The sequence below is a fragment of the Microbacterium endophyticum genome (genome assembly GCF_011047135.1).
GTDB classification, from domain to species: domain Bacteria; phylum Actinomycetota; class Actinomycetes; order Actinomycetales; family Microbacteriaceae; genus Microbacterium; species Microbacterium endophyticum.
Genome location: NZ_CP049255.1, coordinates 1,842,656 through 1,955,524, shown reverse-complemented (window position 1 = coordinate 1,955,524; position 112,869 = coordinate 1,842,656). Strand labels below are relative to the sequence as shown.

Annotated in this window: 109 protein-coding genes and 3 tRNA genes (2 of these 112 only partly in view); 50 read left to right on the top strand and 62 right to left on the bottom strand. The window is 62.3% G+C overall.

Annotated elements, in window-relative coordinates; translation table 11 throughout:
• A protein-coding gene (locus G6N83_RS09110; RefSeq protein WP_165141376.1) for a TM0106 family RecB-like putative nuclease crosses the window boundary here: on the bottom strand, positions 1–3,143 show its 5' portion. It extends 406 nt beyond the left edge of the window; only the first 3,143 of its 3,549 coding nucleotides appear in the window; it begins with the start codon at positions 3,141–3,143; its stop codon lies beyond the left edge, outside the window.
• A 68-nt stretch (positions 3,144–3,211) separates the two neighbouring features.
• Between G6N83_RS09110 and G6N83_RS09105 the strand changes: the two genes are divergently transcribed.
• Positions 3,212–5,278 carry an NAD(+) synthase gene (locus G6N83_RS09105; RefSeq protein WP_165141374.1) on the top strand — a complete coding sequence of 689 codons (2,067 nt, stop codon included), beginning with the start codon at positions 3,212–3,214 and terminating at the stop codon, positions 5,276–5,278.
• Between the two features lie 6 nt (positions 5,279–5,284).
• Here the strand turns inward: G6N83_RS09105 and G6N83_RS09100 are convergent, their stop codons facing one another.
• The gene (locus G6N83_RS09100) at positions 5,285–5,863 is read right to left on the bottom strand and encodes a hypothetical protein (RefSeq protein WP_165141372.1); all 579 of its coding nucleotides are present in this window, start codon (positions 5,861–5,863) and stop codon (positions 5,285–5,287) included.
• Between the two features lie 166 nt (positions 5,864–6,029).
• Between G6N83_RS09100 and G6N83_RS09095 the strand changes: the two genes are divergently transcribed.
• From G6N83_RS09095 to G6N83_RS09090, 3 genes are read left to right on the top strand one after another with little or no spacing between them, the layout of a single operon-like run.
• Positions 6,030–6,980 carry an aldo/keto reductase gene (locus G6N83_RS09095; RefSeq protein WP_165141370.1) on the top strand — a complete coding sequence of 317 codons (951 nt, stop codon included), beginning with the start codon at positions 6,030–6,032 and terminating at the stop codon, positions 6,978–6,980.
• Positions 6,981–7,002: 22 nt separating this feature from the next.
• Entirely contained in the window at positions 7,003–7,131 is a 129-nt protein-coding gene (locus G6N83_RS13930) for a hypothetical protein (RefSeq protein WP_260149088.1), read from the top strand.
• Position 7,132: 1 nt separating this feature from the next.
• Positions 7,133–7,690 (top strand): phosphorylase family protein, encoded by a 558-nt coding sequence (locus G6N83_RS09090; RefSeq protein WP_165141368.1) that lies wholly within the window; start codon positions 7,133–7,135, stop codon positions 7,688–7,690.
• Here the strand turns inward: G6N83_RS09090 and G6N83_RS09085 are convergent.
• Genes G6N83_RS09085 through G6N83_RS09070 form a run of 4 tightly spaced genes read right to left on the bottom strand, consistent with a single transcriptional unit; the run spans position 7,687 to position 13,548 of the window.
• Positions 7,687–9,198: an MFS transporter gene (locus G6N83_RS09085; RefSeq protein ID WP_165141366.1), complete on the bottom strand. Its 1,512-nt coding sequence runs from the start codon at positions 9,196–9,198 to the stop codon at positions 7,687–7,689. The genes G6N83_RS09090 and G6N83_RS09085 overlap by 4 nt on opposite strands.
• A 4-nt stretch (positions 9,199–9,202) precedes the next feature.
• On the bottom strand, positions 9,203–9,388 hold the full coding sequence (locus G6N83_RS09080) for a hypothetical protein (protein ID WP_165141364.1): 186 nt from the start codon (positions 9,386–9,388) through the stop codon (positions 9,203–9,205).
• Between the two features lie 9 nt (positions 9,389–9,397).
• Positions 9,398–12,397, bottom strand: a complete 3,000-nt coding sequence (locus G6N83_RS09075; RefSeq protein WP_165141362.1) for an AAA family ATPase — start codon at positions 12,395–12,397, stop codon at positions 9,398–9,400.
• Positions 12,394–13,548, bottom strand: a complete 1,155-nt coding sequence (locus tag G6N83_RS09070; protein ID WP_165143346.1) for an exonuclease SbcCD subunit D — start codon at positions 13,546–13,548, stop codon at positions 12,394–12,396. The genes G6N83_RS09075 and G6N83_RS09070 overlap by 4 nt, the downstream gene beginning before the upstream one ends.
• 101 nt (positions 13,549–13,649) lie before the next feature.
• Here G6N83_RS09070 and G6N83_RS09065 point away from each other — a divergent pair, with 101 nt between their 5' ends.
• Complete coding sequence (locus G6N83_RS09065; RefSeq protein WP_165141360.1) at positions 13,650–14,141, top strand: 8-oxo-dGTP diphosphatase; 492 nt, start codon at positions 13,650–13,652, stop codon at positions 14,139–14,141.
• Positions 14,142–14,147: 6 nt separating this feature from the next.
• Here G6N83_RS09065 and G6N83_RS09060 read toward each other — a convergent pair whose 3' ends face one another.
• Both G6N83_RS09060 and G6N83_RS09055 read right to left on the bottom strand, forming a co-directional pair.
• Positions 14,148–14,387 (bottom strand): hypothetical protein, encoded by a 240-nt coding sequence (locus tag G6N83_RS09060; RefSeq protein WP_165141358.1) that lies wholly within the window; start codon positions 14,385–14,387, stop codon positions 14,148–14,150.
• Between the two features lie 111 nt (positions 14,388–14,498).
• Entirely contained in the window at positions 14,499–14,798 is a 300-nt protein-coding gene (locus G6N83_RS09055) for a GNAT family N-acetyltransferase (protein WP_165143344.1), read from the bottom strand.
• Positions 14,799–15,230: 432 nt separating this feature from the next.
• Here G6N83_RS09055 and G6N83_RS09050 point away from each other — a divergent pair, with 432 nt between their 5' ends.
• From G6N83_RS09050 to G6N83_RS09035, 4 genes are all read left to right on the top strand, one after another.
• Positions 15,231–15,959, top strand: a complete 729-nt coding sequence (locus tag G6N83_RS09050; RefSeq protein WP_165141356.1) for a winged helix-turn-helix domain-containing protein — start codon at positions 15,231–15,233, stop codon at positions 15,957–15,959.
• 50 nt (positions 15,960–16,009) lie between these two features.
• On the top strand, positions 16,010–16,954 hold the full coding sequence (locus G6N83_RS09045) for a DNA-3-methyladenine glycosylase family protein (protein WP_165141354.1): 945 nt from the start codon (positions 16,010–16,012) through the stop codon (positions 16,952–16,954).
• Positions 16,955–16,977: 23 nt separating this feature from the next.
• On the top strand, positions 16,978–17,202 hold the full coding sequence (locus tag G6N83_RS09040; RefSeq protein WP_165141352.1) for a hypothetical protein: 225 nt from the start codon (positions 16,978–16,980) through the stop codon (positions 17,200–17,202).
• Between the two features lie 102 nt (positions 17,203–17,304).
• Entirely contained in the window at positions 17,305–17,721 is a 417-nt protein-coding gene (locus tag G6N83_RS09035; RefSeq protein WP_165141350.1) for a VOC family protein, read from the top strand.
• A gap of 1 nt (position 17,722) precedes the next feature.
• On the opposite strand, the gene G6N83_RS09030 is transcribed toward G6N83_RS09035, so the two are convergent.
• A complete protein-coding gene (locus G6N83_RS09030; protein WP_165141348.1) occupies positions 17,723–18,556 on the bottom strand; it encodes an aldo/keto reductase in 834 nt (277 codons plus the stop codon).
• Between the two features lie 53 nt (positions 18,557–18,609).
• Here G6N83_RS09030 and G6N83_RS09025 point away from each other — a divergent pair, with 53 nt between their 5' ends.
• Genes G6N83_RS09025 through G6N83_RS09015 form a run of 3 tightly spaced genes read left to right on the top strand, consistent with a single transcriptional unit; the run spans position 18,610 to position 21,635 of the window.
• Positions 18,610–19,392, top strand: coding sequence for an ABC transporter ATP-binding protein (locus G6N83_RS09025; protein ID WP_375782610.1), 783 nt, complete (start codon positions 18,610–18,612; stop codon positions 19,390–19,392).
• Positions 19,374–20,972, top strand: coding sequence for a hypothetical protein (locus tag G6N83_RS09020; protein ID WP_165141344.1), 1,599 nt, complete (start codon positions 19,374–19,376; stop codon positions 20,970–20,972). Before G6N83_RS09025 ends, G6N83_RS09020 begins: the two co-directional genes overlap by 19 nt.
• Positions 20,973–20,999: 27 nt before the next feature.
• Entirely contained in the window at positions 21,000–21,635 is a 636-nt protein-coding gene (locus tag G6N83_RS09015) for an NADPH-dependent F420 reductase (protein WP_165143342.1), read from the top strand.
• Positions 21,636–21,638: 3 nt separating this feature from the next.
• Here G6N83_RS09015 and G6N83_RS09010 read toward each other — a convergent pair whose 3' ends face one another.
• Positions 21,639–22,469, bottom strand: coding sequence for a Cof-type HAD-IIB family hydrolase (locus G6N83_RS09010; protein ID WP_165141342.1), 831 nt, complete (start codon positions 22,467–22,469; stop codon positions 21,639–21,641).
• Between the two features lie 226 nt (positions 22,470–22,695).
• Between G6N83_RS09010 and G6N83_RS09005 the strand changes: the two genes are divergently transcribed.
• The 5 genes from G6N83_RS09005 to G6N83_RS08985 all read left to right on the top strand — a co-directional run bounded on the left by G6N83_RS09005 (position 22,696) and on the right by G6N83_RS08985 (position 28,442).
• Positions 22,696–24,018 (top strand): sensor histidine kinase, encoded by a 1,323-nt coding sequence (locus G6N83_RS09005; protein WP_165141340.1) that lies wholly within the window; start codon positions 22,696–22,698, stop codon positions 24,016–24,018.
• Complete coding sequence (locus G6N83_RS09000) at positions 24,006–24,683, top strand: response regulator transcription factor (RefSeq protein WP_165141338.1); 678 nt, start codon at positions 24,006–24,008, stop codon at positions 24,681–24,683. Before G6N83_RS09005 ends, G6N83_RS09000 begins: the two co-directional genes overlap by 13 nt.
• A complete protein-coding gene (locus G6N83_RS08995) occupies positions 24,680–25,489 on the top strand; it encodes a DUF4097 family beta strand repeat-containing protein (protein WP_165141336.1) in 810 nt (269 codons plus the stop codon). Before G6N83_RS09000 ends, G6N83_RS08995 begins: the two co-directional genes overlap by 4 nt.
• A gap of 229 nt (positions 25,490–25,718) precedes the next feature.
• Positions 25,719–27,548, top strand: a complete 1,830-nt coding sequence (locus tag G6N83_RS08990; RefSeq protein ID WP_165141334.1) for an AMP-dependent synthetase/ligase — start codon at positions 25,719–25,721, stop codon at positions 27,546–27,548.
• A gap of 18 nt (positions 27,549–27,566) precedes the next feature.
• On the top strand, positions 27,567–28,442 hold the full coding sequence (locus G6N83_RS08985; protein WP_165141332.1) for a DUF1295 domain-containing protein: 876 nt from the start codon (positions 27,567–27,569) through the stop codon (positions 28,440–28,442).
• A 170-nt stretch (positions 28,443–28,612) separates the two neighbouring features.
• Here the strand turns inward: G6N83_RS08985 and G6N83_RS08980 are convergent, their stop codons facing one another.
• From G6N83_RS08980 to G6N83_RS08950, 7 genes are all read right to left on the bottom strand, one after another.
• A complete protein-coding gene (locus G6N83_RS08980) occupies positions 28,613–29,839 on the bottom strand; it encodes a Dyp-type peroxidase (RefSeq protein WP_165141330.1) in 1,227 nt (408 codons plus the stop codon).
• Complete coding sequence (locus G6N83_RS08975) at positions 29,839–30,396, bottom strand: copper chaperone PCu(A)C (RefSeq protein ID WP_165141328.1); 558 nt, start codon at positions 30,394–30,396, stop codon at positions 29,839–29,841. The genes G6N83_RS08980 and G6N83_RS08975 overlap by 1 nt, the downstream gene beginning before the upstream one ends.
• Before the next feature lie 11 nt (positions 30,397–30,407).
• The gene (locus G6N83_RS08970; RefSeq protein ID WP_241246161.1) at positions 30,408–31,007 is read right to left on the bottom strand and encodes a copper resistance CopC family protein; all 600 of its coding nucleotides are present in this window, start codon (positions 31,005–31,007) and stop codon (positions 30,408–30,410) included.
• A 48-nt stretch (positions 31,008–31,055) separates the two neighbouring features.
• The gene (locus tag G6N83_RS08965; protein WP_165141326.1) at positions 31,056–31,673 is read right to left on the bottom strand and encodes a hypothetical protein; all 618 of its coding nucleotides are present in this window, start codon (positions 31,671–31,673) and stop codon (positions 31,056–31,058) included.
• Positions 31,674–31,734: 61 nt separating this feature from the next.
• The gene (locus G6N83_RS08960; protein ID WP_165141325.1) at positions 31,735–32,610 is read right to left on the bottom strand and encodes a serine hydrolase domain-containing protein; all 876 of its coding nucleotides are present in this window, start codon (positions 32,608–32,610) and stop codon (positions 31,735–31,737) included.
• Between the two features lie 21 nt (positions 32,611–32,631).
• A complete protein-coding gene (locus G6N83_RS08955) occupies positions 32,632–33,306 on the bottom strand; it encodes an SDR family NAD(P)-dependent oxidoreductase (protein ID WP_165141324.1) in 675 nt (224 codons plus the stop codon).
• A gap of 58 nt (positions 33,307–33,364) precedes the next feature.
• Positions 33,365–34,441 (bottom strand): alkene reductase, encoded by a 1,077-nt coding sequence (locus tag G6N83_RS08950; RefSeq protein WP_165141322.1) that lies wholly within the window; start codon positions 34,439–34,441, stop codon positions 33,365–33,367.
• Positions 34,442–34,550: 109 nt separating this feature from the next.
• Between G6N83_RS08950 and G6N83_RS08945 the strand changes: the two genes are divergently transcribed.
• Entirely contained in the window at positions 34,551–34,850 is a 300-nt protein-coding gene (locus G6N83_RS08945) for a YrhK family protein (protein ID WP_165141320.1), read from the top strand.
• A 256-nt stretch (positions 34,851–35,106) separates the two neighbouring features.
• Here the strand turns inward: G6N83_RS08945 and G6N83_RS08940 are convergent, their stop codons facing one another.
• The gene (locus G6N83_RS08940; RefSeq protein WP_165141318.1) at positions 35,107–35,688 is read right to left on the bottom strand and encodes a hypothetical protein; all 582 of its coding nucleotides are present in this window, start codon (positions 35,686–35,688) and stop codon (positions 35,107–35,109) included.
• Between the two features lie 247 nt (positions 35,689–35,935).
• Here G6N83_RS08940 and G6N83_RS08935 point away from each other — a divergent pair, with 247 nt between their 5' ends.
• Positions 35,936–36,394 (top strand): hypothetical protein, encoded by a 459-nt coding sequence (locus G6N83_RS08935; RefSeq protein WP_165141316.1) that lies wholly within the window; start codon positions 35,936–35,938, stop codon positions 36,392–36,394.
• A gap of 33 nt (positions 36,395–36,427) precedes the next feature.
• Here G6N83_RS08935 and G6N83_RS08930 read toward each other — a convergent pair whose 3' ends face one another.
• Complete coding sequence (locus tag G6N83_RS08930) at positions 36,428–37,051, bottom strand: hypothetical protein (protein ID WP_165141314.1); 624 nt, start codon at positions 37,049–37,051, stop codon at positions 36,428–36,430.
• Positions 37,052–37,315: 264 nt separating this feature from the next.
• Entirely contained in the window at positions 37,316–38,353 is a 1,038-nt protein-coding gene (locus tag G6N83_RS08925) for an HIRAN domain-containing protein (protein WP_165141312.1), read from the bottom strand.
• 461 nt (positions 38,354–38,814) lie between these two features.
• Here G6N83_RS08925 and G6N83_RS08920 point away from each other — a divergent pair, with 461 nt between their 5' ends.
• Positions 38,815–40,155, top strand: a complete 1,341-nt coding sequence (locus G6N83_RS08920) for an HNH endonuclease signature motif containing protein (protein ID WP_165141310.1) — start codon at positions 38,815–38,817, stop codon at positions 40,153–40,155.
• A 233-nt stretch (positions 40,156–40,388) separates the two neighbouring features.
• Here G6N83_RS08920 and G6N83_RS08915 read toward each other — a convergent pair whose 3' ends face one another.
• Positions 40,389–41,282: a transglutaminase family protein gene (locus G6N83_RS08915; protein WP_165141308.1), complete on the bottom strand. Its 894-nt coding sequence runs from the start codon at positions 41,280–41,282 to the stop codon at positions 40,389–40,391.
• Positions 41,279–43,852 (bottom strand): circularly permuted type 2 ATP-grasp protein, encoded by a 2,574-nt coding sequence (locus G6N83_RS08910; protein ID WP_241246160.1) that lies wholly within the window; start codon positions 43,850–43,852, stop codon positions 41,279–41,281. The genes G6N83_RS08915 and G6N83_RS08910 overlap by 4 nt, the downstream gene beginning before the upstream one ends.
• Positions 43,853–43,939: 87 nt before the next feature.
• Here G6N83_RS08910 and G6N83_RS08905 point away from each other — a divergent pair, with 87 nt between their 5' ends.
• Complete coding sequence (locus G6N83_RS08905; RefSeq protein ID WP_165141306.1) at positions 43,940–44,365, top strand: MarR family winged helix-turn-helix transcriptional regulator; 426 nt, start codon at positions 43,940–43,942, stop codon at positions 44,363–44,365.
• Positions 44,366–44,524: 159 nt separating this feature from the next.
• Positions 44,525–45,700, top strand: a complete 1,176-nt coding sequence (locus G6N83_RS08900) for an IS481 family transposase (protein WP_165141304.1) — start codon at positions 44,525–44,527, stop codon at positions 45,698–45,700.
• A gap of 47 nt (positions 45,701–45,747) precedes the next feature.
• Here the strand turns inward: G6N83_RS08900 and G6N83_RS08895 are convergent.
• Positions 45,748–45,820, bottom strand: a tRNA-Arg gene (locus G6N83_RS08895).
• 142 nt (positions 45,821–45,962) lie between these two features.
• On the opposite strand from G6N83_RS08895, the gene G6N83_RS08890 reads away from it, so the two are divergent.
• Entirely contained in the window at positions 45,963–46,823 is an 861-nt protein-coding gene (locus tag G6N83_RS08890; protein ID WP_165141302.1) for an oxygenase MpaB family protein, read from the top strand.
• Positions 46,824–46,841: 18 nt separating this feature from the next.
• On the opposite strand, the gene G6N83_RS08885 is transcribed toward G6N83_RS08890, so the two are convergent.
• From G6N83_RS08885 to G6N83_RS08870, 4 genes are all read right to left on the bottom strand, one after another.
• Positions 46,842–47,990 carry an FAD-dependent oxidoreductase gene (locus G6N83_RS08885; RefSeq protein ID WP_165141300.1) on the bottom strand — a complete coding sequence of 383 codons (1,149 nt, stop codon included), beginning with the start codon at positions 47,988–47,990 and terminating at the stop codon, positions 46,842–46,844.
• Entirely contained in the window at positions 47,987–48,349 is a 363-nt protein-coding gene (locus G6N83_RS08880; RefSeq protein ID WP_165141297.1) for a Rieske (2Fe-2S) protein, read from the bottom strand. Before G6N83_RS08880 ends, G6N83_RS08885 begins: the two co-directional genes overlap by 4 nt.
• A gap of 10 nt (positions 48,350–48,359) precedes the next feature.
• Positions 48,360–48,968 (bottom strand): asparagine synthase, encoded by a 609-nt coding sequence (locus G6N83_RS08875; RefSeq protein WP_165141295.1) that lies wholly within the window; start codon positions 48,966–48,968, stop codon positions 48,360–48,362.
• A 69-nt stretch (positions 48,969–49,037) separates the two neighbouring features.
• On the bottom strand, positions 49,038–49,394 hold the full coding sequence (locus tag G6N83_RS08870; RefSeq protein ID WP_241246159.1) for a DUF1905 domain-containing protein: 357 nt from the start codon (positions 49,392–49,394) through the stop codon (positions 49,038–49,040).
• Between the two features lie 47 nt (positions 49,395–49,441).
• Here G6N83_RS08870 and G6N83_RS08865 point away from each other — a divergent pair, with 47 nt between their 5' ends.
• The 3 genes from G6N83_RS08865 to G6N83_RS08855 all read left to right on the top strand — a co-directional run bounded on the left by G6N83_RS08865 (position 49,442) and on the right by G6N83_RS08855 (position 50,802).
• Complete coding sequence (locus G6N83_RS08865) at positions 49,442–49,639, top strand: hypothetical protein (RefSeq protein WP_165141293.1); 198 nt, start codon at positions 49,442–49,444, stop codon at positions 49,637–49,639.
• A gap of 201 nt (positions 49,640–49,840) precedes the next feature.
• Entirely contained in the window at positions 49,841–50,251 is a 411-nt protein-coding gene (locus G6N83_RS08860; RefSeq protein WP_165141291.1) for a DUF4383 domain-containing protein, read from the top strand.
• Positions 50,251–50,802, top strand: a complete 552-nt coding sequence (locus G6N83_RS08855) for a hypothetical protein (protein WP_165141289.1) — start codon at positions 50,251–50,253, stop codon at positions 50,800–50,802. Before G6N83_RS08860 ends, G6N83_RS08855 begins: the two co-directional genes overlap by 1 nt.
• Here the strand turns inward: G6N83_RS08855 and G6N83_RS08850 are convergent.
• The 5 genes from G6N83_RS08850 to G6N83_RS08830 form a co-directional block, all read right to left on the bottom strand.
• Positions 50,799–51,746, bottom strand: a complete 948-nt coding sequence (locus G6N83_RS08850) for an aldose 1-epimerase family protein (protein WP_165141287.1) — start codon at positions 51,744–51,746, stop codon at positions 50,799–50,801. The two genes, G6N83_RS08855 and G6N83_RS08850, sit on opposite strands and share 4 nt — an antisense overlap.
• 2 nt (positions 51,747–51,748) lie before the next feature.
• Positions 51,749–53,260 carry an L-arabinose isomerase gene (gene araA / locus G6N83_RS08845; RefSeq protein WP_165141285.1) on the bottom strand — a complete coding sequence of 504 codons (1,512 nt, stop codon included), beginning with the start codon at positions 53,258–53,260 and terminating at the stop codon, positions 51,749–51,751.
• Between the two features lie 86 nt (positions 53,261–53,346).
• Positions 53,347–54,366 (bottom strand): LacI family DNA-binding transcriptional regulator, encoded by a 1,020-nt coding sequence (locus G6N83_RS08840; RefSeq protein ID WP_241246157.1) that lies wholly within the window; start codon positions 54,364–54,366, stop codon positions 53,347–53,349.
• On the bottom strand, positions 54,363–55,970 hold the full coding sequence (locus tag G6N83_RS08835) for a xylulokinase (protein WP_183408430.1): 1,608 nt from the start codon (positions 55,968–55,970) through the stop codon (positions 54,363–54,365). The genes G6N83_RS08840 and G6N83_RS08835 overlap by 4 nt, the downstream gene beginning before the upstream one ends.
• 168 nt (positions 55,971–56,138) lie before the next feature.
• The gene (locus G6N83_RS08830; RefSeq protein WP_165141281.1) at positions 56,139–56,564 is read right to left on the bottom strand and encodes a MarR family winged helix-turn-helix transcriptional regulator; all 426 of its coding nucleotides are present in this window, start codon (positions 56,562–56,564) and stop codon (positions 56,139–56,141) included.
• A 68-nt stretch (positions 56,565–56,632) separates the two neighbouring features.
• Here G6N83_RS08830 and G6N83_RS08825 point away from each other — a divergent pair, with 68 nt between their 5' ends.
• Entirely contained in the window at positions 56,633–57,871 is a 1,239-nt protein-coding gene (locus G6N83_RS08825; protein WP_165141279.1) for a multidrug effflux MFS transporter, read from the top strand.
• A gap of 57 nt (positions 57,872–57,928) precedes the next feature.
• Here the strand turns inward: G6N83_RS08825 and G6N83_RS08820 are convergent, their stop codons facing one another.
• From G6N83_RS08820 to G6N83_RS08800, 5 genes are all read right to left on the bottom strand, one after another.
• Positions 57,929–58,825: an SDR family oxidoreductase gene (locus G6N83_RS08820; RefSeq protein ID WP_165141277.1), complete on the bottom strand. Its 897-nt coding sequence runs from the start codon at positions 58,823–58,825 to the stop codon at positions 57,929–57,931.
• Positions 58,826–58,860: 35 nt separating this feature from the next.
• Positions 58,861–59,661, bottom strand: coding sequence for an SDR family NAD(P)-dependent oxidoreductase (locus G6N83_RS08815; RefSeq protein WP_165141275.1), 801 nt, complete (start codon positions 59,659–59,661; stop codon positions 58,861–58,863).
• 1 nt (position 59,662) lies between these two features.
• Entirely contained in the window at positions 59,663–60,577 is a 915-nt protein-coding gene (locus tag G6N83_RS08810; RefSeq protein ID WP_165141273.1) for an SMP-30/gluconolactonase/LRE family protein, read from the bottom strand.
• On the bottom strand, positions 60,567–62,387 hold the full coding sequence (locus G6N83_RS08805) for a glycoside hydrolase family 15 protein (protein WP_165141271.1): 1,821 nt from the start codon (positions 62,385–62,387) through the stop codon (positions 60,567–60,569). Before G6N83_RS08805 ends, G6N83_RS08810 begins: the two co-directional genes overlap by 11 nt.
• A 90-nt stretch (positions 62,388–62,477) precedes the next feature.
• Positions 62,478–62,921 (bottom strand): GNAT family N-acetyltransferase, encoded by a 444-nt coding sequence (locus G6N83_RS08800; protein WP_165141269.1) that lies wholly within the window; start codon positions 62,919–62,921, stop codon positions 62,478–62,480.
• 93 nt (positions 62,922–63,014) lie between these two features.
• On the opposite strand from G6N83_RS08800, the gene G6N83_RS08795 reads away from it, so the two are divergent.
• From G6N83_RS08795 to G6N83_RS08785, 3 genes are all read left to right on the top strand, one after another.
• Positions 63,015–63,740 (top strand): L-ribulose-5-phosphate 4-epimerase, encoded by a 726-nt coding sequence (locus G6N83_RS08795; protein ID WP_165141267.1) that lies wholly within the window; start codon positions 63,015–63,017, stop codon positions 63,738–63,740.
• A 172-nt stretch (positions 63,741–63,912) separates the two neighbouring features.
• Positions 63,913–64,353, top strand: coding sequence for a MarR family winged helix-turn-helix transcriptional regulator (locus tag G6N83_RS08790; RefSeq protein WP_183408429.1), 441 nt, complete (start codon positions 63,913–63,915; stop codon positions 64,351–64,353).
• A gap of 26 nt (positions 64,354–64,379) precedes the next feature.
• On the top strand, positions 64,380–64,802 hold the full coding sequence (locus G6N83_RS08785) for an organic hydroperoxide resistance protein (RefSeq protein ID WP_165141265.1): 423 nt from the start codon (positions 64,380–64,382) through the stop codon (positions 64,800–64,802).
• An 83-nt stretch (positions 64,803–64,885) separates the two neighbouring features.
• On the opposite strand, the gene G6N83_RS08780 is transcribed toward G6N83_RS08785, so the two are convergent.
• Both G6N83_RS08780 and G6N83_RS08775 read right to left on the bottom strand, forming a co-directional pair.
• Complete coding sequence (locus G6N83_RS08780) at positions 64,886–66,052, bottom strand: cystathionine gamma-synthase (RefSeq protein WP_165141262.1); 1,167 nt, start codon at positions 66,050–66,052, stop codon at positions 64,886–64,888.
• The gene (locus G6N83_RS08775) at positions 66,049–67,041 is read right to left on the bottom strand and encodes a pyridoxal-phosphate dependent enzyme (protein ID WP_165141260.1); all 993 of its coding nucleotides are present in this window, start codon (positions 67,039–67,041) and stop codon (positions 66,049–66,051) included. The genes G6N83_RS08780 and G6N83_RS08775 overlap by 4 nt, the downstream gene beginning before the upstream one ends.
• Before the next feature lie 193 nt (positions 67,042–67,234).
• On the opposite strand from G6N83_RS08775, the gene G6N83_RS08770 reads away from it, so the two are divergent.
• Positions 67,235–67,813 carry a flavin reductase family protein gene (locus G6N83_RS08770; protein WP_165141258.1) on the top strand — a complete coding sequence of 193 codons (579 nt, stop codon included), beginning with the start codon at positions 67,235–67,237 and terminating at the stop codon, positions 67,811–67,813.
• Positions 67,814–67,836: 23 nt separating this feature from the next.
• Here the strand turns inward: G6N83_RS08770 and G6N83_RS08765 are convergent, their stop codons facing one another.
• Positions 67,837–68,187, bottom strand: coding sequence for a DUF7882 family protein (locus G6N83_RS08765; protein WP_165141256.1), 351 nt, complete (start codon positions 68,185–68,187; stop codon positions 67,837–67,839).
• Positions 68,188–68,326: 139 nt separating this feature from the next.
• On the opposite strand from G6N83_RS08765, the gene G6N83_RS08760 reads away from it, so the two are divergent.
• The gene (locus G6N83_RS08760) at positions 68,327–68,485 is read left to right on the top strand and encodes a hypothetical protein (protein WP_165141254.1); all 159 of its coding nucleotides are present in this window, start codon (positions 68,327–68,329) and stop codon (positions 68,483–68,485) included.
• Between the two features lie 50 nt (positions 68,486–68,535).
• Entirely contained in the window at positions 68,536–68,853 is a 318-nt protein-coding gene (locus tag G6N83_RS08755; protein WP_165141252.1) for a DUF7882 family protein, read from the top strand.
• Here the strand turns inward: G6N83_RS08755 and G6N83_RS08750 are convergent.
• Positions 68,850–69,305 (bottom strand): MarR family transcriptional regulator, encoded by a 456-nt coding sequence (locus G6N83_RS08750; RefSeq protein ID WP_165141250.1) that lies wholly within the window; start codon positions 69,303–69,305, stop codon positions 68,850–68,852. The genes G6N83_RS08755 and G6N83_RS08750 overlap by 4 nt on opposite strands.
• Positions 69,306–69,390: 85 nt before the next feature.
• Positions 69,391–69,882, bottom strand: coding sequence for a MarR family winged helix-turn-helix transcriptional regulator (locus G6N83_RS08745; protein ID WP_165141248.1), 492 nt, complete (start codon positions 69,880–69,882; stop codon positions 69,391–69,393).
• A gap of 260 nt (positions 69,883–70,142) precedes the next feature.
• On the opposite strand from G6N83_RS08745, the gene G6N83_RS08740 reads away from it, so the two are divergent.
• Both G6N83_RS08740 and G6N83_RS08735 read left to right on the top strand, forming a co-directional pair.
• A complete protein-coding gene (locus G6N83_RS08740; RefSeq protein WP_165141246.1) occupies positions 70,143–70,511 on the top strand; it encodes a hypothetical protein in 369 nt (122 codons plus the stop codon).
• A 48-nt stretch (positions 70,512–70,559) separates the two neighbouring features.
• On the top strand, positions 70,560–71,357 hold the full coding sequence (locus tag G6N83_RS08735) for a transglutaminase-like domain-containing protein (RefSeq protein ID WP_165141244.1): 798 nt from the start codon (positions 70,560–70,562) through the stop codon (positions 71,355–71,357).
• Here the strand turns inward: G6N83_RS08735 and G6N83_RS08730 are convergent.
• Positions 71,344–72,507, bottom strand: coding sequence for a MalY/PatB family protein (locus G6N83_RS08730; protein WP_165141242.1), 1,164 nt, complete (start codon positions 72,505–72,507; stop codon positions 71,344–71,346). The genes G6N83_RS08735 and G6N83_RS08730 overlap by 14 nt on opposite strands.
• Before the next feature lie 56 nt (positions 72,508–72,563).
• On the opposite strand from G6N83_RS08730, the gene G6N83_RS08725 reads away from it, so the two are divergent.
• Positions 72,564–73,193: a TetR/AcrR family transcriptional regulator gene (locus G6N83_RS08725; RefSeq protein ID WP_165141240.1), complete on the top strand. Its 630-nt coding sequence runs from the start codon at positions 72,564–72,566 to the stop codon at positions 73,191–73,193.
• On the opposite strand, the gene G6N83_RS08720 is transcribed toward G6N83_RS08725, so the two are convergent.
• On the bottom strand, positions 73,190–75,613 hold the full coding sequence (locus G6N83_RS08720) for a glycoside hydrolase family 2 TIM barrel-domain containing protein (RefSeq protein WP_165141238.1): 2,424 nt from the start codon (positions 75,611–75,613) through the stop codon (positions 73,190–73,192). The two genes, G6N83_RS08725 and G6N83_RS08720, sit on opposite strands and share 4 nt — an antisense overlap.
• A gap of 183 nt (positions 75,614–75,796) precedes the next feature.
• Here G6N83_RS08720 and G6N83_RS08715 point away from each other — a divergent pair, with 183 nt between their 5' ends.
• Positions 75,797–76,162 (top strand): hypothetical protein, encoded by a 366-nt coding sequence (locus tag G6N83_RS08715; RefSeq protein WP_165141236.1) that lies wholly within the window; start codon positions 75,797–75,799, stop codon positions 76,160–76,162.
• Positions 76,163–76,214: 52 nt separating this feature from the next.
• On the opposite strand, the gene G6N83_RS08710 is transcribed toward G6N83_RS08715, so the two are convergent.
• The 6 genes from G6N83_RS08710 to serS all read right to left on the bottom strand — a co-directional run bounded on the left by G6N83_RS08710 (position 76,215) and on the right by serS (position 80,960).
• A tRNA-Ser gene (locus tag G6N83_RS08710) sits at positions 76,215–76,304 on the bottom strand.
• Positions 76,305–76,393: 89 nt separating this feature from the next.
• Positions 76,394–77,680: an LCP family protein gene (locus G6N83_RS08705; protein ID WP_241246155.1), complete on the bottom strand. Its 1,287-nt coding sequence runs from the start codon at positions 77,678–77,680 to the stop codon at positions 76,394–76,396.
• A gap of 53 nt (positions 77,681–77,733) precedes the next feature.
• A tRNA-Ser gene (locus tag G6N83_RS08700) sits at positions 77,734–77,818 on the bottom strand.
• Positions 77,819–77,935: 117 nt separating this feature from the next.
• Positions 77,936–78,829: an aldo/keto reductase gene (locus tag G6N83_RS08695; protein ID WP_165141234.1), complete on the bottom strand. Its 894-nt coding sequence runs from the start codon at positions 78,827–78,829 to the stop codon at positions 77,936–77,938.
• A 47-nt stretch (positions 78,830–78,876) separates the two neighbouring features.
• Positions 78,877–79,665 (bottom strand): HAD family hydrolase, encoded by a 789-nt coding sequence (locus tag G6N83_RS08690; protein WP_165143328.1) that lies wholly within the window; start codon positions 79,663–79,665, stop codon positions 78,877–78,879.
• Between the two features lie 26 nt (positions 79,666–79,691).
• Entirely contained in the window at positions 79,692–80,960 is a 1,269-nt protein-coding gene (gene serS / locus G6N83_RS08685; RefSeq protein WP_165141232.1) for a serine--tRNA ligase, read from the bottom strand.
• A 58-nt stretch (positions 80,961–81,018) separates the two neighbouring features.
• Between serS and G6N83_RS08680 the strand changes: the two genes are divergently transcribed.
• Positions 81,019–82,017 carry a diacylglycerol/lipid kinase family protein gene (locus tag G6N83_RS08680; protein ID WP_165141230.1) on the top strand — a complete coding sequence of 333 codons (999 nt, stop codon included), beginning with the start codon at positions 81,019–81,021 and terminating at the stop codon, positions 82,015–82,017.
• A 21-nt stretch (positions 82,018–82,038) separates the two neighbouring features.
• On the opposite strand, the gene G6N83_RS08675 is transcribed toward G6N83_RS08680, so the two are convergent.
• Both G6N83_RS08675 and G6N83_RS08670 read right to left on the bottom strand, forming a co-directional pair.
• The gene (locus G6N83_RS08675) at positions 82,039–82,515 is read right to left on the bottom strand and encodes an acyl-CoA thioesterase (protein ID WP_241246153.1); all 477 of its coding nucleotides are present in this window, start codon (positions 82,513–82,515) and stop codon (positions 82,039–82,041) included.
• Between the two features lie 52 nt (positions 82,516–82,567).
• A complete protein-coding gene (locus tag G6N83_RS08670; RefSeq protein WP_165141228.1) occupies positions 82,568–82,816 on the bottom strand; it encodes a DUF4190 domain-containing protein in 249 nt (82 codons plus the stop codon).
• 56 nt (positions 82,817–82,872) lie between these two features.
• Between G6N83_RS08670 and G6N83_RS08665 the strand changes: the two genes are divergently transcribed.
• Positions 82,873–84,225: a cryptochrome/photolyase family protein gene (locus G6N83_RS08665; protein ID WP_165141226.1), complete on the top strand. Its 1,353-nt coding sequence runs from the start codon at positions 82,873–82,875 to the stop codon at positions 84,223–84,225.
• A 50-nt stretch (positions 84,226–84,275) separates the two neighbouring features.
• Positions 84,276–85,334, top strand: a complete 1,059-nt coding sequence (locus G6N83_RS08660; protein ID WP_165141224.1) for an LLM class flavin-dependent oxidoreductase — start codon at positions 84,276–84,278, stop codon at positions 85,332–85,334.
• A 5-nt stretch (positions 85,335–85,339) separates the two neighbouring features.
• Here G6N83_RS08660 and pheA read toward each other — a convergent pair whose 3' ends face one another.
• The gene (pheA, locus tag G6N83_RS08655) at positions 85,340–86,305 is read right to left on the bottom strand and encodes a prephenate dehydratase (protein ID WP_375782609.1); all 966 of its coding nucleotides are present in this window, start codon (positions 86,303–86,305) and stop codon (positions 85,340–85,342) included.
• Positions 86,306–86,430: 125 nt separating this feature from the next.
• Between pheA and pgm the strand changes: the two genes are divergently transcribed.
• Positions 86,431–88,077: a phosphoglucomutase (alpha-D-glucose-1,6-bisphosphate-dependent) gene (pgm, locus tag G6N83_RS08650; protein ID WP_165141222.1), complete on the top strand. Its 1,647-nt coding sequence runs from the start codon at positions 86,431–86,433 to the stop codon at positions 88,075–88,077.
• On the opposite strand, the gene G6N83_RS08645 is transcribed toward pgm, so the two are convergent.
• Positions 88,049–91,267, bottom strand: coding sequence for a galactose-binding domain-containing protein (locus tag G6N83_RS08645; protein ID WP_165141220.1), 3,219 nt, complete (start codon positions 91,265–91,267; stop codon positions 88,049–88,051). The genes pgm and G6N83_RS08645 overlap by 29 nt on opposite strands.
• Positions 91,268–91,368: 101 nt before the next feature.
• Positions 91,369–95,490: a glycoside hydrolase gene (locus G6N83_RS08640; RefSeq protein ID WP_241246151.1), complete on the bottom strand. Its 4,122-nt coding sequence runs from the start codon at positions 95,488–95,490 to the stop codon at positions 91,369–91,371.
• 179 nt (positions 95,491–95,669) lie between these two features.
• Between G6N83_RS08640 and galE the strand changes: the two genes are divergently transcribed.
• The gene (gene galE / locus G6N83_RS08635; protein WP_165141218.1) at positions 95,670–96,647 is read left to right on the top strand and encodes a UDP-glucose 4-epimerase GalE; all 978 of its coding nucleotides are present in this window, start codon (positions 95,670–95,672) and stop codon (positions 96,645–96,647) included.
• A 4-nt stretch (positions 96,648–96,651) separates the two neighbouring features.
• Here galE and G6N83_RS08630 read toward each other — a convergent pair whose 3' ends face one another.
• The gene (locus G6N83_RS08630) at positions 96,652–97,635 is read right to left on the bottom strand and encodes a LacI family DNA-binding transcriptional regulator (RefSeq protein WP_183408434.1); all 984 of its coding nucleotides are present in this window, start codon (positions 97,633–97,635) and stop codon (positions 96,652–96,654) included.
• Positions 97,636–97,804: 169 nt separating this feature from the next.
• Here G6N83_RS08630 and G6N83_RS08625 point away from each other — a divergent pair, with 169 nt between their 5' ends.
• The 5 genes from G6N83_RS08625 (at position 97,805) to G6N83_RS08605 (ending at position 104,458) form a co-directional block, all read left to right on the top strand.
• On the top strand, positions 97,805–98,722 hold the full coding sequence (locus G6N83_RS08625; RefSeq protein ID WP_165141216.1) for a carbohydrate ABC transporter permease: 918 nt from the start codon (positions 97,805–97,807) through the stop codon (positions 98,720–98,722).
• A gap of 2 nt (positions 98,723–98,724) precedes the next feature.
• Positions 98,725–99,612, top strand: coding sequence for a carbohydrate ABC transporter permease (locus G6N83_RS08620; RefSeq protein WP_165141214.1), 888 nt, complete (start codon positions 98,725–98,727; stop codon positions 99,610–99,612).
• A gap of 98 nt (positions 99,613–99,710) precedes the next feature.
• Positions 99,711–101,051 (top strand): ABC transporter substrate-binding protein, encoded by a 1,341-nt coding sequence (locus G6N83_RS08615; protein ID WP_375782612.1) that lies wholly within the window; start codon positions 99,711–99,713, stop codon positions 101,049–101,051.
• Between the two features lie 100 nt (positions 101,052–101,151).
• Positions 101,152–102,684: an alpha-N-arabinofuranosidase gene (locus tag G6N83_RS08610; protein WP_165141210.1), complete on the top strand. Its 1,533-nt coding sequence runs from the start codon at positions 101,152–101,154 to the stop codon at positions 102,682–102,684.
• A 28-nt stretch (positions 102,685–102,712) separates the two neighbouring features.
• Positions 102,713–104,458, top strand: coding sequence for a glycoside hydrolase family 35 protein (locus G6N83_RS08605; protein ID WP_165141208.1), 1,746 nt, complete (start codon positions 102,713–102,715; stop codon positions 104,456–104,458).
• Here G6N83_RS08605 and G6N83_RS08600 read toward each other — a convergent pair whose 3' ends face one another.
• A complete protein-coding gene (locus G6N83_RS08600) occupies positions 104,459–105,460 on the bottom strand; it encodes a LacI family DNA-binding transcriptional regulator (RefSeq protein WP_165141206.1) in 1,002 nt (333 codons plus the stop codon). It lies immediately after the preceding gene.
• 82 nt (positions 105,461–105,542) lie between these two features.
• Here G6N83_RS08600 and galT point away from each other — a divergent pair, with 82 nt between their 5' ends.
• Positions 105,543–106,709: a galactose-1-phosphate uridylyltransferase gene (galT, locus tag G6N83_RS08595; protein ID WP_183408428.1), complete on the top strand. Its 1,167-nt coding sequence runs from the start codon at positions 105,543–105,545 to the stop codon at positions 106,707–106,709.
• Positions 106,706–107,884 carry a galactokinase gene (gene galK, locus G6N83_RS08590; protein WP_165141204.1) on the top strand — a complete coding sequence of 393 codons (1,179 nt, stop codon included), beginning with the start codon at positions 106,706–106,708 and terminating at the stop codon, positions 107,882–107,884. The genes galT and galK overlap by 4 nt, the downstream gene beginning before the upstream one ends.
• Positions 107,885–107,906: 22 nt before the next feature.
• On the opposite strand, the gene G6N83_RS08585 is transcribed toward galK, so the two are convergent.
• From G6N83_RS08585 to G6N83_RS08565, 5 genes are all read right to left on the bottom strand, one after another.
• Positions 107,907–108,881, bottom strand: coding sequence for an LLM class F420-dependent oxidoreductase (locus G6N83_RS08585; RefSeq protein ID WP_165141202.1), 975 nt, complete (start codon positions 108,879–108,881; stop codon positions 107,907–107,909).
• A gap of 9 nt (positions 108,882–108,890) precedes the next feature.
• Positions 108,891–109,481: a dihydrofolate reductase family protein gene (locus G6N83_RS08580; RefSeq protein ID WP_165141200.1), complete on the bottom strand. Its 591-nt coding sequence runs from the start codon at positions 109,479–109,481 to the stop codon at positions 108,891–108,893.
• A gap of 70 nt (positions 109,482–109,551) precedes the next feature.
• Positions 109,552–110,430: a DNA-methyltransferase gene (locus tag G6N83_RS08575; protein ID WP_241246149.1), complete on the bottom strand. Its 879-nt coding sequence runs from the start codon at positions 110,428–110,430 to the stop codon at positions 109,552–109,554.
• The gene (locus G6N83_RS08570; protein WP_165141196.1) at positions 110,427–111,476 is read right to left on the bottom strand and encodes a lipoate-protein ligase LplAB; all 1,050 of its coding nucleotides are present in this window, start codon (positions 111,474–111,476) and stop codon (positions 110,427–110,429) included. The genes G6N83_RS08575 and G6N83_RS08570 overlap by 4 nt, the downstream gene beginning before the upstream one ends.
• A gap of 21 nt (positions 111,477–111,497) precedes the next feature.
• Positions 111,498–112,352 carry an alpha/beta hydrolase gene (locus G6N83_RS08565; RefSeq protein ID WP_165141194.1) on the bottom strand — a complete coding sequence of 285 codons (855 nt, stop codon included), beginning with the start codon at positions 112,350–112,352 and terminating at the stop codon, positions 111,498–111,500.
• 90 nt (positions 112,353–112,442) lie between these two features.
• On the opposite strand from G6N83_RS08565, the gene G6N83_RS08560 reads away from it, so the two are divergent.
• Positions 112,443–112,869: the 5' end (the start) of a DHA2 family efflux MFS transporter permease subunit gene (locus tag G6N83_RS08560; RefSeq protein WP_165141192.1), read on the top strand. It continues 1,190 nt past the right edge of the window; the window shows 427 of its 1,617 coding nt (coding positions 1–427); the start codon lies at positions 112,443–112,445; the stop codon falls past the right edge of the window.

Here is a 112,869-nt window from a genome sequence, read left to right as displayed (position 1 = left end):
GCCCACTGACGGCCGAGCAGATCGCCGACGAGCCGCACGACCTCAGCCGCTTCTTGCGGCGACTGAGTCGCATTTCCGGCGTGCGAGACCGCAATGGGGTGAAGCCCCGGCGAGACACCGGCCAACGAGCGCTGCGCCGTCAGTGCGTGCGCTGCCAGTTTGCCGGCGTACGACAGCTGTGAAACAACGGCTGAGACATCCGGATGCATTCGCCAGGTGTGCGCGAGAAAGTAGCCACGGTCGGGGGCGATGACTGCTTCGCCCGCCATGACCCAGCCAAGTGCCGAGGTGTCGACGGGCTGCGGGTGCGTGCCCTGGCTCACTTGCGGGAGCTGCTGCGGATCACCCAACAGCAGCAAACGTGCCGCTGAGACCGAAACAGCGATCGTCGATGCGAGCGAGAACTGACCCGCTTCGTCGATGACCAGTAGGTCAAGCGAGCCGCGCGACACGCGTGCCGGGTGGGCGAGATCCCATGCTGTTCCGCCAATGACGTATCCGCTCGATTCACGCTCAGCAGCGAAAGCCGCCACGCCGTTCTTCGCGATCGGTGTGAAAGTCACCGACTGTGCGGGGTCCTTCAGGGCTTTACCGACCAGGTGCGGCGGCACGCCCGCGGCCACGATCCGATCGAGCATGTGCTCGACGACAGCGTGCGACTGGGCCACAACACCGATGCGGTAGCGGTGCGTGGCGATGAGTTCCGCGATGACATGCGCGCCGACGTATGTCTTACCGGTTCCGGGAGGCCCCTGCACAGCGAGGTAACTGTGATCAAGATCCAGGATGCTCCGCACAATTGCCGAAACGTCGTCCGTGTCGACCGGAGCGAGACTCCCCGAGCGCGTTCGTGGCGGCACGCGGCGCAGGATGTCGGTTGCCGCGTCCTCCGGGAAACCCGGTGCCGCGTCGATCAGACGATCTGCCCACTCATCGATTGCCTTCTGCTGATTACCCGCCGGCGGTGGGGAGGCCGGAGTGATCGCAAGTGGAAGCTCGCTCCAGGTGAACCCATCGATAGCGATCTCCTCGACGACGGCGCCATCGTCGAGGACCTCGAGAATCTTCACGCGGTGATCAACATGCACCCACCGGGGCGAGGCGTGCACGGGAAAGGGTGCTGGCATGGCGTATGCGACCGACGGATTCGATCCTTCGCTCAGCCGCGTGCCCGGCGCGGGTTCGCCATGAAGTTCGAGAATGCGTCGCTCGGCACGCTGGCCGTCACCACGGTGCCAGTCTCGCCGAATCACACATCTGGTCGAGTCGAGAACGACGACGTCACGGGTGTCTTCCCACACCGACACCGGCTCTCGCAACCGCAGAAAATGGGTCGCCCAGAATGTCTTCGCCTCCCGCGGGTAGTAGTCGATCGCCGCGGACCCCAACCGGAGGGCGGCAACGTCGGCTTCGACATCAGCCGGGAGCGCACTGGCCAAGAGTGCGTCGGCCCGCGCCGTCAGGGCGAGTGCTCGCGGGGACGGTTCGTAAAAGGCATCCGTCGGTTCGATATCGACAGAAGGCTGCAGTCCAGCCTCGCGCGCGCGCTCGACCAGCCAGTCGCGGAGCCTTCGGGTGGACACACAGTCGTAGCGGTTGTAGTCGGCGAGATCGTCCAGAATCTCGCGCGAGCCTTCGTCATCACCGTTTTCTGACAGCACCCGAGCTTCGACATATTTGACGATCGAATCGTCGCCACGCTGCACTGTGCTCTCGCGCACCTCTTCGCCCATGTAGAGCGGCTCGAGCTTTTTGATGGAGTACGAGCGCGATCCGACCCGCACCGACCTTTTGACAATGGGATAGAGATCGACGAAGACGCCATCGCGCAGTAGCTTGTCAACGTCGGCTTCGCGCACCCCGTAGCGGGCTGCCATCTGCAATAAATGCGTCGGTTCGTAGGGTGCGTAGTGATAGATGTGCATGGCCGGGTATTCGGCCCGCCGGATCTCGATCAGGTCGAGGAACGTCTCGAGGGCGCGCTTTTCTTCGTCGAAGGAGTGCGCCCACAGTGCCGTGTAGCGCTCGCGAGTATCGACCCACCCGAAGAGGTAGTCGATGCCCCAGAGTGTGGCGTTCTCGGCGGTTGGGTGCTCGGTGTAGAGCGGATCTCCCTCGAAATCGAAGAAGAGATCACCATGGTCCGGGCGCGGGAGCGCCCCGAGTCCGCGCGGAAACACGACCTCGTACGTCGGCACGACAGTTGACGACGCGTTCTCAGCGGCAGGATCGGGCACACCGGCGGGCGAGGCGAGTTGCAGGCGAGCTTGAGTGACAAGGCCACTGAATGTGTCTGGACTCATGCCGTTCGGCGGGTGTTCAGCCGCTGCCAGCTGATCGATGGTCTCGATGCCGGTGGCCCGCAGCCGCTCACGCTGCACGGGACGCATGCCAGCGACCAACAGCAGGTCACGGTGTGCGGTGACTTCGACATCGCAGGTTGCGCAGCGTCCGCACGAGACAACACCGAGCGTGCCGCGCGAGTCGCCCCACGCGATGGGCTCGCCTGCGGCGCCCGCTGGCAGGTCGCGGTCTGCGACCAGGGCCCGTAGGCGTGCACGGCGCAGCGAAAACATCGGGAGCAGATCGGATGCCTCGTGCTCGCTGACGCTCCCGTCTCCGAGCAGCAGTTCCACGCGGTCGGCACGTGGCACACCCAGGGCGTCGAGCTGATCGACATAGGCCGCGAGCTGCATGAGAGCCGTGACTCGCGCCTGCCGGGCAAGCTTCGTGTCTTGCACGACCCAGCGGTCGTCGTCATCGCGCACGAGGAAGTCGGCAAAGCCCACGAAGTCGGGTGTCGAAAACGCGGCCTGATACAGCACTCTCGCGGCGGGGTCGGCGAGCGCTACCCGCGTAGCTTCTGCTGCGGCGGCGAGGCCAGCGGCATCCGTCGAGCGCGTCTCTGGGATCTCGACGACACCCGCACCGTGCGAGTCGCGGTAGTTTTCGAGCACGCGCCGTTCGTGAAGCGTTCCAAGACGAGCGGCGCGTGCCAGCGTCGCATCTTCGGGATCCTCGACGCGCGAAACGCGCTGAAGCTTGGCGTCGATCGCCCGCAGCCATGCGAACTCGCATTCGGCTGACGCCTTGAGGTCGCTCGCGCTCCAGACGATCCGCCGTTCCTGCTCGATGTAACGCATAGCTCCCTTTCGCTTCTTCGACCCTAACCAGCCCCGCCGACATCGCCCCGACCTGGCACACTGGTCGAGTGAGCCAGAAACTGCCGTTCGAAAGCGCCTACCGCCACGGTTTCGCGCGCGTCGCGGCCAGCACGATCCCGATCGCCGTCGCAGACCCGGCGACCAACGCCCGCACCGTGCTGGTTCAGGCCCAGTCATTGCATGATCAATCGGTAGCCGTGGCGGTGTTCCCCGAGCTGTGCCTCAGCGGCTACGCGATCGATGACCTCGTGTTGCAGGATGCCGTGCTCGACGCTGTCGAAGACGCGCTGCTCACGATCGTCACCGCCTCAGAAGAGTTGATGCCGATGCTGATCGTCGGCGCTCCGCTTCGCACCGGAAACCGACTTTCGAACTGTGCTGTCGTCATTCATCGTGGTGAGATTCTCGGTGTCGCTCCCAAGTCGTACCTGCCGACCTATCGCGAATTCTACGAACGCCGCTGGTATGCCGCGGGTGATGAAAGCGCAAGTGACTTCATCCGGATCGGTGGGTTCGATGTGCCGTTCGGATCTGACCTCGTCTTCGAAGCGCTCGATGTGCCGGGGCTCAGCGTGCACGCCGAAGTGTGCGAAGACATGTGGGTACCGGTTCCGCCATCCTCGACCGCAGCTCTCGGCGGCGCAACGATCCTCGCTAATCTTTCGGGCAGCCCGATCACCATCGCGCGGGCAGAAGACCGCCGCCAACTCGTGCAAGCCCAGTCGCTGCGGTGCCTCGCCGCCTATGTCTACGCTGCCGCGGGCTCTGGAGAATCGACCAACGACGTCTCGTGGGATGGCCAAACGATGATCTACGAGGGCGGCACCCTCCTCGCTGAGACCGAGCGGTTCCCCGATGGCCCCCGCACGAGCATCGCCGATGTCGACCTCGATCGCCTTCGCCAGGATCGCTTACGCCAAGGCACGTTCGACGACAATCGCCGGAGCGTCGACCCCCTCGTGCGCACAATCTCTTTTGAACTCCGCCCGCCCACGAAAGACATCGGACTTCGACGCGACGTCGCGCGATTCCCGTTCGTGCCGAGCGACCCGGCGCGTCTCGCCCAGGACTGCTACGAGGCCTTCAATATTCAGGTCTCGGGCCTCGTACAGCGCCTGCAGGCGATCGGAAACCCCAAACCCGTCATCGGCGTGAGCGGCGGTCTCGACTCCACGCACGCGCTCCTCGTCGTCGCGCGCGCAATGGACCGCATGGGGCGAGAGCGAAGTGACATCCTCGCGTACACGATGCCGGGATTTGCCACGAGCGATCACACTCGCTCGAACGCGATCGCGTTGGCTGAAGCAGTCGGGGCCACGATCGAGACGATTGATATTCGCCCCGCCGCAACCGAGATTCTGCGGGGCATCGGCCACCCCGCGGCCACGGGCGAGCCGGTCTACGACGTGACATTCGAAAATGTGCAAGCCGGCATCCGCACCGATTTTCTCTTTCGGCTCGCCAACCGCAACGGTGGCATCGTCATCGGCACATCAGACCTGTCAGAGCTCGCGCTCGGGTGGGCCACGTACGGCGTCGGTGACCACATGAGCCACTACTCCGTGAACACCGGCGTCCCGAAGACGTTGATCCAGCACATCATCCGGTGGGTTATCGCTCACCGGGGCGGCACCGATGGCGCATCCGACCTCAGCGACGATGCCGTGGCTGTTTTGCAGTCGGTACTCGATACCGAGATCAGCCCAGAGCTCGTGCCCGCCGACGCGGACGGCAACGTGCAATCGACCGAAGACAGGATTGGTCCGTATGCACTGCACGACTTCACGCTTTTTCACGTGCTGCGCTATGGATTCCGTCCGTCCAAGATCGCATTCCTCGCCGAACATGCCTGGGCTGATTCAGCAACCGGCTCCTGGCCTCCGGGTTTTCCCGACGACGAGTATGTCGCGTACGACCGCTCCGAGATCGTCGCCTGGTTGCGAGTATTCCTTCGTCGTTACTTCGGCTTTGCGCAGTTCAAACGCAGTGCTCTTCCCAACGGGCCCAAAGTCTCGCCCGCGGGTTCGCTCTCACCGCGCGGCGACTGGCGGGCACCCTCAGACGGCAATCCACGCGTATGGCTGGAAGAATTGGATGCCGCGCTCGATCGCTGAGCTTCGTCAGGCAGCTGGCTGCGCGTAGGCGATTGTGATGAGAAAGCCGTTTCGCGAGACATCAGCAATGTTGTAACGCGCGGGACGATCCGGAATCCAGCCGCGATTGAGGCCCGTATCGAGGCGAACCGCCTCGGGCCGCACGCGCGTCCCGCGGCCATCGGCAGCGATCACGGCCTTCACGTGCACCCAGTGCCGCAAGAAATCAGCCTCGCTTGAACCATCCCAGAGGTGCGAGTGGCGATGCATCTCTTGAGCCTCGAGCTTGTCGAGATGCGAGTCACGCAGGTCGATACCGATAGTGATACCCGGATCGGCCACCGCAACGATTGTCGCTGCACGAAAAGACGTCGTACGAATCTGAAGGGGAAGTTCCGCCCCATCGAGCTCAGCGAACAGTTGCGTGTGATGACCGAAAACTGTGGGGGCCTCCCGCTCGACGCGCACGGTTTTCGCATCGATGCCTAACCGCTCCGACACGAGCTCGCGCGAGAGAACTCGCCGACGATCGTGCTCGCTCACTCGCGGGTCCCACGCAAGACGCGCGTCAATTCCGCTGGGGGTATCGAGAAGTACGGTTTCCATCAGTAATCCCTTCTGGGTAACGACTGTCGTGCTGCGCGATGTCGGGTTCGCCGAATACACCGCGTGGTCCCAGCATCCTCCTTTCCTCGCCGCCGCGTTGCCATCGGCGCCGTGTCAAAAGTCCGGTGCCGAGCCCCCGACGTCGTGACGGATCGATAATGGAGGAATGACGCGTATCGGTGACAGCACCCTCGATGTTCTTCCGCTCTGCCTCGGCGGGAACGTCTTCGGATGGACAGCAGATCGCGACACATCATTTGCCGTGCTCGATGAGTTTCACGCCGGCGGCGGCACTTTCATCGACACCGCAGACGGCTACAGCGCGTGGGCGCCCGGGCACACCGGTGGCGAAAGCGAGAAAATCATCGGCGACTGGCTGCGTAGCCGCACGCCGAAGGATGTCGTTGTCGCCACAAAGGTAGGAACCCACCCTGAGTTCAGAGGGCTCTCCGCGGCCAACATACGTGCGGCTGCAGAAGCCTCATTGACTCGGCTCGGTGTCGACACAATCGACCTGTACTACGCGCACTTCGACGACCCTGAAGTTCCGATGGCAGAGATCGTCGAGGCATTCGGAGCCCTGGTTACCGATGGTCTCGCGCAGAACATCGCGATCTCCAACATGTCTCCAGAGCGCATCCGCGAGTGGATCACTCTCGCGCAATTGACCGGCGCCGCACGTCCGGTCGCTATTCAGCCTCACTACAATCTCGTGCACCGCAATGAGGTAGAAGAGTCGATCATTCCGATCGCCGAAGAGTACGGAATGAGCCTCGTGCCTTACTACGGGCTCGCCTCCGGATTTCTCACGGGAAAGTTCCGTGATCCCAAAACCGCTGATGAGACCCCCCGCGGTCGGTCGTCATCGAAATACATCACCCGACAGGGCCTCAAGGTGATCGACACACTCGAGCGGATCGGCAACGCTCACGATGCGTCGATAGCGACGATCGCGCTGGCCTGGCTTCGCGCACAGCCGACTGTCGCGGCCCCCATCGCGAGCGCCTCACGACCCTCGCAGGTCGCCGACCTGTTGGCCAGCACGACAATCGATCTCACACCCGAGGACATCAGCGACCTCGATGCTGTCTCATCGTGGACACCGTCGGCCGCGTAGCAGACAACGGTAGGATCGCGGGATGACAACTCCCGGGCGAGATCCCAAATCACCATCGCCAGCGCGCATCGGCATCTGGGTCGTCGTTGGCGCCGTCGGCGTCTACATGGTGGCGTCCGGCGTCATCGGCATCCTCAGCGGAGGCAGCTGACGTGAGGCTGCTGGTTGCGGCGATGGATGTCGAAATGGTCGCGTTCAGCGAGCCCATCGAGGGTTTCGACATGCTGGTGACGGGACTCGGAAAGTTGCAGGCGGCGGTGGGCCTCACGAAGGCTCTCAGTGCGCAAACGTACGAAGAAATCGTGGTCGTCGGCACCGCCGGGGCCCTTGACCCAGAGCTTGAGGCATCCGTCTACGAAGTCGTCTCGGCACTACAGCACGATGTCGCAGATCTCGACGGTGTCGTTGGCCAGCACGTCGCGCTGCCGCCTCGGGTCGGGGCATCGGTTGATGGGGTCACGATTGCGACGGGCGACCGTTTCATCGACGATGCGGATGCCGTCACCCACATTCGCGCTCTCGGCGCGAGCCTCGTCGACATGGAGACCTACGCCTACATGTGGACCGCCGAGAACTTCGGGGTCCCCATACGCGTCTTCAAGGCGGTTTCGGATCGCGCTCAAGACGGAGCGACCGAGCTGTGGGACGTCACGGTTACCCGCTGCAGCGGATGGCTGCGCGAGCGCATACGCGTTGAGTACGGCGTCTAGGCGCTCTTCACCGACTTCTTTCCCGCTCTTTTCGCTTCTTTCTTGCTGCGCGAGCTCAAGTCGACAACCGCAATCACGAGCGCAACAGCAATGCAGACCGCGACAGCGATCATGCCGTAGCCGTATGCATCGTGGTAGACGACGATGTCTGCGGCCGAATCGGTTTCGCGATAAATCGTGGCGTAAAAGAGTGCGAGCGCGATAGCGCTTCCGACCGCAGTACCGATGCGCTGCCCGAGCTGACCGACCGAGCCCGCCAACCCGCCCTGCTTCACCGGGATGTCAGCGAGCGTCAGCGTCTGATTTGGCGAGATGACAAGTCCGCCGCCCATACCGCCGAAGAAGAGCGCAGCAGCCATGATGTAAGCCGTCGCCGCTGGTGCAGAAAAGAGCGCTGTCGCGACGAGCGCCGCAACGCACATGAGAACGATCGCCAGTCCCCAAACGACGACGATGCGGCCATACCGGGTGACGAGGCTACCGCCGAGCCATGAGGCAACGGCGCTCGTGAGAGCGAAGCCGATCGAGACCATGCCAGCGAAGACCGGTTCGAGCTTCAGCCCGCCCTGCAAGAACAGGGTCGTGAGCAGGAACATCGCGGGAAGGGCCGAGAAGTAGATCGCCTGCAGCATCGTTCCGTTTCGATACGACGAAATTCGGAACAGGCTGAAGGGAATGAGTGGTACCCGTCCCTGCGCGGCGTACCGGCGCTCCCAGGCGTAGAACGCCCCAGCGAAGAGCACGAAAATCACCAGGAACCACCAGCGACTGGGGTTATCTGTTGGCGAGCCCGTCGTGAAGAGGAACGGCAGCATCAGAGCAACGACAGTGATGCCGAAGAGCACGACGCCGACCGGGTCGAGCTGGAGTTTTCGGTGCGATCGACCTCGAGTGGCGGGAAGCAGCCAGATCGCGAGTGCGATTGCGATGAGTCCGAGCGGGAGATTCATCCAGAAGATCCAACGCCATCCGTCAGTAGCGCCGCCGATCGCGATGAGGAGCCCGCCGATTGTCGGACCGAATGCTGTCGCGACACCGATTGTCGCGCCGAACAAACCGAAGGCACGAGCCCGCTCTTTGCCTTGGAAAAGCTGCTGGATGAGGCCCAAAACCTGCGGCATCTGCGTTCCGGCCGCCATGCCCTGGATAAGCCGAGCAACCAGCAGAGTCGTCGTATCGGGTGCGACAGCACACGCCACACTGGCGAGAGTAAAGACCGAGAGCCCGATGATGAAAAGGCCGCGCCGTGATCGCTGATCGCCGATTCGCCCCATCGGAACGAGAAAGAGTCCGAACGTGAGGACATAACCAGAAACGATCAGCTGCAGCTCTGTCGATCCCGCACCAAGTGCAGACTCGATAGAAGGTAGAGCGACGTTGACCTTGGAAAGGTCAAGGATCGTGATGGCGGCAACGGTCACGCACACCGCAAACGCACGCCATTTTTGCGGGTCAGTCAGCTGAATGTTCTGGGTCGCGGGGTGCGCGGCATCCGTCCTTTTTGCCATGTGTCTAGGAGCGCGAGTCGCCGCGAGCGAACGCCGCACGCAAGAAGAAGAACACGATCACCGCAACGACCGCTACAACGAGGAGCTTGAAGATAATCGCCAACACCGAAAACAGAATGTTGACGAGAAGCCAAGCGATAGCGATTGCGGCGATAACTCCGACGATGGTCCACACAGTGCCTTTATTCACTGTCCTACCCTACGACCGGGAATGACTTGCGTGCCTGATCATGCTTGGCCCTTGCGCGCTCGCGGTGACTATGATCTGCGCGGGAAGCTGCTCCTTCATCGCCTCGACATGGCTGATGACGCCGACGGTTCGTCCTCCGGCTCGCAGTTCATCGAGGGTTCGCATCGCTGTCTCGAGCGTCTCCGCATCAAGCGAACCGAATCCCTCATCGATGAAGAGCGTGTCAAGACGGATGCCTCCCGCTTGTGCGGTAACCACTTCGGCGAGGCCGAGCGCGAGCGCCAGTGACGCCAGAAATGTTTCACCGCCCGACAGCGACTGCGGCGGTCGAGCCTGACCGGTGTGCGCATCGAGAACTTCGAGGCCGAGTCCCGAGGCGGCGTTCCGACGCGCGAGAGCATCGGTGTGCTGCAATCGATAGCGGCCCGATGACATCGTCTGCAAGCGCAGATTCGCGGCGATCACGATGTCTTCGAGTTGAGCGGCAAGGACGAAGGCCTCAAGCGTCATCCGGAGCGCGTTGGGTGCACGGCCTGCGACAGTGTTCGCGAGGCGGGAAATCACCGCATGCGCAGCTTCTGCCTCGGCGCGCTCAGCGTGCAGGGCAACGGCGCGGGCCGCGAGCGTACTCATCCGACCCGATACCTCAGTGGCGGTTGCGGCCTCGGCAACAGCCGTTGTCCACAGCGTGATTGCGGCAGCCTCCGCCGCTTCGGCAGCTGGCACGTCGATAGTGAAGTCTGCGGCTGTGGCGAGAACCTCGTCGAGCTCGACAACGCGTTCCGTTTCGCGGCGCAGTACGGAGTCGTACTCAGCAATCGTTGCGGCTAGCCGTTCACGTTCCGCCCGGGGCCGAAGCGCAGCGCTCGCGGCGTCTTCCGAGACGAAGCCTGCTTCAGCGAGAGCGCCATCGCGTTCACTGACGGCACCACCAGCCGCGCGCTCTTGCTCGGCCAGAAAAGCCGTCGTCTCCGCAATGTCTCTCGCGCGTTGTCGGCGCAGCACGAGCGCATCGAGGCGTTCAGCAACAGTTTCGTAGTGCGCTCGCGCAGACTCGACAGTCGCTGCGGCAGTGGCCAGGCGATCAGCCGCACGAGCGATATCGGTCTCAACGTTGACTCGTTCCTCCCGCAGCTCGACGAGTTCGATACTGGCTTTCGAACCCTCAACCTCGGCACTCTCACGCTCATTGTGCGCACGCTCAAGTGCTGCCACCGCTTCTTCGACACGCATAAGTTCGGCCTCGGCCGTTTGAAGAGAGACTGCAAGGTCGTCGACGCCCACACCACCCGCGCGCGCAGACGCTCGGGCGTGTGCGTCACGAGCAGATTTCGCAATGTCGGCGGCACGCTGCTCAGCCTGGTGCGCCTCTGTGCGTCGTTCTTCAGCTGCCGTCACCATGTCGTCGGTCACGGTGTCGCCGGCGGTCGTGTGCGCCGGGTCGGGGTGCACGAGCGAGCCACAGACCGGACAGGGCTCGTTTTCGCTCAGCCTCTCAGCGAGCTCTCCGGCCGCCCCGAGTAGGCGTCGCTGCAAGAGCTCACCAACTGCGCGGCTCGCCTCTTGAGCGACAGCGTTTGCTGCGACGTAATCGCTGTCAGCAGCCTCAACGGCGCCAAGAAGCTGCTGGGCTTCTTGCGCTGCCACAAGTCGGTCGCGGAGCTCTCCGCGCGAGGCTCGCGCAGAGGGCTCAAGCGCTGCGACCTTCACGAGCTCGCCCGCCATCGCCGTGGCCTGGGTGACGCGCTGAGCCGCGGCATCCCGACGAACGATCGCCTTCGCCTCTGCCGCCGCGACAGCGGTGTGCTGGCTCTGGAGCGCGTCTTGCTCAGTGAGAGTGGCCCGAATCTGCTCCTCGGCGGCGCGGGCCTCTTGCGCGAGTGCGATGTCGCCTGTGAGCGCGTCGATGATCTCACGCGCAGCCCGCTCATCGACCGGGTGCTCACCGGCATGAGCCCACGCATCCGCGGCAGTACGCGCGGCAGCGGATGCCAGAACCACCCGCTCCTCGGCATCGCGCGCCTGCGTGAGAAGAGAGCGCAACGGTTCGGCACGCAGAGCGTCGCCGAGTTCGGTGCGCGCCAGCTCAGTGGCCGACGAGCGGCCGCCAAGGTCCGCCAATATGCGCTCAGCGCGCACGCGCTTATCTTGTGCGTCACGCAGCGTGGTGTGGATCTCCCGGTGACGACTTGCCGCGTCTCGTTCGCGCTCCGCCGTTTTTACTTCGTCCGCGCGAGCTGCAGCTCTTTTCTCAGCCTCGACTGCGGCCTGCGTCGCTTTCTCAACTCGTCTCTCGGCGCTCAGCGCCTCGCTTGCCTCGACGATGGGGAGGAGCTGACGTTCCGCGATCACGGATTCGACATCGTTAAGAAGATCTTCGAGCCGCTCTCCGCCGCGCGTCAGCAGCAGTTCCGCGTCTTTTCGATGCTGCTCCAGAATGCGCTCATAGTCCTCGTAGCTCTTCGTTCCGAAGAGCGTGCGAAGCAGCCGCTGCCGCTCGTCGTTCTTCGCGAGCAGAAACCGCGAAAAGCTGCCCTGCGCGAGAAGAATGACCTGCAAAAACTGTTGCTGCGTGAGTCCGAGAATGTCGTCCAGCGCGAGCCCCACGTCTCGCGGCCCTGCTGCACGACCAATCCATGCGCCGTCGACGAGCTCATCGAGTTGAGCCTCCGCCCCCACACGCGTTGTGCCGGTGCCGCGCTTTTTGGGCCGGTCGAACTCGGGCATGCGGCTCACGCGCCAACGAGTCTCACCGACCGTCAACTCCAGAGTTGCTCTGGTCGGGTCTTCTGGCGCGCAGTGATCGCTGCGTACACGTTTGTCACCATTCTCGTAGCGCGGAACCCCGCCATAGAGAGCAAAACACACCCCGTCGAGGATGCTGGATTTTCCTGCCCCCGTGCGGCCAGTGATGAGAAAGATGCCATCGTCTTCGAACGCGTCGAAGTCGACTTCTTGCTGCGACAGAAACGGCCCAAAGCCCACGAGCTCGAGGCGGTGAAGCTTCATCTGCTCGCCTCGGCTGCTGCCTGCTCGCCCAGCGTGTCGCGAAGAATGTCGGTTTCAGCCGTCGAGGCACCTTCACCTTCGCGCACGTGAGCGAGAAACGCATCGATGAGCTCAAGATCGCTTCGTGCGGCACGGACACGCCCCGAGTAGGTCAATTCGCTCTTTTCGCGCGTCACGGCTGGCACGTGAGCGACACTCGCGCACCACGGGAAACGCGCCTGCAGCCGACGCATGGTGTCTGGTTGCGGTGTCGCGTCGGTGTATTCGGCCGCCACCCACGACTGCTCGTCCGTGCTGAATCGAGGACCTTCCAGCAGTTCATCGAGCGGTGCGCGCAGAGTCGTCAGGCGCCGGGGGACGGGCAAGGAAAGCCATTCGACCGAAGTTGCGCCCGCGGCATCCAAATCGATGAGCCACGAGCCTCGGGGTTTGTTGCCTTCGCCAAAGCTGTAGTGCAGCGGTGCCCCCGAGTACCGCACCTTCGGTGATAACTGTTGGCGGCCGTGGATGTGGCCAAGAGCCACATAGTCGACACCATCGAAGGCCGAAAGCGGCACGACGTCGAGGCCGCCCTGTTGAATGTCGCGCTCAACACCGACCGTCGCCTCAACACCGGCCGTGAAACAGTGCGAAATAGCAATAGAGCGGCCGCCGCGCTTTGCGAGATCAGCACGAACGAGATCCATCGCGTGGGTGAGCGCGCGCTCATGCGTGCGCACCTCGACATCTGGCCACAGGTGACGCACGAGCGCCGGCTCGAGAAACGGGATGCCATAGAACTGCACAGGGCCATCAGCGTCTTCGATCGTGATGGGGGAATCGATCAAAGCGGGGTCGGTGCGAACCGCGATCTCTTGCCTCAGGAGGCGCGACTGGAAACCGAGGCGAGCCGCCGAATCATGATTTCCACTCGTCATGACGACGCGCGCCCCGGCATCGGCAAGAGCCGCGAGTGTCTCGGTCAAAAGTTCGTAGCAGGATGCCGCGGGCGCGGCCGAGTCGAACACGTCGCCCGCGACGATCACGACGTCAACGCGCCGCTCTCGCACCTGCTCCACCATTTCGAACAGCACGCCACGAAGCGCTGCAAGAGTCGAGTGCCCGTGGAAGGTGCGCCCGATATGCCAGTCGGAAGTGTGGAGGATGCGCATCATCCCACGGTATGCGGCGACACCGACATTGCTGAGCAGGCGTGCCACAGGCGCCCGAGCCATGCCACACTCCCGTAACAAACCGGGCGTAGCCTGCCTGCATGAACCTGCCCGAAGTGTGCGCTGTCTACATGATGCGCCCTACCGCGACCAGCGGAACCGAGGTGCTGCTCGGTCACAAGCGCACAGGCCTTGGACTCGGTCGCATCGTCGGGATCGGGGGCAAGATCGAGCGGGGTGAAACCGTGCGCGAGGGCGCCGTGCGTGAGGTTCAGGAAGAAACGGGGTTGCTGGTCGAAGCATCCGATCTCGTTGCGGTCGGTGTGCTCGACTACCTCTTTCCTTCACAGCCGACGTGGTCGCAGCGGTCCCACGTTTTCACGTGCACGGCGTGGACCGGCGAACCGGTTGAGACCGACGAGATCGTGCCGAAGTGGTACTCGATCGACGACATTCCATTCGAGCGAATGTGGGATGACGCCTCGCGCTGGCTGCCGGGGATACTACGCGGGAATAGCGGACTCAATGCGATCTTCACATTCGGCGACGATCTGGCGACCGTCGTGAACGAGGCACCTCGCGCCGTGGCGTGAAGCTCTTCAGATTTTGACGCGCTGTGCGAGTTCGGCCAGGAGCTCGTCGGTGAACTCCATACCGCTCTGCTCGAAGCGCTGACGCAGCACGCCCTCGATGCGTTCCAGACTCTTGTCTCCGACGTCGGCACGAGTCTGATCGACGATTCCGTCAATCCTCTCGTCGTCGGTCGCGGTGTGCATGTCCATCACTGGCTCGTCCTGCACGGTGGCTGGATCGACAGCGGGTGTGTCATTGTCGCTCATCGCAGACTCCTGTCATTTCTTCACGCCAGAACCAACCAGCGCAATGCGGTAATACAAGCATGGTCGGCTCAAGAGCGGAGCGCGCACCCTTGACTGGGGCGTATAGCCCGACTATGAGTTTCGGGCCGCTCCGCGAGGAGTAAGGACGCCGGCGCGGTCGGGGTGCGATTCGAACCATTCCGCCACGTACCAGCACACCGGGCTTACGACCCGATCTCCGGATGCCTCGACATCGGCTACCGCGCGTTCGACGATGTCAGCGGCGAATCCCTGTCCACGGAATGTCGGAATGGTGTAAGCCCGTGTCATGGCCAGTGTGCGGCCATCATCGCGGTAGTCGAGAACGCTCACGAGGTCTTCTCCCCGCTTCAGCGTGTAGCGCGACTCATCGCGCTCGTTCGTGAAAGTCATGTTCGTCACCCGGACAGGGTACGCCTCGAATTTCCTGCCTCGGGCCAACTACTCACGCGTTGAGCAGGATGCACGGTTTTTGTCGAGCGCCACACAGGAAACTGATTGATTTGACTCACAGCGACTCGATCGGTCATAATCGCGACATGACTGACTTCGCTCGTTCCCTGTCCGCCCTGGAGGCGAACGGAACAACCGGCATGATGATGCCGGTGCGCGCTGTCCTGTGTTGTCGAATGTGCCGCTGATTCGGTAATCCCCGATGGGCATCCGCGCCTCTTCTGAATGAGGCGTTTAAGCCCCCGAGCATCGAGAGTCCTACGGCTCACGGAGCTTGCACCCGGTCCCCACCCCGGACCGCGAAAGATGACACACACTTGAACCTGTTTCTGGCAGCATCGCCCGGGTTCCTTTTCGCAAGGACACACACTCATGTCGAACACCGCCCTCCTCGAGCGCCCCGCTACTTCCACCCGTCCGAACCTCCGTGTCGTGACGGATTCCGAATCCGCTCCCGCTGCGCACACACCCGCGGCGCCTACCCGCGCTCTGCCCGCAGGAACCGCACCGCGTGGCTTCGCTCTCTACGTCGGCTTCGACGAAGTGAAGGCTGCGGCATCCGGCGTTTCCCTCGGCACCCTCGTTGAGGCTCTGCGACGCACGCTCGGCGAACTCGCTCCCGATGCTGAAACCTACGCGACGGTCGCCCTTGCCCCGGCATCTGCGGGCGGGCGAAATGTCGATGTGGTGCGTCTTGCCCTTCATGAACCAGCTGCGACGGCGCGCGCCAAAGACGAGCCGGAAGAGATCGACGACGACGCGACGACCGGAGTGATCGTCGACATCTCGCGCAAGCGCGTTCTGATCGACGGCAATTCGGCGGCATTCACCTTTAAAGAGTTCGAACTGCTGCAGTACCTGGTTTTGCGTGAAGGCCGCACGATCGAACGGACCGAACTGGTGTCGTCGCTCTGGAGCCAGGGTGACCTCGATGCGCCCGGCGAACGCACCATCGATGTGCACGTGCGGCGACTGCGCGCCAAACTCGGTCGCTACGAGGACATCGTGCGAACAGTTCGCGGCGTTGGATACCGTTTCGACCGTCACGCCGATGTCGTCATTCGCTACGGTCACGGCACGCCGTCGCCCGACCGCTTCTAAGGTCCCGCTGCTCAACACTCGATGTCAGCTGTGCGTCGTAGGGTGATCGCATGAACCGCGACCCGCGGCCCCCGCACGGCGCACCTCTTGAAACGGAGTATCGCCCGCGGCATCCGCTCGATTTCCGGCGAACCGTACTGTTTCTGCGACGCGGGCGGGGCGACCCCACGATGACGGTCGACGGCCCGGTCGTGTGGCGCGCGAGCCGCACACCTGCGGGGCTCGCAACCCTCGCTCTTCGCGAGTCCGGGGCCGGAGTCATCAAGGCCGCAGCCTGGGGAAACGGTGCTGGGTGGGCGCTTGCGCAGTTGCCCGCGCTCTGCGGTGCCGACGATGATAGCGACGGCTTCGATGCCTCACTGCATCCGCTCGTTGCTGACGCTCACCATCAGAATCCTGGGTTGCGCCTTGCACGCACCGAGATTGTCTTCGACGCTCTCGCGTGCGCGATCTTCGAGCAAAAGGTCACCGGGATGCAGGCATTCGGCGCGTGGCGTCGCATTCTCACGTGGTTCGGTGAGCGCGCACCAGGCCCCACCCCACACCCGATGTTCGCTCCCCCAACGATCGAAGGTTGGCGCCATATCCCCTCTTGGGCGTGGCATCGAGCGGGTCTGGAACCGTCTCAATCGCGCACCGTCGTTGCAGCTGCCCGACGAGGCGACGCACTGACACGAGCCACTACAGCCGCGCACACCGGGCCGGAGCGCGATCAAGTACTCACGAGTATCCGCGGCGTGGGGCCGTGGACGTCGGCAGAAACCCGCATTCGGGCGCTCGGCGATACCGATGCGGTGAGCGTGGGCGATTACCACCTTGCCCATGAAGTAGGCAATGCACTCGCCGGCAGCCGGACTGACGACGACGGGATGCTCGAGCTTCTCGCCCCCTGGAGCGGTCAGCGCCAGCGGGTAATTCGCCTCATCGGAGCAAGCGGCGTGCGCGAGCAACGGCGCGGACCAAAGCTCCATCCCGAAGACCACCGCGCCAGATAAGCCCGACCGCGTACGCTGTGACCATGGCAGCTTCAAAAACCGGTTGGCCGCGCGGCCGCTCCATGTGGATCCTTGGAACCGTCGTTCTGATCGTGGGTGGCGCGCTCATCGGCCTCGCGCTGGGCAATCTGTGGATTGGGCTTGTCTTAGGTGCCGTCCTCTCGATCGGCTGGCTCATCGCATACGAATCGTGGCGCGGCCAGAACGTCGGTATCTATGATCGCGACGACAACGGAGCCCAACTCTAGCCTCGGTTTCGCTATACCTGCTCTTGTGCACCGGCGCTCTCAGGAGCACACTGTTTTCGTTGTGACAGTGACAGCACTCACTGTGAAAGGGCGGGACCGCCGATGCTCCTCAATCCCTACATCAACTTTCGCGATCAAGCGCGTGAAGCGATGGAGTTCTACCGCACTGTCTTCGGTGGTGAACTCACGGTCACGACTTTCTCCGATTTCAATTTTGCGCAAACTCCCGAAGACGAAGACCTCGTCATGCATGCACAGCTGACCACCGATGACGGTTTCACGCTCATGGCTTCCGACACACCGAGCCACGTGGCCGGTGCGACGCCGGCTGGCTTCGCTGTTTCAGTCAGCGGAGACGACGAATCAAAGCTCGAAAATATCTGGAACGGCCTGAGTACCGAGGGCACCGTCAACGAGCCGTTCGAGACTCCCCCGTGGGGCGGCAGGTTCGGAATGCTCACCGATAAATTCGGAATCGAGTGGATGATCAGCGCGAACGTGACGTCGGATGGCTCGTGACTCACATCTCTTCGTGAGAGTCAGGGTCGCCTCCCCACATGCGCCCGCGCTCAAGACCTGAAATCGCGTCAACTTCATCACCGGTGAGACTGAATCCGAAAATGTCGGCGTTTTCTCTCTGGCGCGACGGCGTCGCCGACTTCGGAATAGGTGTCGAACCGAGCTGCACGTGCCAGCGCAACACGACCTGCGTCGGCGTCACATCGTGCGCTTTGGCGGCATCGACGATGGGCTGCTCGCCCAAAAGCTCCGCGCGCGTGGCGAGCGGGCTCCAGCTCTCGGTGCGGATGCGGTGCGCACGGTGATACTCCCGCAGCTGCGCTTGTGGAAAGTAGGGGTGAAGCTCCACCTGGTTGATGGCGGGAACGACTCCGGTCTCGTCGTTTAGCCTGTCGAGCATTGCGGGTGTGAAGTTCGACACTCCGATGCTCCGCACCCAACCGCGAGCTCGCGCTTCGATGAGGGCACGCCAGGTGTCGACGTATTTGTCGACGCTCGGGTTGGGCCAGTGAATGAGATGAAGATCGATCACGTCGATACCCAAGCGCTCGCGGGACCCATCGATGCTTGTGAGAGCGCTATCGAAGCCGTGATCGCGCCCGGGAATCTTTGTCGTAACGATGAGCTCTGAGCGATCGACCGGGCTTCGTCGCACAGCCTCGCCCACAACGCGCTCGTTCTTGTAGTTCACGGCGGTGTCGAGAAGCCGGTATCCGGCCTCCGTCGCCGCGACAACGGCATCCACTCCGGCATCCCCTGTGAGTTTGTACGTACCGAACCCAATCTCCGGAAATGCAAAACCATCGTTCAAGGTGATCGTAGGAATCGTAGGCATGCCACCATCTCATCACTTTTGAGTCGTCGTGATCCACGCCTACCGATAGCGTGGTGCGCGTGACAGAATCCTCCCCGGCAACGACTGCCGCCCTCGACCTCCGTGGCCTTTTCAAAAGCTTTGGCGACAAAGTCGCCGTCGCCGGAATCGACCTCACCGTTCCGGTGGGATCTTTCTACGGACTCGTCGGACCGAACGGTGCCGGCAAGACCACAACGCTATCGATGGCGACAGGTCTCCTGCGTCCCGATTCGGGTTCTGCGACGATCCACGGCGTCGATGTCTGGGGAGACCCCGTGGCGGCCAAAGCGATGGTGGGGAACCTGGCCGATGGTGTTCGGTTGTTCGACCGATTGACCGGCGAGCAACTCATCACGTACACGGGGATGATGTTCGGGCTGGATCGCGCGGACATCGCCACACGCACCGCAGATCTCCTGCAGATGATGGATCTGACTGCGGCAGCCGGTACGCCGGTCGTCGACTACTCCGCGGGTATGACGAAAAAAGTGGCCCTCGCCTGCGCGCTCATCCATGCCCCCAGGCTCTTGGTACTCGATGAGCCCTTCGAATCGGTCGACCCCGTTTCGGCAGCCAACATCGAAGACGTACTGCGCAGCTACGCGCAAACCGGCGGCACCGTCATCGTCTCCAGCCACTCGATGGACCTCGTCCAGCGCATGTGTGACCACGTCGCTGTCATCGCGAACGGCACTGTTCTTGCGGCAGGCACCGTTGGCGACGTGCGCGGGGCCGGCTCACTGCAGGACCGGTTCATTGAGCTCGTCGGCGGCCGCCACCACTCTGAAGGGCCGTCATGGTTGCGACAGTCCTGAGGCTCAGATACCGCATTCTCGGCAATACCCTTGCGTCGAGTCCCTGGCAGCTCATCGGCTTCATCGTCGGCTCGCTATGGGCACTATTCATTCTGCTGGGCGTGACGGCGGGGCTCATCGCACTCAGCTTCACAAGCCTGGATGCCGCGCGCTCAGTGATCACAGCGGGCGGTGCGGCACTGACGCTCGGGTGGATTCTGGGCCCGATTTTCGTTTCCGGTCTCGACACTACTGTCGACGCCGGCCGCCTCGCGCCGTTCCCGATCAGCACACGACAGCTCATGGTCGCTCTCACCGCGGCCGGGTTTGCGGGTGTTCCCGGAATCGCGACGACTCTCGGCGCTCTCGCAACTTTCGCCGCATGGTGGCGGTTCCCCGTCGCCCTTCTCGCAGCGATCGTGTGTGTTCCACTGGGCGTTCTGATCTGCGTCGTGGCGTCTCGCACAATGGGTGCGTTGGCCGCCGGCTCCGGCGGCAGTCGCCGGACGAAGGAGCTCATCAGCATCGGCGCGTTTTTACTTCTCGCTCTCGCGGGCCCGATTCTGGTCGGCATCCTCAATCTCGTCGATGCGGCGACAGCGGCGTCTTCCGGCGGCTTTTCGCTCATCGGGACCGTCATTTCTGGAATTTCGTGGACACCGATCGGTGCCGCATGGGCAGTACCCGGCGACCTGGCCGCCGGTGCGCTTTTGCCCGCACTCGTGAAGTTCGCCATCGCGCTCGCAAGCGTGGGCCTGCTCTGGTGGCTTTGGCAGCGAAGCCTTGCAGCATCGCTCGTATCGCCGGCGCGCTCAGCGACGAAGAAGCTCGCGATCGGATCGCTGGGATGGTTCGGGCGCTTTCCCACGGGCGGCACCGGCGCAACACTGGCGCGCAGCATCACGTCATGGACCCGCGACCCGCGCTATCTCAGACAGCTTCTTGTCGTGCCGCTGATACCAGCGCTGTTGCTCTTCTACTCATACGGCGACCTATCGAGCCCGTTCCTGACGTTTTCGGCCGTGCTCGTGGCGTACCTCCTCGGATCGATCCCCTACACAGACGTCTCTTACGACGGCACAGCGTTTGCCGCCGTGCTGGCAGCGGGCGTCCGCGGGCGCGACGATCGAGCCGGCCGGATGCTGGGGGCAGCGTTCGTCGGAGTGCCGGCGATCATCGTGATCGCCGTCGCCACGATTGCGCTCAGCGGCAACTGGGCTCTGCTGCCGGCAATACTCGGCGCCAGCCTCGGCGCGCTACTCACGGGGTACGGCATGTGCGCGGTCAGTTCCGCGATCCTTGTCGTTCCGGTTGCAGCTCCCGGAGACAATCCGTTCAAGAGAGTTCCGGGACAAACCTTTTTGCAGGGCCTCGCCTACGTGGGGTTTTGGGCAGCATCCGGGGTTTTGTCGCTTCCTGCTTTTGCCCTCGCGGTCGCAGCTGGCATTACGGGCAACGAAATGTTCGGTTGGGCGGCGCTCGGTGTCGGTGTCGTACTCGGCAGCGCTCTTTTTGGGATTGGCGTCGTCGTGGGCGGGCACGTCTTCGACCGTAATGCTCCGAAGCTCCTCGAGCGGTTGCACACCTTCAAGGGAATGTAGTCGCGCGATATGTCGTTGTCGGCACGTATGACAACAGTAGGAATTATCGGAGCAGGCAACATCGGCGGCACTCTCGCTCAGGGACTCGTTGACCGCGGCTACGACGTCGTGATTGCGAACTCTCGCGGCCCCGAGACGCTCAGCGATCTCGTCGCGAAGCTGGGCTCGCACGCTCGTGCCGCAACCGCACAAGAAGCAGCAGAAGCGGCGGAGTGGGCCATCGTGACGGTGCCCCTCAAAGCTCTCGAAGATGTACCGGTCGACGCTCTCGCGGGAAAGATCGTCGTCGACACGAACAACTACTACTGGGAGCGTGACGGTCGCATCGCCGAGCTCGAAGAGGGTCGGACGACCACCGCGGAGATGGTTCAGCGGCACCTTGCGCAGTCAACGGTAGTGAAGGGGTTCAATCACATCGCCGCAGACACCATCCTTACCGATGGGACTCCCGCTGGCACTCCGGGGCGCCGAGCTCTCGTCGCCTCGAGTAACGATGCTGACGCCGCAGCTTTCATGACTGAGTTGTACGACCAGTTCGGGTTTGACACCGTCGACGTCAGCCCGCTCTCCGAGAGCTGGCGCGTCGAGCGCGACCGTCCGGCATACGGCGTCCCGCAGAACGCCGAAGAGCTGAAGGCGAACCTGGCCCGCGCAGAACGCTAAGCGTTACGGAACGAGCAGCTCGAGAACCGCGATCACACCGTGGTCGCGGTTCGACGGCGCCCGGTAGCGCGCGCGTTCGGCGATGAGCGGGTGCGCATTGGCCATCGCGAATGAGTGGTCAGCGGCATCCATCATTTCGAGGTCATTGAGGTAATCGCCGAACACCACGGTCTGCGCCGGAGTCACGCCGAGCACATCTTGCAGGCGGCGGAGCGCATTGCCCTTATTGACTCCGGCGTTCATGACATCCACCCAGTGCTCGCCAGAAACAACGACCTGGTGCGTCGCACGAAGGTGTTCAAGAGCCGGTGCTGTGGTCTCTTCGGCGTGGCCGAAGTCGAAGACCGCGATCTTCAAGACGTCGTCGTGAACGTCAATGACGTCTGGCACGACTTCGAGCCGCGCGTAATACTTTGACGCCTCAGACCGGAACGCTTCGTCGTCGCGTTCGATGTAGGCCGACTCCTTACCGCAGACCACCACGCCGATGTCGTGCGGAGAATCGCGGAGGTGTCGCACGAGATCGTCGACGAAGGCGCGATCCATCGGTGCGCTGCTCACTTCATCTTCACCCCGAAGCACGAATGTGCCGTTCTCGGCGATGAAGACCATGCCGTCGCTGTGGCCTTCGAACTCGCGGCGAAGCGTGGCGTATTGCCGGCCGCTCGCCGGAGCGAAGGCGATACCGCGATCGGCAAGGCGCTTGAGCATCGGCCAGAGGCCGGGCGGAACGACACCGTTTTCGTCGAGCAGTGTGCCGTCCATATCGACGGCAACGAGCCGAATGTCGGGGGTACGGGCAGCGAGCGCTTCAGCATCAGCGAGATAAGTCATCCCTTCTATTCTCTCGCCCTTCTCTCCTCTCACTGCCCCTCTCGCCGAAACGCTGCCATTCGGGTTGACACGCCGGGTGCGCCTCCCTGTACACGCAGTGTCGGGCCGGCGCAGCAGCGTTTCAGAGAATGACGGATGCTGGGGGCGACAGGTTTCGGGATAACCCGAAGTGGGGTTTCGGGATGCCTCGGCTGACTGCCCGAGCGCGCGCCCCTAGCGTGGAGTCATGACCACAGAAACCCTCGCGGCGCCGCCACCGTCCGTTGTGCCCGCCCCCTCAGCACGACAGCTGAACACTCCTGCCCGCGTGCTCGGAGCTATCGCTCAGCTGGCAGCTCTCGGCATCCTGGGTTCTGTCGTCTTCGGGGCTCTGGCCACACTCCTCGCACTCGGGTTGGGCCTGCTGCCGGTGCTCGGAATCGGGTTGCTATTCCTCCTCGGATTCATCTACGCACTCTTCGCCCTCGGCTGGCTCGAAACCGCACGGGTCAGCGGACTTTACTCACTCGGCATCCCCCCACTCTCTCGTCGGCGCCGCCAGAAGCCCGGTTTCAGCGGCTTCCTCCGCATGGTGTGGCAGCAGTTCATCGACGTGTCGATGTGGCGAGCGGTAGCAAGCTTTGCAATTTCAGCAATCCTCGGCTTCGTCGTCTTGGCACTCCTCAGCAGCGTCGGACACTCGATTGCTCTCGCATTCGCTCCGCTCTACCGCGGTGCCGGCACGAGCTCAGAACTCTGGGGCAGCACTCTCGCGATCTCAACCGAGTGGGCACCGCTGGTCGGCATCGTGATGGCGCTCGCGGCGCTTGCCGGCGTTGTCGGCATCGCAGTGTTGCACGGCGTGATCGCGCGAGCTGTCGTGGTGCCCTCGCTCGAAGCGCACTTCGCTGAGCAAGCGCGAACCTCGAGCGAGCAGCGAGCGGGCGCCATCCGCGCGTCAGAAGTCGAGCGCACGCGCATCGAGCGCGACCTGCACGACGGCGTTCAGCCGCGGCTCGTTTCGATCGGCATGACTCTTGGCATGGCACAGCAAAAAATCGACGACGATCCCGAAGCCGCAAAAGCGCTCGTGAGCGAGGCCCATACCTCAACCAAGGCCGCGATAACCGACCTTCGGCAGCTGGCCCGAGGCATCCATGCGTCTGTTCTTGACGACCGCGGCCTCGACGCTGCTCTCTCGGCCCTGGCGGGGCGATCACATATTCCCGTGCACCTTGATGTGCGCCTCGACGGGCGCTGCAGCAAAAATGCCGAGGCCGCCGTGTACTTCGTCGTGGCCGAAACTCTCACCAATGCTGCAAAGCATTCCCGCGCAAGCGAAGCCCGGGTGGTCGTTCGACTGCGTGACACTGACGATATCGACGGTGCAGCGGGTCAAATGCTGTGGGCACGCGTCGAAGACAACGGAATAGGTGGTGCGCGCGTAGTGCCGGGAGGCGGCCTCGATGGAATCACCAACCGTGTGCTTGCCGCTGGCGGTACAGCCCGACTTGAGAGTCCGATCGGCGGACCAACGTCACTGGAGGTGAACGTGCCATGCGCATCTTGATCTGTGAAGACTCGGTACTCCTCCGCGAGGGCCTGGTGCGCCTCCTCGAAGATGCGGGTCACGACGTGGTGGCGGCTCTCGCCGATGCCACGGAACTTGACGATGCGGTCGCGGAGTCGGCGCCCGATCTCTGCATTCTTGATGTGCGCCTTCCTCCGACGTTTACCGATGAGGGCATTGGCGCCGCGGTCAGGCTCCGCACAGCACAGCCCTCGCTTCCGGTGCTGGTGTTGTCGCAGTACGTCGAAGAGCGATACGCGAGCGAACTCATCACGGGCTCGGCTGGAGCAATCGGATATCTCCTCAAGGACCGTGTCGCTGACGTCACAGAGTTTCTCGATTCGGTCGCGCGTATCGGGGCCGGTGCGACAGTGCTCGACCCCGAGGTCGTCGCGCAACTGCTGTCGCGGCGCACGCGAGACGACAGGATGCAGCGCCTCACCGACCGCGAACGCTCGGTGCTCGCCCTCATCGCAGAAGGCCGCTCTAACCAGGCGATCGCTGCGGCGCTTTTCGTCTCGGAGGCGAGCGTTGAGAAGTACATCACCGCGATTTTTCAGAAGCTCGGCCTCGAGCCAGACGAGTCCGGAAATCGGCGCGTGCTCGCAGCACTCGCGCATCTTGAACACGGCAATGATTCACCCCAGACAGGAACTGTGAAATGAGTACCCCCACCACCACGTCAACGACCGGCAAAGCGATCGCTATCGTGACGATCGTCTTCGGTGCACTGGTTGTCGTTGCAACGGTTGTCAGCGCCGGGTTCTCGACAATCTTCGCCCCGGCTGCGGCATCGAATGCGACCTCGTCGCAGTCCATAGCCGTCTCGGGAGTAACCGAGCTTGTCGCCGAGGCATCCGCGACAGAGCTCACCATCCGCTTCGCCGATGTGCGCGAAGCAACCCTCGACACCGAGGGTTCGGGTGCGGCGGGCTGGACGTTCAAGCGAGACGGTAGCTCACTGAAAGTTGAGTCACCTTCGCGCAGCGGAGTGTCGCTCTGGTTCTCCAGCGGAATCGGGAGCGCCACGCTCACACTGCCGGAAGATATTTCGGGGCTCGATTCGACCCTCACACTGAACGCGGGAAGCCTGGACGCCGACGGTGACTTCGGAGACCTCGATCTGACAATGAACGCCGGGGCACTAACCGTGGCGGGTTCGGCGGAGACCGTGACAGCGGTTGTCAACGCCGGGAGCGCTGAGGTGAATGTGGCTGCGGCATCCGCTATTGATCTTTCGGTCAACGCTGGCGAGTTCGATGCTGAATTCAGTGGTTCGGCTCCCGAAGACGTCACGCTTGCTGTGAGCGCGGGAAGCCTCACGGTCGGCCTCCCCGATGACTCCTATGCCGTCAGCACTGACGTGTCGTTGGGTTCGCTCACCAACGAGCTCACGACAAGCCCGACGTCACGCCACCAGGTGTCGGTGAGTCTTGAAGCTGGGAGCATCACCCTTCGCCCCGCTCGCTGAGGGCTGTTTAAGACCCACTCGCCGAAACGCTGCTTCTCGACTCGACACGCCGGGCTCTTCTACTAGAGCCCGGCGTGTTCGTGCTGAGAGCAGCGTTTCGGCGTCTGAGCACTCGTGGGGAGGGGAGGGGCGCGAGGGCCATCCGTTGTGCGCGGCGCTCCGAAGCACCAGAGAGCAAGACCGGATGCCGTGACGTACACACACGGCAAGAGCACAAGAAAGCAGCTACATGCAGGAGTCCTCCACACAGCTTCGCGTTTACCTCGACTCGTATCGCAACGTGACCGACTTATTAGTGCGGCGGGCATCCGATGCACCCGAGCACGCCGCATTTGACGTACCGGCTGAGAAGCCAGGCACGTGGCAGCAGGTGACCACGGAGCAGTTTCTCGATGACGTGAAGGTCCTCGCCAAAGGACTCATCGCGGCAGACATCGCCGCCGGAGACACCGTCGCGATCATGGCGCCATCGCGGTACGAGTGGGCAGTTGCCGACCTGGCGATCTGGTTTGCTGGCGGCGTTGTGGTGCCGATCTACGACACATCTTCACCGGTGCAGGTCTCGGCCATCGTCGCCGACGCCCACGTGCGGCTTGCAGTGGCTGGTTCGGCGACTCAAGCTGAGACTCTGCGCTCCGCCTTCGACGAAACGGGCGCCGGCGCGCTCGGCGTCTGGGTGATGGATGCCGCCGCTACAGGCGGTGAAACTTACACTCTCGCGAAGCTCACGGCCCGCGGTAACCGCGTCAGCGACGCCGATCTTGAGCACCGCCGACAGTCTGCCAGCCTCGATGACACCGCGACGATCGTCTACACATCCGGCACGACCGGCGAGCCGAAGGGCGCGATTCTCACGCACCGAAACTTTCTCGGGCAGGTGCTGAACATTGCCGCGGCCTACCGCGAAGTCGTGCACCCGGGTGGAAATACGATCATCTTTCTTCCCCTCGCTCACGTCTTGGCTCGGGGTCTGCAGCTGATCTGTCTGGCGAGCGGTATGCGCATCGCGCACATTTCAGATCCGAAAGCTGTCATCACTAACTTGCCGGTGCTGCGCCCCACTTTCTTGGTGGTCGTGCCGCGGGTTCTGCAAAAGATTCGCGCCGCCGCGTCAGCGAAAGCTGCAGGTGCGGGCCTCTCACGGATGTGGGATGCGGCATCCGCTACGGCCGTCGAGTGGGGGAACCACAGCGAGGACCGAACGGCCGCTCGCGCGTCGATCGGTCTGCGGGTGAAGCGCGCGTGCTACGACGCTCTGTTCTTTCGTCGACTTCGTGCCGTCATGGGCGGTCGCGTCAACTACGTACTCTCGGGTGGTGCGGCGCTTGAAGCCGACCTCTCGCTGTTCTTCCGAGGTATCGGGGTCCCGGTTATCGAGGGCTACGGCCTCACCGAAACTACAGCGCCACTTACCGGCAACCTGCCCGGAAATATTCGCTCCGGCACAGTGGGGCTGCCGCTGCCCGGTTCGACAATTCGCATCAGTGCTGAGGGCGAGATTCTTGCGCGCGGGGTCGGCGTTTTTAACGGATACCGCAACCCTCGGCACAACGAAGGTGCTTTCGTCGACGGATTCTTCCGCACCGGAGACCTCGGCTCTCTCGATGCGGACGGCCGCCTCGTTCTCTGCGGCAGGGTCAAGGACGTCATCGTCACTTCCGGCGGAAAGACGATCGTGCCGATGCCGTGGGAAACCACCGTCGAAAAGAGTCCTCTCGTGTCCCACGCGGTGATGGTTGGCGAAGGCAGATCTTTCCTTTCGGCTCTCATCCTCCTCGACCCAGACGAAACGAAAGCGTGGGCACTCGCCGAAGGCATAACCATCGAAGAACCGACCGGCCCGGATCTGACCAGAGTCGTCGATTCACGTTTGCGCTCGCACGTTCAGCGCGTCGTCAACGCCGCCAACGTGCGCGTCGCTCACAGCGAGCAAGTACGCCGATTCACCCTGCTCTCAACAGATCTCGGCGACAGTTCGCTCATCACCCCCACTCTCAAAATCAAGCGCCAAGTCATCCTCGAGCGCGGCTCCGCCGTCGTCGATGACCTCTACCGCTAAGCCAAGGAATCCTCATACATGGATAAGCAAAAGCGCGCTTCACTCATTGCTGTCATCGTGGCCGTTCTCATCGGAGCGCTCACCGCCCTCGCTGGAAGCCAGGGCGGTGAGCTCGTAGCCGGTGTCCCGTTGTTTGCGCTTGCTGTAGCTGCCGCGTTCCTGATTCAAGTTCTCGTGTACGTGCCGTCGGCTGCGCTCAAAACGGAGCGGTTCTTCGATCTCACCGGAAGCCTCACGTTCATCATCGTCTCGCTCAGCATCCTGCTGCTGTCGCCGAGCGTAGATGCACGCAGTGTCGTGCTCGCCGTGATGGTGATCGTTTGGGCGATTCGCCTCGGAAGCTTCCTGTTCGTTCGCATTCACAAGTCTGGCTCCGACGACCGCTTCGACGAATTGAAGACCTCCAAAATCCGGTTCCTGCGGGTGTGGGTGCTGCAGGGACTCTGGGTAAGTCTCACTGCAGCAGCCGCGTGGATTGCGATGAGCAGCGCGAGCGACCCTGTGCCGGTCGGTTGGATCGAAGTCATAGGTATCGGCATGTGGGTTCTCGGGCTCGGCATTGAGATCGCCGCCGACTGGCAGAAGGCAGCGTTCAAAGCCGACAGCGAAAACGAGGGCTCCTTCATCAGGTCGGGTCTGTGGTCTCGCTCGCGGCATCCGAACTACTTCGGAGAAATCGTGCTCTGGATAGGCGTCGCTATCGTTGCTGCTCCCGCTCTCGTCGGTTGGCAGTGGGTCGCGTTGATCTCGCCACTGTTCGTCGTACTTCTCCTCACAAAAGTGAGTGGTGTGCCGCTCCTCGAAGCCAAAGCCGACAACCGGTGGGGCGGGCAGCGGGGCTACGAGAACTACAAGAGCCGTACCCCTGTGCTGATCCCGCGGCTTCGGCCGTAGCCGGCATCCCGGTTCTTCTTCTGTTCTTCTTTTTTTCTCGCCGAAACGCTGCTCTTTCGTGCGACACACCGAGCCTCGCTGAGGCCACTCGGCGTGTCGAGCGTGATGAGCAGCGTTTCGGCAAGAGAAAACCGCAGAACTAGGAACAGAAAGAGAACCGGATGCCTCGGCTAGGCGAGCAGGGTCTCTCCGATGTAGCCGCCTTCGGCGCAGCCGGGCGGAATGGCGAAGACCGCTGAGCCGATCGGCGTTGTCCACTCGTTGAGCAGGTCGAGGTCCGACAGTCGCTGCTGAACCGGCACGAACTGGCGGTCGACGTCTGCTTGGAACGACACGAAAACGAGCCCCGAGTTCGACACTGTCGCATCGTCAGGGCGTTCGTCGTAGTTGTATCCGCGGCGAAAGATGCGCTCGGCAGTGTTATCGCTACGTGCCCGCCGCATGTGCGAGAACTCCGGAATCACGGGGAATCCGATCGATGTCTTCGCGTCGAAGTCGGGCTCGTCATGCTCGGTGCTTCCGGTGAGCGGTGCGCCATTCGACATGTATCTGCCGACCGACTGTTCGCGACCGGTGCGATCGAGTTTGTCCCACTTATCGAGGTTCATGTGCGTGCGACGGATGACGGCGCTCGTGCCTCCCGCAAGCCACCCGTCTTGACTCCACACGACGCGATCGAACTCCGGTGTACCGGGGCTCGGGTTGGCCGTGCCGTCGACCTGGCCGAACAGGTTTCGCATCGTCGTGCCGGGTGCGACCGACCCGTATGCGCGGCGAAACCCACGCTGGGTCCAGCGCACAGTGGCGAAACTTCGCGTATCTTTCAGCAGCATGCGCGTCGCGTGCGCGACGGTGAGCGCGTCATCCGATGCGATCTGCAGCAACAGATCCCCGTCGCCGTACTCGGGCTTTAGCTGGTCGATACTGAAGGCCGGCAGCGGCTTCAACCACGCGGGCGCCGTGCCCTGTGCGCGAGAAACGAACTTTGGCCCGAACCCGAACGTCACTGTGAGGCGCGCGGGCGCAACAGCGAGTTCAGGCTCTGAGTCTGCGAGCGCCGATTCTCCCGCGGTCAACCGCGCCGCATCATCGGTGAGCACGCGCATCATTCTGCGGAGCGCATCCCGGTCGGTAGTCGCGAGCAGGTCGAGCCCGATAAACGCCGCGTGCGACTGGGCATCGGTGTCAATGCCGGCCTGGTGCGCGGAATAGAACGGCACGACCTCTTCGCCATTGAGCGGAACGGATGCCGTGGCATCCGTTGGCTGCGGAGAGTTCAGCGCGTAATCGACGCCAATGGCTGCGGCAGCGCCAACGCCGGCGACAGCACCTCCGAGGAGGAACTGCCGCCGGGTTGCGCCGTCGCGACGCTTGGCGCCCTTGTCGGGCGCTGCCATTAGTTGCCCATGTCCATGTCGGAGTCGGTGCCCATGTCCATGCCATCGTCTTCGTAGTTCTCGTTGGCGCCGGAGTAGTCCTTCACGGGAGCCGTGAATTCGTAGGTCGAGTCATCCGAGAACGTCACCGTGAAGCTCACATCGTCGCCCGCGACGAGGGGTTCGGTGAGATCCATGAGCATGAAGTGGTTTCCACCCGGTTCGAGCGTGAGCGTGCCGCCGGCGGGGATGACGAATCCACCCTCTTTTTCTTGCATCACCATGTCGCCAGAGTCGTTCTCGACGGTTTCGTGGAGCTGCAAGCTCGTGGCGGCGTCGGAGCTAATCGAGACGATGGTCGCGTCTGCGGTGCCTGCGTTGGTGAGTTCGCCGAATGCTGCCGACATGCCTGAGTCAGCGGCTTTGACCCATGCGTCCGAAATGGTGACGGTACCTCCGGCTGGGAGGGGTGAATCAGACGGCGACGAATCGGTAGTAGACGCGCAACCGGTGAGTGCGACGGCTGCGGCCGCGAGGAGGATTCCGAGGCGGGTTGCGGTAGTGGTGCGAGTGATCACAGAAGTGCCTTTCAAAGTTTTTCCGACGGAGCACGTGGCTCGTCGTCGGTGCCGCCGGCGTGAGCGCGACGACGGAAGTAAAGGATGACGGCAAAGATCGCGACCGCTGCGGCCGCGCCGATGACGCCGATGACGATGGGCCGGAGGGCGCCGCCGTCTTCTGAAGTGATCTGAGTGTTTGTTGTGGGCGACGGAGTCGCCGTCTCCGAAGGGCCCGCCGAAGCGCGCACGAGCGGCGAGGCGTTCCCGATCGTGAACGGAATTACTCCCGAAATCGGGTGTCCATCGGAAGAAACGACGCGCCAACGCACTTCGTAACCGGCATCCGGCATGTCTGTCTGCAAGCCGACCGTGACGCTCTCCCCCGATATTTCAGGTTCGCTCGCTGCCCAGTCGGTGTCGTTCGCATCTGCGACGATCACGACCGCGCCCATCTCGAGCACGTCAGCCGAGAAGGTCAGTGTGATTTCGGTGGGCGCGGCATCCAACTGAGCGTTGTACGCCGGACTACTTTCCAACAATTCATCGTGAGCGGATGCCGGAACCGCTGTGGCGAGAATCACCACAGCACCTACCAACATGCCGGCCGCGAAGGTACGAATTTTGCGCATGGCAAACCTCTCTTTGCGCCCGGTCGACCGGGCGCTCACAACACGGATTCAGATCACGTGTGCAAGAGGAGGCCCGCGCCTGCGGACAGAAGCGAGATGAACGCGACGAGGCAGGACGAGAACGGCTGTTGCTGCGCGCTGGCGAACCGTGGCGGGAGGTGTAAGCGGTGTGAGAACAACGAGGATACGGTGCCGGAGCCACACAACGACGTCGGCCGCGAGCGTGCGAAGCTGCGCGAAAGCGCGTTCGCCTCGGTAGAGAGCTGCGGTTGTGACGATGGCAGCGATTGCATGCCAGATCCACATCGTGGCGTCAGCGTGAACCATCGTGATCATGTCGTCGGCGCTCGTCGTCGTGACCGCTGCTGAGACGGCGTTCATGTCGTGGTTGTGCCCGGTTGCAACCCCTGGTGCGAAAAGGCCAAGCACAAACAGCGTGTGGAAAAGCAGCTGGCTGAGCGACACTGCGACGCTCATTCGTACAAGAGAAAATGCACGACCTGCGAGAAAAGTGCAGACCACGAACGAGAGAAGCGCCGGTACGGCAATTCCAACCCATCCGGGCATCGCGCCCCCGCCAGCGATGTGCGAGAGGAGAGCAACGAACGTCGCGACCGCAGCCGCGATCGTCCCGCGCAAGAGGCGGGGAGCTCTGGACGAACGCACAGACCCATTGTTGCAGTTGTCGATGACCTCATCGCCCCATGCACACCTTGATGCGAGGTAGCTACTGTCGGAGTGCGCGCGCGGCGAACTCCGCGAGGAGATGATCGCGGTGCTCTTCGTGCGCCGTGATGGTGATGACGGCATCCTGCTGTTGGTCGATGACGACATATTGACCGTAGCGGCCGTCAAGCCGCCAGCACTCGCCGGGGCCCTCCCAAACAGCGAGACTGTAGTGCGCGAATGGAGCGTCGCCGCCGGTCCGAACCCAATCCGTGTGCATGGCGTCGACCCAATCGGCTGAGACGATCCGGGTGGAACGCCACAGTCCGCGGTCACGCAGCACGCGGCCGATTCTCGCGAGCTCTTCGGTGCGAAGCTCCAGACCACTCCCGCCGAAGATAAATCCCTGCGGGCAGCGCTGCCACTGCGGGTTGTGAATGTTGAGCGGATCGAACAGCCTCGGACGAAGCCACGCAACGACATCTCCCACAGCCGATGCCAACATTCTCATCGCGACATATGTGCTGGCATCCGAGTACTGAAAGACAGTTCCAGCTCCCTGGGTCGGTCGCTCGAGCATCTGCTGAGCGAGATCTGGAGACGTTACGGGAGAATCGGCGAACCACTCGAAGTCGATTCCGCTCGACATCGTCAAGAGGTGCCGCAGAGTCACCGATTCCGCACCAGCGCCCAGCGTGAAGTGCGGAAGGGCCTCCGCGACCCCGGTCTCAAGCGATATGAGCCCCTCGTCGATCGCTATACCGATGGCGAGAACACACACGCCTTTGGACACCGAGTAGAGGTTCTCGCGATCATCGCTTCGCCACCGGTGTTCAGCATGGTCATTTCCGACGAGGACGTGCACGCCGTAGGCGCCAAGACCCTCACGATCCACGGCGTCAACGAAGCGTGCGAGAACCGCTGTGGCTTGAGACATGTTGCGAGTCTGCCAGGGTTGTTACTCGCGGCCGTCTTCGAGCGGGATGAGCATCGTGCGGAAGTCGCCAGCCTCGGCGTGCAGCTGCCAGATCCGCTCAGCCACGTCGTCGATCCCGTTCGGTAGCTGCAACTTCGGAATCCCTCCCGGAATCACGAGTTGCGCGACACGGATGCCTTCGTCTTTCAGCGCGTCGTGCAGCATCTCGCCGTAGGCGCTCTCCGCCGGAAAAGCGACCGACGTTCCAGCAAAACCTGCGCGCGCCTTGACCGATGTTCCACCGTTGATCAGGATGATGCTGCCCTCGCCGGCATCCTTCATTCCGGGGAGCACTGCACGCGCCGCGTGAATGAGCCCGAGTGCCGAAAAACTCAGCGCTTCGAGCGCAAGCTCCGGGCTCAGATCAAGCACCGGCTTGAGGTAGTCGCGCGACGGAAGCGGGCTGTACTGCAGCGCCGTGACGGGGCCCAGTTCTGCTGCGGCACGGGCAAGGGCGTCTTCGAGTGCGGAGGGCTCGAGCACGTCTGCGGCGTAACCGCGAGCAGTGAGCCCAGTCGCGCTCAGCTCGCCAGCGAGTGCGTCGAGCTTTTCTTGATCCCTCGAGATGAGAGCTATCGAGAAGCCCTCACGGCCGAAGCGCCGCGCAACAGCGGCTCCGAGTCCGGGTCCAGCTCCGACAATTGCGATGACAGACACAGTGATCCTCCGATTGATGGCGATGCTTCCGACGCTAGTGCGCCCGCATTTTTACTCGTTAGGGCTTGAGTTTTGGGTAATCGGTGTATCCAGCTGCACCGCTGCCGTAAAGAGTCGCCGGGTCGACGGGGTGTTCTTCCGCCCCCGACTTCCAGCGATCGGCCAGGTCCGGATTCGAGATCAGCGGTCGGCCCACGGCCACAGCGTCGGCTGTTCCGTCGGCAACGAACGCTTCGGCATCGTCACGGGTCGTGACAGCGCCAAATCCAGTGTTCACAACGAAGGTTCCCGCGAATTCTTGCCGTATCGACTGCGCCAAGTCTCCCGCGGGCTCGGCGTGCAAAATGCTGAGGTAAGAAAGACCCAACGGGCGGATGCCTCGAACCAGTGCCAGGTACGTCGACTCGACGTCGTCGGGATCGGTCTCAGCAATGTCTTGGATGTTGTGGGAGGGAGAAATACGGATGCCGACCCGGTCAGCGCCGATTTCAGCGACCACTGCTTCGGCAACGTCGATGACGAACTTTGCGCGCGCGTCGGGAGATCCGCCGTAGCCGTCTGTGCGCTGGTTCGATGACGGAGCGAGGAATTCGTGGAGGAGGTATCCGTTTGCCGCGTGGATCTCGACGCCGTCGATTCCCGCCTCGACCGCGCGACGAGCCGTCTCGACAAACTCGGCGCGCACATCAGCGAGCTCTTCAGTCGTGAGCGCGTGCGGCGTGGGGAACGGCGTGCGTGAGCCATCAGCCAGGCGCACCTCACCATCAATCGCGATCGCCGACGGCGCGACGATTCGATCGGTACCGGTGATCTTCGTGTGCGACACACGTCCACCGTGCATCAGCTGCATGAAGACGAGACCGCCCTCGGCGTGCACCGCGGCGGCAACATTCGCCCACCCCTGTTGCTGGGCATCCGTCACGATTCCAGGTTGCCCGGGGTAGGCGCGAGATTCACTACTCGTGAAAACTCCCTCGGTGATGATCAGACCAGCGCCCGCGCGCTGCGCGTAATACTCGGCAACCATTGCGCCCGGAACCCCGTCTTCGCCGGCGCGGGTGCGCGTCATGGGCGCCATGACGATGCGGTTGGGAAGAGTTAATGCTCCGAGGTTGAGAGGAGTGAAGAGCTGCACGTGAAAATCCGCCAATCTGCGAGTCGTGGGACCCACCCCAAAGACAAGGCGGACGAGCGCGGTGGCATTCCCACGAACAGGAAAGCGGGCTATCTGAAACGATGGCGCAATGTCCACCGATCCGAACACACACTCCAATGACCTCGATATCCGCATCGGTAACGACGAGCTCGTCATCCGCAATCGATACGAGACTCTCAGCATCACGAACGACTTCCTCATCGGGGTGATGTTCGTTGTAGGCAGCATCCTGTTCCTGTGGTCGTCCACGACGACGGTCGGCACAGTCTTCTTCATCATCGGGAGCGCGCAATTGCTGATCCGTCCGAGTCTCAGACTCTCTCGTCGCTTTCACCTGCGCCGGTTCGGTCCCGGTCGCGACCGGCTCGACCAGACCCGCGACTACTAAGGCGATACGCGTGCGGCGGGCCCTCAGTGTCCGATAACAGCGGGATTGTCATCGAGGCAGCCCGAAGCGCTCGCGAAATCCCGGCGTCGCGAGCCTCAACCGAGAGGGTCGTCTCGCCACGGACTTTGTCAGTAGTCGAAAAGTGCACGCCACACCCGGTGGCAGCGACTGGAACGTCATTGCGGCTCGGGAGTCGATGCCGACTTCTTCGCCGGCGTCAGCGCAACGCACGCGACGACGAGATAGTTGAATTGGTTTAGCTCGCTAGAGCAATCACCCAACCGACACAAACGAAGACGAAGCCCACGAGAAAAAGGGCTACAGCGTCTCGAAAAACGGTAATTCCGGTCGCCACCGCGTTTTCTCCGTCTTTCACTGCAGTCGCGACGGCCTTCGCAGTTACCGGCAGTAGGGGCGGGTGCTGCTGTGACAAGAGCCGGGTGTCCACGATCCGAAGCGTCTTCTTTGCAACAACTACGCCGCCGGCTCCGAAGGCGCTGCATATGACGATGGCGATCCCGATAACCCAGATCACGATCGCGAAGATGGACCGGCCGACCAGCTCCGTTGAGGCGACCGCTACGCCGACGAACGCGAGAGTCACGGTCAGCAGGAACTGTGCTCGAGCTCGGATTGCTTCTAGGTCCGTGTTCTGCCGCTGCAGTTGAGACTGGCCGTTATCCATGAGGATGTTTAGATCTGCTTCGCGCCACCCCGTGAGATCGCCGACCTCGTTCTGATAGGCGTCGAGGTTGCGGACGTCATTGCCCGGCAGAAAGATTCCGGCGACGTGCGATCCATAGATCGCTATTCGGTTGACCCAAGCTCTTTCAGGCATATCAAGGGGTCTGCTGAAGGTTCGATTGACTCCTGTCCGCTTCCCGCGAGGGTGGCGAGAACGGAATGATGCGTTTGACCCACCCAACTGCGAATTCAAACCGGGCAGGTGCTACGGGAACTCAGGCGGTCCGAGAGAGGCGGTGCACTTTGCTTGGGGCGCGCCAGGCCAGCGTCGCGGTGACCGACCGGCATCCGGACGGGAGTTGTTCCGGCAACGCGCTGATCAGTGCCCATAGCATCGGGACATGTCACAGCTCGGTGTCGAACACGACAACTTCGACGAGGGGCAGCGCATACGCTCGCGACTCGCTGCAATAGATGCCGAACTCGGCCAGCTCGCGGCCGACCGTTTCCGATTGCCCGAAGGTGCTGCCGATGCTTCCGTGCGGTATCAGATCGAGAAGTTGGAAGCAGAGCGGAAAGAAATTCGCACGCACTCGCTCTTTATATTTCCCGAGTGGGGTGACCGAGAGGTAGTTGGCGAGTCGATCGTCATCTCTCCCGACCTGCGGAAACGGTTCCGCGCCTGGAATCAGACATGGCAAGTAGTCCTGGACCCCGTCTTGGAGATCAACTGGCCAGACCCGGAGGCCGGACGGCAGTGGATCGCTGAAGGCAACGCCCTAGTCCAGGACCTGCAGCACGAGATCGGGACAAAGTATCGCGTTGTCGGTGATTTCGCCGCTTACGCTCCTGACGCATAGGTGGACCGTGTTCCGCGGTGACGAGACGTGTCATCAGATCAGGAACTCGGGCCTAACCTCTGCGATGCCAGAGAGTTCAACCTGGAGTTGCTGGGCGAGGGATTCGCCGGTTCTGATCCAGTCGGTGGGTGGTGGATCGGCTTCATCGCGGCCCAGCATCGCCTCGTTCCATTCGTAGAGCGCGCGGCTGAGAGTGGAGGAGAGTCCGAGATCGGGGCCGGTTAGGTGGTACTCGTTCGAGTGATCTTCCCAAAGCGGCCATCCGGACACCCACTCCGGAAACATTCGAATAACGCGAAGCCCATTCGGCAGCAACGTCGGCAATCCACGGTTGTGCTTCGCCTGCAGATATCGATCTTGCATCTGCCTTCGACGCATCCACTCGCGGGGCGAGCTGGGGGTGTCGTTGTAGTCCATCCCTGACAACCAGATCAGTCCCCGCATGCCCCGGGAATCATTCTCGACCAGCGCGAGGGCCCACAGCTTCTCGTTGCCATTCGACATCGCTACGGCAGTCTCCAACGCGTGTTCAATACTCGCGTCCAGAATGTCGAAAGTGGTGACGGCATTGCCGGCGCCCTCGAACACGTACAGGCGGTAGCGAGCATCATCCCGCTCCCAGGTCGAATCCCGCTCGTCCACGTACACCCCGCGCATCACACCAACCTACGGGGGTGCGCCCCTCCAGTTAATGATGCCCGCAGCGGGATCCGGGTTGGTCGCGCCGACAGCGACGCTTGCGCACTGAGTACATGAAGGCACTGATCCAGCCGTGAGCAAGGTTCGGCGACGCGACAGTAGAGCAACGCGCCGAGCTTGTCGTTGCGTCATTTCGCAGTCGATGTACCGCGCTTCCTGAGGCGAGCCGACCTACCATCGGGTTCAAGCAGCGCGACTACGCTTACGCCAGTGAGGGACCTGCTATTGCGGGGCTGGCGTTGTACTCGGTGAGGGCGGCCGGGACTTCACGATTGCTCGCAGCACGTCGGCCTTCGGGATGTCGACCCAGAGTTGAGCGCTCTCGGATGTAGGGCCAGTTCCACCAACGACGTACCCGGTGGACCCAAGCGCGTCGAACAGCGGCGCAAGGATCTTTGCTCTGGCGGCAGACACGTAGCCCACCTTTCGCGCATTGCTCAGAACCAGCACTGCGCACGAATCATGCGGATTGTCCGGTTCGCGTACGAGAACGTACTCCTTGCCGCCGACCGCGCGTCTCTCGTTCCAGCCGACGTAGTTTCCGATGCCCTTAATCCGCATGCGCGTTGAGTCCAGCGACCGAAGGTCCGTCGGCTGCGTTATGGCGAGCGTGTGAGGCGGGATGATGTCCGGTTCGTCCGGTACCTTATCAACGCCGCGCTGCTCCTCTGCGAAGTCGCGATCGGGTTCCATCACAGAAGGGAACAGGGTGGCTCGTGCACGCCAGGTCCCGTCGCCGGGGTCTGCCCACACCCGCACCGGCGCGACGCCCTGGCCCCCACTCAACACGGTAGCGATCTCATCGCTGATCTCGCGCGGCACATAGCCGATGTGCCACCTACCGATAATCACCTTGATGGCGTTCGAATCGTATTGATTCGAGGGCTCAGGTGCGAGCTGCGCGGTTTGTTGAGTCACCCCGCCCTCGGGTAGGCCGAGCTCATCGAACAGGCGACGCACGGCGTCGCGACGGAAGCTCTCTCCTTGTACCTCGATCTCGCCCCATCGCGGATCGATCTTGCGTGTCTGTGTCGGCGCTGGTGGAGTATCGGGCGCTTCCCTGCTCGTGCCGAATAGTGTCGACCAGAAGCCCATCGTTTCCCCCAAGCGTCGGTGATCGAAGCATAGGGCGGATGACTGCTCCGGCTGGCCCCGATGCCCCGCGCTTGGCAACAGGTAATTCACTGTCGAAGCGAACCGCAACGATTGCGTCGATGAACGATCCGCTTGCGGGTGCTCGTCCCAAGGGGAAGTGGACATCTTTCACGCAGCGATGACGCTGCAGCACGTGGACATTTCTCGTGTCCATAGCTCGCTCTGACGTGCGCGCGGTGGACAAGTCGCGTCGTTCCCTACACGCCGCCCTACTGACAAAATGTCTGGCGCAGCTGACACGTCTATGGCGCTACCGACAAGATGCGTGGCGCTACTGACAGGTTGTGTGGCGCCGGGCCCTCAGCCAAATCATCACAAAAAGATAACGACAAGGTCTTCCCTTCTGTTATCTCTTCGTTATACAGTGATGCCAGGTCGTTGTTTTGCTGTGGCGGCGACCACATGTGATTGCAGGACACTCTTGGTGCAAAGGGACAAGGGCCGGCCGGAAGCCTCTCCGACCGGCCCTTCTGCATGCCCCCGTGTTGGTGGCTGATCTCGAAGTAATGTCGGAGGTTGGTGGCTGATCTCGAAGTAATGTCGGAGGTTGGTGTCATGCTTTCGGCATGAACATCGAATCTCTCACCGATCACATTCCGGGCGGCCACGACCCCGCCAGGGTGTCGGCGACGGGTGTCGATCTGCAGGCCCTGGATGTGATGATCGATGGCCTTACGCATGCGCGACGCGCGGTTGCGGCCTATCAGGCGCTCGAAGCGACGCTGATGGCGGCGACCGTTGATCTTGCCCGCGGCAGCTCCCAGTCCGGAACCGCTGAGTTGCCCATGCGGGAAGTCACGGCTGAGGTCGCGGCCGCGTTGCGCGTGAGCGACCGGACCGTGCAGGCCCAGTTCAGCTCAGCGTTGACCCTCGTCGAAGATTTTCCCTCCGCACACCGGGCGCTGCAGAGCGGTGAGATCAGCCGCTCGCATGCGAACGTGATCACGAGCGAGGGTGCGAGGATCACCGATGCCGCGGTGCGCAAACAATACGAAGACCTCGTTCTGGAGCGGGCCCGCGTGGAAACCTCGGGGCGGCTGAGAGGAATAGCGAAAGCGATCGCCGAAAAGCTCAACCCGCAATCATTGACCGAGCGCCACCGACAGGCGCTCGATGGTCGACGGGTCTGGGTGACAGACCTTGACGACGGGATGGCTGAGCTCTCAGCGATCGGTTCCGCGGTGCTCGTCCACGGCGTATTCGACCGGTTGTGCCAGTTCGCACGGACCACACTCGATGCCGAAAGGACAGCCAGCGACGAGAACAGCGCCGAAAGCAGTGCCGAAAACAACGCCGCACCGATCCGGACGATGGATGAAGCGCGCACGGATGCGTTCTTCGACCTGCTGCTCACCGGCGACGCGTGCGTGCACGGTCAAGACGCACTCGAGGGGATCCGGGCGCACGTGCAAGTCACGGTTCCCGCGATGACACTTGCCGGGGCTTGGGATGCTGCGGGCGACTTGGCTGGGTACGGGCCAGCCAATCCCGACACCCTGCGCGACATTGCCGGCAGGACAGGCACCTGGGATCGGGTGTTGACGGATCCCGTATCGGGTGGGGTCGTTGCGGTGGAGACATACCGGCCGACTGCGGAAATGCGACGGTTTCTGCGGGTGCGGGATGAGCACTGCAGGTTTCCGGGATGCCGGATGGCACCGTGGCGGTCAGATATCGACCACACGATCGATGCCGCCCGGGGCGGTGCGACAGTGCACACGAACTTGGCACACCTCTGCCGAAGACACCACGTGTTGAAACACCAGACGACGTGGAGCGTGACCCAGCTTGATTCGGGCAAGCTCAAATGGGTCAGCCCGACCGGGCGGGCCTATATCGACACGCCCGCACCGATGCTCCGATTCATCCCCGACCCAGATCCAGCCCCTGATCCGCCACCGTTTTAGGGAACGGTTTAGCGGGGTGAATCTTTGGGTTTCTTAAGAAACTTCTCCACACGGCACAATTTGCGCACGCCGCGTTATCTTTTCGTTATACAGTGATGTCAGGTCGTTGTTTGCTGTGGCGGCGACCAACATGTGATTGCAGGACACTCTTGGTGCATAAGGGAAAAAGGGCCGATCAGAATCAATTCTGACCGGCCCTTTCCTATGCGCGATGATGCGCAGCTTGCTGCGAGTTAGCTCGCCATGTGCGCTTCGCGCGGTGAGACATCCACAGAAACTCGAAGAGTCGACTTCTTTGCCTGCGTGAAAATCACGCCTTTCACCGGGGTCACGTCAGCGTAGTCACGTCCCCACGCCACCGTCACGTGCCGATCAGCAATCCACTGATCATTCGTCGGGTCGATAGCCAACCACTGATCGCTGCCGGGCAACCACACCGACAACCAGGCGTGAGAGGCATCCGCCCCCACGATGCGCTCTTTGCCCGGGGGTGGCTGCGTTGCCAAGTACCCACTCACGTATCGTGCCGCGACTCCGTGAGCGCGCAAGCAGGCGATAGCGAGGTGTGCAAAATCTTGGCAGACTCCGGCCCGCTTCTCCAGGACGTCGGGCACGGTGCTCGTGACAGTAGTCGCGGTGCTGTCGTAGTCGAAGTCCGTGTAGATCCGATGCATAAGGTCGGTCACCGCCTCACCTATCGGCCGCCCCGGCACCAGCGACTGCGTCGCGTAGTCGCGCGCTTCAGCTGATTGCTGCACCTTGGGAGACGCCAGCGCAAAGTCTGCTGCCTGCCACGCGCCGGGCGCCAACGGTGAAACCAGCGGGCGTGAGTCCTCCCAAGGTGCCGCGAGCGACTCTGCACCGTACTGAGGAGGTTCGACGCTCACCGATGTCGACGCTGCAATCGTCAGCGTGCGATGCGGCGCGGTCACGTGAAAATAGGTCGCGGTGTTGCCGTACGTGTCGATGTGCTGACGCTGCTGGCTCGCAGTAGGTTCGATGTTCACCTCGTGTGCCGCCACGTGTTGCCATGCCAGCACACGCGGCGTCACATGGGCGAAGCCGAGACTGTTTCGTACGTCGTCGTCGTACGAATAGATCGTCTGGTGCGAAACGCGATACTTCACAGCCGCACCATCCGCTCTTCAATAAGCGACAACGACGAAATCGGCTGCGGCAACGGGTCGCTCTCGAAATGAAGCTGCGCGATCGCATCTGACAGCTGGCGTAACTGGACGCCTGCGCTCTCGAGAAAGTCCGAGAGCGCCGCCCGCTCGCCGTCGATCTGCTGCGACAGCAACGCGACATCTGCCTCCGCTACCTCGTTCTCGAGGTCTTCGAGCAGCCGCTCGGGCCTGCTTGATCCGGTCGATGCCGGCAACGCAGCAACATGCTCGCGTACGGCAGCCAAAGCGAATGCGATCGAACGCGGGTTTTCAGCATCCGTGATCAACAGCTCTACAGCCCCAGCCACTCGCACGACACCGCGATTTCGCCGACGGTGGGTCACCGAGCTTTCCGCGGCGCGCAGCGTTCCCTCAAACACCGCGCGCTCAGTGTCGGCGTCTCCGGTCGCTACAGCCGTCGCCGCGAGAAGCGACACGACCTGCAGTGCGCGCTCGACAAAGCGGCCGATTTCGATCATCCGCCAGCCTGGATCGCGCACCATATTGGCAGTCACCCCCTGCAACGACAGGATGCCGGTAAGCATCCGCCCCGCGACATCGGGAATCTGTTGGGCGTGCCGCGACCCTCGAAGCGTTCGAGCGGCTCGATCCACGGCGCCAAAAACCCGCCATGTGTCGCCCGAGAGCTGATCACGAACACCCTCGAGTGCGTCACGAAGTCCCTCGAACGAGTGTGCCGCGGAACCCGGGCGCTTTCTGTCCAGCAGGAGAGCGCGAAGTTCTTCGGCGGAGTATTGCGAGTCGCGACCGGCGAGCGCCTCTATCGCCGCGTGCAGCGCATGGACTGCCCGTCCCCCCGCGGCGCTTGTTGAGTAGTCGAGCTCTTCGGCATATGCCCGCGTCGTGATCACGAGGCGGAGCATGTCTTCGGCACGCTCGGCGTAGCGTCCGGCCCAGAACATGTCTTCCAACGCGCGGGGGGCGAGCATCGGCGTCGCAATAGCGAGCTCGCGCGGCGGCGCGATTTCGAGGCCCTGGTCGGGATCTTCGGGCGCACCCTTCAGGACCCATACGTCTTTTGTCACCGGGACTTCGCCGGCGTCTGCTGCGAGCGTCGCGAGTCCCCCGATCAACGGTCGATAAACCGATCCGTCACGAATCGTGAATGACCGCAGCATCACCTGGCGCGGTACAGCTAGCCCGCCCGCTTTTTCAGCAGAACTCCACGCCGGAATCTGCGACAGCGGCAGCCGCCCCCGCGCGACAAAACGGTGGGGCGCCGCAAGAATCATCGCGCGCAGTTCGTCTGCTGACGCACCTGCCAATGTTGCGGTCCTGCCATCCAACTCACGGATGCTGAGGCTCGGCGATCCAGCGTCTGCCAGCGTGCGTTCGAGGCCCTCGGGCTCGCCGCACCACCACGCATCGACCGACGGCAGCCGCAGTTGCTCTCCGAGCAAGCGCTCGCTGACCGCTGGCAGGAACGGCATCAATGCCGGGTTTTCGAGCACTCCTGCGCCGAGACCGTTGACGAGTTGCACGCGCCCGCGCGCCACGACCTCGACCAGCCCTGCGACGCCGAGCTGGGAGCCAGAACGCAACTGCAGCGGATCGCACCACTCGGCATCCACGCGGCGCAAGATAACGTCGACGCGTTCTTCGGGCGCGCGGCGCGGATACCCCGCGGGCTTCATCCACACCCAACCGTCACGCACGATCAGGTCGCTCCCCTGCACGAGCGGAAACCCCATCACATTGGCGAGGAATGCCTGGTCGTACGCCGTCTCGGAGTGAGTACCGGGCGAAAGAACTACAACGCGCGGATCGGCGACGTCGGCGGGTGCGGCCTGAAGGAGCGTCGACCGAAGCGCCGAAAAATAGGGCTCCATGCGGTGCAGTCCCGCTTCACGGTAAAGATCTGGCAGTACCCGCGAGATCACCCGACGATTTTCCATCGCAAACCCAAGACCCGAGGGCGCCTGCACGCGATCAGCGAGCACACGCCATTCCCCCTCGGCGTCACGGCCAAGATCGGCACCGGAGATGATCAGGGGGTGCGGATCCGGGGACTCCGGCCGAACGAGAGGCCGCAAGAACCCGGAGTGTCCGAAGACCACCGGCGATGGGATGACACCCTCCGACAGCATGCGCTGCTCGCCGTAAATATCACTCAGCAACGCGCTCAAAAGCTCAGCTCGCTGAGCGAGTCCCACTTCAAGCCGAGACCAGGTTGCGGCATCCAACACGAGCGGCATCGGGTCGAGATTCCACGGCAACGATCCGGCGTCAGGATGCTCGTACGTCACACCGTCGTCGGCGAGAAGTGAAGAGATCTCATCTTCGATGCGGTGAAGTTCCTCCGCAGTGAGGTCGAAAGCGACCTCCGCCATTGCCTTCCAAGACGGACGCAGAGTGCCGTCGGGTGCGACAACCTCATCGAACCGCAGCTCGCCGGATTCGTTCCCTGATATCGACAGCGGCTGCGACGCTAAGGACGCGGCATAGTCACGAATAAGACTCATGCGCGCGGGCATCCGCTCAAGAACAATGGCACGGAACCACTCTGGCACGGGATCAGGCGCACAAGCGGCCCTTTGGCACCTTTCGCGGGCACGTTGTTCGCCCCAACTACCCCGAGCGCAGATACTCTTGTCGGCATGACCGACCGACGCCTCGCGATTGCCGCCTGGGAAAGCCTGTTCCGCGCGCAGCACGAGGTTTTCGATGAACTGAGCGCTGACTTCACCGATTCAGCTCTGAGCCAGCCGGAGTACGACGTGCTTCTCACCGTGACGCGCAGCCCCGAGATGACTGCACGCCTTCGCGACATCACAGCGAACATGCTCGTTAGTCAGCCGAGCGTCTCTCGACTTGTCGACCGAATGGTGACGCGTGGACTCATCACAAAGTGTGAAGATCCCGAAGACCGACGCGGCGCGCTCGTGCATGCCACCGACGAAGGCGCGTCTCGATTCCGCAAACTCGCCGCCGAGCATGGGCGCTCGATTGCCGAACGGATGTCACGACTGTGCGACGACGATCTGCAGGCCCTTTTGAACTTGACGGCAAAACTACGCGGATGATCTCGCACGGAAAGCGCCCGGTAAAAAACGAAACGGCCCGCCGGAGCGGACCGTCTCTACTGTCTCAACACAGTGTGCGCCTCGAGGTGTCTGGGTTCACGACATAGGTCACAGGTGATAGGTCCTTGGTGAGTCGCGTCATGCGTCACAGTCCGATGTATGTCGAAGCATCGGGTTGTTGTTTTGAAGATCATCGCGGGCCAGCTCACCGTCACCGACGCGGCGATCGAGTACGGGATCTCCCGTCGACATTTGCATCGGCTACTCGCTCGTTACCGTGACGGTGGACTGGACGCGGTCGAGCCACGCTCACGGCGACCGAAGACGAACGCGTCCGCCACACCGGAACAAGTTCGCGCCCGGATCATCACCCTTCGGGCGGAACTCACAACCCAAGGACTCGATGCCGGCCCTGTCACGATCGCCTGGCACCTCGAACACGAGCAACACACACCGCCATCGACATCCACGATCAGACGCATCCTGCACACCGCCGGGTTGATCACTCCCGAACCCCGCAAACGACCGAAATCGTCCTACATCCGCTTCGAAGCAGCCCAACCCAACGAGACCTGGCAATCAGACTTCACCCACTGGCGCCTCGCAAACGGCCAGGACGTCGAAATCCTGAACTGGCTCGACGACCACTCCCGCTACCTCCTGTCCTGCACCGCCCACACCCCGGTCACCGGCGACAACGTCGTCACCACATTCCTCGCAGCAACCGACGAACACGGCACCCCCGCCTCAACACTCACCGACAACGGCCGCGTCTACACAGCCCGATTCGGCGGCGGGCGCAACGCCTTCGAATACCTCCTCGCACTACTCGGAGTGAAACAAAAGAACGGCACACCCAACCACCCGCAGACCCAAGGCAAAATCGAACGCTTCCACCAAACCCTCAAACGATGGCTCGGAGCCAGACCCCCAGCCACCACCCTGCATGAGCTACAACTCCAGCTCGACCACTTCCGACACCACTACAACGAGCAGCGCCCCCACCGAAGCAACAACAGAACAACACCAGAGGCCACCTACCGTGCATCCCCGAAAGCTCTCCCCACAGCCCCACGGGCAGGACACTTCAGAATCCGCTACGACCACGTCGGCAGCAACGGCAAAATGAGCCTTCGCCGAGCCGGACGAATGCACCACCTCGGCATCGGAACAGCCCACCGCGGCAAACGCATCATCGCGCTCATCGACGAAACAACCGTCACGATCATCCACCTCGACACCGCCGAGATCATCGCAACAAACACCATCAACACACAACGCGCCTACTGGCGCAACGAAATGAAAGAGCCCGGCCGATGGCCGGGCTCTTTCTGACACATGTCGCGACTCAGGTGAGACCTATGTCGCGACTCATCACAGTGTGCGCCTCGAGGGACTCGAACCCCCAACCTTCTGATCCGTAGTCAGATGCTCTATCCATTGAGCTAGAGGCGCATGGCTTGTTTTGTACTTTTCAGCACTGCGCAAGCCGTCGTCCAGAATACCCCACACACGGCCGATCACACTAATCGAGGCCACGTAGCCTCGTGTGGAAGAGTAGTGCTACCTCGACCACGTCATACCTGGGGGTATACACATGAACGCTCGGCCATCAAAGGATGCGGCCCGCGCCGACAACGGATATTTTGGGCCCGGCAGCGCCACGTGGAAGGTGTACTCCCACTCGGGCGCGTCACTCGGGGCCGTGGCGTCAGTGCTCTTGCAGGCACTCGACACCGGAATGCTCAATCACTTCGATCACGTGTCGATCACTTCGGAGAGCCCCGAAGCCGGCCAAGCGCGGTTTCAGCGCACGGGCGACTTCATCATGACGTGTGCCTTCGGCGACAAGGCGCACGTTGATGCGGCTACAGCGCACGTTGACCAGCTACACGAACGCGCAACATGGACGAACCCCACAAACGGTGACGTCGAAGTCGCAAAATGGCCCGAATGGCAGCGGTGGACGATGTACACCTTCGTGTGGGGCTCGCTCGAGGGAGCGCTGAAGTTCGGCATGAAGATCAGCAAGGCCGATCAAGACAAATTCGTGAAAGAGCAGCAGCTCATCGCTGAAAAGCTGCACGTCCCTGGCCCGCACCCTGAGACCAAGGAAGAGCTCGACGCCTTTATCGATGAGGGCAAGAAAACAAAAGCGCTCAACTACCTTGGCGCACAAGCAGCACTCGGAGTGCGACACCCGGCGAAGAGCCGCAACCCGTTCGCGAACTGGCTATCCCGTACCGTGCTCGATGGAATTCTTTCCCTTCTTCCCCTCTGGGCGCGACAGATCTACGGTGTCGAAGACCGCACTGAGCGTCGCCTCGCCCGCGCACAGCGCATGACGGCAAAGTTCCTCGCGCTCGCGTCGAAGAACAAGTCGCTGCAAGACCTCGTGGATGCTGGCATCGACCACGCCACGGCACACCCGTATCGCAAGGTGCGCGCTAAGGCATAGATCGCGGCACCACCGCCATCACGCGCGAAGCATCCGCCGCAATGACAGCGACGGATCGGCGAGCGCTTCACGATCAACCTGAACACGCCGATCGATCATGCGACGCGCGGCGCGCACAGTCATGGGGTCATCGATCGACGCTGCCCCCAGCAACACGTCGCCGTCCACCCGAAAAACGGCGTTTCCCGGGCGCACCACGTCGAATGGGGCGCCGCTCGACCCATTACCGACGAGATCACCAACGACTTCGATGTGGTGGCCGTAGCGGTCGCTCCAGTACCAGGGCGCGCCGCGCACCGCCGGAGAGTTGCCGAGCAGAAGAGCGGCGGCGTCGATTCCGTCGAGCCGCGCCGCGTCCCAGTGGTGGGAGGGGCTGATCAAGAGTCCCGTCGGCGGCACAAGTCGCTCGGCTCCAGCGATCACCCGCGCTGATACTCCGACCCCCACCACGACAAGATCGGCCTCGATGCTGCTGCCATCCACCAGAGCAACACGCATCCGGTCATCACCTGCGAAAGCACCACCGTCGATAGCACTGACGCGAGTTCGGCGTACGTCAACTCCATGCTCAGTGTGCATCGCATGCAGCCACCTGGCGAGGGTTTGCCCCAGCAGGTGCGCCCCCGGAATCTCGTGCGGCTCGACAATGACGACGTGCGCTCCACATTCGTGGAGTGACGCAGCAACCTCGGCGCCGATGAAGCCTCCGCCCACAACCACGACGGTGCTGCCAGCGCCCCCGTGCTTCCGAATCGCCAGGGCATCGTCGTAATCGCGCAGAGTCATCACTCTGGGGTGCGCGCTGTATCCCTCGAGCTGATTCGGCTCGGAACCAACCGCCACAACGATCGCTTCTGCACTCAGAAGGCGTCCATCCGAAAGTGACACTGTGTGCGCGGCAGCGTCAATGGCTCGCGCTTCAACGCCTGCGATGATGTTCACGTTCAGCGCGTCTGCACGCTCGCGCGGCAAAAGAGCCAGGTCGCCTTGCGCGACCCCCGAAACCAGCACGCGCTTAGACAGCGGCGGATGATCGGTACAGTCCGTCGACGCCTCCACGATGGTTATCCCGCCGCGATAGCCTTCGTCGCGAAGACTCACCGCTGCCGTGACACCGGTGATGCCACCGCCGACGATAAGGATCTCAGCGGGTTCTCGAATGCTCACGCCAAGCGTGCAGGGTTTGGAATGAGCACAATGTCGTCGCCATCTACCCGGATCGTATGCGCAGCAACGCCCGTCGGCGCGGGCGGAGTCAGCACGTCACCGTCGCTCAGGCGAAACTTCGCACCATGCAACGGGCACTCAACGCACCCGTCTTCGACCCAGCCATCGGCGAGATCTGTTTTCTCGTGGGTGCACGTGTTGTCGAGAGCGAAATAGTTTTCGCCATCATTGAAAACCGCGATGTCGTCGAGAGTCCCCGACTGCTCACGCGAGACTTTCAGGCCCGTGCCGTCTTCGATTTCACCCACGTGCGCAACGACAATCCCTCTCGCCGCCGCATCCCCAGTGCCGTCGCTCATGGACATCATGCTAGCTTTCCTCGCCGGCTCCTGATCGTCGAGCCGATTCGACGTGGCGCTTGCGGGCAGACAACCTCGGCAGGTCAACGAGACGCAGGCTCTGCATTCGCGCCGCACGCATCTTGTCGTAGTCAGGTTCAAGATCAGGACGCGCAGCTTCAATACGAAGCGTGCTGTCGATATTTCGCGAGACTTCGGCCCATGCCGCCTCGCGTGCAGCCTCCACGAGTTCGGCAAGCTCGGCATCATCATCGGCACGCTCACGCAACGCTTTGGCGATCTTGAGCGACTGACGTCGACGTCGGCGAAGGTTTCGCACATCCCGGCTGCGATAGTCGTGAGTGCCGTCACTGTCGCTGAACCGTCGGCTAGCGAGCTTCTTCTCACGGTGGGTGCGATCGGCATCCGTCTCGGCTTCGACGGCAAGAGCAATGAGCGTTTCGCGTGCTTGAGGCTTGAAATGCTCGATTTCGTAGTCCTCGCCACCAGCGATGACCTCGACCAGGATGCGATTCTTCAGCAAAAGGCGCGTCGCCGCAGCGGCAATATAGAGGCCCTCTTCGACGACCTCCGCAAGCTTGGGTCGCTTTTCAGATTCATCACGTGCACCGTTTGCCACTGCTGAACCCCCTACATCGAGACTACCGGCCCCGAGCTCTGGCCGGTACTCGAGCGAGGCGGTCTCCCCTCATTTCATGGGCGATTGCAAGGCCTCAACGATGGACTCCACACGGCGAACACGAGTCGCGTCTGATTTCGCACCCGTCACCGCGAGCACGCCTGCTTCGCGCTTACTCAGCGGCAATAGATAATGCCCCTTCATCACCCCGACGGTGGTGCGATATGTTCGACCGTTCACTGTGAATACAGCGGCTGGACGCTTGTCACCGTCGATCTCTTTGATCACCGATTCGGGAATGTCAATCCCGGCGTTGTTGCCAAAGTTCAACACCTTCACTTCAAAGCGCCTGGCCAATAGTTGCACCGCGCAAACAGAAATCTCTACCAATGAGATCGCGGTTTCGCAAGCCCTGCTTTCCTTCAAATAGCGACTCGTATGTTCTAAGAACACCTTTCAGGAAGGAGCCCCTCATGGGATTCATCGATGACGCCAAAGAAACAGCCGAAACGGCGGGCCGCAAAATGAAGGATGCCTTCGATGACGCTGCCGACCGTGTCGGCGACAAAGTCGATGAGGCTAAAGCTGACGCCAACCTCAAAAAGGCGCAGGCCGAGAAGGATTCGGTCGAAAAGCGCAACGAGATCAAAGAAGAGCTCCGCGACAACTGAGTTTTCTCAACTGCCTCACCGCGAGTGAGGCTACGCACGGCTTCACGGCCGAGCGGCGAAGGTCCCGGTCCCCCAGCCGGGACCTTCGTTTTTTGGCACTGCCACTGATGCGGCTCGTTCCGCAAACCATCCGATTGGCTGCTTATTCCGAATTAGTTTTGTGCGCGGCATTCGGCCGCGACTTAATGCATGGAGAGAGAAATGAGTTCATCACCTAACCGCTTGATCGCGACGCTCTTTGGCGCCGTCTACATCGTCGTCGGCTTGCTTGGTTTCGCTGTCACGGGAGGCGTCGACTTCTTCGCCACTGAGGGCGGCATGCTCCTCGGAATCTTCGAGGTAAACCCCCTGCACAACGTCGCGCACCTCTTGATCGGCGCCGCACTTTTGATTGCGGGCCTCTCATCGGCGAGAGCCGCCAAGACGACCAACGTCGTCATCGGCGCGGCGTACCTGCTCTTGGGAATCGTCGGATTCTTCCTCGTCGGCACAGCATTCAATGTGCTGGCACTCAACACGTTCGACCATTTCTTGCACCTCGCGAGCGCACTGTTGCTCATCGCGGTGGGCCTGAGCGCTGACCGACAGATTCGCAGCGCATCGGTCGCGTAATGACTTCAGCGTTGACTCGCACATGGCCCGCGTTGGCAGCAGCCGGCGCGGGCCTCATCTTCATCGCGCTCGGCGCGGGGGCGATAACGGGCACCGATTCCCCCGCATATCTCTGGGTCATCGGCGTTCTCATGGTCCTCTTCGGCGTGGCAGCGCTCGGGTGGGCAGCACGGGCGCTGATGACATCCCGCCTGACAGCTCCCCGAGTCGTCGCCTCGGCTGCACTCGCCTCACTCGCGCTGCTTCTCGCAGGCCTCACGCTGGATCCAGCACGTATGAGCATCATCCCCATCACGGTGGCGGGCGCTCTGACCGTTGTCGTCGGCGCATACGCGGCCGCGACGGTGCGGCGCACTCGCGAACCCACGCTAAACCCGACTGCAAAGCGCGCTCAAGTGGTTTCCGCGGTGGGAGTGTTCGCCGGGGTTATCACCGTCGCCGCACTCGTGACGCCAGCACTAGCTGCCACCGAAGCCGGTCAGCTCGCGCCTGATCACTCCGCACACTCCGAGATTTTCGACTTCTCCGAGTCCGGGCACGCCGGCCACTAGCGGGCAGAAATGAGCCAGGATGCCTCGTGGCTCTCACCGGGCCGCACGACAACGAGCCCGGCATCGTAGTTATACGAAGCCGCGTTGAATGCGTCAGGCGCGCACGTCATCGGTTCGACCGCGAGCCCGAGCCGGTTGCGAGGGTTCGCGCGTCCTCCGGGAAGATCGGCCGTGTGCACTTGAACCCAGGGGCATGCGGCATCCCACGTCATCTGCACTCCCGAGCCAGAAGGATCGGTGACGACGACGGATGCCACACCCGCCTCATCGCGCGAAAGTTCAGTGAAAGCGTGGTCGATCTCGGCGGTACCGATCTGGCGGGCAACCCGGAAGTCGAACCTTTCGGCGTCGACCTCGACGGGAGCCAGATCCACCGGGCTCAACCGCGGCTCAGTCACCTCGAGCACCTGTGACGCTGGCAACTGCAGCGTCCAGGTGTCGAGGGCGCCAGAGCCCGCAACGAGGTACGGGTGCGGACCAGTGCCCCACGGCACGGCCACGGTGTCGAGGTTCGTTGCGACGACGCGTTGCCTAAGACCCGAGGCATCCAGTGTGAACTCTGTCGCAACCCGCACGCGCCATGGGAAGCCATCCTGCGGCTCGATGATGCCCACTAGCACGACGTGATTGGTGCTCTTGTCGATGGGCTCGAAATCGAGCCACGACGCAAGTCCGTGCAACGCGTGCGACCGCGATGGCTCGGTCAACGGCACTTGATAGTCGACGCCGCCGAACGAGTACTGACCGTCGACGATGCGGTTGGGCCACGGCGCAAGCGTTGCTCCGCGATACCCGGGCCGCACCTCGTCGGCATCGAACGGCACAACAAGATCGCGACCGTCGACGGTGAGGCTCCGAAGTGACGCCCCAACACTTGAAATCGCAGCTTCGTAGTCGCCCGCACGCAGCACGTGCTGGGTGCCGGAACGTGGCGTTCGCGCCATAGTTAGATCCCCTGCGCGAGACGGTAGTAGGCAGCGTTCCAGCGCAGTTCCTGCTGAAAACCACGTACCGTCGTTTCGTTGTCGATAACGACGAGCTCGGTCTTGGCAATCTCGGCGAAGTCACGGAACACGTCGATACCAACGGCGGTGGTCATCACCGTGTGGTGTGCGGCGCCGGCTGCAAGCCAGCACGCGGCGCTCGTTGCGAAGTTGGGCTCGGGCTGCCACACAGCGCGACCGACGGGAAGCTTCGGCAGATCGGGCGATTCGACGTTTTCGACAACATTGGCGACGAGACGGAACCGGTCGCGCATGTCACTCATGGCGACAACGAGCGCCGGGCCCGGGTCAGCTGTGAAGACAAGGCGCACCGGGTCTTCTTTTCCACCGATACCGAGCGGGTGAATTTCAAGTTTGGCCTTCTGGCTCGAAAGCGAAGGGGCCACTTCGAGCATGTGAGCGCCGAGGATTCTCTCGGCTCCGGGAACGAGATCGTAGGTGTAGTCCTCCATGAGGCTCGCACCTCCGGGAAGGCCCGAACCCATCACGTTCGCAATGCGCACGAGAATGGCCGTCTTCCAGTCACCCTCGGCGCCGAAACCGTAGCCCTCTGCCATGAGGCGCTGCACGGCGAGACCCGGCAGCTGCTTGAGCGAGCCCAGGTCTTCGAACGACGTCGTGAAGGCGCCGAAGCCGCCCTCTTCGAGGAACGAACGCAGGCCCAGCTCGATCGCGGCACCGTCGCGCAGCGACTGGTGACGCTCGCCGCCCGGCAACAACTCAGGCTGCACGTCGTAGAGCTCGGCATATTCTGCGACAAGAGCGTCGATGTCAGCGGATTCTGCCTGAGCTACGGCATCCGCGAGCTCGTTGACGCCCCACGTGTTGACCTGTACGCCAAACCGCAGCTCGGCCTCGGTCTTGTCCCCCTCGGTCACTGCGACGTAACGCATGTTGTCGCCGAAACGTGCGAGCTTGAGGCTGCGTGACGCGGCCCACCCCGCACTCGCGCGCTGCCAGTCTTCAACCTGCTGCAGCACGGCGGGGTTCGAGACGTGCCCGACAACAGTCTTCCGTGCAATGCCCAGGCGTGACTGGATGTAGCCGAACTCACGGTCACCGTGAGCGGCCTGGTTGAGGTTCATGAAGTCGAAGTCGATCTCGCTCCACGGCAGCTCGACATTCGCCTGTGTGTGCAAGTGCAAAAGGGGCTTACGAAGCGCATCAAGGCCCGAGATCCACATCTTCGCGGGGCTGAACGTGTGCATCCACGCGATGACACCGATGACATTATCGCGAGCGTTCACATCGAGGGCAAGGCGACGGATGCTGTCGGCATCCTTCAGAACGGGCTGCCACACGACCTTCACCGGAAGACCGCCGAGGCCGGCCGCGACAGCCTGAGACTGCGCGGCTACCTGTCGAAGCGTCTCTTCGCCGTACAGATTCTGGCTGCCGGTGACAAACCAGATCTCGTAGCCGTCAAGGGATGTGGAAAGCGGAGTGCGGCTCATGTGTCTTCCTTGTCTCGGGGGCGCATCGATGCGCCGGCGCCGTAAATATGTTACCGGTCACATGGAGTGAATGCCACCTGTTGCTGTCACGACCGGGCGGGGCGCGCCGTCGAATCGCGTTCGATCAACACGGGACTTTGAGCGGACGCCAGGGCGGAGAGTCCTAAAACATCAGCGACACACCGACCACCCTCCGCTACGACATCCACGCGAATCGTGGTCAACGCTGGCCGGTAGTAGGCAGCATCCGGGTTGTCGTCGAAACCGACGATGCTGAGGTCTTCGGGCACACGAACGCCCGCTTCTCGCAGCCCAGTCGTCAGTCCGAGCGCCATTTGATCATTTGCCACGACGATGGCTGTCGGCCCGCCGGAACGACGCACAGCGGCCGCCACCTCAGCAGCGCAGGCGGCTCCGTCTGCTGCAGACCAGTTGCCGCGCCATTCGCGCACGCACTCAAGCCCGTGAGACGAAAGCGCATCGGTGAAACCGGCCGCTCGCGCCGACTCTTCGAGCCAGCTTTCCGGGCCCCCGAGGCGAGCGATGCGGCGGTGCCCAAGCGACACAAGATGTTCCACGGCGAGCACCGCAGCATCCCGCTGCACACGCTGACCGTCGCCCCCGTGAAGTTCGACGATAGGGATTCCCGCCGCACGTTTCTCGAGCAGCTGACGGGTCCCGGCGCGAAGCGCGACGAGGACGATCCCGTCGACGCCCTGACCCAGAAGGTGATCGACCGCGTCATCGACCGAGGCCTCTTCGGTTGCGTCGGCATAGGTCGTCGCGACCCAACGACCCGCGGTGCGCGCGGCCGCTTCCACGGCGGCAATACCGACCGCCGGACCGAAAAGCGCCGTATCGGATGCCACGATCCCGAGGGTTCGTGATTCGCGAGTTCCGAGAGCGCGGGCCGCGTTGTTTACTCGGTAGTTGAGAGTGGCCATCGCCCCCAGCACACGCTGACGAGTCTCGTCGCGAATGCTCGGATGCTCATTCAGTACCCGAGAGACAGTTTGCGCCGACACTCCCGCCGCCGCTGCGACCTCGCGCACGCCCACCTTCTGACGCGCCGGCAGCAAACCCTCGGGTTCGCTATCGCCGCTCACGCGAGCGCATCCACCGCCGCGCGCTCGGCAGCAAGCCCAGCGCGATAACGCTCGAGGTAACGAGCAAAGCCCGCGACGTCGTCTGCACTCGGCTCGACAACAGCGAATGCCGAGTCGCCGAACACTGCGTCGGACAGGTACGCACCGAGATCACGACCGTCAGCCTTCACCGTGTACGCGGCAAGAACTGCGATGCCCCATGCTCCACCCTCGCCCGCTGTCTCTGCCACCGCGACCGGCGCATCGATGGCGCCCGCAAGGACACGCTGAGCGACACCCGCCGTCTTGAAGAGACCGCCGTGCGCATACATCGCATCGATCTTCACTCCTTCTTCGGCAAGCACACGCATACCCAGCGCGAGCGTGGCAAAGACTCCGTAAATCTGAGCGCGCATGAAGTTCGGCAGAGAGAGCGTGCTGTCGGGCGTCCGCACGACCAGCGGTCGACCCTCGCTGAGTCCGGCAATCGGCTCACCCGAGAGGTGGTTGTACGCGAGCAATCCGCCGGCGTCACTCTCACCTGCGAGCGCCTGCGTGAACAGCGTTTCAAAAACGGCATCCCCATCGATCGGCTGACCCGCTGCTGTTGCGAAGTCGGAGAACAAACGCACCCACGCCGACAATTCGCTCGCGCCGTTGTTACAGTGCACCATCGCGACGGGGTCACCCGCGGGCGTTGTCACAACGTCGAGCTCTTCATGCACGCGGCTGAGCGAACGTTCCAAAACGACCATCGAAAAAATGCTCGTGCCGGCACTGACGTTTCCGGTTCGAGGAGCCACCGCGCACGTCGCAACCATCCCGGTGCCAGCGTCACCCTCGGGCGGGCAGAACGGAATGCCCGCACGAAGAGTTCCCGAGGTGTCGAGTAGCGCCGCGCCTTCGCTTGTCAGGCTTCCCGCCTGCGCCCCCGCCGCGAGAACACTCGGTAGCACCTCGGCGAGCCGGAACCCGGGGTGACGGTCAGCGACGAGGCTGTCGTAGCTTTCCCGAAGTTTGGCGTCGTAGTTCTTTGTCACCGGATCGATCGGGAACACGCCTGACGCATCACCCACGCCGAGAACCTTCTGGCCTGTCAGCCGCCAGTGCACGTATCCCGCAAGGGTCGTGAGGGTTCGCACCTCGCCGACGTGCTCTTCTTCGTCGAGCACAGCCTGGTGGAGATGCGCAATCGACCAGCGCAGCGGAATGTTGACACCAAACAGGTCGGTCAGCTCAGTTGCTGCGGGCCCCGTACGGGTGTTCCGCCACGTGCGGAACGGGGTGAGAAGGTGATCTTCGGCATCGAACGCGAGATATCCGTGCATCATCGCCGAGACGCCGATCGCGTCGAACGACGCAACAGCCAGCCCGTAACGTTTCCGGATGCTGTCGCTCAGTGCCGCGTAGGCCGCCTGCACGCCGCTCCACACGTCTTCGAGCGAGTACGTCCAGGTGCGATCGACGAACTGGTTCTCCCACTCGTGGCTGCCTGTCGCCACCACCTGCGTGGGGTCATCGGTGAGCACGAGACACGCTTTGATTCGCGTCGAGCCGAGTTCGATTCCGAGCGATGTGCGCCCGGCCGCGACGGCGTCCTTCACAACATTCGTCGTCTCGGTCATGTTCTCTGCTGACTGGCCACTCATAGAACCACTCCGTTCTCGACCGCGCACCACCGCCCGGCTTTACCGTCCACGCGGCCGAATCACCGCTGGCATAGATGTTACCGGTCACAAACTAAGTAATCGATCTGACTACATACCAGTGTGAAACCGGAGGCAACTACTCCCCTATAAACCTTCGGCAACCCGCTCGATAAAGCGTTTTGCCGCACCAAGATCTTCATTACTCCCAGCAAGGGCCGCTCGCATGCGCTGCGCCAAGTATTCGCGAATCTTCGCGCTCGTCTCGTGAGCGAGGTCGGTGAGCTCGATACGCACGAGCCGCGAATCTTCGTCATCGTGTCGACGGACGACGAGACCGTGCGACTCGAGTCCTCGGAGCGCAACGCTGAGGTTGCTGCGTCGGAGCCCGGTCCCTTCAGCGATAGCACTCGGCGTGCCATGCGGATGCCGTTGGATCCACCGCAGCGCCGTGATTTCGGTACCGGTCAACGAGACGACTCCCGGCACGTGCGAACCTCGCGGTTCGATCTCGCGACCGATCCGCAGAATCGTCTCAGCGAGCTCCGCAAGATCATCATCGTTTGAGGCCACAGCGCCATGCTACGCGAACTTCCGCTATAGTTATGGTTACATAACCATTACTCACTCACGGGAGAACTATGTCCACGGACACCGCCACGACACCCACATCGCCGTCGGTAACGACGGCCGCCAAGGTGAGCGTCCCGGTACTTCTTGTCCTTGCACTGCTCTCGGCGATTGCCCCCTTCGCGACTGACCTCTATCTACCGGCGTTCCCCGAGATGGTCATCGACCTCAGTACGACGGCGACCCTCGTTCAACTCACCCTCACGGCGTTCCTTCTCGGTATCACGCTCGGCCAGCTCGTCTTCGGCTCCCTCTCCGATCGATTTGGTCGAATGACTCCGCTGATCGCTGGATCATTGCTCTGTGTCGCGGCATCCGTCGTGGCCGTCTTCGCGCCGACAGTCGCGGTACTCATCGTGGCTCGGTTCGTTCAGGGTCTCGGCGCTGCAGCGGGAATGGTGATCGGTCGCGCCATCATCTCTGACGTGTCATCGGGCAAAGCCGCCGCACGCGCCTTCAGCCTCATGATGATCGTCGGTGGCGTCGCGCCCGTCATAGCTCCGCTGGTGGGCGGGTTCCTCGTCAGTCCGCTGGGGTGGCGCGGGATCCTCGCGGTTGTTCTCGGCCTCTCGGTCCTCATGCTCGCCTCGATCTTCGTGGTGCTCAAGGAGTCGTTCCCCCGCGAAGCGCGTGCCCAGCGCCGTGCACAGATCCAGTCGGGAAACTCACCCTGCACCGAACTACTCTCCAGGAAATACATCGGTTACACGGCCACTTTCGGCTTCGCATTTGCCGTCATGATGGCTTATATCTCGGCATCCCCCTTCGTCTACCAAGACATGATGGGCATGACTGCCCTGCAATACGGGCTCTGCTTCGGCGTCAATGCACTCGGCCTCGTCATCACAAGCGCGATCTCAGCGCACCTCGCCGCTACTCGATCGGTGCGAGCCCTGCTCACAGGCGGCATCGCGGCCCTCACCGCATCGACCGTCGTGTTCGTACTGATCGCCTCGAGCGGTGCACCCGCCATCTGGCTCGCTCTTCCGTTGTTCACGGCAGTTGCGAGTCTTGGTTTCGTACTCGGAAACTGCACGTCTCTCGCCCTCGCGGCCGCCCCCCGCTCTGCAGGGCTCGGATCAGCGTTCCTCGGAGCCCTGCAGTTCGGCTTGGCCGCTATCGTTTCGCCGCTCGTAAGCCTCGGCGGCACGATGACGGCGATGCCGCTTGCGATCGTCATGATCATCTGCGCCGTGATTGCGAGCGTTTCACTCCTCGTTGCCCGGCGCGCTGACAAGGTCTTGTCATAGCCGAAGAACAGTCTCGTCGTAACCGAAAAACAGGCCCTTCGTCTCTTGCCGTGGTCGTTACGGCGTCGGCATGCCGCCGTTGACGTTGAGCGTCTCCCCAACGACATAGCTCGACTCGGCCGATGCCAAGAAGACATATGCCGGTGCGAGCTCCGCGGGTTGCCCCATTCGACCGAGAGCAGTTTCGGCGCCAAAATTCTCGATCTTGTCCTGCGGCTGGCCGTCCGTCACTTGCAGCGGGGTCCAAATCGGCCCGGGTGCCACAGCGTTCACGCGAATCCCTTTGGGTGCGAGTTGCTCGGCAAGCGCCTTCGTGAACGCGTTGATCGTCGCTTTCGTCGAAGCATAGTCAACCAGGATGCCGGCGGGCTTATACGCCTGCACACTCGTCGTGTTGATGATCGTTGACCCCGGAACCAGATGCTTCAACGCAGCTTTCGATATCCAGAACATCGCAAAAACGTTGGTCGTGAAGGTCGATTCGAACTGATCGTCCGTGAGAGTCTCGAGGTCGTCGTTCCACACCTGCTTTCCCGCGTTGTTCACGAGGATATCGAGCCCACCGAGGCCCTTCGCCGCGTCTTCGACCAGCTTTTCAGCGAAGGTGTGATCGCGGATATCACCGGGTAAGAGCACGGCGATGCGTCCAGCGTCGCGAACGAATGCAGCAATCCGATCGGCATCCTCTTGCTCTTCGGGCAGGTAGCTCAGCGCGACGTCGGCACCCTCTCGCGCATAGGCGATTGCCGTCGCTGCACCGATGCCGGAGTCGGCACCGGTAATCAGAGCCTTTCGGCCAGTGAGGCGGCCCGTGCCGCGGTAGGTCTGCTCTCCCAGATCAGCTCGCGGCGAGAGCTCAGCATCGAGCCCCGGCTCTTGCTGGTGCTGCGCGGACGGCTCGATGTCGCTGTAAAGATCGACGGGATTGGTAAAGGTGTACTGGTCACGAATCATTGTTTCTCCCTCGTGGGTGGTCGATCGAACGTTGCCTAGATGGTGGCGACAGATCCCGAATCGACGCGGTAGTTGGAACCGTTGACGAACGATGCGAGGTCAGAGCACAAGAACGCGATCACGTTCGCGACCTCTGCTGGCTCACCGCGGCGCTTTAGCTCCATGTATGGACGTTCCTCGTCGAGGAACGTCGTGATGGCTTGCTTGGGTGTCACATCGAGCTTCGCGGCGCGCTTTTGCATCATCGCGTCGGTCATCGGAGTGTGGATGAACGCCGGCGAGACAGCGTTGACAAGCAAGCCTTCGAGTGCGTAGGAGCGGGAAAGGCCCTTCGCGAGAGCCAGGATGCCGGCTTTCGCAGCACAGTAGGGCAGCTCATCGTCGTATGGCTGCACGGCATCTTCTGAGGCGAGAAGCACGAGACGACCCCAGCCACCGCGCCGGAGCATCGGCAAAAACTGGCGAATTAGTCGCACCGGTCCGATCAGGTCGGTTTCGATCGTCTTGGTCCAGCCTTCGTCGGTGATCTCGTGAAAGAGACCCTGCGCACCGGTAACTCCTGCCGACTGCACCAGGATGTCGATGTCGCCGACCGCATCCTTCACGTTTTCGTGCAACTCCGCGAGCGAATCAACGCTCGTGATGTCGGCAGCGAATGCGAAAAGTCGGCCGCTGGGCGCCTTCAGGTTTTTTGCCGCCGTGTCGAGCTCGGCCTGATCCATGTCGCTGATCACGACAGTGGCACCCTCATCCAGAAGCAGCCGTGCTGTCTCCCAGCCGATTCCAGAGTCGGCACCGGTAATAAGGGCTGTGCGGCCTGAAATTCCGAGGTCCATCTCAGTTCCTTCCCATCGTGTTTTTCAGATGTGACGCTGATGCGCCAAACGTGTGAACGGCGTAGCCGTGTCCAACGCCATCGATTCGAAAAATTGCACCGCTGAGAGGGTGGGATTCGAGGTCGGCCTCTGTGAGGTTTTCGCGCGCTGTGCCCACGAACAACGAGCCAAGGTCCGGTCCCCCGAATGCCACCGATGTCACGTTTGGCGCAGAGACGGCGAACTCTTGCGACACCGCCGGAGTGCCATCGGCGTCACCCCAGAGCACCGCCGCGGACTCGCCATACAAGCCGTTGATGAATCCGCCCTCACGGCGCCGCACTAGACCGTCTGACATTCGCCCAACCAGGTAGGGCTCGAGCTCGCCAAGCTTGCCGTCCGAGCTATAACTCGCGCGGTACACAGTCTTCGTCGCGGTGTCAGTGACGAACATGATGTCGCCGCTATCGCTCCATTCGAAGCCATTGGCCACTGCGAATCCGCCGCGCAGCGTGCGCACACTACCGTCGGCTTCCACAGCTACCAAGGTTCCGTCTGGTTCGCCCGTGGTGATGTCCATCGAGCCCACCAGAAAGCGACCGAAGGGGTCCACCTTGCCCTCGTTGCAACGTATGCCGTCGTGCGAGTGCGTCACGTGAGCGATCGTGCGTTCGATGAGCCCGTCCGAATCGAGCGCCACCACGCGGTCTTTCAGGGCCGCAACGTAACCGCTGCCCACCGCAGGCTGCACAGCGGATACCGGCGGTGGCAGCTCAACCACGCGATCGTCGCTCCCGTCGACGTTTCCGTCCAGGCGGCCTCGATGCATCGTTCCCGCGGAGATATCGACCCACACCATCTCTTCGGTGCGAGCATCCCACCACAGGCTCTCGACGAGGATCGCGGGGCCCCGGCGAAAAACCGTCTCAGTGACCATCGGCAGCCTCCCCGGCGACTTCGCGGATAATGATCGCCGTATTGATGAGCGCCAAATGGCTGAGCCCCTGCGGAAGATTCCCCCAAAAGCTGCCGTCTCGCGCCGAGATCATCTCGGAGAACAGACCGACATCGTTACCACGGGTCACGAGGTCATCCATAAGCTCGATCGCTTCCGCGTGCCGACCCACACACGCGAGCGCCCCCGCCCGCCAGAACGCACAGGCAACAAAAGTATGTTCTTCGCGCTCGACGCCGCTGTAGCGATAAACCAGGCTGCCGTCGCCCAGCGCACCCGTGATCGCGTCGATCGTCGACGACATCCGTTCGCCCCGATCGAATCCGCTGGGAGCGTGCAGCAACACCGAAGCGTCAAGGTCGGTCGTGTCGGGATGCATTGTGTACGCGCGGGCCTCTTCTGACCAGCAGTTGGCTTCGATCCACTCGCGAATACGATCACGTTCAGCTGCCCACCTCGCCGCGGAACCCGCTACCTGACCAATCTCCGCCAGGTGCACAGCATCGTTCAGCGCCTGCCAGCACCCCATCTTCGACGACGTGTAGTGCTGCTCCCCCGGCAGCTCCCACATGCCGGCGTCGCGCTCCCGCCACACATCGCACACTCGATCGGCGATGACTGCGAGCATCCGGCCGGTCTCGATATCGAGCACATTGCCCGCATCGACGTACACCCGGCACACCGAGAAGAGATCGCCATAGACACCCAGCTGCAGCTGCCCCTGGGCCGGATTTCCAGTGACGACCGGGCCGATGCCCCGCCAACCCGGCACCTCGTGCACGTGAGTGTCGTCAGGGGCACTGCCATTCAAGCTGTAGAAGATGTGGAGCTCTGGTCCCGATTCACGGATCGAGCGCAGCAGCCACGAGACGGCGGCATGAGTCTCTTCGCGAAGACCGAAGTGAACGAGTGCACTCGCGGTGTAAGCGAGGTCACGTACCCATGCGAAGCGGTAGTCCCAGTTTTTTCCACCGGCAGGGTTCTCAGGCAGCGAACTCGTCGCGGCGGCAGCGATTGCGCCGGTGGGGCTAAAGATCAGCAGCTTCAAGGCCAGAGCGCTCCGTTGCACGTGCCTTTCCCAGGGCCCGTCGTACGAGAACTCCCTCGACCATGACCGCCAGTTCGAGATAGTGCGATCAACCCCACGATCGGCATCTTCCGCGCCCGGAATGTGCAGCGGCTCACCGCTCGTTGCCACGACTGCAATCACGTGGCGCGAATCTCTTTGGGTCGTGAACGTGCCGGTAGACGCTGGCGCGGCTTCAGCACCCGAGTCATGCTTTGTATTCGACTTGGGGCCGTGTTCGCCGCCGATGACAGCGATCGACACGTCACCGGCGCGGATAACATCACCGTGCGAGGTCTTCTGCACCCATGGCGAAACAGTGTGCAGAGCGGTGCCGACGTCGACGCGCCAGGCGAAGGCCACTTCACCTTCGATGCCGTCGATCCGCCGAACGAGCTGCGCCCACGGCAATCGACCGGCGGCTCCTGTCACGAGAGCATCGGTGACTTTCGCTCGACCATGCTCAGTCGTGAACGTCGTTTCGAGCACGTTGGTGCGGTCAACGTACTTTCGCGACACAGTGAACTCAGCGGTGGGGGCAAGCTGTATCGACCCACCTGTCTTATCGTCGAGGAGTCGCGCGAACACGGGCATCTCATCAAGATCGGGAGTCGGCATCCAGTCGATCTGACCGCGTGATCCGATAAGCGCGACGGTTCGCCCATCGCCGATCGCGGCGTATGCGCGCAGATCACTCCCGGACGCCACCTGTTCGCTTTTTGTCATCGCCGCAACGATAGGCATGCCAAAAGGACGCGAGGTGGGGGTTGCGCTCGCGACGTGTTTGGTGCACGAGGCTCGCGCGCCCCGCGGCGGTTACGAACGCCGCATCGGGACGTGAGGTATGCCATCTTCGGCAAATGCCGGCCCGCTGACGACAAATCCGAAACGGCCGTACCAGGCACTCAGATGCTCTTGCGCGTCCAGGTCGATCGGCACTCCGGGCCTTCTCTCTTCACACCGCGCAACGGCCCAAGCCATCAGGTCTCCGGCAATGCCGCGGCCACGGTATGCCGCGTCGGTTGCGACCCGCCCGATGCGCATCGCGTCGCCGTCGTCGAGCACGCGAAGAGTTGCCGTAACGGCAGCGGTCTCGTCATCGACGGCCCATGCCAGTTCCGCCCCGGGCTCGATGTCTCGACCATCGAGATCGGGATAGGCGGCGTCTTGCTCGACGACGAACACCATCAGTCGCAGGCGCGCGATGGCATACAGCGTCGAAGGTGAGATGTCGGCGACCGCCGAAAAATGCCGCGTCATAGTCACTCGCTCACGTTACCGGTCTGGGTGTGCGCGCAGGAGAGCGCCAGACCTGGAAAACTGGTGCGGAGCATCCTGAAAGGACATCACCCGATGACTTCACCTCTTTCCGCCGCCGTTCGCGACGAAATCGAACGCACCCGCAAGATCGTCGCCGATCTTCACGCTGAGCTCCCCCGATGGGAACTCGTGGTCTGGACCGCGGGCAATGTGTCGCAGCGCGTCAAGGTTCCGGGCGGAGACGACCTGTTCGTCATCAAGCCCTCCGGCGTCTCTTACGACGATCTCTCAGCCGAGACGATGGTCGTGTGCGACCTCGACGGCAACCTCGTCGAGGGAGCAAAAGCACCGTCGTCCGACACTGCGGCTCACGCCTACGTGTACAAGCACATGCCCAACGTTGGCGGCGTCGTGCACACACACTCCACATTCGCGACGGCATGGGCGATGAACCAGGAGGCGATCCCCTGCACGCTGACGATGATGGCCGACGAATTCGGCGGCCCCATCCCGATCGGACCCTTCGCGCTCATCGGTGACGACTCGATCGGACGCGGCATCGTCGATACGCTCTCGGGTGGCCGCAGCCGAGCCGTGCTCATGGCGAACCATGGACCATTCACTATCGGACGTGACGGTAAAGATGCCGTCAAAGCCGCGGTCATGGTCGAAGAAGTGGCACGCGCAGTGCACAGCGCCCGCCAGATGGGCACACCTGTGCCCATCGAAACGCACTTGATCGACTCCCTGTGGGACCGCTATCAGAATGTGTATGGCCAGGGCGGCTCCGAAACCGCTCCGCTCACCCTCTCGATCTAGCCGACCCGCGCGCAGACTCCACATTCGGTCTCGCCGAAGGGTCGCAACACGCCGTATTGATCCGCGCCGATGCGGGATATCGCGGCGTGTTGCGACCCCTCGGCGAGTGTGAAAAGGCAATGCATCGGCTCAATGAGTTGTGCGCAATTTAGTTGGGTGCAATACTTTTGGAATGAACGCGGTCGACAAAATGGTGTGCTTTTCGCTGTACTCCGCTAGTCGCGCGACAACCCAGGCGTACCGCAGCCTTCTCAAGCCGTGGGATCTCACGTATCCGCAGTACCTCGTGCTCGTAAGTCTCTGGTCAGAAGGGCCTCTTTCGGTGGGCGCACTCGGCGAAGCGCTCGATCTCGACTCGGGCACGCTCTCGCCGCTACTGCGCCGACTTGACTCAGCCGGCCTCGTCACACGCACACGTGAAGCTCCCGACGAGCGAATTGTCACGGTCTCTCTCACTGACCGCGGCCGGGAGCTCCGGAGCGAAATGCGCGAACTTCCCTCTCAGGCACTGGCGTGCATGAATCTCACTCCAGCCGCCGCGACCGCACTTTTGGAAGCGCTGCAGAGTTACAGCAAGAGCATGCGCCAACCCCACTCACTTCCTATTTCCTGACGTATCTCCAACCGAAAGGCAGAACCATGGACGTTCTTTACACCGCAGAAGCACTCGCAACCGGCGGAGGCCGCAACGGCCACGTCGCGACGGTCGACGGCATCATCAACTCCGACGTGCGCGTCCCTAAGGAGATGGGTGGCGAGGGCGGCGCCCCCAACCCCGAGCTCTACTTCGCTGCTGGTTACGCCGCATGCTTCCACAGCGCACTGCAGTCGGTTGCTCGCGCGCAGAAAGTCACGCTGAACGACACGAGCGTCGGGTCGCGCGTACAGATCGGCCCGAACGGCGAAGGTGGATTCCAGCTCGCCGTTCAGCTCGAGGTTGTCATCCCCGAGATGGAGCACGACAAAGCACAGGCGCTCGCCGACGCAGCACACCAGGTGTGCCCGTACTCCAACGCGACCCGCGGCAATATCGAAGTGACAGTAACCGTCGTCGAGGACTAATCCTCAGTCCACCCGACATACCCCGGATGCTGGGGGCCATGACCGTGATGATCTCACCACCGTGGCCCCCAGTTTTCTTTGGTTCAGAGCAGGGCGAGCGCCTGGTCGAGGTCAGCGATCAGGTCATCGATGTTCTCGATGCCGACAGACAGGCGGACAACCTCTTCCGGAACGGCGAGCTCGGTGCCACGCACCGACGCATGGGTCATCGCGTCCGGGTAGTTCAGAAGGGACTCGACGCCGCCGAGTGATTCAGCGAGCGTGAACAGCTGCGTCGACTCGGCGAACTTCCGAGCCGCTGCGCCGTCGACGAGCGCGAGCGAGACAATCCCACCAAAGCCCGTCATCTGGCGCGCTGCGAGTTCATGTCCAGGGTGGGATTCGAGCCCGGGGTAGTAAACCCGAGCAACGCGCCTATGCGACTCGAGGAACGATGCAACGGCTCCACCGTTCTCACTGTGTCGCTGCATCCGGACCGCCAGCGTCTTTATTCCGCGCGTCGTGAGCCAGGCATCCATCGGTCCAGAAACAGCACCCGCGGCGAACTGCAGGAACTTGGCCTGTTCCGCAAGATCGTCATCGTTGATGACGAGGGCTCCGCCGACCACGTCGGAGTGGCCACCCAGGTACTTCGTCGTCGAGTGCACAACAACATCGGCGCCGAGCGCCAGCGGCTGCTGCAGCGCCGGTGAGGCGAACGTGTTGTCAACGACCACTACGGCCCCGGCGGCGTGACCGAGATCGGCAAGGCCCGCGATATCGGTGATGCGCAGCAATGGGTTGCTCGGCGTTTCCACCCAGAGGACTCTTGCTGGGCGCTCTTCGAGGGCGGCACGAACCGCTTCGAGGTTGCTCATGTCCACGACGCGAAGACCAACGCCCCACGGAGCGAACACCCGCGCAATGAGGCGATATGTGCCACCGTAGACGTCGTTTCCGAGGAGCACTTCGTCGCCCGGTCGCAGTACAGCCCGCAGTAGAGCATCCTCGGCAGCGAGACCGGAAGCAAACGAAAGAGCGTGTGCGCCTCCTTCGATCGCTGCGAGCTGCGACTCGAGAGCCGTACGCGTCGGGTTACCGCTACGCCCGTATTCGTACCCCCCGCGAAGACCACCGATGCCATCCTGCGCATACGTCGTAGAAAAATGCACCGGCGGAATCACGGCGCCCGTCGTAGGGTCGAATGCTTGCCCGGCATGGACTGCGAGGCTTTCGAAGCCTCGGGCTGCGGATGCTGCTGCTTCGGTCATGAGTGAGTCCTTGCCGTTGCTGTTGATTGAGTGTCACTGTCATAGCCGCGTGCATTCATCCACGCGTCGTCGAAGATTTTGCTGAGGTAGCCCCGGCCGTGATCGGGCAGTAGCACGACAACCACGGCTTCCGCTGGCAGCTCACGGGCCTCACGAAGCGCCGCGACTACCGCCATACCGCTCGAGCCTCCAACGAGTAGTCCCTCTTCACGCGCGAGCCGACGCGTCATCGCAAAAGACTCACCGTCGCCGACCCGGTGAAACTGATCGACGATGCGACGGTTGTACGCCTCGGGCCAGAAATCCTCGCCGACGCCTTCGACGTCGTAGGTGTGAATCGGGCCGCCCGAGTAGATCGATCCCACGGGATCGGCGCCGACGATCCGAACTGCGCCGTCCGAAACCTTCTTCAGGTATCCGCCCGCTCCGCTTATCGTGCCGCCGGTACCGACTCCGGCCACGAAGTGGGTGACCTTTCCGTCGGTGTCGCGCCAGATCTCGGGCCCGGTCGACTCGAAGTGGCTGCGTGGGCCCTGCAGATTGCCGTATTGATTGGGCTTGAACGCGCCGGGAATCGATTGGGCGAGGCTGTCAGAGACGCTGTAATAAGAACGTGGATCGTCGGGTTCAACCGATGTCGGCGTGACGATGACTTCAGCGCCGTATGCCCGAAGCACTGCCCGCTTGTCTTCCGCGACCTTGTCGGGCACAACGAAAACGCAGCGGTACCCCCGTTGTTGCGCGACGAGAGCGAGGCCAACCCCGGTGTTGCCGCTCGTCGGTTCGACAATCGTTCCGCCCGGCAGCAGCAGGCCATCTTCTTCGGCGGCGTCGAGAATATTGGCGGCGATGCGGTCTTTCGACGAGCCACCCGGGTTGAAGTACTCGACCTTGGCGAGAACTGTGGCACTTATGCCAGCTGTCACACGGTTCAGCCGTACGAGAGGTGTGTTTCCGACGAGGTCGGTGACGTTTTGCGCGTATCGCAAGAGGTGTCCTGAGGGGTGTGGCGCGAAAGAGTGCGCGCATGGCTGATGTCGGTTAGAGGGAGGGCGAAGCCACTCAGCGACAACAACGACAGATCAGCACGGGTGTGAGCGTAGCCGGTTCGTACGCATTCGGCCAGTCCACACTGAAGACACATCGGCGCGTGGCACACATCTGACCACTAAAGTTGTGTGTATGGCTCAGTTCACACACGCCGCGGCATCCGACGACGAGGGCCTGTCGGCATCCGCTTCTCTCACTGGGTCGCTCAGTGCCGATGAGTTCAAGGCAGTGTTCCGCGGTCACCCCGGTGGTGTCGCCGTCATCACGGCCGATGCCGGAAACGGCCCGGTCGCCTTGACCGCGACGTCCGTTTCGTCAGTCAGCGCTGATCCCCCGCTGTTGATCTTCTCGATTTCGTCGCAGTCTTCGGCAGCACCGACGATTTCGGCCGCGAAGACCATCGTCGTGCACCTGTTGGACGCCGCCGACGTCGATGTAGCGCGTCTTGCTGCAACCAGCGGCATCGACCGGTTCGCCGACACTACGGCGTGGTCTCGCCTCACATCAGGTGAGCCCGTTTACCACGGCGTGCGCGCGTGGGTTCGATGCAGTGTGATCGATCGAATGGATGCCGGTGGCTCCACAGTGATCGCGGCTCACGCTCTTCAGGCCAGCATCGCTCGCGACGTCGAGCCGGGCGATCACGGGGACGCGCTGGTTTACCACAACCGCACCTGGCATCGCCTCGGCGACCACTCTCGTCTGGGCTAATCAACGCCTGACAAGCACGCTTCCTATGCGACGGCAGCCGCAGACAGGCGTCGGGGGCGATCGACGGAATCGGGTATCAGCTGATCCATGTTGATAGACAATCCGCCCGAGGAGTTCGCGGATACCGCCAGTTCTTGCAAGAACGCCGCGTTCAGTTGCTCAGCTTCAACACTTTCGAAAACAAAACGAAGTGCGATCGACGGCTGAATCCAGATCGTGCTTCTGCCACCCGGCGACGCGTCGGTGTGTCGCCACGACAGAGTGAAGCTCTCGCCGCGACGAAGTTTTGTCGCGACAACCACCTTCAGATGAGCAAGAAGGCGGTCAGGAAAGTGAATGGGAGCCTCAGTGCTGCCGTAGTACAACGAACCCATCTAGGCTCCGATCTCTGGAATTAACTAACTTCTAGTTTAGCTAGTTATTAACAATTCGTCTCCCCCCGAAAACTGAACACGAAATGTCACCCATTTCAACCCCCACCCGCGATGCGTGCGGGGTCGATAGGTTCCTCGGATGGTGTACGTATTGCACGGCGGACCCAGGGCGGGGCAGATCGTCGACGACCTGCCGAACAATTACCGCATCGACAAACCCCAGGAGTCACCCCAAACCGTGGAAGTATTCGACGGACTCATGGCAGATGTCGCTCGCTGGCGGCCCATGTTCGGCTAGTGACCCCGTTGTGCACATAGTTAACCCTCATGCGCGTGTAGTCTCTCTTCGTGGGAAAACTGATTTACACATCGTCGGGCCAGTCGTTCGACATCGAAGACCGAGCTCTTGCCCACCTTCGCGTGGTCTTCATGAACAAGCTGCGGCGTGCAGAGCCATTCATGTTTCACGTAGCCATCGGAGACGGCAGCGGCTCACGTACCGTATGGATACATCCAGCGATCGCTATCGTCTTCCACTTCTACGGCAGTCGACCACCCGCGATGAATCGCCACTGGATCGACGCACTCATGCACGAAGCGAGCAGCTCTCATGGCCTCACTCTTCTCCCCGAGCCTGAGGCGGGCGAGAAAGAACCGTCCCGCTAGGTGCACTCGCGGTCGACGGCATCGGCCACCTCAGTGAGAAACTGAGAGACCTTTTTCGCTTCCGAATCGGAGAGCAACCTCGCCATTTTGCGAATCTGAGCCGTCAACGGGTCGATGTCGTCGGGGTCAGCCCCGCGATCGAACGGAACCACCAGCTTGCTACGCCTATCACGCGGATTCGGCGCAAAAGCAACCATCCGGCCTGCATGCAACCGGTCCAGCATCCCGGTGACCGACGCCGTCGAAACGCCAAGGAACTCGGCAATCGACGTCGGAGTGACTTCCTCGCCCGCGTCAGTGCGTTCCAGCACGAATCGCATTGCGGCACGCGCGTTCTCGCTGGGTCCGCAATCGGTTTGCCTGCGGCGAGCCAATCGCGACTCGGACAGCCGCAGCCGCTCGACCGCGCGCGCTGCGGCATCCAACGCGGTCATGTCATCTGTCGTGGTCATATCGCCTCGATCTGGTTAAGTCTGAGCTCGTCCGCTGCCCATTATAGTTAGGCTGCCTGACTAGTTTGGCCGATTCGAAGATGAGCTAGCTCAGCATTCGAAGAACTCGCGCCAGCGTCGCTTGGTCAGATCGGCTCACTCCCGAGAGCGCTTCGGCCTCTGTTCTTGCGAGCTCCCGCATCGCGCCGTCAACACGATCTGCGCCCTCGGTCGTTATGGTGACAAGCACTCCCCTGCCATCTCGAGGACTCGGCCGTCGAACGATGAGACCTCGGCCAGAGAGCTTGTCTAGTCGCGTCGTCATTGCCGCGCTTCCGATCATCGTGGCTTCGATGAGCTGCGACGGACTCAGTTCACCGTGCTCGTCGCGCCGAAGCGCCGCCAACACGTCGAACTCCCACGAGCGGAGCTCTGCCGATGCAAAAGCACGCGCTCGCAAAACCGCAAGTCGGTGGGATGCGCGACGCAACCGCGACATGACGTCGAGCGGCGTGAGGTCTACGTCGGGGAGCAGGCGCGACCACACATCGATGAGCAGATCAACGTCGTCGTCACGATGCCCTGAACTCTCCGTCATGACTGCGACGGTACCGCGTAACAGGCGAGCTCGCGGGATTCACCGTCGTGGAGCTTCACGAAGACGTAGGGCTTTCACGCCGCACTCGTTCTCTTGTTTTGCGTCGAAAGGAATTGCCGTTTTCGGCATCCCCGACGGGCACCCGGTCCAAGACAGTGCTGAGCTGCGGGCGAACATCATCGAGAACGGGTCGAGTAGCACGTCGCCGCGGTAAGTCAATGCCCTATCGCCGAACGAAAAAACGGCGAAGAGTTGCGCAAATGGGATGGGGCCCGGAATCAAAGGGGATGATCGAGATGGCAGGCGGCGGCACGACATACGATACGTTCCGTGGCAACAACTGGCGACGAGCCGGAAGTGACGACGACGAACGATTCGTTCTAGAGCGAGTTGATGACCGACAGTGGACGCTGTTGGACCGACGATCGAACATCGACAACGACGTTCTCGCGTACATCACCGAGATCGCTGACGAAGATTCGGTGATCGTGTCGTGGTGTTCACGCGTACCTTTGGGCACTCGTTACCTCACACTGGACGATGTGCTCGCGGAGCTGCGTGAATGGTCTGAGCGAACACCGGGGCACTCAAAGCCGAATCGGATTCCGAGCTATCCGCCGCTTCGCTGATATCTGCGACAGCAGACGTGAACCACGCTCCTCTGACATGATGAGCGCATGAAGAGGGAAGTCTCAAGCCGTATCGTCTTGTCGATCACCGCCCCCGCCGATCTCGTTTTCACCATCGCGGTGTCGGGTCATTCCACTCCCAAGAGCGAAGCATTCATCGCAACGCTTGACGGAAGCGCGCTTCCGGTCACAGAGCTCAGCGACGCTCACGAGACTCGCCTGCACCGCGTGCTCGCCGGCATCGGCGAACTCGTCGTCGACTACAGTGCGATCATCGAAGGCTCAGGCGAGCCCGCTGCCGCGAGCGATACCGACCTGCTCACATATGTTCGGCCGAGCCGCTACTCGGAGTCAGATGCCCTCGCGCCCACTGCTGCCGCTGAGTTCTCGGGGATTTCCGACCACCGAGAGCTTCTCACCGCGGTCTCATCGTGGGTGGGCACACGCCTCGCGTACGTGTCCGGCTCGTCGCTTCCCACGGACGGCGCGGTCCGCACGCTGCTTGCCCGCAAAGGCGTGTGCCGTGACTACTCTCACCTGTGCGTCGCGCTCTTGCGTTCGCTCGGGGTACCGGCACGGCTCGTCGCGGTATACGCGCCAGGTCTCAGTCCCATGGATTTTCACGCCGTCGCTGAGGCATGGGTTGAGGGGAAATGGTGCGTCGTTGACGCGACCACCCTCGCACCCCGCTCGAGCCTCGTGCGCATAGCAACCGGCAGGGATGCCGCCGACACGGCGTTTCTCAACGTGATCTCTGGACGCGCCGATCTCGTCAGCGTGGAAGTCACCGCTGTTGCAGATTCGCTACCGATGGACGATCTGAGTCACACCGTCAGTATTTCTTGAGCGCGGCGCCCATCTGCTCGATGGCCTGACGCATCAGCGGGCGCGGAAGTGCGAAGACAAAGCGCGTGTGCCCGATCGCGGCTTGGCCGCACGATGCTCCGTCGGTCATCGCCACCTGCGCGTTCTCTCGGAACCACTCCCCGAGATCGCCCTCCAGACCGTAGTCGCGAAAATCGATCAGCGCGATATAGGTACCCTCCGGCAGTGTCATTTTCGCTCGCGGCAGGTGCTCTGCGACCAACTCAGCGAGAAGCGTGCGGTTGCCGTCGAGGTAGGCAACGACAGTGTCGAGCCATTCTCCGCCGGCGGAGTACGCGGCAGTGTTGGCCAGGACCCCCAGCGTCGAGGTGCCGTGCCCTGCCCAGAAGCCGAGCTCTTCCCACACTGCGGCATCAGCGTCATTCGACAGGATCACCTGCGCACATTTCAACCCCGCAAGGTTCCACGCTTTAGAGGCTGAAGCGGCCGTCAGCGTGTGCGCTGCGGCATCCGCTGAGACGGATGCGTATGGCACGTGGTGCGCGCCAGCGTACACAAGCGGCGCGTGAATCTCGTCTGAGAACACCCGACCACCCTTGTCATGCACGACGGCGGAGGTGGCGAGCAGTTCGTCACGCGTGAAAACCGTGCCGAGGGGGTTGTGCGGGTTGCAGAGAACGAGGAGCCCCGCGCCGTCATCGAAGGCCCGCGCAATTCCTTCGAGATCCATGACCATGCGCCCGTCGACGCTGATGCTCGGCACTTCGATCACTTCGCGTCCGAGCATCGGAGGTACCAGCAAAAAGGGCATGTAAGCCGGCGTCGGAACGATCACCGCGGAGCCAGGCTCCGTGAAATTCTTGATAGCAAGCTCGAATGCTGCAATCACGTCGGGAACGTGATGCACCCGGTCGGCCGGAACACTCCAGCCGTAGTGACTCTTGTACCAAGAGGCCGTCGCCGCGGAAAGCTCGTTCGCAAGCTGCGCGGGAAGGTAGCCGGTGACGCCACGAACAATCGCGTCTTTGACTGCACTCCCCACCGCCGGCGCCATGCCGAAATCCATCTCGGCGACGAAGGCGCCAATGGAGTCGGGAAACATCGTCCATTTCATACTTCCGTTGGCTCTGAGTTCAGACTCGGTGATGGCGTCAAAATCTGGAGTTGGCATAACTCGATTCTCGCGTAGGAAGCGTGCTGCGCGGGTCGCGGTACTCTCAAATGAGCATGGTCGAAAACAGCACGACTTCTCCACGGAAACGGCGTGGCCCCTACGCAAAGTCTGATGGGCGTCGCCGCGAGATTCTCGCTGCGGCGACACAGGTTTTCGGCGTCAATGGATACCGAGCAGGATCACTGAAAGAAATCGCCGCGGTCGTCGGCATGAATCCGACGTCGCTCCTTCACTATTTCCCTACGAAGGATGCGCTTCTTCAAGCAGTGCTCGATGAGCGCGACAAAGTCTCCGACGAAGTAGCTGGCACCGCGGTCGGCGCTGCCGCCGATCCTGCAGATCTTCCCAAAGCCTTTCTCCTCATCGCTCAAAACAATCAGGACGTCCCTGGAATTATCGGGCTATATACGCTGCTTGCTGCCGAATCAGCGACACCGGGACATCCGACGCACGAATACTTCGTCGCTCGGTATGAGCGCGTCAGAGAGCAGTTCCGAAGGGCCTTCGCACGTCTGGAGGCAGCCGGTCTGCTCGCCCCCGGAATCACAGCTGAGTACGCTGCGGCGTCCACGCTGGGGCTCTGGGATGGCATCCAGATGCAGTGGATGATCGATCCCGACGCTGTCGACGTCGTCGCCCATCTTCGGCGCCATCTCAGCATGATCACGCTCGCCGAGATCTAACGCTCGGCTTCAGCAGTTTCCACCTGAAGGTTCAGCACGACGTCGGCATAGCCCTCGGACGACACCGTGACGGTGGCATTTCCGATAGCGCTAGGTCTCACGACTGCGAGGGCGCGCCCGTCGAAGGTGCGCCAGGTGTGCGAGTCGAAGCGCTCGGTCGTCGCAGGGTTCGCGCTGCTCATACCCGCGAGAGCCGCAGCGCCCGACACCGTGACCGAAACCTCGCGGTCAGCATCTGTCACGAGCCTGCCGTCGGCGTCTCGAAACTCGATCTCCACATGGGAAAGGTCTGCATCGTCGTTTCGTAGTCGTGCGCGATCGGCGCGCGCGACGAGCACCGCCTCGCCCGCCGTCGTCAGCGTCGTGCGCCCGACCTCTATGCCGTTCTCGTACGCCAGAGCGGTCAAGGTTCCCGGTCGATATACGGTGTCGATCACAGCCATCATCGGCAGCACTTCGCCGACTCGCGCGCGACCGATCTCGTCACCGTCACGGAGGAGAGCCACCTCGTCGGCCGAGGCGTACACCTCAACGGTCACCGGCTTTTGTTCGTATCCAGACCAGGTCCACGAAGACACCGAGTCGCTCCAGGCCCACAGCGATGAATTGACGATCTCGACGCCGAAGTGCTCCGGACGTCGCACCGCGATGAACGGCTCGCTTCGAAGGCCATAGACAATCTCGCGGTAGTACGAGGCTGGGCGGCGCCACCCGGTGATGTCGAGGTCTCCCGACCATGCTGTGAGGTACGGGAATTCCCGCTCGAGCCGGCCCGATGCATTGCTGTCACCGGCGTACGTGCGAGACCCGATGCCGACTTCGCCGAGATAGTCCCACCCGGTCCAAGAGAAGTCGCCGATCACGTTGTCGTTGGCGCAAATCATCGGCCACAGCCGACCGATCTGCGACGGGAAAGACTCTGAGCCGACGATCACGCGGTGCACGAAGGCCTCGGCGTCGATGCTGTACCGCGACTCCGCGTAGTTGAGGCCCAGCACGTCAAGGACCGACGATGACTCTTCGATGCGATCGCTTGCGGAGCTGCTTGCACTGATCGCGTTGAAAACGTTGCCGTCGGCCATCGCGGCGTTCAAACCACCCAGTTGTTCAACGATCTCTGGAACCTCGTCGATGATCGCCAACAGCGCGTTGACACCGTTCGTCACGGGTCGCGTCGGGTCGAGTGCGCGCACGCGCTCGGCGAGGCGTCGGGCCCATCGGGCGCCATGCGGCGTGCCGACCTCTGCGATCTCATTTCCAATCGAGTACATGATGACGCTCGGGTGGTTGCGATCCTTCGCGACCATCGATTCAAGGTCCGCGGTCCACCACTGTGGAAACTCGGCCGCATAGTCGAAGGGCGTCTTGAAACGCGTCCACATGTCGAACGCCTCATCGAGCACCAGCATCCCCACCCGGTCGCACGCGTCGAGCATGCCCACGGACACCGGGTTGTGCGCCGCTCTGATCGCATTAAATCCAGCGGCCTTCAAGAGCTCGATACGGCGCTCTTCCGCGCGCCCGATCGCAGCAGCGCCCAGCGCGCCGTTGTCGTGGTGGACGCAGGCCCCGCGAAGCAGAATCTTCTCACCGTTGATACGAAGACCTTTGCGCGGATCGACGGTGACGGTGCGGATGCCAAAGCTGCTCCGCACTCGACTTTCGCGCCCTTCGATCGAGACCTCTGCCGTGTACAGCGAGGGGTGATCCGGTGACCACAACTCTGGTTCGGAGACATAGAAACGTTGTCGAACGATCGACTTCTCTCCGGGCGCTAGCGTGACCGGAGTGTTGTCGCCTTCGACGATGGATGCCGCGGCATCCGTGATCTCGGTCCGCACCCGCACCGTCTGGGTCGTCATACCGGCGTTCGCCACGGTGGTCGCGATGTCAACGACGGCTTGGTCGTCTTCGACCCGCACTGTGCTGATGCTGAGCCCGTCGGGAACGACATGCACCGGTTCATCGACGTGCAGCACGACCGGACGGTGGAGACCAGCGCCGGAATACCAGCGGGAGTCTTCACCTGCGCGCACCTCGATACGAAGAGCGTTCTTCTTGCCAAACACGAGGTAGGGCGTGAGGTCGACAAAGAAACGCGCGTATCCGTCGGCCCGATTTCCTGCGAACTCTTCGTTGATGAAGATCTGCGCTCGACGAAACGCACCCTGGATTTCCAGCCGCACGAGACGACCTACCCACTCACGTGGCACCTCAAACTCTTTGAGGTAAGTGAATGCGCCACGCGGAAAATAGGCGCCCGCACCTCGACCCGGCGCATCGGCTCGACGCTCTTCATCTCGCAGTGCGTCGTGCGGCAGGCGAACGGCCGTATTAGCTTTCGCTTCACCGAACGCACCCGCGAAAGGGCCGATGGGTTGGCGGTAGGTCCAGTCGTCATTGAACGGATACGCGGTCATGATGTGAGGCTCCGAGATGTGCTCGAGGAACAGCAGGATTCATGACACGATACGCGAAAATCAAATAATCGTTCTATTTTCGATGTCTGAGCTGGCGCCGTGGGTTTTGGCGTCACGAATTGTGAACCTTGCGCAGAAAAAGTGCGGTGACGGTGGTGTCTGGTTTCAGGACATCGTGGACGCATGTCTGGGGTCATCGTGGACGGCGGCCAAGTACGAAGTGCTCATCAAAGCCGTCACCATCCAGGAACTCTCCTTCCGGCAGGTCGTAGACCGCTACCGCGTCTCGAAATCGCTCGCGCACAAGCTGCATCGCCGATGGCTGAACGAGGGGGAGGCCGCTACGACACCATCGACCACGACGGGAAAATCAGCCTCCGTCACTCCGGACGCATGCTCCACCTCGGCATCGGCAGAACCCACGCCCGAGTCGAGATCATCTGCCTCATCCACAACAACGAAGCCATCATCAGCACCCGGGAAACAGGAGAAATCATCACCGAATTCACCCTCAACCCCGCCCACGGCTACCTACGAAAAAACGGATGAAACCACGAAACCGGGGGTTCATCCGTCCACGATGTCCTGAGATATCAAAGTGCGGAGACGGTGGGATTTGAACCCACGGACCCCTTAAAGGGGTCTCCACCTTAGCAGGGTGGTGCACTCGGCCGGACTATGCGACGTCTCCAGGCATCCGACGTTGAAACGACGAACGCGCAGCCTCAATGCTAACCGATGACGACCGTCAATATCGACCGGCGCCTGTAAGTACCTTCGCTAGCGCACGTTTCCGTTCGAGCAAGTCTCTTCTGCGGCTGTCTGGCCCGCGATCGACGACGGCAGTGCGACCGATGTTTCTGACGGCGACGGGGTTTCTGAGGCATCCGTTGCTGGCTCGCTTGCCGTGTCGCTCGGCGTTTCTTCGGTGGGCTCCGTTGTCGGATCGACGACAACTACGCCGTCACCCTGGCTCACTTCGCCGGTGAGCTCGATCGCCTCGTTTGCGTCGAGGGCCGCCCACAGCGCGTCCGCTGCCTCGTAGTTCGGCACGACGCGGTTGCTGTCGCTCGAATCAGTATTGGTGGGGTACTGCACGAAGACGATGTCTTCAAACGGCACGTTTTTTACCGCGAGAGCGATCTGCACCAGAGTGAGCGGGTTCGTCAGACTCTCGCTGGGAGTGATGTTGTCGACAGCGGTCGTCGCGAGCTTGAACAGCGTCGTCGGATCTGACAGCACGTCTTCGCTCACGAGCTTACGGGCGAGGCGCGACATGTATTGCTGCTGGTTGGAGATCCGACCCAAGTCGCCGCCGTCACCCACACCGTGACGGGTGCGCAGAAACTGCAGTGCTTCCAAGCCCTGCAGAGTGACATTACCCGCGGGCAGATCAAGCCCCGTGTAGACATCTTTAATACCGTTGGCGACACACACTTCAACGCCGCCGATGGCGTCAGTGATATTGATAACTCCGCCGAAAGTCACTTTGGCGGCGAACTGAATATCCTGGCCGCTGAGCTCGGAAATAGTGCTGACAACACAGGACAACCCACCGTACGAGTACGCAGAGTTGATCTGCTGCTTACTCTTCGCTGACGAGGTGTAACCGGTTTCGGGGTCGGTGCAGGACGGAATCGGGACCATCAGGTCACGCGGAAACGAAATGACCGTCACACGACGTGGCTCGTCCGAAATGTGTACGAGCAAATTCACATCGTTGAGTTCACCCGACGAATCAGCTCCCTCGCAGCGCTCACCGAACAGATACGCAAACTCTTCTTCACACGCATCGGTACCCGCGATGAAGAGATTCACGCCGCCTTCGATTGCCCCGATGTCGGGCGGAACGGCATCCTGACCCTCGATCTCAACCGCGTTGGCAGTGAAGCTCTTGGTCAGGTCGTACGCCGTATAACCCGCAACACCGAGACCTGCCACGAGCACAACCGCCATCGCGACGGCGATGACGACGAAGAATTGTGAAACCGGATGCGGCGACTTCAGCTTGCCGTGGCGTGCCACGGTACTGCGGTCACCGGCGCTCGTCGGAGACTTGGGGCTCACCGGCGGGTCCTCTCACATCGTGCTTCGGGTTCACTGCTCCCTCGCACGGAAAGCGGAGGGTGTGGGATTCGAACCCACGGGACATTGCTGCCCACTGGTTTTCAAGACCAGGTCCATCGGCCGCTCGGACAACCCTCCCGATGACACCGCTACGCGATATCTATCGAACAGTCGTCGAGTCTAGCCGACAGCACTGCACCTTATTGTCCCCACGTTGGCTGTGGACCCCCTGAACGGCGCGCGGACGATGTGCTGTCACTCCGGAAAGATGCCAACGGATGCCGAACAACGCGCCACTTCTTCGTCGCTGAGGTCGAGGTCAGCAGCCGCTGCGGAGTCCACGATCGAAGCGGCGCGGCGCGCACCAGGAATCGGTATAACGTGCTCGCCGAGAGCGAGTTCCCAGGCCAACACCACGCGCTGTGGACTAACGCTGTGGGCTGTCGCGACCTCCTGGAAAACGCCGAAGCGCTCCCCGACGCTCCGGGCACCGCCACCCGTGCCGCCCAATGGGCTCCACGGCAAAAACGCGATGCCGTGCTGGCCGCAGAACTGCAGTTCGTCGATACTGCCGGGGTGATTTGGCGAGAACTGGTTCTGCACACTCGCCAGGTTTCCCGCGCCTAAGACCTGCTGCGCGATCTCGATCTCTTCGACGCTTGCGTTGGAAATCCCCACCGCACGAATGAGGCCCTCGTCGAGCAAAGTTTTCAGGTTCGACATCACGTCGCCATAAACCATCCAACGGTCGGGGCGGTGGTACTGATACAGATCAATGACGTCGACGTTCAGGTTTCGAAGCGACTTTTCTACGGCACCTCGCAAGTACTCCAGCGAGCCATTGCGCCCCCACACTTCCCCCTCGGTTCGCGTAATGCCGCCCTTGGTAGCGACAGTAATCGCTGACGCATCGCCAGACCACGTGCGCAAAGCATCCGCAACGATGAGTTCGTTGTGGCCCATCTCGTCCCAGCTGGGGGCATAACAGTCGGCGGTGTCGATGAAGGTAACCCCGGCATCGAGTGCCGCGTGGACTGTTGCCACAGCGTCGGCGTGCGAAGGAATCTTCTTGTCGTTGTTCATCGACACCGGCATCGCACCGAGACCGATTGCTGAGACCGTACGGCCGGCTAGTTCACGAAACTTCATTGTTGTCTCCTTCGCTCGGCCCAGAATGAGCCGTGATTGTTCAGCGCCTACAGTGCGCGAAGTACCGCCGCTACTCCGCCTTCGGTTACCGAGGTCGTCGTCTCGCCCGCAGCATCCCGCACTTCTTGCGGACCCTGGGCCATCGCAACCGCGCGGCCACCGTGAGCCAGCGCCCACGTGAACATACCGATGTCGTTGCGGCCATCGCCGACGACCATCACTTGCGAGCCATCGACGTCGCGCCATTCCCGCACCATCTCGAGCGCGGTCGACTTATCGATTCCCTGGGGGGCGATGTCGAGCCACGCCGTCCAGCCCACGGCGTACGACACATGGTTCAGGCCGATGCGTTCGATGAGTTCGATGAAATCACGATCAGTGTGCGTCGGCGACACGACGACCACGCGGCTGACGGGCTGTGTCCCGAGTTGCTCGAATGGCACCCGATTGGCGTGCTCGAGACTCCAATCGTCGAGGTAATCGGTGTACAGGCGCCGTCCATCAGGCAGCTCGACGAGGTAGTGGGCCTCCGGCAGATGCGCGCGTAACAGTTCCAACACCGGGGTCGCATCGAACGATTCGGTGTGGAACCGCTCGTACGTATCGATCGTTCCTCCAAGCCGCTTCATGATGACAGCACCGTTGGAGCACACGACGTACTCGGGAAGAACCTGCAGCATCGCAAGGATGCTCTGCGTTCCTTCCCAGCTCCGCCCAGTGGCGAGCATCACTTCGTGACCGGCATCATGCGCGGCACCAACGGCTGCGACAACGCCAGGGCTCGGCGACTCGTCTTCGAGGATGACGGTGCCGTCGATATCGAGCGCGATCAGCATGGGCGGAGCCGGCAGTTTGGCACCGGTCACTCGATCGGCTCCATGACTTCGAGTCCGCCGAGGTACGGGCGAAGTGGCTCGGGAACCACCACGGAGCCGTCAGCTCTCTGGTGCGTTTCGAGGATCGCGACGATCCAGCGTGTCGTCGCGAGCGTGCCGTTGAGCGTCGCTGCAGGCTGAGTCTTACCGCCGTCGTCTGGGCGGTAGCGGGTTTCGAGACGACGAGCCTGATACGTCGTGCAGTTACTCGTGCTCGTGAGCTCCCGGTACGCGTCTTGGGTTGGCACCCACGCTTCCACATCGTACTTGCGCGCCGCCGATGACCCCAGGTCTCCCGCGGCGACGTCGATGACGCGGTACGAAAGGCCGAGGTCTTGCAGCATCTGCTCCTGCAGTGCGACAAGACGCAAGTGCTCTTCTTCAGCACTTTCCGGAGTCGTGTAAACGAACATCTCGAGCTTGTTGAACTGATGAACTCGGATGATGCCGCGGGTGTCTTTGCCGTACGAGCCCGCTTCGCTGCGGTAGCAGGTCGACCAACCGGCGTAGCGTTTGGGCCCCTTGGCCAGGTCGATAATTTCGTCCATGTGGTAGCCCGCGAGCGGCACCTCGCTGGTGCCTACGAGGTAGAGATCCTCTTGATCGAGGTGATAAACCTCATCAGCGTGGTTACCCAAGAAGCCGGTACCGCGCATGACTTCTGGCCGCACGAGGGTCGGCGGAATCATCGGGATGAAGCCGGCCACCAGAGCACGATCAAGGGCCATGCTCATCAGCGCGAGCTCGAGACGCGCACCGATCCCCTTGAGAAAGTAGAAACGACTCCCCGACACCTTCGTGCCGCGCTCCATGTCGATGGCTCCGAGCATCTCACCGAGCTCGAGGTGGTCGCGCGGCGCGAAGTCGAAGCTCGGAACCTCACCGTGAGTGCGAAGAGTAACGAAGTTGGCTTCGCCACCGGCGGGAACGCCCTCGATGATGATGTTCTCAATCGCAGCGAGCGCTTCGGTGGCGGCTTCTTCAGCGGCTGTCACGTCACGCTGAGCGGCCTTGACGCTTTCGCTGAGCTCTTTGGCCTGAGCCACAAGGGCTGCCTTCTCTTCTTTGGGCGCCTTCGCGACGAGTTTGCCGTGCGTGTTTTGCGCGGCCCGCAACTCTTCAAACGACGTAATGGCAGCACGCCTGGCAGCATCGGCAGCGATCGCGGTGTCGACGGAGTCGGGCGACTCGCCCCGCGCCACCTGTGAACGCTTGACCAGCTCGGGATTCTCACGTAACAACACCGGATCGATCACGCCACAAGTCTAGGCCGACGGGGCGGGTCGTACTCTCGCGCCGGACTATCGTGTGAGCATGACAGCGGATGCCGCGGGCCACCGTCGAGCCGCGCTCATATACAACCCGACCAAAGTCGACCCGAAACGCGTGCGCGAGCAGGTGACGCACTACTGTGCGATGGCGGGTTGGCAGCATCCGCTGTTTTTGGAGACAACGCTCGACGACATCGGCGATGGGCTCGCTCGAGCGGCTCTTGCGGCTCACATCGACGTTGTGCTCGTCGCCGGCGGAGACGGCACAGTGCGCGCGGTCGCGCACGCGCTGGCCGAAACCGGCGTGCCACTGACGATTGTTCCGAGCGGCACGGGGAATCTGCTCGCCCGAAACCTCAACCTGCCGCTCGACGATCCTGAACTGATGATCAGGGCAAGCTTTGACGGTGATCGTCTGGCTGTCGACATCGGCGTCGCCCGCATCGAGCGCGCCGACGGCGAGATGACTGAGGCTGGCTTCGTCGTCATGGCAGGGATGGGTCTCGACGCTGCGATGATTGCCAACACTCGACCGCACCTCAAAAAAACCGTGGGATGGGTCGCATACGTCGACGGGGCCGCACGTTCGCTCCCGGGAGCGCGGCCATTTCGGGCCATGTTCCAAGTCGGAGATGGACGCCTGCATTCGGCGAAAGCGCAAAGCATTCTCGTCGCCAACTGCGGCGCACTCCCCGCAGGAATCGCGCTCATGCCGGAGGCATCCCTGCGCGATGGGATGTTGGATGTCGCGGTTATTCAGCCGAGCGGCTGGTTCGGGTGGCTGGGAGTATTTCGCAAAATCTGGTGGGACAACAGCGTGCTCCGCCGTTTTCACGCTGGCCGCCTCGTGCTGCAACGCCGCGGACGCTACTCTTCCGTGCACTTCTTTCAAGGCGGAATTTCCGAAATCGGCACAGCGCCACCACAGCCCGTCGAAATCGACGGTGACGAATTCGGGCTCGCTACCGGGCTTCGATGCCATGTGCTGCCGGGCGCGCTCATCGCGGTCGTGCCGCGAGGTCACGACATCGCCGCGCTGTAACGGCAGAAACCTCGGGTCGCGTCAGCGTGAACCGAGGTTGATTGAGCCTGTCTGCGGGTGCTCTGTCGGCATCCGATCACGGTCGTAGGTGACTTCACTGAAGCCATGCGGGACTGGCCGCCCCTCCTCGTCGACGCTGACGAAAACGATGCGTTCGATCGTGAGGATGCGGCGTCGCGTAATCATGTTGCGCACAACTGCGCGCATCGTCAGGGAGGTGCGACCGAAGTGCGTCGCGACCAGGCCCATCTCGACGAGGTCACCCTGGAGCGCAGAAGCCTCGAAGTTGATTTCAGAAATCAACTTCGTGACCACGCGGTAGTTTCCAAGCTGCAAAATCGCGTAGATTGCGGCTTCTTCGTCGATCCACTTCAGCAGGCTTCCCCCGAACAGCGACCCGTTCGCGTTCAAATCCTCGGGACGCACCCACTTACGCGTGTGGAAGTTGATGCCATCTTCGGAGGGATGCCATTCGGAGTTTTTCTGTTGAGCTGCCACCCTCTCAGGGTAGCCACCCCGGCTAGCGAGGTGGCTGAACGCGCCTGACGCGTTAGCTCTGTGCGAACGCGATAGCGAAGATGGCGATGAAGAAAATCAGCCAGCCGACGATATAGATCCAGCCGACGATGACGGCAGCGAGAGCGATGCCGCGGCCACCTTCACCCGTGCGCTTGATCTGCGAAAGCGCGATGTATCCGAAGATGAGGCCGAAGAGACCTGCGAACCACACGAAGATGATCGACAGGATTGCGAAAAGGTTGGTGGAGCGGGGCTGAACGGCTGCTGTTTCGTTGGTCATGATCGAACAGTAGCGGTAAGCGCTCTTTCGCTGTCAAGTCGTCGTAACGTCGAAGTATGACGACTCCCTCGATCGTGTTGTTCCGCGACGATTTGCGCCTGGCCGATAACCCCGCATTACGGGCAGCAGTAGATCGCGGGGCGCCGGTCATCGCGCTCTACGTGTTCGACGACGAGTCCGCCGGTATCCGCCCCCTCGGGGGCGCAGCAAAATGGTGGCTGCACCACAGCCTCTCGTCACTCGACGAGCGCCTCCGAGAGCGCGGCGTGCAACTTGTGTTCCGGCGCGGGGCCGCTGCCCGCATCGTGCAGGAGGTCGTGACGGATGCTGGCGCGGGCGCTGTCTTCTGGAACCGCCGCTACGGCGGGCCCGAGCGAGCGATCGACACGGAACTGAAGACGGTGCTTCGCGCAGACGGCGTGAGCGCCGAGTCGTTCGCCGGCTCGCTACTTTTCGAACCGTGGACGGTCCGCACCGGAAGCGACCGTCCGTACTCGGTTTTTACACCGTTTTGGAAGGCATGCCAGCAACTCCCCGCACCTCGCGCGCCGCTCCCCGAGCCGACTGAAATCTCTGGCCTCCAGCGACAGCTCGCCTCTGATGATCTGTCCGACTGGGGCCTCTTGCCGAAGCATCCTGATTGGGCGGGCGGACTGCGGGATGCGTGGCAGCCGGGCGAACCCGCCGCGCGTGCACGTATGCAGGAATTTCTGCACGCCGACATCGCCGACTACGACCGAACTCGTGATGAACCCGCGGCCGGCAACACCTCGCTACTTTCGGCCAGCCTGCGTTGGGGCGAAGCGAGCCCCTACACGGTGTGGCACGAGACGCTCGCATCGGGCGCCGACGCCGGGAGGTTTCTCTCCGAAATCGGGTGGCGCGAATTTGCGTGGCACACTCTGTTCCACTTTCCGGAGCTGGCGACGAAGAACTGGCGCGCCTCATTCGATGCGTTCCCCTGGCCCGATGTCGACGAAAACCAGTTGGCGGCGTGGCAGCAGGGGCGCACCGGCATCCGTTTGGTCGATGCCGGTATGAGAGAGCTCTGGCACACCGGCACGATGCACAACCGGGTTCGCATGGTTGTCGCATCGTTTCTCACCAAGAACCTCTTGATCGACTGGCACCGCGGCGAAGAATGGTTTTGGGACACTCTCGTCGACGCCGACTCTGCGAGTAACCCCTTCAACTGGCAGTGGGTCGCCGGCTCCGGTGCGGATGCCTCCCCCTACTTCCGCATCTTCAATCCTGAAACGCAGGAAAAGAAGTTTGACCCGCACTCGGCCTACGTCCGCTCGTGGGTGCCGGAAGTCGACGAGGCGAGCTACCCCGACCCCATCGTGGATCTCGCCGCAACCCGGCGGCGAGCGCTCGATGCCTATGAGGCCGTGAAGCGAGCGCGCTGAGAGGCTCGCGGGAAGGAATGCTGAGCGTGGTGCGAGGGTTGCAATGAAATATGACCACCTCAGCTGCTCTTGCCCTCTCCGTTCTCGATCTGGTTCCGGTTCGTTCGGGCCAATCGAGCGCGCAGGCGATCGGAGCGTCACTGGGTGTTGCCGAGGCTGCTGACCGCCTCGGTTACCGTCGCTACTGGTTCGCCGAGCACCACAACATGCCAGCGGTCGCCTCGACGACTCCGCCGGTACTCATCGCGGCCGCCGCGGCACGAACGTCGCACATCCGCGTCGGGTCGGGCGGTGTGATGCTCCCCAACCACTCCCCGTTGATCGTTGCCGAACAGTTCGCAGCCCTCGAAGCGATCGCGCCGGGTCGTATCGATCTCGGTATCGGACGGGCGCCCGGTAGCGACCCCGTCATCACACAACTTCTTCGCCAGTCGGGGACCACGAGTGACGTCGATAAGTTTCCTCAGCACGTTCGAGACATCTCGAGCCTCGTGAGCGCTCAGGGCGCCACGGTTCAGTTTTCCTCCGGCGGCACCTACTCAGTGCATGCCACTCCCGCAGCGACCAGCACCCCCGACGTCTGGCTACTCGGGTCAAGCACGTACTCCGCGCAGCTCGCGGCATCTCTCGGCCTACCGTATGTTTTCGCGAATCACTTCTCCGGCGAGGGCGTCGAGCAGGCGCTCGACCTTTACCGCGCGCAGTATCAGCCAAGTGAAGATCACCCCGAACCCCGAACCTTTCTCACGGCCAATGCCGTCGCCGCAGAGACCCGTGAAGAAGCCGAATTGCGCGCCCTGTCGCAGATTCGCATGATGGCTCGGCTACGTGGCAACCGCCCACTCGTGCCCCTTGAAACAGTCGAACAGTCCGTCGCCGCTGAATCCGACGATCACCTCGGTGAGCCGATGCGAGGTTGGGCCCGCACTCGCTGGTTCGTGGGAACCGGTGACGACGTGGCATCCCGTCTCACGGCATTCGCGGCGAAATACGGCGTCGAAGAGGTCATGATCTCACCCGTGGCGGCAGCGCGCGATGCTGAGTCGATGGATTCTTCAGACGCGCGAGTCGAAACGCTCGAACTGATCTCGGCGGCGCTTGCCGCCTAGTCCGTTCAGCTTTCAGGCTCGCCCGAAAGCAGTCCGCGCAACCAGTCACGCGCTTCGACGAACACTTCATCGGAGTAGCGATCCGAGTATCGGATGATGGCGCGATCGGCGCGCGGGTAAGAACCGAGGAAGATGACCTGCGGGCTGAAGCGGCGAAGCCCGAGGAGTGCATCAGCCATACGTTCGTCGGCAATGTGTCCGTCAGCATCGACCACGAACCGGTAGCGGCCGAGCGCATCACCGATAGGGCGAGACGCGAGCAGGCTGAGGTTGATACCGCGCGTTGCGAACTGTTCGAGCATCTCCATGAGAGCGCCGGAGTACTCGGTCGGCAGTTCAACGATGAGCGACGTCTTGTCGGCACCGGTCGGGGTCGGCGGCGCAACGGTTCGCGCTACGAGCACGAAGCGTGTGACGGCGTTGACGTTGTCACCGATGTGCTCGGCGAGCAGCTCGAGGTCGTGGTGCTCAAGAATTCCGGGGGGCGCGATAGCCGCGTCTGCATCACTCGTACCGTCGATGATTCCCATCGCGCTCGCCACATTGCTTGCCGCCGGAAGATGAGCGTGCTCGGGCATCTCACGAGAAAGCCACCGCAGGCACTGCGCGTAAGCCACGGGGTGAGCCGCGACCAGTTTGACGTCAGCGAGTGCTGTGCCGGGCTTCGCGACGAGCACGAAATCCACCGGCACCAGGTATTCGCCCACGATTCGCAGGCCCGGCATTGTGGCCAGGGCATCCTGGGCGGTTGACACGCCGCCGTCGACGGAGTTCTCGATAGCGATCATGGCAGCATCCGACCGGCCATCGACAACGTCCGAGAGCGCTTCTCCGACGTTGTTGACGGGCTTCCAGACCTGCCCGCGTGCCTCGGGAACCTGCGCCAGCGCCGCCTCGGTAAAAGTACCGGCAGGACCTAAGAAGCTGTAGATACGGCGCGTGGGCGAAACATCGGGAGAGACGGTGGTCACGGAGATTCAGCCTAGTCCCGGCCCTGCCCCACTTCGCCAACGAAAACCGGCCATTCGCCTGAGTGTTGAAGGCGAATCTCGCGCAGCGGATGACCCGAGCGCCCGAACACGGCAGACTAAGGACCATGAGCCGCGCGGGACAGCTAGCTGAAGCATCCGACCTAATCGACATTGATGAACTCATTGCCGCCTACTACGACTTGAAACCCGACGTCGCGATTGCGGCGCAACGTGTGGCATTCGGCACAAGCGGGCACCGCGGGTCGAGTCTCTCGACGAGTTTCAATGAAGACCACATACTCGCAACGACGCAGGCAATCGTTGACTACCGCACCGCAGCAGGAATTGCCGGCCCGCTCTTTTTAGGGCGTGACACCCACGGCCTGTCGCTCCCTGCCGAGCGAAGCGCAGTCGAGGTGCTCGTTGCCAACGGAATCGACGTGCGCGTCGACTCACGCGATTCGTGGGTGCCGACGCCCGCGCTGAGCCACGCCATCTTGACGTACAACAAGGATCGCGAAGCCGCAGACCCCGGTCGCGCTGACGGCATCGTCGTGACACCGTCACATAACCCGCCGCGCGATGGTGGGTTCAAGTACAACCCGCCGCACGGTGGACCGGCAGACACCGATGCAACGTCGTGGATCGCTGACCGTGCCAACGAGCTCATCGCGTCGGGACTCGAGGGTGTCAAGCGCACCCGCTTCGCCGACCTCGACGCCGACGCACTCGGTAGCTACGACTTCCGCGGCGTCTACGTCGCAGACCTCGAGAACATCATCGACATCGAGGCAATCAAGAAGGCCGGCGTGCGCATCGGAGCCGACCCTCTGGGCGGCGCATCCGTCGAGTACTGGGCACTCATCGCCGAGGTGTACGGCATCGACCTCACTGTTGTGAACCCTGATGTCGACCCGACGTGGCGTTTCATGACGCTCGACTGGGACGAGAAGATCCGCATGGACCCCTCGTCGCCGTCAGCGATGGCTTCGCTCGTTGCTCGCCGTGATGAGTACGACATCCTCACGGGGAACGACGCTGATGCCGACCGCCATGGCATCGTCACTCCCGACGCCGGGCTGATGAACCCCAACCACTTCTTGGCTGTTGCGATCGACTACCTCTTCAGCCACCGCGAGAACTGGCCAGCGGATGCCGCGATCGGCAAGACGCTCGTCTCGTCGATGATCATCGATCGCGTGGCCGATTCACTCGGAAAAACACTGCTCGAAGTGCCCGTTGGCTTCAAGTGGTTCGTGCCAGGTCTCCTCGACGGCTCCGTCGCGTTCGGCGGCGAAGAGTCCGCTGGAGCCTCGTTCCTCCGATTTGACGGCTCGGTCTGGACGACAGACAAAGACGGCATCCTGCTATGCCTGCTCGCCGCTGAGATTCTGGCCGTGACCAAGAAGACGCCTTCGGCTCGGTATGCCGAGCTAGAGGCCGAGTTTGGGGCATCCGTCTATCAGCGCGTTGATGCTCCCGCTTCGCCCGCGCAAAAGGCGGCGCTTGCAAAGCTCTCCCCCGACGCCGTGACAGCGACTGAGCTTGCGGGCGAAGAAATCATCGCAAAGCTGTCGCACGCACCCGGAAATGGTGCTGCCATCGGCGGCCTGAAAGTACAGACGGCGCACGCATGGTTCGCCGCCCGTCCCTCCGGCACCGAAGACGTCTACAAGCTCTACGCCGAGTCGCTTCGCGGTGAAGAGCACCTGCGCGAAGTGCAAGAAGAAGCCCGCTCTGTTGTCACCGAAGCACTCGGCGACGTGAGCTGAGCCAGAGCCCAACACCGGCGGCCAAAACGATGATCGCCAACAGCGCGATGAAGCGAGGCGCCGCCGCCGTGCTCCCGGTAACGGCCAGCTCGCTGACCGATACGATCTGCACCGGTATCGACACTGTCACGTTCGACTCGGCACCGATCAGGACGATGTGGTGGTCGCCTTGTGCAGCGTCGCCCGGGATCGTGACGCGCGTCGCAACGGCGCCAGAGGAATCCGCGATGACGGATGCCAGGAGTACGGGTGTCGAGTACAGCCACACGTCGACTCGCTCACCGGGACGGAACCCGGTTGCATTCACGTCGATCTGCATGCCCGGGGCGATTCGCTCAACCGATACAGAGCCGGTTGCGTCTGGGCTCGTTGCGGGAAGGGGCGGAGCTGTTGGATCTAGACCACCACCGACCCCAGGCACAGCGGGGGTCGGACTCGCGGTCGGCTGCGGCGTAACGGTCGGCTGCGGCGTAACGGTTGGCGTTGGCGTTGGTTCAGGAGCCTCTCCCGCATCACCGTAGATCTGAACTTCCACGATGCCGGCGGCCCAGGCGGCTTCGTTTCCGTTGTGGTCGTTGATCACTCGGTTCACATCCACTCGCACAAACCGGTACGAGCCTTCTAGCGCGTCGCTGGTGAAACCGACCTGACGGTTCGACGTGCGATCGGCGATGGTCGTCCAGTTCTCGCCGTCGGCACTGCCCGAAATCACGTATCCGCTGTAGCTTTCCGAGCCGTTGTGGCTGCGCCAGCTGATGTCGGCGCGACTCACGTCATATTCGCTCTCGAGATCCACCTGCCATGAGTAGGTCGAGGTCGACCCCGGAAAGAAATAGTGGCTGTTGTCGTACGGACTCGTCGTGTCGTCGATACCGTCGTTCGCAGCCGCCGCCGGAGAGCCCGGCGTCTCACCGTTCCCGTTAGGGGTCGAATAGCCCGTGGAAAGCGAACCCACGGGGTCAGCCGATGCTGGTTTACCCTGCGACAGCAGCTCAGACGGCGTCTGCTCGATCTGCCCTGTCGTCACATCTAGCGACCATTCATCGGTGTATTCAAGGCCCAGCGCCTTCTGTACGGGGTCGAGATCCAGCGGCAACCACACGTAGGTCGATGTCGCGAGCGCGCTCGCCACCCAGCGATCCCCCATGTAGACCAGGGATGTGCCGCCGTCGCTTCGAGGCAAAGAGACCACAGATGCCGGTTGGCTCTTGAAGGTCGTGTTGTTACCAAGATTGTGATTGTCTGACCAACCATCGGGATTCGACAGGTCGGACGTCGTCGCGTACTTGAGCTGGTTTGCGTACCAGCCCGACTGCCCCGACGTGATCAAGTAGTACGTGCCATCCACCTGAGTGATGGCGGTAGCCTCTCGACTTTCTCCCGAGAACAACGGGTAAGAGTTCTCGTAGTCGGCGTGCTCATAGTCGCCCGACAGCGGGTATACCCGCAGCTGCTCGTGAGCTTCGGCTGAAATCAGCCATCCGTCACCGTCATTGTCGACGTAGACGGTGAGGTCTCGAGATTGGTGACCGAGTGGGGCGTTTCCGGCAGCGCGGTATGCAGCTTCGGCCGTAGCGAAGTCGGCGTACTGACCTTCTCCGATCGTTGCCTCGATCGCGTGCTGTTGCTCGAGGTCCCACACCTCCCCGACCCCCGGGCGACCGTGATACTTCACTTCGTAGTCGCCATCGATAGTCGAACTCGTGGCCACAACCACTTCGGACGCGGCATATGAATCGGCAGTTTCCCAATGACCCCACAGCACGAACGTGTCGGTTGTTTCGTTAAAGAGCAGCTTGGGGCGCTCGACCTTGCACGATGCGGCTCCCCGCACATTGCAATCGAGACCGGATGCCTCCGGAACCAGTATCTGCTTAACGAACTCCCAATTGAGCAAATCCTCCGATCGGTAAAGATTCGTTCCATTGAAGCTCGCCCCGTTGTGGGCTTTGTCTTCGCCCACCCAGTAGTAGGCCCCGTCGTGTTCCAGGAATCCTCCCCCGTGCGCCTGAATGGAGTTGCCGTCAGTGTCGAACCATGGTTGACCAACTGGCACGCTCTCGTACGCACCCTCAACAGGATCGATCGTGTACTCAGCTGTCGTCACGGGGCTCGTCACCCCATCTTTCACGGAGATGGCTCGGATCGTCGCTGAAGCGTCGAGGACAAACGGCTCGGAATAGCGAATGCCGTTCGTGCGCGTCGGTTCAGTGCCGTCGGTTGTATAAAAAGCCACAGCATCATCGTCGGCATCTATCGACACCGTTTGTGCAGACCCGTAAATGACAGCGGCACTCGGAGATACCGTGGGGGCCACGACCGCTGTCTGTGAGAGATCAAGCTCCTGATCCCCCCGCGCTGCCGCAAGCCAGGTAACTGAAGCTCCCTGCCAGCCGACGTTCGAAATGCGGACAGAGACAGCACCCGCGGCCGCCTCGGAAAGCTCGAAGCTCCCAGAAACCGCGGCCTCGCGATGTGACGGCGAAATATCCCCCGCGGCGCTTTGAACGACGGCATGCTGCTCGTTGAGTGAGTCGATCACAGTCACGTCGATTTGCCGATCGCTCGCGCTCCACCACTCATACAAACCGAGCGCAAGCGTGTAATCACCGGCATCGGGTAAATCAAGGCTGTAGGTGATCGAGTTGCCGGCACCGTTGTAGCCGAAATGCCCGTTCACACCTTTGGGCCCCGCGTCGGTACGTGAGCCGTCTTCGCCGGAGTATCCCCAATCGGTGTCGCCTGTCTTCAGCTGATCGGGGGCATCGTTGCGAAGAGCATCTCCCAGGAGGCTCTTGGCCCCATCGAAGGCCGGAGACGAGCTCGCGGCGGAGTCAATGAAGTAGAGCGTGTCGTTCGCGAGTGTGTCCACGGTCGCGGTGACAGGTTCATCAACTCCGGCAACATCGCCATAAATCGTGTACGACTTGAACGGCTGCGAAAACGTCATTCCGTCGAGATCCCACGAAACCGCTGCCTGCGCGGTGTCTCCGCCCGAGGTCGAGACGGCGACTTCGCTGGGCAACTCTGGTGAGTCGCCTGCGACGACAGCGAAGTTCAGTGATTGATCCGCCAGTGCGGGCGCTGCTGCCTGAGCTACTGGAGCCACTGCCACGGTCGCCGCCCCGACGAGTGCGAGCGTCGCCAGGGCTGCGGGTGCTGCACAGCGTCGAGCAGATGTGATTCTCATACGTTCCTTCATTGGAGCGGGAGTGCTGGGAAGTGTCGAAGAGTCACCCGAAATCGGGTGCGGGCGAGTGAATCGTGTGCGCTCACTCGCCCGCACTCTCGTTAGCCGGCGATGCCGTGGCGGCGACGGATACGCACGATGGCGATCAACGCGCCGAGCACCAACAGCATGAGTGCGAACGGCAAGACCGGTGCGACGACACCGCCCGTGACGGCGAGGTCGCCCGCAGCCTTCACCCGGAGCGGGTTCCAGCCGATCACAGCGCCCGAGGCATCCGTGACGACGATGCGGTGATCGCCGGCGGGCACATCAGCCGGGATACGCACCGTGACCTCACCGGCCGCCGTGACCACAACTGTGCCGAGATGGCGCGGAGTCGAGAACAACCACACGTCGACTGACTCGCCCGCGTACTCTTCCCCGACCTGGATCGTGATGTTCTGACCCGCGACTACCTCAGCCGGTGAGCCGATTTTTCCCTGCAGCGCAGCGGTGAGCGCATCTACCGAGGGCGCTGCTGCGGCACCGGTAGCGGGTAGCGCTGGCGACGACGGGCTGGCGGACGGCGTCGGCGCGGACGGCTCGGGCGCGGGCGTTGTCGGCGTAGGTGTCGGCTCAGGCGACGGCTCAGTTACTGCCTCCACTGTGACCGGCTCTGACGTCGCCGTCGCCGACGCGAATCCCGAAGCGGATGCCGTCACGACAGCGCGCAGCTTCGTGCCGGTGTCGTCGGAGGTCGCCACGTAGTCGCTCGAGGTCGCACCGGAGATGTCTTCGCCGTCGCGCGTCCATTGGTACGCCAGTTCAGCGTTATCCGGGTCGACCGTCGACGCTGAAGCGCTGAGCGTTGAACCGACGTGCGCATCGCCTGAAATCACCACAGCGCCGATCGCAACCGTGCGGCTCACACCGACGGTGTACGAGCGAACAGTGCCGTCAACCGCAGTGACGTCGACACGGCCCTGACCGTCGGCATCCGCGGGCTGCACGATGCTGACGCCCGCATCGCCATCAACGGCGACAGCGTGCAGAACCGGCCACCGCGAGCCGGTTGACTCAGCGGTGTACTCCGAACGGTCGGCCGCGAAGTCCGCTACCGCAACGCCGTCGAGCGTGAGGCGTGCCAAATCTGCCACGCCAGAAGGTGACGCCTGAAGCCCGAAGATTTCTACCTCGGAGACGACCATGTGAGTCGCAGATCGCGCGGTAAGCACAACTCGCACCTCATCAGCCGACACATCGCTGAGCGGAACATCAACGACGGGCGCTCCGGTCTCGGGCGCCGCCACTGAGACAGATTCGCCTTCTACCCACTCGCCTCCGGCCATCCGGTAGTCGACGCGAAGGCTTTGTGCCCAGGTCGTTCCGCCGTCGCGATAGAAGTGCACCTTCACGTGACGCACCTGCGTCGTGTCTGCCAGCGCATAACTCAGCGTGTCTTGTGCATTCTTCGTGCCCGAACGCCAGTTCGACCACCCCTTGTCGGTCGTCAGACCATTTTTCGTGCGGTCAACGCTGTACGAAGAGCTCTCGGTGAAGGTTGCGGATGCCGTGCTCGATGGCGCCACGTTCTCTTCTTCGGCAACAGTGACGATGACCGTGAGGGTGGCATCCAACCGAGACGCCCCCGGCTCATTCGACTCAGCAGAACCAGAAATGATGACGGTACCCGCCTCGGCGAAGCTCGCATCGGTCACACCCGACCAGTCCCACTCAACGTTGGCGTCGAAGGCAGCACCGCCCGCGGTGAGCTCTGCGGGAACAGTCGTCGGCGCGCTTTGCTGCACGCGCTCAAGAGTCGAGCCCATATAGGTCGTAAGCGACACCGGCTTGGTCGCCGTGTAAGCGCCAATCTCAACACGGGCTTCGGCACTATCGAACGCAGCACCGAACATGTCGACACCGTGGCCCGAAATCGTGACGGTGCCAGGCGTCGACCAGTCAGCGCCTTCGAGATCCCATTCCACGGCAGCAGATCGCTCGACCCCTCCTCGATAGCGCAGGGTCACGGTGTCCGGAAGCTCGGGGGCCTGCCCCGTGATCGTGCTGGCACTCACCGGAACGACCGACTGTATTGCCGTCGAGGCCAAAGTCCATCGCTGGTTTCCGCCGTTGTTCGACGTCCAGGTGCCCACTCCCGCGCCGTCGGCGGAGCTCTGCCCGTTCACGTCGAGCACACGCTCCGCGGTTGGGCTCAAGAGCGAGTACGTGCGCCCATCGGCCGTCGAAGGTATCCACTGCATCGATTCGTTCGCAGCCGCTCCGGCCTCATCGGTCGACACAAGAGTGGTCGACGTCCCCGAAACAGCGAGGAATTGACCGTTGCCATTTTCGAGAGTGATGCGCTGGCGGTTTGTACCGGCACCCGAGAGTGTGTGAACAGTCCACGCCTGAGCGCTGGCGGCATCCGCTGACGTCGCTGACGACGCGATCTGGACTGCGTCGCCGTTGGCGGCTAGCGCCTTTCCGCTCTGCACGCCGAGCAGTTGATACGTCTCGCCATCGGTGAAGGACGGCGCCTCCTCGGCAACGCCCGACACTCCGTCGATCACGAAGGTCGTCACCGACTTGGCGGGGACACTGATGGTCGCGGTTTTGGTTTTTGCATTGATCGCAACCGGGCTCGACTCCACGAGAGCATTCGCGGTGACGTCTTCGGCAGGCGACTCAGTCGTCGTGATGGGCGTCACTGTCGCCCCTGCCGCAATCTCACCGAACCCGGAGAGGTCGATCGTGACGGTGCGCTCTGCGGCTTCCGAGTTCACATGCACGAGAGTTGCACTCTCACCATCGGCTCCGATCGCTGCAGTAGTCTGCGCGTCATTCGTCGGAATCAGATGGTCGCCGGGCTGGATGTAGTGCGTGAAGTTTCGCACCGTGTTGTATTTCGCGTTGGTCAGCACTTCACACGAAGGGTCGGCCTCGTTGTCGGCGATGCGGCGTTCGGAATCGCCGTTCTCGTCACAGTCGAAGTCGATGAGAACGCTGCCCCAGTTGCTGTTCTCGGTCTTCTCCATGTTGTAGAGATCTTCGACCGGCTGCCAGAAGACCCAGGCTTCGGGTTCGAGCTCACGTAGGTCGTCGACGATTCGGGATGCCATGCCAAGACCGTTGTCGATGTTGGTGAGGTTGAACCCGCCGGTGGTGTCCCAGTTCCCCTCGACCTCGCTCATCCACAGCGGCTTGTCGGAGGCCTTCGCGATATCTCGGACGATCATGCGGCCACTCGTACCGTAGGTGTGGACGTTGAGCTGGTCGACGCTCGCTTTCGATTCGTCGCTCCACCCGTTCCAGTCGGTGACGAAGGTGGAGGGGTTCGTCTCATCCATCGCTGAGATACTCACGTCGGTGGATGTGTTGGGGTCTGCGAGTCGTGACGCAAGCGCTTGAATCATCTGGTTCTGCGCGCTCGGACCAATGTGTGCGCCCTCTTGACGGCTTGCACTCGTGGGCCATTCACTCCCGCTCGGAATGCTGGTCGACCAGTAGTTCGTATTGGGCTCGTTGAACGGGTCGAGAGTTTCGATGTCGATTCCATACGTCGACTCAAGGTGTTCGACCGCTGTCACGAGGTACCCAGCGAAGGCATCCATATCTTCGGGGTCGAGCTGCTCGCTTGAACCGTTGTTGATGCCGCCCGACACATATCCGCTCTGCGTCAAAAAGTAGGGCGGTGAATTGCTGAACGCTTCCCAGGTGATGCCCTCATCTTTCAGAGCGTCGACCCACCACCGCTGGGTTTCGTCGGCATCGAAGTTGTAGTGGTCGGGGTTGTCGGGGTCCCACGCCGCGGCGTAGCGCTCACGATCAGCGTATGTTGACGTGATTTCTCCGTCTTCATCGCTCTCGCCAATATCCGGGTTCCACCAGCCCTCGACAGCACCACCGGGGCGCAGGTACGAAGGCACATCTGTCGCATTACCGCCGCCGATGTTGTAGCGCGCGATGTTGAGGTTCAGGCCGTCCTCGCCGAATACCTTCTCCAGCAACTCCTGACGGACGTCCTCGGGGTAGCCGCCGGTTGCGTTCGCGAACCACACGAGGCTCGTTCCCCACCCTTCGAATGCCTCTACTGAGGCGTACGCGGGATTAGGCGTGATCGTCACGTCTGTAGCGGCTTGTGCGGCGGTTGGGTTCGCAGCCGCCGCGGCAAATCCGAGGGTTCCCGCGCTGAGCGTTCCCACGCACAGCAGAGAGAGGATTCGAGAGGACTTCATCGTCATTCCGTTCCGATTGCTTCTTCGCAACCATCGATACTTCGAGTGAGCGACATGTTTACGTTAACATGTTGACGTCAACACTCATCATAGGATGGACAAAGGATCCACCGCAACGATCAAAGCGGTGTCGTCGTGGTGATCGCGGCACGTTCGTCAACAACACAACCTGCGAGGATGAACTCATGACTTGGCTTGTGACCGGCGGGGCCGGCTATATCGGTGCACACATCGTTCGCGCGCTCACGGCGGCGGGGCTTGAGCCGGTTGTGATCGACGATCTTTCCAGCGGGCACTCGTCCTTCGTTCCCGACGACGTTCCATTCGTGAACGGCTCGATTCTCGATCTGGCGCTGATGGAAAACACGCTGCGCGAGCACAGCATCGAGGGCGTCATCCACGTCGCTGGCTTCAAATACGCGGGCGTCTCCGTCAACCGCCCCCTTCACACGTACGCTCAGAACGTCGAGGGTACTCGCGTCGTCCTCGAGGCAATGGCGAACACCGACGTGACCAATCTCGTGTTCTCCTCGAGCGCTGCCGTTTACGGCACCCCCGACGTCGATCTGGTCACCGAAGACCTTCCGAAACGTCCGGCGTCGCCCTACGGAGAATCGAAGCTCATCGGCGAGTGGATGCTGCGCGATCAGGGCATTGCGACGGCGACCACGGGAAGCCCGCTTCGCCACACCTCGCTTCGCTACTTCAACGTCGTCGGCTCCATCGACACGAGCATCTACGATTCGAGTCCCCATAATCTGTTCCCGTTGGTTTTCGAGGCACTGCTGGAGGGACGCACGCCTCGCATCAACGGCGACGACTACAACACGCCTGATGGCACGAACGTGCGCGACTATGTACACGTCGCCGACATCGCCGCGGCTCACGTTGCGGCGGCGAAGCTGCTCATCACCGGCAAACCGATCGAGCCCGCGTACAACCTGGGTTCGCAAAATGGGCTGTCGGTGCGCGAAATCATGGACGCCATGGCTCGCGTGACGGGTATCGACTTCACACCCGAGATCGCACCGCGTCGCGCGGGAGATCCCGATCGGATCGTGGCAACCGGAGAACTCGCTGCGCGCGACCTCGAGTGGAAGAACCGCCACAGCGTCGACGACATGGTGCGAAGCGGCTGGGAAGCGCGCCAAGCAGCGAAGTAGCGCGTCAGCCCCGCGGCGGTGCGGTACTTGCGCGCACCACGAGTTCGGTCGGAACAAGGGCGCGCACGTCGCTCACGCCCCCCTCGATCTCTTCGATCAGGGCCGTGAGCGCTTCGACTCCCACGCGGTCGAAGTGCTGATGCACCGTCGTGAGCGGCGGAAAGTGGTTGGCTGAATCAGCCATGTCGTCGAACCCGACCAGACTGACATCTCCGGGGATGCTTCGTCCCGCTTCATGCATCGCCCGCGACAGCCCCACAGCCATCTGGTCGTTAGCGCTGAAGACCGCCGTCACGCCAGGATCGGACGCGAGCGTTAGACCGAGCCGATAGCCAGAGTCGCTCGTCCAATCCCCCACGACCATATCGGGAACGGGCGCGCCAGCCGCCTCGAGCGTTGCTCGCCACGACTGGGCGCGACGCTCGGCGGAGTACGACCCTTGCGGACCTGAGATGTGATGCACGGTGCGGTGGCCAAGCTCCAGGAGGTGCTCGGTCGCCAGTCGCGCACCCTGCGCCTGGTCGGTGTCGACAACCGGATATTCGTACTGCGCACTTGAGTCGAGAACGACAACGGGGAGACCAGAGGGGAGTTCGAGGTCTGCCCCGTTGAGCCGGTGTGCTTCGATGAGAATGATGACGCCGTCGACTGCCTGTTCGCGCAGTCGATCGAACGCGCCGGACACATCGGACTGCGTCGCTGATGACAGCGGCATGAGAGTAAGTGAATAGCCCGAGCGTGCGGCCTCTGATGCCACGGCATCCAGCGTTCGCGTGTTGCCATACGACGAGAGCGAGAACATGATGACGCCAATACTGCGGAAGCGTCCCGAGCGGAGAGCACGCGCGGCACTGTTGGGTCGGTAACCGAGCTTTCGCATCGCTGCAACGACGCGGGAGCGTGTCTCGGGATCGACGTTGGTGCGACCGTTCGCGACACGAGAAACAGTCTGACCCGATACGCCTGATTCGCGAGCAACGTCAGCCATCGAGGGGTCACGGCGACGTTCAGCCCGGCCGATAGCGGCTTCGGCCTGTTGCGCATCCGTCATGGAAACTCCCGTCATGTTGACGTTGACATGCTACCCATGATCGGGTTATGTTGACGTAAACATCCCGCTGACGGGAAAATCACCCCAGAAAAGGCAACATCGGCCAATGACGACCACAGCAGCAGCGCCACCACGCGTGGCGCCTCCCCGGCGCAAGCGGTCGCGCATCGAACAACGCGGCTGGCTCTTCGTCGCACCGTTCGCAATCGTATTCGCGCTAGTCTTCCTCGCACCCCTCATCTACTCCCTGTGGTTGAGCCTGTTCCGCGACCAGTTGGTCGGCGGAAATGCGTTCGTTGGACTCGACAACTACATCGCCGCATTCACAGACCCCAAGTTCTGGGACGGTTTCGTCCGAGTTCTCGGCTTCCTCGTCGTGCAGGTGCCGATCATGCTCTTGCTCGCTCTCGGAGCGGCTCTCGCGATCGACAGTGCGCGACTCCGGGCAAAGAGCTTCAACCGCATCATTATCTTCTTGCCCTACGCCGTTCCCGCTGTCGTGGCTGTGCTCATGTGGGGTTACATCTACGGCGACCAGTTTGGTCTCGCGGGCAACATCAACGATTTCCTGGGCTCGACCTTCCTAGCACCGCTTTCTTCGCAGTGGATCATGCTGTCGATCGGAAACATCGTCACGTGGGAGTTCGTCGGCTACAACATGCTGATCTTCTACTCCTCACTGAAAACCATCCCCGGCGATTTGTACGAAGCCGCTTCCATCGATGGCGCAGGGGACTGGCGCACGATCTTCTCGATCAAGCTTCCTGCTCTCCGCGGATCTCTTGTCATCGCCACGATCTTCTCGATCATCGGTAGCTTCCAGCTCTTCAACGAGCCCAACATTCTGAAGCCACTTGCTACCAACGTGATCTCGACCTACTTCACCCCGAATATGTATGCGTACAACCTGTCCTTCGCCGGCCAGCAGTACAACTACGCCGCAACCGTCGCGATCATCATGGGCGTTATCACCGCGATCATCGCCTACGTCGTGCAGTTGCGCGGCTCACGACAGGAGGTGTGACGATGGCCGCGCCCGCTTTCGCCCGCACATCAAAATCAAAATCGGCTCGCACACGCAAGTCGAACATTCTCATGATCGTCATGGGCCTGTACCTTCTGTACACACTCGTGCCGCTGTTCTGGCTGGTCATCAACTCATCCAAAACTCAGACAGATCTGTTCTCCACCTTTGGTCTCTGGTTTGGCAATGACTTTGCGCTCTGGGACAACATCGTCCAGACGCTGACGTATAACGATGGCATCTTCGTGCGGTGGCTCGGAAACACTTTGCTCTACGTTGTCGTTGGTGCCGGTGGCGCAACGCTCCTGGCCACGATGGCCGGATACGGTCTCGCCAAATACAACTTCCGCGGACGCAAGGCTGTGTTCGCAGTTATCCTCGGCGCAATCGCGGTACCGGGAACAGCACTCGCAGTTCCTACCTTCTTGCTGTTCAGTCAGATGGGCCTCACAAACACTCCGTGGGCTATCATCATCCCGTCTCTCATCAGCCCGTTCGGCCTCTATTTGATCTGGGTCTACGCGAGCGATTCGATTCCAACGGAAATCCTGGAAGCGGCGCGAATGGACGGTGCAGGTGAATTCCGCACCTTCTTCACCATTTCGTTCCGGATGCTCGTTCCTGGAATCGTCACGGTAGCGCTGTTCGCCGTCGTTGCGACCTGGAACAACTACTTCCTCCCCTTGATCATGCTGAGTGATCCCAACTGGTACCCGCTCACTGTGGGCCTGAACCAATGGAACGCGCAAGCAACAGGCGTCAGCGCTCAGCCGATCTACAACCTCGTGCTCACCGGCTCGCTGTTGTCGATCATCCCCATCGTCGCCGCGTTCCTCGTACTGCAGCGGTTCTGGCAGTCGGGCCTGAGCGCCGGAGGCGTCAAGCAGTGATCCGAGGGGGCACTGCATGACTACGCCCACCCCTCACCCCCCGGAGCGTCCTGCCCCGGAATCCACAACAACGAAGTGAAGGAAAACCCATGATTCTCATGCGAAAGAATTCGACGCTGCGTCGCGTCGCATTCATCGTGGCGGCAACAGCCCTGGCTGGCACCACCCTGGCTGCATGCTCGTCAGACGGCGGCAGCACCAGCGGTGGCGGAAGCGCCGACGACCTGCAAGCTGCACTCGATGCTGGTGGCGAAATCACGTATTGGTCGTGGACGCCGTCGGGTGAAGCGCAGGTTGCCGCGTTCGAAAAGGCTTACCCGAACGTCACCGTGAACCTGGTCAACGCTGGAACCAACACAGACGAGTACACGAAGCTGCAAAACGCAATTAAGGCCGGCTCGGGTGCTCCCGACGTCGTACAGATCGAGTATTACGCCTTCCCGCAGTTCGCGCTCTCGGATTCGCTCCTCGACCTGTCGCAGTACGGCATGGACGACCTCGAAAGCGACTACACCGCCTCGACGTGGGGTTCCGTCAACATCAACGGTGGCCTCTACGGCCTGCCCCAGGACTCCGGCCCCATGGCCATGTTCTACAACAAATCGGTCTTCGATGAGTACGGTCTGACGGTTCCTACCACGTGGGACGAGTACATCGCCACGGCGCAAGCACTTACGGCTGCCGACCCGGGCAAGCACATCACCTCCGACACCGGTGACTCGGGCTTCGCAACCAGCATGATTTGGCAGGCTGGCGGACATCCGTTTGATGTCAAAGACACCGACATCACGATCGATCTCGCCGATACGGGATCGACGAAGTGGGCCGACATGTGGAACCAGTTGCTCGAAAACGATCTGCTCTCCGACACACCCGGATGGACAGATGAGTGGTACCAGGGACTCGGCGACGGATCGATCGCGACCCTGATTACCGGAGCGTGGATGCCCGGCGTGCTCGAGTCTTCGGTCGCAAACGCATCGGGAGACTGGCGCGTTGCCCCCATCCCGACGTACGACGGCACCCCCGCGACCGCAGAAAACGGTGGCGGCGGCCAGGCAGTCACAAGCCAGAGCAAGAACCCGGCCCTCGCTGCGGCGTTCCTCAAGTGGCTGAACAACGACTCCGAAAGCCTTTCGATCTTCGCTGAGAGCGGCGGATTCCCGTCGACGACGGCGACGCTCGAGTCGGACGACTTCCTCAACTACGAATCTGACTACTTCGGTGGGCAGAAGATCAACGAAGTGCTCGTCGACGCAACAAAGAATGTCGTCGACGGTTGGCAGTACCTGCCCTACCAGGTCTACGCCAACAGCATCTTCAGCGACACTGTCGGCCAGGCGTACGCCGACCAGAGCGACATCAATGCCGGACTCGCAAACTGGCAGGACCAGCTCGTCCAGTACGGCAACGACCAGGGCTTCAGCGTCAACAAGTAAGTCCTTGTGAGCGAGGGGCGGGCCGAATCGAGTGCTGATCCGACCCGCCCTTCCGCTTGCCCCTTCCGCTTGCCCCTTCCTCAGAACCAAGAAAGACCTCATGACTTGCACGACGCGCATCACAGTGCCGCTTTCTGACGTCGGTGCCCAGATCTCCCCTCGCTTGTTCGGTACCTTCGTCGAGCACATGGGTCGTTGCGTCTACGACGGCATCTACGAGCCCGGCCACTCCGAAGCCGACGAGCGTGGCTTCCGCCGTGACGTACTCGCGCTCGTGCGTGAACTCGGCGCGACCGTCGTGCGCTACCCCGGCGGCAATTTCGTGTCGGGCTACCGCTGGGAAGACGGCGTCGGTCCCCGCGAGGAGCGTCCAGTACGACTGGATGCCGCGTGGCACAGCACCGAGTCGAATCAGGTGGGTCTGCACGAATTCTCGGAGTGGGCCGCGGAAGCCGGTCTGGAAGTCATGGAAGCCGTGAACCTCGGCACCCGTGGTGTCGCCGAAGCGGCCGACCTCCTCGAATATGCGAACCACCCCAGCGGCACGGCCCTGAGTCAGCAGCGCGCTGACAACGGCCGGGCAGAGCCCTTTGGCATCCGCCTGTGGTGCTTGGGTAATGAAATGGATGGTCCGTGGCAGATCGGACACAAGACCGCCGACGAGTACGGCCGTCTTGCCGCTGAAACAGCGCGGATGATGCGCTTCATCGACCCCGACATCGAGCTGGTGGCCGCGGGGAGCTCGAACCACGAAATGCCGACGTTCGGCGAGTGGGAACGCACTGTGCTCCGCCATACTGCGGGTCTCGTCGATCACATCTCAGTACACGCGTACTACGAAGAAGCACCCGGCGACCCGGCGAGCTTTCTTGCATCGGGTGTGGGCCTCAGTCGCTACCTCGACGATGTCGCCGCAATCATCGATGACGTTCGCGCCGAGTTCGACATCGAGAGCCCCATCGGCATCAGCGTCGACGAGTGGAACGTGTGGAACCAGACCCGTTGGAACGAGATCGACAAGCCGCGCGTCTTCACCGGTGACTGGCCTGTCGCCCCGCGCCTCATCGAGGACGATTACACGGTGACCGATGCTGTCGTCGTCGGCTCTCTTCTCATCACCCTCCTCAAGCACGCCGAACGCGTCTCGATGGCAAACCTTGCGCAACTGGTTAACGTCATCGCTCCCATTCGCACCGAGCCCGGCGGGCCCGCATGGCGCCAGACGACCTTCTTCCCATTCCAGCTGACGGCCGCTGCAGCTCACGGAAACGTCATCGCTGTCGAGGTGGAGTCGGCCAGTATCGCGACCGAACGCTTTGGCGACGTCGATGCTGTCGATGCTGTCGCGACGATCGACGGCGACGACATCGCACTGTTTTTCGCGCACCGCTCGCTCGACGAGGCGACGACTGTGGCGGTCACCGTACCGAGCCGTCTCGACGGCCTCGAGGCGCTCGTTGTCGCGGCCCCCGACGGCGCAGACCGCCACACCGTCAACGGCGCAGACGACCAACCCGTGGGTCCGGCATCCGTACCTGTTTCCGTCGAGGTCGATGATGACGGCGTCTCACACCTCACCCTCACCCTTCCCCCGCTCGCCTGGGCGCGTGTCACTGCGCGCCTTGTCGCGTGACCACAGCATTGAAACCGAGACAACTATCGTGAGCTCCTTCACCATCGGCGAAACCGATTTCCTCCTCGACGGCGCGCCCTATCGGGTCATCGCCGGAGCCCTTCACTACTTCCGAGTGCATCCCGACCAGTGGGCAGACCGCATCCACAAGGCGAAACTCATGGGCCTCAACACGATTGAGACCTACGTGGCGTGGAATGCCCACGAGCCGGTTCGTGGCGAATGGGATGCCACCGGCTGGAACGATCTCGGTCGATTCCTCGATCTCGTGGCCGCCGAGGGCATGCACGCCATTGTGCGTCCGGGCCCCTACATCTGCGCCGAATGGCACAACGGCGGGCTGCCGGTATGGCTCACGAGCACACCGGGAATCGGACTTCGCCGCAGCGAACGGCAATACATCGATGCCCTCTCGACGTACCTCCGTCGCGTATACGAGATCGTCGCGCCGCGTCAGATCGACCGTGGCGGCAATGTCATCCTCGTTCAAATCGAGAATGAGTATGGCGCGTATGGCAACGACAAGGACTATCTGCGAACCCTCACCGCGCTCACTCGCGAGTGCGACATCACAGTGCCCCTGACGACGGTCGATCAGCCTGAAGATCAGATGCTCGAAGATGGCAGCCTGCCAGAACTCCACCTCACTGGATCTTTCGGTTCACGCTCCGCCGAGCGCATGCAGACTTTGCGCGCGCACCAGCCCACCGGCCCCCTCATGTGCTCCGAGTTCTGGGACGGCTGGTTCGACTGGTGGGGCGGCATGCACCACACGACGGATGCTGCAGCCTCAGCCGCCGACCTCGACACCCTGTTGGCTGCGGGTGCGTCGGTGAACATCTACATGTTCCACGGCGGCACGAACTACGGCACAACGAACGGGGCAAACGACAAGGGTCGCTACGCTCCCATCGTTACCTCCTACGACTACGACGCGCCGCTCGATGAGACAGGGGCGCCGACCGAGAAGTTCTTCGCCTTCCGCGACGTCATCGCGCGCTACGCGCCGGTGCCCGACGAGGTGCCCGCGCCGCGCTCGAGCGCACCCGCGTTCGAGGCATCGCTCTCGTCGCAACGCGCGATCTTCACAGGCCCCGCCGCTGGCGAGCCGACCGACATCCCCTCATCGTTCGAAGACCACGGTCACCTCGGAGCGCTCATGCGGTACGAGATCGATCTGCCCTCGGCCGCGTTCAATTCGAGCGGCACTGCGTTGCTCTCATTCGATGAGGTGCGCGACATGGCATGGGTCTTCGTCGACACGAAGTTCTGCGGCCGGCTCTCCCGCGCGCTCCATGAGCGTGCACTCAGGATCCCGGTCGGGACTCGGCTCACTGTGCTCGTTGAAGATCAGGGACGAGTCAACTACGCCAGCAGGCTCGGCGAGCCCAAGGGGCTTGTCGGTGCACCCACTCTCGGTGGCGCGCCGCTCACCGGGTGGGTGAGCGCGCCGCTCGACCTGCCGGCGCTCGCGACATCGGCATCCTCGGGGCCTACCGGCGGGTTCGGCCCCGTGGCGGCATCCGGCTCATTTGACCTCGAATCGGCAACCGATCTGTTTCTCGACACCGATCCCTGGGGCAAGGGCTTTGCCTTTGTGAACGGATTCTTCTTGGGACGTTACTGGCGAAGTGGTCCGCAGCGCACGCTCTATGTACCAGCTTCGGCGCTCCGTGCCGGATCCAACGAGATCTCCATCGTCGAACTCGAACAGCTCAGCGCGCCGATCGTTCGTTTCGTCGCCGACCCTGATCTCGGACACCTCGAGGAATAACTAGCGAAGACTCCGGGCCGGAGCCGTGCTCGCGCGCGCAGTGAGGAGCGCGGGCACGAGAAACCGGGCCGCTGTCGCGGGGCTACTTTCGATGTCGCCAACGAGCGCCGCGACTGCCCGCTCGCCAAGCTGGTCGAAGTGCTGTCGCACGCTCGTGAGCGGCGGTCGATAGTTGGCGGCGTCTTCGACGTCGTCGAAACCAATCACGCTCACGTCTTCCGGCACACGGAGACCGCGCTCACCGAGCGCCCGAAGCGCACCCAGTGCCATCTGATCGTTCGCGACGAAGAGCGCGGTAGGCGCGCTCTCTTCGAGAACACGAAGAGCCGCGGTATAACCGGATGCTGCTTTCCACGTGCCGCGCTCGAGCGGACCCGGTTCGTGCGCGGTGTCGTCAAACGCTGCACGCCATCCGCGTTCGCGTTCCGCGGCGGCGTAGGAGTCTGCAGGACCGGCAATATGAGCAATCTTGTCGTGCCCAAGTTCGCGGAGATACGTGGTCGCGGCACGGGCACCGCCGAAGTGATCGGTTTCAATGACTGTGTAGCGCTCATCGGGTGGCGAATCAACGACAACGAGGCGAAGTCCCTGCGGAAGCTCTGCTTCGTGGGCAAGCGCAGAAGCCTCGTTCAACACGAGCGCGCCGTCGACACCCTGGTCGCGTAGTCGGCCGAGCGCCGAGCCGACGCTCTCGGCACCGATCGAGACGAGAGCTACCGCGAAGCCGCGGGTTGAGGCCGCATCGTTCACGGCTTCTAGCATGAGCGAATTTCCTACCGTCGCCAGCGTCGAGACAACAACGCCGATCGTGTGCGTACGCCCGGTACGCAGGGCGCGGGCCGCGCGGTGCATGCGGTACCCGAGATCTTCCATCGCAGCCTCGACTCGCGTGCGCGTCGCAGGATCGACCCGGGGGCTCCCATTGACGACGCGTGAGACCGTCTGCGCTGAGACTCCGGCTGCCGCCGCGACGTCTGCCATCGACACGTTGCGTTCGCTCATTATTTCCTCACTTCGCGACGTAAAGCACCGCCGTGTGCGTTTCCATGTTGTCGATAACACGGTTGATTGCTAGCGTGTTATCGTGACCAAAAACGAGCCTACAGCGCAGCCCCTCGGCGCCGGAGTCATCAAGCGATCAACCCGCCTTGCCGACGGCCGAGACCTCTTCTACTACGACGACCCGAACACAACGCTCGGCGCTGAGCGTGGAATCGACACCCGCGACCTCGCAGTGCGCCCCGACACGGCCACGATGCGGCTCGATGTGCTGACCGGCGACTGGATCTCGATTGCCGCGGCACGGCAGAATCGCGCCTTTTTGCCGCCTGCCGAGCTTGACCCGCTCTCGCCGCAGTCACCGACGAACCCATCCGAAATTCCGTCGACCTACGACGTCGCGGTCTTCGAGAACAAATCACCCTCGTTCGGCCCGGCGCTCGCTGAAGCTTTCGGAGATGCACCGGCAGCAGCTGACGCGCCGCAGGGCGTCGATGACCTCGACACCATCGATCTCGGACGCACCCGCACCTCAGTGGGTCGCTGCGAAGTCGTCTGTTTCAGTCCAGAGCACGCGGGTTCATTTGGAACCCAAACGGTGACACGGGCTCGCACCGTCATCGAAGCGTGGGCTGATCGAACCGCCGCACTTTCGGCTCTTCCCGGCATCGAGCAGGTCTTTCCGTTCGAAAACCGTGGCCAAGAAATCGGAGTGACACTCCCCCACCCGCACGGGCAGATCTACTCCTACCCCTACGTCACACCTCGCACGCAGCGCCTGCTGTCATCCATCGAACGTGGCGGCGAAGATCTCTTCGCGCGCATTCTCGAATTCGAACAGGCATCAGAGCGCGTGTTGCTCCGCGGCGAACACTGGACCGCTTTTGTACCGTTCGCTGCCCGCTGGCCTCTGGAGATCCACCTGCTGCCCCACCGTCACGTCGCCGACTTCGCCGGCACGACGGGGGCCGAACGCGACGAACTCGCCCCGATGTATCTGCGACTCCTGCGCGGCATCGATGCCCTCTACGAGACGCCAACCCCATACATCGCCGCATGGCATCAGGCGCCTGTGAATGTCGGACGCGAAAGCATCCGCATGCACCTCGAGATCACGTCTCCGCGCCGCGCGGCAGACAAATTGAAATACCTCGCAGGCTCCGAATCAGCCATGGGCGCGTGGATCGGGGACATCCCGCCCGAGTCGGCCGCTGAACGCCTGCGCACTGCAATTGAAGGAGTATCCGTATGACCGCCATCGCCGCCGCGAAAGAACTTTTTATCCAGATCGTAGGACGCGACCCCGAGGGCATCTGGTCGTCGGCGGGACGCGCCAACCTGATCGGCGAGCACACCGACTACAACGACGGCTTCGTCCTTCCGTTTGCGATCGCACAGCGCACCGATGCCGCCCTCGCGTTGCGCGATGACCGCCGTGTCCGCGTCGCTTCGACGTTCACCGATGGTGTGGTCGAAGTAAGCCTCGACGAGTTGGATGACCTCTTCCCGGCACACCACGACCGCGTTCCGGAGTGGGCTACCTATCCGCTCGGCGTTGCGTGGGCGATCCTTCAGACCACGAATACCCCGGTAGGCGCGGTGTCGGGCTTCGACCTGGCGATCGCTTCAGAGGTTCCCGTCGGCAGCGGGCTCTCCTCGTCAGCGGCCATCGAAGGCGCTGTTTCGGGTGCGCTCAATGATGTGTGGGAACTCGGATTGACACCCGTGGAGCTCGCCAAAGTTGGTCGCAAAGCTGAGAACGAAGCCGTTGGCGCCCCGACGGGAATCATGGACCAAATGGCATCCATGCTCGGCCAGCCCGACGCAGCAATCTTTCTCGACTGCCGCTCGCTCGAAACCCAGGTCATCAACCTCGGCCTCGAGTCTGCGGGACTTGAGCTCCTTGTGATCAACACCAAGGTGCAGCACTCACACTCGACGGGCGGCTACCGCGAGCGCCGCGAGTCGTGCGAGAAGGGCGCCGCGATCATGGGTGTTCCCGCGCTCCGCGATCTTTCGATCGACCACCTACCCCGTGCCGAGAAACTGATGGATGACGTCACCTTTCGCCGTGTTCGACACATTGTCACCGAGAACCAGCGGGTGCTCGACACCGTCGCAAAGCTTGCGGCATCCGGTCCACTCGCAATCGGAGAACTGCTGCTGGCTTCCCACGCGTCAATGCGCGACGACTTCGAGATCTCGATCGCCGAGCTCGATACCGCGGTTGAGGCATCAGTTGCTGCCGGTGCCGTCGGCGCGCGTATGACCGGTGGCGGGTTTGGCGGGTCGGCAATCGCGCTGATCCACGCCGAAGATACGGTTTCGGTCGCCGAGGCTGTCGAGAAAGCGTTCTATGACGCCGGCTTCACCGCACCCCAGGTGTTTCCGGTGTATCCGTCGCAGGGCGCACGGCGCGACTCGTAACCCCGAGCCGGCACCCTCTCGCTCACATCACGTCGCGTTCGAAAAGTTCCATTCCGGAAACGTCATACGCCGCCTCTGGAAAGTAGTGGATGGCGTAGCCGAGGCCACGTTTTTCACGGGCGGCGAGACGTTCCGCGACCTGTTCGGTGGTGCCGAACCCATCTGATGCGCGATAGTCCTGCTCGATCCGCGTGGCGCGCTCTTCACCAACATGAGGCAGCAGGCGCGCTTTCACAGCGGCGAGTCGATCGTTCGCTTCGGCCTCGGTCGAGCCGACAATCGTGTTGAAGTTCATGGATCGCACGATCTCGGTGTCGTCCCGACCGATAGCAGCGCAGTGGCCACGGAGCACTTCGCTCTTGTGGTCGAACTCGTCCATGGAGCCAGCGAAATTCGTGTACCCGGCGTATTTTGCCGCGATTTTCAGCGTTACTTTCTCGCCGCCGCCCGCGATCCACATCGGGATTCCGCCCTGCTGCACCGGAAGCGGGCGGACGATCGCGCCATCAACCTGATAGTGCTTGCCCGCCAGAGTCGCCGTGCCGGTGGTCCACGCCTGGCTCATGATCTCAACGCCTTCCCGGAGCATCGCGAGCCGGTCACCGATCGCCGGAAAGCCATAACCATACGCACGCCACTCGTGCTCGTACCAGCCGCCGCCGATACCCATCTCGACACGCCCACCAGACACATGATCAACGGTTGCAGCGACCTTTGCGAGCATCGCCGGGTTTCGGTATCCCATGCAGGTGCACATCTGACCGAGACGGATACGGGAGGTCGATGCCGCGAACGCCGACATCAGAGTCCAGGCTTCGTGGGTTGCCTCATCACTTGCCACCGGAACAGTGTGGAAGTGGTCGTAGACCCACAACGATTCCCACGCCCCGGCGTCGGCGCGCTGGGCGAGTCCGCGCATCGCCGACCACTGATCCCGGTCGTCGATGTCGACGAGATCAAATCGCCAGCCCTGAGGGGTAAAGATTCCGTATCGCATGGCGTCAGCCTAGGACGCCACGGCGGGGTAGTCGATGGCATAGCGATGCATTGTCACTCCTCCCGGATACGCAGCCTGTTCTAAGAGGTTCAGCTTGATGGGCTCGTCGTAGGCATCGAAAACTGGCCGCCCACGCCCGAGGATGACGGGGTGTGTGAACAGGAGCAGTTCATCGAGCAAGCCTGCGAGAAGCATCTGGCTCGCAACATCTGCGCCGCCGACACCAATATCACCCGTTGATTCAGCACGGAGCGCTGCGAGGCGATCCATCGCACGGTCGCCAATGATCTGAGTGTTGTAGTCGGCATTCGTGCGAGACCTCGAGACGAGAGTCTTCGGCATCGAGGTCCAGATCTCCCCGTACGCCCGCGCAAACGCCGGCTGTGAGGGATCTTCTCTCACAGCCGGCCAGTACTGCTCCATGGCTTCGTACACTTTTCGGCCTTGCACCATGTGCGTGAGCCCGGCTGCTCGCGCATTGAAGACCAGGTGGATGGCCTCGTCGATACTCATCCAGTCGCCAGATCCGTCTTCGTCACGGTCGCGCTCAATTTTGAGATCGAGCGAAACATTCATCCAGTAGACGAATCGTGCGGGCATGATCGGCGTCCCTTTCGTCATTGCAAATCAAGCAACAACTACTCGGCTTCACTCGCCGATGTCAAGAGTTTCAGCGATCGGAAGCTGAGACATCCGCATCGGCGTGTACGTGCGCGTGACGAAGCCGTGCGCTCATGATCGCAACAGCTTCGGCGCTCGTATCGACGAGGACAGCGTGTCGCCCAAGCACCGCGGCTGCAGCGCCTGTCGTCCCACTGCCGGCAAAGAGATCGAGCACCCGATCTCCCGGACGACTCGATGCCTGCACGATTCGGCGCAGAATGCCCTCCGGCTTCTGCGTGGGGTAGCCCGTCTTCTCGTGCCCCTTGGTCGGGACGATCGTGTGCCACCAGACGTCGGTGGGGAGCTTGCCGCGCGCTGCCTTTTCAGGTGTCACAAGTCCCGGAGCCATATACGGTTCACGGTCAACGGCATCCGAATCGAACCAGTAACGCGCCGGATTCTTGACGTAAACGAGGATCGTCTCGTGCTTCGTCGGCCACCGCCGCTTGGTTTTGGCACCGTAGTCATAGGCCCAGACGAGTTCGTTCAAGAATTTGTCGCGACCAAATAGCGCGTCCATGAGCACTTTGGCGTAGTGCGATTCGCGGTAGTCCAGGTGCAGGTAGAGAGTGCCGTCATCGGCGAGCAGTCGCCAGCTCTCGATGAGGCGCGGCTCGAGGAACCCCCAATAATCGTCGAAGGTGTCGTCGTACGTGCGCAGATCTCCGCGCAAGCGCTGGTAGGAGCGACCTCGAAACCCCGCGTAGGGCACGGCTGTCGCGGGGGCAGAATCTGGCGCAACAGTTGGTGGGCGCGACCTGGTGCGCCCGGTATTGAAGGGCGGGTCGAGATAGATGAGAGTAAATGACTCGCTCGCAAGCGAGCGTGCGACCTCAAGGCTGTCGGCGTGATAAATGTCGACATCGCCCAGAGCAGAAAGACTCACGGAACGCGATTGAGCCACGCGTCGGTGGCGAACTTCGCCTCGACGAGCGCTTCAGCCTCGGCATATTCCTCTTCGGTGATATGCCCGGTTGTTGCGCCGTACCGAGTAGTGAAGGTATCGATAAACCGCTGAATGATCTCGTCTCGTGGCAAGCCGGTCTGACGCCGCAACGGGTCGACACGCTTGGCGGCCGAAACTGTGCCCTTATCACTGAGCTTTTCGCGGCCGATGCGGAGTACCTCCGTCATGACCTGGCCGTCCATGTCGTAGCTGAGCGTGGCATGGTGCAAAACTCCACCGTTCGCGAGCCGCTTTTGCGCGGCACCACCGATCTTGCCTTCGGGGCCGGTGATGTCATTGAGCGGCTGATACGAAGCGTCGATTCCGAGCGAACGAAGCGCCTCAAGCACCCAGTCGTCGAGGAACGCGTACGAGTCGGCGAAGGTCATTCCCGACACGAGGGATGCCGGTACGTACAGGGAATAGGTCACGATCGAGTTCGCGCCCATCATCATCGCCCCGCCTCCCGAGATGCGGCGGACGACGTCAAAACCGTGGCTCTTGGCTCCTTCGGGGTCGACTTCGTTACGAAGCGACTGGAAAGACCCGATCACGACAGCAGACTCATTCCACTCCCACAGCCGCAGGGTCGGATTGCGGCGACCATCTCCGACACGATTCGTCAAAACCTCATCGAGAGCCAGGTTCATCCGCGGCGAAACGGGACGATCGTGCACGACCTCCCAGTCGAAGTCAGCCCATCCGGGCGCTACAACGAGCGCTCGACGCACGGCCGTCGCCACTGATTCGGGAGTGAAACCCAAGAGCTGGGCGCCCTCGGGTAGTGCGGCGCGAACCGCGGCCGCGATCGTTGGCACATCGGAGGTGTCGGGAAGCCCCGTCACCGCGGCGTCGATGTCGGCGAGCGCATCGTCGGGTTCGAGAAAGAAGTCTCCGGCGAGGTGGAACTGAGAGATGACGCCATCGGTCACCTCGAGGTCGACAACGACGAGCTTGCCACCAGGCACCTTGTATTCACCGTGCATGGCTCCAGCCTAGGCGTGAGCTCAGGCGTCGCGAGCGGGAAAGCGCGTATCGAGCCACGCCCGAAGATCGGCGCGCACCTCGTCTTGGGTCTTGTCGTTGAAGATCTCGTGTCGCGTCTCGGGGTAGACGAGGGTCGTGATGTCGGTGAGCTTCGAACGTTCACGGTAGGCCGCAGCGAGTTTATGCACGCTTCGCGGGCCGCCGACGGTGTCATCACGACCGACCATCAAAAGCAGGGGGATGTTGCGTCCCAGATTCTTTCTGGGCCGACCGAGCATCCGCGCGGCTTCCCGCATCCCGAAGAGCTTTGCGAGGGGCGTCGTCGTCGTGAGCGGGTCATCGAGAAAGTTCTGCTGTACCGAAGCATCGCTAGACAGCCATTCCATGCCGTTAGCGTCTTCTCCCGCCCACGGCGCATTGAGGTCGCCCGAGTTCAGGCTTCCGGGCCAGAGCAGCGCCGACCCTGACAGCACGAGACCGTCGTACGCACCGGGGTGCGAATTCACCAGTATCTGCGCCAAGAACGAGCCCCACGAATGCCCCAACAGCACAAGTGGCAGATCGGGGTTGTCGGTACGAATGATCTCGGTGAGTTGCCACACGGCGTTGACTGCTGCGCGGTGCCCGCCGACACCGAGTTGTCCAAGTTTGCTCAGGTCGCCGTCGTACTGACGGATGCCGGTGCGCCCGTGGCCGCGGTGGTCGTCGGCGTAGACGATGAAGCCATCAGCGGTGAGAGCTGAAATAACAGTGCTGTACCGGCCAGCATGCTCGCCGACACCGTGGAGAAGTTGCACGACTCCGCGGGTCGTTGTCTCAGCGGGATAAACGTCGTAGACGATCGCAACACCGTGCGCGTCGATGAACTCGGGCATGCGCATGAGCCTAGATGCCGGGTTGGCAATAGGTGGGACGAGGAGTAACGTTCCGCGTGTCAGATATTGCTAGAAAAGCGAGATACTTTCATGGTCGATTTTGAACGCCGCCGTTGGGCCGGGCTGATCTTCATCAGCGTCGCCGTTTCACTCATCATCGTGGACTCGACGATCGTTAACGTCGCGGTGCCCTCGATCGTCACGGATCTGGGAATCTCCTCGACCCAGGTGCAGTGGGTCCAAGAGGCATACACGCTCGTCTTCGCCTCTCTCCTCCTGCTGTTCGGCAGCTTTGCCGACCGTTTCGGCCGACGACGGATGCTTCTGGTGGGGATCGTGATCTTCGCGGCGTCATCGGTGTTCGCGGCCCTTGCGCCCACCGGTGATCTCTTGATCCTCGCTCGCCTCGTGCAGGGCATCGGCGGCGCAATGATCCTCCCCACCACACTGTCTCTCATCAACGCCACATTCCGGGGTCGTGAACGCGGTATCGCGTTCGCCATTTGGGGTTCGACAA

What these genes read in the sequence shown, in the direction of transcription:
- G6N83_RS08995 (WP_165141336.1), top strand. Translation starts at nt 24,680, where the DNA reads ATGAGTACCCCCACCACCACGTCAACGACCGGCAAAGCGATCGCTATC.
- G6N83_RS09050 (WP_165141356.1), top strand. Translation starts at nt 15,231, where the DNA reads ATGTCGAACACCGCCCTCCTCGAGCGCCCCGCTACTTCCACCCGTCCG.
- araA (WP_165141285.1), bottom strand. Translation starts at nt 53,260, where the DNA reads ATGAGCCGCACTCCGCTTTCCACATCCCTTGACGGCTACGAGATCTGG.
- G6N83_RS08735 (WP_165141244.1), top strand. Translation starts at nt 70,560, where the DNA reads ATGAAGAGGGAAGTCTCAAGCCGTATCGTCTTGTCGATCACCGCCCCC.
- G6N83_RS09000 (WP_165141338.1), top strand. Translation starts at nt 24,006, where the DNA reads ATGCGCATCTTGATCTGTGAAGACTCGGTACTCCTCCGCGAGGGCCTG.
- G6N83_RS09060 (WP_165141358.1), bottom strand. Translation starts at nt 14,387, where the DNA reads ATGAGCGACAATGACACACCCGCTGTCGATCCAGCCACCGTGCAGGAC.
- G6N83_RS08740 (WP_165141246.1), top strand. Translation starts at nt 70,143, where the DNA reads ATGGGATGGGGCCCGGAATCAAAGGGGATGATCGAGATGGCAGGCGGC.
- G6N83_RS08695 (WP_165141234.1), bottom strand. Translation starts at nt 78,829, where the DNA reads ATGAAGTTTCGTGAACTAGCCGGCCGTACGGTCTCAGCAATCGGTCTC.
- G6N83_RS08860 (WP_165141291.1), top strand. Translation starts at nt 49,841, where the DNA reads ATGAGTTCATCACCTAACCGCTTGATCGCGACGCTCTTTGGCGCCGTC.
- G6N83_RS08835 (WP_183408430.1), bottom strand. Translation starts at nt 55,970, where the DNA reads ATGACCGAGACGACGAATGTTGTGAAGGACGCCGTCGCGGCCGGGCGC.
- G6N83_RS09005 (WP_165141340.1), top strand. Translation starts at nt 22,696, where the DNA reads ATGACCACAGAAACCCTCGCGGCGCCGCCACCGTCCGTTGTGCCCGCC.
- G6N83_RS08865 (WP_165141293.1), top strand. Translation starts at nt 49,442, where the DNA reads ATGGGATTCATCGATGACGCCAAAGAAACAGCCGAAACGGCGGGCCGC.
- G6N83_RS08765 (WP_165141256.1), bottom strand. Translation starts at nt 68,187, where the DNA reads ATGGGTTCGTTGTACTACGGCAGCACTGAGGCTCCCATTCACTTTCCT.
- G6N83_RS09040 (WP_165141352.1), top strand. Translation starts at nt 16,978, where the DNA reads ATGGCAGCTTCAAAAACCGGTTGGCCGCGCGGCCGCTCCATGTGGATC.
- G6N83_RS08690 (WP_165143328.1), bottom strand. Translation starts at nt 79,665, where the DNA reads ATGCTGATCGCGCTCGATATCGACGGCACCGTCATCCTCGAAGACGAG.
- G6N83_RS08610 (WP_165141210.1), top strand. Translation starts at nt 101,152, where the DNA reads ATGACTTGCACGACGCGCATCACAGTGCCGCTTTCTGACGTCGGTGCC.
- G6N83_RS08890 (WP_165141302.1), top strand. Translation starts at nt 45,963, where the DNA reads ATGAACGCTCGGCCATCAAAGGATGCGGCCCGCGCCGACAACGGATAT.
- G6N83_RS08920 (WP_165141310.1), top strand. Translation starts at nt 38,815, where the DNA reads ATGAACATCGAATCTCTCACCGATCACATTCCGGGCGGCCACGACCCC.
- G6N83_RS08720 (WP_165141238.1), bottom strand. Translation starts at nt 75,613, where the DNA reads ATGACCGCGTATCCGTTCAATGACGACTGGACCTACCGCCAACCCATC.
- G6N83_RS08795 (WP_165141267.1), top strand. Translation starts at nt 63,015, where the DNA reads ATGACTTCACCTCTTTCCGCCGCCGTTCGCGACGAAATCGAACGCACC.
- G6N83_RS08985 (WP_165141332.1), top strand. Translation starts at nt 27,567, where the DNA reads ATGGATAAGCAAAAGCGCGCTTCACTCATTGCTGTCATCGTGGCCGTT.
- G6N83_RS08745 (WP_165141248.1), bottom strand. Translation starts at nt 69,882, where the DNA reads ATGACGGAGAGTTCAGGGCATCGTGACGACGACGTTGATCTGCTCATC.
- G6N83_RS08620 (WP_165141214.1), top strand. Translation starts at nt 98,725, where the DNA reads ATGGCCGCGCCCGCTTTCGCCCGCACATCAAAATCAAAATCGGCTCGC.
- G6N83_RS08925 (WP_165141312.1), bottom strand. Translation starts at nt 38,353, where the DNA reads ATGTCCACTTCCCCTTGGGACGAGCACCCGCAAGCGGATCGTTCATCG.
- G6N83_RS08785 (WP_165141265.1), top strand. Translation starts at nt 64,380, where the DNA reads ATGGACGTTCTTTACACCGCAGAAGCACTCGCAACCGGCGGAGGCCGC.
- G6N83_RS09035 (WP_165141350.1), top strand. Translation starts at nt 17,305, where the DNA reads ATGCTCCTCAATCCCTACATCAACTTTCGCGATCAAGCGCGTGAAGCG.
- G6N83_RS08935 (WP_165141316.1), top strand. Translation starts at nt 35,936, where the DNA reads ATGTCACAGCTCGGTGTCGAACACGACAACTTCGACGAGGGGCAGCGC.
- G6N83_RS08820 (WP_165141277.1), bottom strand. Translation starts at nt 58,825, where the DNA reads ATGATTCGTGACCAGTACACCTTTACCAATCCCGTCGATCTTTACAGC.
- G6N83_RS09015 (WP_165143342.1), top strand. Translation starts at nt 21,000, where the DNA reads ATGACAACAGTAGGAATTATCGGAGCAGGCAACATCGGCGGCACTCTC.
- G6N83_RS08850 (WP_165141287.1), bottom strand. Translation starts at nt 51,746, where the DNA reads ATGGCGCGAACGCCACGTTCCGGCACCCAGCACGTGCTGCGTGCGGGC.
- G6N83_RS09095 (WP_165141370.1), top strand. Translation starts at nt 6,030, where the DNA reads ATGACGCGTATCGGTGACAGCACCCTCGATGTTCTTCCGCTCTGCCTC.
- G6N83_RS08565 (WP_165141194.1), bottom strand. Translation starts at nt 112,352, where the DNA reads ATGCCCGAGTTCATCGACGCGCACGGTGTTGCGATCGTCTACGACGTT.
- G6N83_RS08970 (WP_241246161.1), bottom strand. Translation starts at nt 31,007, where the DNA reads ATGCGCAAAATTCGTACCTTCGCGGCCGGCATGTTGGTAGGTGCTGTG.
- G6N83_RS08585 (WP_165141202.1), bottom strand. Translation starts at nt 108,881, where the DNA reads ATGCGATACGGAATCTTTACCCCTCAGGGCTGGCGATTTGATCTCGTC.
- G6N83_RS09085 (WP_165141366.1), bottom strand. Translation starts at nt 9,198, where the DNA reads ATGGCAAAAAGGACGGATGCCGCGCACCCCGCGACCCAGAACATTCAG.
- G6N83_RS08580 (WP_165141200.1), bottom strand. Translation starts at nt 109,481, where the DNA reads ATGCCCGCACGATTCGTCTACTGGATGAATGTTTCGCTCGATCTCAAA.
- G6N83_RS08810 (WP_165141273.1), bottom strand. Translation starts at nt 60,577, where the DNA reads ATGGTCACTGAGACGGTTTTTCGCCGGGGCCCCGCGATCCTCGTCGAG.
- G6N83_RS08725 (WP_165141240.1), top strand. Translation starts at nt 72,564, where the DNA reads ATGGTCGAAAACAGCACGACTTCTCCACGGAAACGGCGTGGCCCCTAC.
- G6N83_RS08790 (WP_183408429.1), top strand. Translation starts at nt 63,913, where the DNA reads ATGAACGCGGTCGACAAAATGGTGTGCTTTTCGCTGTACTCCGCTAGT.
- G6N83_RS08615 (WP_375782612.1), top strand. Translation starts at nt 99,711, where the DNA reads ATGCGAAAGAATTCGACGCTGCGTCGCGTCGCATTCATCGTGGCGGCA.
- G6N83_RS08665 (WP_165141226.1), top strand. Translation starts at nt 82,873, where the DNA reads ATGACGACTCCCTCGATCGTGTTGTTCCGCGACGATTTGCGCCTGGCC.
- G6N83_RS09055 (WP_165143344.1), bottom strand. Translation starts at nt 14,798, where the DNA reads ATGACTTTCACGAACGAGCGCGATGAGTCGCGCTACACGCTGAAGCGG.
- G6N83_RS09045 (WP_165141354.1), top strand. Translation starts at nt 16,010, where the DNA reads ATGAACCGCGACCCGCGGCCCCCGCACGGCGCACCTCTTGAAACGGAG.
- G6N83_RS09100 (WP_165141372.1), bottom strand. Translation starts at nt 5,863, where the DNA reads ATGGAAACCGTACTTCTCGATACCCCCAGCGGAATTGACGCGCGTCTT.
- G6N83_RS08630 (WP_183408434.1), bottom strand. Translation starts at nt 97,635, where the DNA reads ATGGCTGACGTTGCTCGCGAATCAGGCGTATCGGGTCAGACTGTTTCT.
- G6N83_RS13930 (WP_260149088.1), top strand. Translation starts at nt 7,003, where the DNA reads ATGACAACTCCCGGGCGAGATCCCAAATCACCATCGCCAGCGCGCATC.
- G6N83_RS08905 (WP_165141306.1), top strand. Translation starts at nt 43,940, where the DNA reads ATGACCGACCGACGCCTCGCGATTGCCGCCTGGGAAAGCCTGTTCCGC.
- G6N83_RS08930 (WP_165141314.1), bottom strand. Translation starts at nt 37,051, where the DNA reads ATGCGCGGGGTGTACGTGGACGAGCGGGATTCGACCTGGGAGCGGGAT.
- G6N83_RS08945 (WP_165141320.1), top strand. Translation starts at nt 34,551, where the DNA reads ATGTCCACCGATCCGAACACACACTCCAATGACCTCGATATCCGCATC.
- G6N83_RS08780 (WP_165141262.1), bottom strand. Translation starts at nt 66,052, where the DNA reads ATGACCGAAGCAGCAGCATCCGCAGCCCGAGGCTTCGAAAGCCTCGCA.
- G6N83_RS08570 (WP_165141196.1), bottom strand. Translation starts at nt 111,476, where the DNA reads ATGCACGGTGAATACAAGGTGCCTGGTGGCAAGCTCGTCGTTGTCGAC.
- G6N83_RS08980 (WP_165141330.1), bottom strand. Translation starts at nt 29,839, where the DNA reads ATGGCAGCGCCCGACAAGGGCGCCAAGCGTCGCGACGGCGCAACCCGG.
- G6N83_RS09020 (WP_165141344.1), top strand. Translation starts at nt 19,374, where the DNA reads ATGGTTGCGACAGTCCTGAGGCTCAGATACCGCATTCTCGGCAATACC.
- galK (WP_165141204.1), top strand. Translation starts at nt 106,706, where the DNA reads ATGACCGCCATCGCCGCCGCGAAAGAACTTTTTATCCAGATCGTAGGA.
- G6N83_RS08600 (WP_165141206.1), bottom strand. Translation starts at nt 105,460, where the DNA reads ATGAGCGAACGCAACGTGTCGATGGCAGACGTCGCGGCGGCAGCCGGA.
- G6N83_RS08960 (WP_165141325.1), bottom strand. Translation starts at nt 32,610, where the DNA reads ATGTCTCAAGCCACAGCGGTTCTCGCACGCTTCGTTGACGCCGTGGAT.
- G6N83_RS08715 (WP_165141236.1), top strand. Translation starts at nt 75,797, where the DNA reads ATGTCTGGGGTCATCGTGGACGGCGGCCAAGTACGAAGTGCTCATCAA.
- G6N83_RS08680 (WP_165141230.1), top strand. Translation starts at nt 81,019, where the DNA reads ATGACAGCGGATGCCGCGGGCCACCGTCGAGCCGCGCTCATATACAAC.
- G6N83_RS08750 (WP_165141250.1), bottom strand. Translation starts at nt 69,305, where the DNA reads ATGACCACGACAGATGACATGACCGCGTTGGATGCCGCAGCGCGCGCG.
- G6N83_RS08770 (WP_165141258.1), top strand. Translation starts at nt 67,235, where the DNA reads ATGGCTCAGTTCACACACGCCGCGGCATCCGACGACGAGGGCCTGTCG.
- G6N83_RS08815 (WP_165141275.1), bottom strand. Translation starts at nt 59,661, where the DNA reads ATGGACCTCGGAATTTCAGGCCGCACAGCCCTTATTACCGGTGCCGAC.
- G6N83_RS09065 (WP_165141360.1), top strand. Translation starts at nt 13,650, where the DNA reads ATGAACCTGCCCGAAGTGTGCGCTGTCTACATGATGCGCCCTACCGCG.
- G6N83_RS09030 (WP_165141348.1), bottom strand. Translation starts at nt 18,556, where the DNA reads ATGCCTACGATTCCTACGATCACCTTGAACGATGGTTTTGCATTTCCG.
- G6N83_RS08990 (WP_165141334.1), top strand. Translation starts at nt 25,719, where the DNA reads ATGCAGGAGTCCTCCACACAGCTTCGCGTTTACCTCGACTCGTATCGC.
- G6N83_RS09010 (WP_165141342.1), bottom strand. Translation starts at nt 22,469, where the DNA reads ATGACTTATCTCGCTGATGCTGAAGCGCTCGCTGCCCGTACCCCCGAC.
- G6N83_RS08640 (WP_241246151.1), bottom strand. Translation starts at nt 95,490, where the DNA reads ATGACGATGAAGTCCTCTCGAATCCTCTCTCTGCTGTGCGTGGGAACG.
- G6N83_RS08625 (WP_165141216.1), top strand. Translation starts at nt 97,805, where the DNA reads ATGACGACCACAGCAGCAGCGCCACCACGCGTGGCGCCTCCCCGGCGC.
- G6N83_RS08880 (WP_165141297.1), bottom strand. Translation starts at nt 48,349, where the DNA reads ATGAGCGACGGCACTGGGGATGCGGCGGCGAGAGGGATTGTCGTTGCG.
- G6N83_RS08805 (WP_165141271.1), bottom strand. Translation starts at nt 62,387, where the DNA reads ATGACAAAAAGCGAACAGGTGGCGTCCGGGAGTGATCTGCGCGCATAC.
- G6N83_RS08760 (WP_165141254.1), top strand. Translation starts at nt 68,327, where the DNA reads ATGGTGTACGTATTGCACGGCGGACCCAGGGCGGGGCAGATCGTCGAC.
- G6N83_RS08900 (WP_165141304.1), top strand. Translation starts at nt 44,525, where the DNA reads ATGTCGAAGCATCGGGTTGTTGTTTTGAAGATCATCGCGGGCCAGCTC.
- G6N83_RS08660 (WP_165141224.1), top strand. Translation starts at nt 84,276, where the DNA reads ATGACCACCTCAGCTGCTCTTGCCCTCTCCGTTCTCGATCTGGTTCCG.
- G6N83_RS09075 (WP_165141362.1), bottom strand. Translation starts at nt 12,397, where the DNA reads ATGAAGCTTCACCGCCTCGAGCTCGTGGGCTTTGGGCCGTTTCTGTCG.
- galE (WP_165141218.1), top strand. Translation starts at nt 95,670, where the DNA reads ATGACTTGGCTTGTGACCGGCGGGGCCGGCTATATCGGTGCACACATC.
- G6N83_RS09070 (WP_165143346.1), bottom strand. Translation starts at nt 13,548, where the DNA reads ATGCGCATCCTCCACACTTCCGACTGGCATATCGGGCGCACCTTCCAC.
- G6N83_RS08645 (WP_165141220.1), bottom strand. Translation starts at nt 91,267, where the DNA reads ATGAGAATCACATCTGCTCGACGCTGTGCAGCACCCGCAGCCCTGGCG.
- G6N83_RS08670 (WP_165141228.1), bottom strand. Translation starts at nt 82,816, where the DNA reads ATGACCAACGAAACAGCAGCCGTTCAGCCCCGCTCCACCAACCTTTTC.
- G6N83_RS08855 (WP_165141289.1), top strand. Translation starts at nt 50,251, where the DNA reads ATGACTTCAGCGTTGACTCGCACATGGCCCGCGTTGGCAGCAGCCGGC.
- G6N83_RS08730 (WP_165141242.1), bottom strand. Translation starts at nt 72,507, where the DNA reads ATGCCAACTCCAGATTTTGACGCCATCACCGAGTCTGAACTCAGAGCC.
- G6N83_RS08800 (WP_165141269.1), bottom strand. Translation starts at nt 62,921, where the DNA reads ATGACGCGGCATTTTTCGGCGGTCGCCGACATCTCACCTTCGACGCTG.
- G6N83_RS08825 (WP_165141279.1), top strand. Translation starts at nt 56,633, where the DNA reads ATGTCCACGGACACCGCCACGACACCCACATCGCCGTCGGTAACGACG.
- G6N83_RS08940 (WP_165141318.1), bottom strand. Translation starts at nt 35,688, where the DNA reads ATGCCTGAAAGAGCTTGGGTCAACCGAATAGCGATCTATGGATCGCAC.
- pgm (WP_165141222.1), top strand. Translation starts at nt 86,431, where the DNA reads ATGAGCCGCGCGGGACAGCTAGCTGAAGCATCCGACCTAATCGACATT.